The organism is Paracoccaceae bacterium Fryx2, assembly GCA_032334235.1.
In the GTDB taxonomy this organism is placed as follows: domain Bacteria; phylum Pseudomonadota; class Alphaproteobacteria; order Rhodobacterales; family Rhodobacteraceae; genus JAVSGI01.
On the sequence record JAVSGI010000003.1, the window covers coordinates 953,751 to 1,063,726 of the forward strand.

General features: G+C 68.2%; 111 protein-coding genes and 5 pseudogenes (2 of these 116 cut by a window edge). 72 read left to right on the top strand and 44 right to left on the bottom strand.

The genetic code is table 11. The features are described from left to right. The 7 genes from lepB to folK all read right to left on the bottom strand — a co-directional run. Window positions 1-275: the 5' end (the start) of a signal peptidase I gene (gene lepB, locus RNZ50_05635; protein ID MDT8854520.1), read on the bottom strand. The gene continues 514 nt to the left of window position 1, outside the view; the window shows 275 of its 789 coding nt (coding positions 1-275); its start codon is at window positions 273-275; its stop codon lies beyond the left edge, outside the window. Between the two features lie 56 nt (window positions 276-331). Next, on the bottom strand, window positions 332-748 hold the full coding sequence (gene acpS / locus RNZ50_05640; GenBank protein MDT8854521.1) for a holo-ACP synthase: 417 nt from the start codon (window positions 746-748) through the stop codon (window positions 332-334). A 70-nt stretch (window positions 749-818) separates the two neighbouring features. Continuing rightward, on the bottom strand, window positions 819-1,571 hold the full coding sequence (locus tag RNZ50_05645; GenBank protein MDT8854522.1) for a pyridoxine 5'-phosphate synthase: 753 nt from the start codon (window positions 1,569-1,571) through the stop codon (window positions 819-821). Further along, a complete protein-coding gene (locus RNZ50_05650; GenBank protein MDT8854523.1) occupies window positions 1,568-2,320 on the bottom strand; it encodes a DUF2062 domain-containing protein in 753 nt (250 codons plus the stop codon). Before RNZ50_05650 ends, RNZ50_05645 begins: the two co-directional genes overlap by 4 nt. A gap of 33 nt (window positions 2,321-2,353) precedes the next feature. Continuing rightward, entirely contained in the window at window positions 2,354-4,471 is a 2,118-nt protein-coding gene (locus RNZ50_05655; protein ID MDT8854524.1) for a bifunctional (p)ppGpp synthetase/guanosine-3',5'-bis(diphosphate) 3'-pyrophosphohydrolase, read from the bottom strand. A gap of 30 nt (window positions 4,472-4,501) precedes the next feature. Further along, window positions 4,502-4,855: a DNA-directed RNA polymerase subunit omega gene (gene rpoZ / locus RNZ50_05660; protein ID MDT8854525.1), complete on the bottom strand. Its 354-nt coding sequence runs from the start codon at window positions 4,853-4,855 to the stop codon at window positions 4,502-4,504. Between the two features lie 93 nt (window positions 4,856-4,948). Continuing rightward, the gene (gene folK, locus RNZ50_05665; protein MDT8854526.1) at window positions 4,949-5,521 is read right to left on the bottom strand and encodes a 2-amino-4-hydroxy-6-hydroxymethyldihydropteridine diphosphokinase; all 573 of its coding nucleotides are present in this window, start codon (window positions 5,519-5,521) and stop codon (window positions 4,949-4,951) included. A 137-nt stretch (window positions 5,522-5,658) separates the two neighbouring features. On the opposite strand from folK, the pseudogene RNZ50_05670 reads away from it, so the two are divergent. Then, window positions 5,659-5,811, top strand: a pseudogene (locus RNZ50_05670) (NYN domain-containing protein). 186 nt (window positions 5,812-5,997) lie between these two features. On the opposite strand, the gene RNZ50_05675 reads toward RNZ50_05670, so the two are convergent. Beyond that, window positions 5,998-7,041 carry an IS5 family transposase gene (locus RNZ50_05675; GenBank protein MDT8854527.1) on the bottom strand — a complete coding sequence of 348 codons (1,044 nt, stop codon included), beginning with the start codon at window positions 7,039-7,041 and terminating at the stop codon, window positions 5,998-6,000. Between the two features lie 75 nt (window positions 7,042-7,116). On the opposite strand from RNZ50_05675, the pseudogene RNZ50_05680 reads away from it, so the two are divergent. From RNZ50_05680 to RNZ50_05710, 7 genes and pseudogenes are all read left to right on the top strand, one after another. Next, window positions 7,117-7,545: pseudogene (locus RNZ50_05680) on the top strand (NYN domain-containing protein). Between the two features lie 79 nt (window positions 7,546-7,624). Continuing rightward, window positions 7,625-8,125 (top strand): hypothetical protein, encoded by a 501-nt coding sequence (locus RNZ50_05685; protein MDT8854528.1) that lies wholly within the window; start codon window positions 7,625-7,627, stop codon window positions 8,123-8,125. Between the two features lie 105 nt (window positions 8,126-8,230). Continuing rightward, entirely contained in the window at window positions 8,231-9,196 is a 966-nt protein-coding gene (ispH, locus tag RNZ50_05690) for a 4-hydroxy-3-methylbut-2-enyl diphosphate reductase (protein MDT8854529.1), read from the top strand. Window positions 9,197-9,200: 4 nt separating this feature from the next. Next, window positions 9,201-9,653 carry a DUF3429 domain-containing protein gene (locus tag RNZ50_05695; protein ID MDT8854530.1) on the top strand — a complete coding sequence of 151 codons (453 nt, stop codon included), beginning with the start codon at window positions 9,201-9,203 and terminating at the stop codon, window positions 9,651-9,653. Between the two features lie 46 nt (window positions 9,654-9,699). Further along, complete coding sequence (gene rnhA / locus RNZ50_05700; protein ID MDT8854531.1) at window positions 9,700-10,164, top strand: ribonuclease HI; 465 nt, start codon at window positions 9,700-9,702, stop codon at window positions 10,162-10,164. Continuing rightward, the gene (locus RNZ50_05705; protein MDT8854532.1) at window positions 10,161-10,799 is read left to right on the top strand and encodes a trimeric intracellular cation channel family protein; all 639 of its coding nucleotides are present in this window, start codon (window positions 10,161-10,163) and stop codon (window positions 10,797-10,799) included. The genes rnhA and RNZ50_05705 overlap by 4 nt, the downstream gene beginning before the upstream one ends. 55 nt (window positions 10,800-10,854) lie before the next feature. Then, complete coding sequence (locus RNZ50_05710; GenBank protein MDT8854533.1) at window positions 10,855-11,367, top strand: transcriptional regulator; 513 nt, start codon at window positions 10,855-10,857, stop codon at window positions 11,365-11,367. Between the two features lie 3 nt (window positions 11,368-11,370). Here the strand turns inward: RNZ50_05710 and RNZ50_05715 are convergent, their stop codons facing one another. Genes RNZ50_05715 through def (RNZ50_05735) form a run of 5 tightly spaced genes read right to left on the bottom strand, consistent with a single transcriptional unit; the run spans window position 11,371 to window position 14,121 of the window. Beyond that, window positions 11,371-11,607: a GlsB/YeaQ/YmgE family stress response membrane protein gene (locus RNZ50_05715; protein ID MDT8854534.1), complete on the bottom strand. Its 237-nt coding sequence runs from the start codon at window positions 11,605-11,607 to the stop codon at window positions 11,371-11,373. A gap of 60 nt (window positions 11,608-11,667) precedes the next feature. Continuing rightward, complete coding sequence (gene fmt, locus RNZ50_05720) at window positions 11,668-12,564, bottom strand: methionyl-tRNA formyltransferase (protein ID MDT8854535.1); 897 nt, start codon at window positions 12,562-12,564, stop codon at window positions 11,668-11,670. Beyond that, window positions 12,561-13,064 (bottom strand): peptide deformylase, encoded by a 504-nt coding sequence (gene def, locus RNZ50_05725; protein ID MDT8854536.1) that lies wholly within the window; start codon window positions 13,062-13,064, stop codon window positions 12,561-12,563. Before def (RNZ50_05725) ends, fmt begins: the two co-directional genes overlap by 4 nt. Continuing rightward, window positions 13,061-13,552: a peptide deformylase gene (gene def / locus RNZ50_05730; protein ID MDT8854537.1), complete on the bottom strand. Its 492-nt coding sequence runs from the start codon at window positions 13,550-13,552 to the stop codon at window positions 13,061-13,063. Before def (RNZ50_05730) ends, def (RNZ50_05725) begins: the two co-directional genes overlap by 4 nt. Further along, complete coding sequence (gene def / locus RNZ50_05735; GenBank protein MDT8854538.1) at window positions 13,552-14,121, bottom strand: peptide deformylase; 570 nt, start codon at window positions 14,119-14,121, stop codon at window positions 13,552-13,554. Before def (RNZ50_05735) ends, def (RNZ50_05730) begins: the two co-directional genes overlap by 1 nt. A gap of 284 nt (window positions 14,122-14,405) precedes the next feature. On the opposite strand from def (RNZ50_05735), the gene RNZ50_05740 reads away from it, so the two are divergent. Then, on the top strand, window positions 14,406-15,578 hold the full coding sequence (locus tag RNZ50_05740; GenBank protein ID MDT8854539.1) for a MalY/PatB family protein: 1,173 nt from the start codon (window positions 14,406-14,408) through the stop codon (window positions 15,576-15,578). A gap of 39 nt (window positions 15,579-15,617) precedes the next feature. Here RNZ50_05740 and RNZ50_05745 read toward each other — a convergent pair whose 3' ends face one another. Continuing rightward, window positions 15,618-15,968: a hypothetical protein gene (locus RNZ50_05745; GenBank protein MDT8854540.1), complete on the bottom strand. Its 351-nt coding sequence runs from the start codon at window positions 15,966-15,968 to the stop codon at window positions 15,618-15,620. Window positions 15,969-16,331: 363 nt separating this feature from the next. Here RNZ50_05745 and RNZ50_05750 point away from each other — a divergent pair, with 363 nt between their 5' ends. From RNZ50_05750 to RNZ50_05765, 4 genes are read left to right on the top strand one after another with little or no spacing between them, the layout of a single operon-like run. Next, complete coding sequence (locus RNZ50_05750) at window positions 16,332-17,378, top strand: aminotransferase class I/II-fold pyridoxal phosphate-dependent enzyme (protein MDT8854541.1); 1,047 nt, start codon at window positions 16,332-16,334, stop codon at window positions 17,376-17,378. After that, on the top strand, window positions 17,375-18,286 hold the full coding sequence (cbiB, locus tag RNZ50_05755) for an adenosylcobinamide-phosphate synthase CbiB (GenBank protein ID MDT8854542.1): 912 nt from the start codon (window positions 17,375-17,377) through the stop codon (window positions 18,284-18,286). The genes RNZ50_05750 and cbiB overlap by 4 nt, the downstream gene beginning before the upstream one ends. A gap of 55 nt (window positions 18,287-18,341) precedes the next feature. Then, the gene (locus RNZ50_05760) at window positions 18,342-19,508 is read left to right on the top strand and encodes a lytic murein transglycosylase (GenBank protein ID MDT8854543.1); all 1,167 of its coding nucleotides are present in this window, start codon (window positions 18,342-18,344) and stop codon (window positions 19,506-19,508) included. After that, window positions 19,509-20,399, top strand: a complete 891-nt coding sequence (locus tag RNZ50_05765) for a glycosyltransferase family 2 protein (protein ID MDT8854544.1) — start codon at window positions 19,509-19,511, stop codon at window positions 20,397-20,399. It begins immediately after the preceding gene. A 21-nt stretch (window positions 20,400-20,420) separates the two neighbouring features. Here RNZ50_05765 and RNZ50_05770 read toward each other — a convergent pair whose 3' ends face one another. Continuing rightward, window positions 20,421-23,876, bottom strand: a complete 3,456-nt coding sequence (locus RNZ50_05770; GenBank protein MDT8854545.1) for an AAA family ATPase — start codon at window positions 23,874-23,876, stop codon at window positions 20,421-20,423. A 199-nt stretch (window positions 23,877-24,075) separates the two neighbouring features. On the opposite strand from RNZ50_05770, the gene RNZ50_05775 reads away from it, so the two are divergent. The 6 genes from RNZ50_05775 (at window position 24,076) to RNZ50_05800 (ending at window position 27,439) form a co-directional block, all read left to right on the top strand. Next, window positions 24,076-24,447, top strand: a complete 372-nt coding sequence (locus RNZ50_05775) for a GFA family protein (protein ID MDT8854546.1) — start codon at window positions 24,076-24,078, stop codon at window positions 24,445-24,447. Continuing rightward, window positions 24,444-24,911, top strand: a complete 468-nt coding sequence (locus RNZ50_05780; protein MDT8854547.1) for a GNAT family N-acetyltransferase — start codon at window positions 24,444-24,446, stop codon at window positions 24,909-24,911. Before RNZ50_05775 ends, RNZ50_05780 begins: the two co-directional genes overlap by 4 nt. Window positions 24,912-24,971: 60 nt before the next feature. Further along, the gene (locus RNZ50_05785; GenBank protein MDT8854548.1) at window positions 24,972-25,325 is read left to right on the top strand and encodes a CidA/LrgA family protein; all 354 of its coding nucleotides are present in this window, start codon (window positions 24,972-24,974) and stop codon (window positions 25,323-25,325) included. Continuing rightward, window positions 25,322-26,038, top strand: a complete 717-nt coding sequence (locus RNZ50_05790) for an LrgB family protein (protein MDT8854549.1) — start codon at window positions 25,322-25,324, stop codon at window positions 26,036-26,038. Before RNZ50_05785 ends, RNZ50_05790 begins: the two co-directional genes overlap by 4 nt. Window positions 26,039-26,114: 76 nt before the next feature. After that, window positions 26,115-26,660, top strand: coding sequence for an NAD(P)H-dependent oxidoreductase (locus RNZ50_05795; protein ID MDT8854550.1), 546 nt, complete (start codon window positions 26,115-26,117; stop codon window positions 26,658-26,660). Window positions 26,661-26,662: 2 nt separating this feature from the next. Beyond that, window positions 26,663-27,439, top strand: coding sequence for a MaoC family dehydratase N-terminal domain-containing protein (locus RNZ50_05800; GenBank protein MDT8854551.1), 777 nt, complete (start codon window positions 26,663-26,665; stop codon window positions 27,437-27,439). 73 nt (window positions 27,440-27,512) lie between these two features. On the opposite strand, the gene RNZ50_05805 is transcribed toward RNZ50_05800, so the two are convergent. Further along, window positions 27,513-28,562, bottom strand: a complete 1,050-nt coding sequence (locus RNZ50_05805) for an FAD-dependent oxidoreductase (GenBank protein ID MDT8854552.1) — start codon at window positions 28,560-28,562, stop codon at window positions 27,513-27,515. 94 nt (window positions 28,563-28,656) lie between these two features. Between RNZ50_05805 and mnmD the strand changes: the two genes are divergently transcribed. From mnmD to RNZ50_05820, 3 genes are read left to right on the top strand one after another with little or no spacing between them, the layout of a single operon-like run. Beyond that, window positions 28,657-29,352, top strand: coding sequence for a tRNA (5-methylaminomethyl-2-thiouridine)(34)-methyltransferase MnmD (gene mnmD / locus RNZ50_05810; GenBank protein ID MDT8854553.1), 696 nt, complete (start codon window positions 28,657-28,659; stop codon window positions 29,350-29,352). Continuing rightward, entirely contained in the window at window positions 29,349-30,230 is an 882-nt protein-coding gene (locus RNZ50_05815) for a DMT family transporter (GenBank protein MDT8854554.1), read from the top strand. The genes mnmD and RNZ50_05815 overlap by 4 nt, the downstream gene beginning before the upstream one ends. Continuing rightward, window positions 30,227-31,099, top strand: a complete 873-nt coding sequence (locus RNZ50_05820) for a DMT family transporter (GenBank protein ID MDT8854555.1) — start codon at window positions 30,227-30,229, stop codon at window positions 31,097-31,099. Before RNZ50_05815 ends, RNZ50_05820 begins: the two co-directional genes overlap by 4 nt. A gap of 108 nt (window positions 31,100-31,207) precedes the next feature. On the opposite strand, the gene RNZ50_05825 is transcribed toward RNZ50_05820, so the two are convergent. Then, the gene (locus RNZ50_05825) at window positions 31,208-33,166 is read right to left on the bottom strand and encodes a lytic transglycosylase domain-containing protein (protein ID MDT8854556.1); all 1,959 of its coding nucleotides are present in this window, start codon (window positions 33,164-33,166) and stop codon (window positions 31,208-31,210) included. Between the two features lie 224 nt (window positions 33,167-33,390). Here RNZ50_05825 and dapA point away from each other — a divergent pair, with 224 nt between their 5' ends. The 6 genes from dapA to RNZ50_05855 all read left to right on the top strand — a co-directional run bounded on the left by dapA (window position 33,391) and on the right by RNZ50_05855 (window position 38,821). Further along, window positions 33,391-34,266: a 4-hydroxy-tetrahydrodipicolinate synthase gene (gene dapA / locus RNZ50_05830; GenBank protein MDT8854557.1), complete on the top strand. Its 876-nt coding sequence runs from the start codon at window positions 33,391-33,393 to the stop codon at window positions 34,264-34,266. Between the two features lie 40 nt (window positions 34,267-34,306). Next, window positions 34,307-35,215: a DMT family transporter gene (locus RNZ50_05835; GenBank protein ID MDT8854558.1), complete on the top strand. Its 909-nt coding sequence runs from the start codon at window positions 34,307-34,309 to the stop codon at window positions 35,213-35,215. Between the two features lie 147 nt (window positions 35,216-35,362). Beyond that, complete coding sequence (locus tag RNZ50_05840; GenBank protein MDT8854559.1) at window positions 35,363-36,031, top strand: Hint domain-containing protein; 669 nt, start codon at window positions 35,363-35,365, stop codon at window positions 36,029-36,031. Window positions 36,032-36,178: 147 nt separating this feature from the next. Beyond that, a complete protein-coding gene (gene smpB, locus RNZ50_05845) occupies window positions 36,179-36,655 on the top strand; it encodes an SsrA-binding protein SmpB (GenBank protein ID MDT8854560.1) in 477 nt (158 codons plus the stop codon). A gap of 132 nt (window positions 36,656-36,787) precedes the next feature. After that, a complete protein-coding gene (gene sseA / locus RNZ50_05850) occupies window positions 36,788-37,636 on the top strand; it encodes a 3-mercaptopyruvate sulfurtransferase (GenBank protein ID MDT8854561.1) in 849 nt (282 codons plus the stop codon). Window positions 37,637-37,639: 3 nt separating this feature from the next. Beyond that, window positions 37,640-38,821 (top strand): amino acid aminotransferase, encoded by a 1,182-nt coding sequence (locus tag RNZ50_05855; protein MDT8854562.1) that lies wholly within the window; start codon window positions 37,640-37,642, stop codon window positions 38,819-38,821. 294 nt (window positions 38,822-39,115) lie between these two features. Here RNZ50_05855 and RNZ50_05860 read toward each other — a convergent pair whose 3' ends face one another. Next, window positions 39,116-40,477: an ammonium transporter gene (locus RNZ50_05860; GenBank protein MDT8854563.1), complete on the bottom strand. Its 1,362-nt coding sequence runs from the start codon at window positions 40,475-40,477 to the stop codon at window positions 39,116-39,118. Between the two features lie 28 nt (window positions 40,478-40,505). Next, a complete protein-coding gene (locus tag RNZ50_05865; GenBank protein MDT8854564.1) occupies window positions 40,506-40,844 on the bottom strand; it encodes a P-II family nitrogen regulator in 339 nt (112 codons plus the stop codon). Between the two features lie 296 nt (window positions 40,845-41,140). Here RNZ50_05865 and RNZ50_05870 point away from each other — a divergent pair, with 296 nt between their 5' ends. After that, window positions 41,141-43,366, top strand: a complete 2,226-nt coding sequence (locus RNZ50_05870) for a PBP1A family penicillin-binding protein (protein ID MDT8854565.1) — start codon at window positions 41,141-41,143, stop codon at window positions 43,364-43,366. 58 nt (window positions 43,367-43,424) lie between these two features. Here the strand turns inward: RNZ50_05870 and RNZ50_05875 are convergent, their stop codons facing one another. Next, complete coding sequence (locus RNZ50_05875; protein ID MDT8854566.1) at window positions 43,425-44,039, bottom strand: ABC transporter substrate-binding protein; 615 nt, start codon at window positions 44,037-44,039, stop codon at window positions 43,425-43,427. Next, a complete protein-coding gene (locus RNZ50_05880) occupies window positions 44,029-44,748 on the bottom strand; it encodes a VacJ family lipoprotein (protein ID MDT8854567.1) in 720 nt (239 codons plus the stop codon). The genes RNZ50_05875 and RNZ50_05880 overlap by 11 nt, the downstream gene beginning before the upstream one ends. A gap of 234 nt (window positions 44,749-44,982) precedes the next feature. Between RNZ50_05880 and RNZ50_05885 the strand changes: the two genes are divergently transcribed. From RNZ50_05885 to RNZ50_05915, 7 genes are all read left to right on the top strand, one after another. Beyond that, complete coding sequence (locus RNZ50_05885; GenBank protein ID MDT8854568.1) at window positions 44,983-46,719, top strand: type I secretion system permease/ATPase; 1,737 nt, start codon at window positions 44,983-44,985, stop codon at window positions 46,717-46,719. Between the two features lie 161 nt (window positions 46,720-46,880). Next, window positions 46,881-48,134, top strand: a complete 1,254-nt coding sequence (locus RNZ50_05890; GenBank protein ID MDT8854569.1) for an HlyD family type I secretion periplasmic adaptor subunit — start codon at window positions 46,881-46,883, stop codon at window positions 48,132-48,134. A 66-nt stretch (window positions 48,135-48,200) separates the two neighbouring features. After that, window positions 48,201-48,662 carry a RidA family protein gene (locus RNZ50_05895; GenBank protein ID MDT8854570.1) on the top strand — a complete coding sequence of 154 codons (462 nt, stop codon included), beginning with the start codon at window positions 48,201-48,203 and terminating at the stop codon, window positions 48,660-48,662. After that, window positions 48,662-49,432: a glycerophosphodiester phosphodiesterase family protein gene (locus RNZ50_05900; protein MDT8854571.1), complete on the top strand. Its 771-nt coding sequence runs from the start codon at window positions 48,662-48,664 to the stop codon at window positions 49,430-49,432. Before RNZ50_05895 ends, RNZ50_05900 begins: the two co-directional genes overlap by 1 nt. 118 nt (window positions 49,433-49,550) lie before the next feature. Beyond that, window positions 49,551-50,732 (top strand): GNAT family N-acetyltransferase, encoded by a 1,182-nt coding sequence (locus RNZ50_05905; protein ID MDT8854572.1) that lies wholly within the window; start codon window positions 49,551-49,553, stop codon window positions 50,730-50,732. A gap of 50 nt (window positions 50,733-50,782) precedes the next feature. Continuing rightward, window positions 50,783-51,391, top strand: coding sequence for a glutathione S-transferase family protein (locus RNZ50_05910; protein MDT8854573.1), 609 nt, complete (start codon window positions 50,783-50,785; stop codon window positions 51,389-51,391). Continuing rightward, window positions 51,388-51,660: a 4a-hydroxytetrahydrobiopterin dehydratase gene (locus RNZ50_05915; protein ID MDT8854574.1), complete on the top strand. Its 273-nt coding sequence runs from the start codon at window positions 51,388-51,390 to the stop codon at window positions 51,658-51,660. Before RNZ50_05910 ends, RNZ50_05915 begins: the two co-directional genes overlap by 4 nt. Before the next feature lie 129 nt (window positions 51,661-51,789). Here RNZ50_05915 and RNZ50_05920 read toward each other — a convergent pair whose 3' ends face one another. After that, the gene (locus RNZ50_05920) at window positions 51,790-52,278 is read right to left on the bottom strand and encodes a peroxiredoxin (protein ID MDT8854575.1); all 489 of its coding nucleotides are present in this window, start codon (window positions 52,276-52,278) and stop codon (window positions 51,790-51,792) included. A 100-nt stretch (window positions 52,279-52,378) separates the two neighbouring features. On the opposite strand from RNZ50_05920, the gene RNZ50_05925 reads away from it, so the two are divergent. The 3 genes from RNZ50_05925 to RNZ50_05935 are packed head-to-tail and all read left to right on the top strand — an operon-like array spanning window position 52,379 to window position 54,413. Then, complete coding sequence (locus RNZ50_05925) at window positions 52,379-53,584, top strand: FAD-dependent oxidoreductase (GenBank protein ID MDT8854576.1); 1,206 nt, start codon at window positions 52,379-52,381, stop codon at window positions 53,582-53,584. After that, entirely contained in the window at window positions 53,584-54,159 is a 576-nt protein-coding gene (gene rsmD, locus RNZ50_05930) for a 16S rRNA (guanine(966)-N(2))-methyltransferase RsmD (protein MDT8854577.1), read from the top strand. The genes RNZ50_05925 and rsmD overlap by 1 nt, the downstream gene beginning before the upstream one ends. Beyond that, the gene (locus tag RNZ50_05935) at window positions 54,156-54,413 is read left to right on the top strand and encodes a hypothetical protein (GenBank protein MDT8854578.1); all 258 of its coding nucleotides are present in this window, start codon (window positions 54,156-54,158) and stop codon (window positions 54,411-54,413) included. The genes rsmD and RNZ50_05935 overlap by 4 nt, the downstream gene beginning before the upstream one ends. Before the next feature lie 270 nt (window positions 54,414-54,683). Here RNZ50_05935 and RNZ50_05940 read toward each other — a convergent pair whose 3' ends face one another. Next, on the bottom strand, window positions 54,684-55,124 hold the full coding sequence (locus RNZ50_05940) for a hypothetical protein (protein MDT8854579.1): 441 nt from the start codon (window positions 55,122-55,124) through the stop codon (window positions 54,684-54,686). Window positions 55,125-55,127: 3 nt separating this feature from the next. Between RNZ50_05940 and RNZ50_05945 the strand changes: the two genes are divergently transcribed. Further along, complete coding sequence (locus tag RNZ50_05945; GenBank protein MDT8854580.1) at window positions 55,128-56,354, top strand: IS256 family transposase; 1,227 nt, start codon at window positions 55,128-55,130, stop codon at window positions 56,352-56,354. 69 nt (window positions 56,355-56,423) lie between these two features. Beyond that, window positions 56,424-56,539 (top strand): annotated as a pseudogene (locus RNZ50_05950) (IS481 family transposase). A 125-nt stretch (window positions 56,540-56,664) separates the two neighbouring features. On the opposite strand, the gene RNZ50_05955 reads toward RNZ50_05950, so the two are convergent. Then, window positions 56,665-57,219, bottom strand: a complete 555-nt coding sequence (locus tag RNZ50_05955; GenBank protein MDT8854581.1) for a cupin domain-containing protein — start codon at window positions 57,217-57,219, stop codon at window positions 56,665-56,667. Between the two features lie 82 nt (window positions 57,220-57,301). Between RNZ50_05955 and RNZ50_05960 the strand changes: the two are divergent. After that, a pseudogene (locus RNZ50_05960) lies at window positions 57,302-57,622 on the top strand (transposase). 90 nt (window positions 57,623-57,712) lie between these two features. On the opposite strand, the gene istB (RNZ50_05965) reads toward RNZ50_05960, so the two are convergent. Together istB (RNZ50_05965) and istA (RNZ50_05970) are read right to left on the bottom strand one after the other, a co-directional pair. Continuing rightward, complete coding sequence (gene istB / locus RNZ50_05965) at window positions 57,713-58,528, bottom strand: IS21-like element helper ATPase IstB (protein MDT8854582.1); 816 nt, start codon at window positions 58,526-58,528, stop codon at window positions 57,713-57,715. Continuing rightward, window positions 58,525-60,033 carry an IS21 family transposase gene (gene istA / locus RNZ50_05970; protein MDT8854583.1) on the bottom strand — a complete coding sequence of 503 codons (1,509 nt, stop codon included), beginning with the start codon at window positions 60,031-60,033 and terminating at the stop codon, window positions 58,525-58,527. Before istA (RNZ50_05970) ends, istB (RNZ50_05965) begins: the two co-directional genes overlap by 4 nt. 176 nt (window positions 60,034-60,209) lie before the next feature. Here istA (RNZ50_05970) and RNZ50_05975 point away from each other — a divergent pair. Then, window positions 60,210-60,827 (top strand): annotated as a pseudogene (locus RNZ50_05975) (IS5 family transposase). A 371-nt stretch (window positions 60,828-61,198) separates the two neighbouring features. Here RNZ50_05975 and RNZ50_05980 read toward each other — a convergent pair. Beyond that, window positions 61,199-63,475: an adenosylcobalamin-dependent ribonucleoside-diphosphate reductase gene (locus RNZ50_05980; protein ID MDT8854584.1), complete on the bottom strand. Its 2,277-nt coding sequence runs from the start codon at window positions 63,473-63,475 to the stop codon at window positions 61,199-61,201. Window positions 63,476-63,610: 135 nt separating this feature from the next. Here RNZ50_05980 and RNZ50_05985 point away from each other — a divergent pair, with 135 nt between their 5' ends. Next, window positions 63,611-64,036 carry a DUF1489 domain-containing protein gene (locus RNZ50_05985; GenBank protein MDT8854585.1) on the top strand — a complete coding sequence of 142 codons (426 nt, stop codon included), beginning with the start codon at window positions 63,611-63,613 and terminating at the stop codon, window positions 64,034-64,036. An 85-nt stretch (window positions 64,037-64,121) separates the two neighbouring features. Here RNZ50_05985 and hisG read toward each other — a convergent pair whose 3' ends face one another. From hisG to hisS, 3 genes are all read right to left on the bottom strand, one after another. Next, window positions 64,122-64,832, bottom strand: coding sequence for an ATP phosphoribosyltransferase (hisG, locus tag RNZ50_05990; protein ID MDT8854586.1), 711 nt, complete (start codon window positions 64,830-64,832; stop codon window positions 64,122-64,124). Next, a complete protein-coding gene (locus RNZ50_05995; GenBank protein MDT8854587.1) occupies window positions 64,823-65,929 on the bottom strand; it encodes an ATP phosphoribosyltransferase regulatory subunit in 1,107 nt (368 codons plus the stop codon). Before RNZ50_05995 ends, hisG begins: the two co-directional genes overlap by 10 nt. A gap of 94 nt (window positions 65,930-66,023) precedes the next feature. Next, on the bottom strand, window positions 66,024-67,592 hold the full coding sequence (gene hisS, locus RNZ50_06000) for a histidine--tRNA ligase (GenBank protein MDT8854588.1): 1,569 nt from the start codon (window positions 67,590-67,592) through the stop codon (window positions 66,024-66,026). A gap of 141 nt (window positions 67,593-67,733) precedes the next feature. Here hisS and RNZ50_06005 point away from each other — a divergent pair, with 141 nt between their 5' ends. Continuing rightward, entirely contained in the window at window positions 67,734-67,931 is a 198-nt protein-coding gene (locus RNZ50_06005; GenBank protein MDT8854589.1) for a SlyX family protein, read from the top strand. Between the two features lie 58 nt (window positions 67,932-67,989). On the opposite strand, the gene dnaE is transcribed toward RNZ50_06005, so the two are convergent. Continuing rightward, window positions 67,990-71,499: a DNA polymerase III subunit alpha gene (dnaE, locus tag RNZ50_06010; GenBank protein MDT8854590.1), complete on the bottom strand. Its 3,510-nt coding sequence runs from the start codon at window positions 71,497-71,499 to the stop codon at window positions 67,990-67,992. A 233-nt stretch (window positions 71,500-71,732) separates the two neighbouring features. Here dnaE and xdhA point away from each other — a divergent pair, with 233 nt between their 5' ends. From xdhA to RNZ50_06080, 14 genes are all read left to right on the top strand, one after another. Continuing rightward, window positions 71,733-73,103: a xanthine dehydrogenase small subunit gene (xdhA, locus tag RNZ50_06015; protein ID MDT8854591.1), complete on the top strand. Its 1,371-nt coding sequence runs from the start codon at window positions 71,733-71,735 to the stop codon at window positions 73,101-73,103. After that, window positions 73,100-75,538 (top strand): xanthine dehydrogenase molybdopterin binding subunit, encoded by a 2,439-nt coding sequence (gene xdhB / locus RNZ50_06020; protein ID MDT8854592.1) that lies wholly within the window; start codon window positions 73,100-73,102, stop codon window positions 75,536-75,538. The genes xdhA and xdhB overlap by 4 nt, the downstream gene beginning before the upstream one ends. Beyond that, a complete protein-coding gene (gene xdhC / locus RNZ50_06025) occupies window positions 75,531-76,481 on the top strand; it encodes a xanthine dehydrogenase accessory protein XdhC (GenBank protein ID MDT8854593.1) in 951 nt (316 codons plus the stop codon). The genes xdhB and xdhC overlap by 8 nt, the downstream gene beginning before the upstream one ends. Further along, on the top strand, window positions 76,478-78,010 hold the full coding sequence (locus RNZ50_06030) for an ABC transporter ATP-binding protein (GenBank protein MDT8854594.1): 1,533 nt from the start codon (window positions 76,478-76,480) through the stop codon (window positions 78,008-78,010). Before xdhC ends, RNZ50_06030 begins: the two co-directional genes overlap by 4 nt. Beyond that, complete coding sequence (locus RNZ50_06035; protein MDT8854595.1) at window positions 77,997-79,082, top strand: ABC transporter permease; 1,086 nt, start codon at window positions 77,997-77,999, stop codon at window positions 79,080-79,082. Before RNZ50_06030 ends, RNZ50_06035 begins: the two co-directional genes overlap by 14 nt. Beyond that, a complete protein-coding gene (locus RNZ50_06040; protein MDT8854596.1) occupies window positions 79,082-80,014 on the top strand; it encodes an ABC transporter permease in 933 nt (310 codons plus the stop codon). The genes RNZ50_06035 and RNZ50_06040 overlap by 1 nt, the downstream gene beginning before the upstream one ends. 49 nt (window positions 80,015-80,063) lie before the next feature. After that, on the top strand, window positions 80,064-81,149 hold the full coding sequence (locus tag RNZ50_06045) for a BMP family ABC transporter substrate-binding protein (GenBank protein MDT8854597.1): 1,086 nt from the start codon (window positions 80,064-80,066) through the stop codon (window positions 81,147-81,149). Between the two features lie 303 nt (window positions 81,150-81,452). Beyond that, window positions 81,453-82,529, top strand: a complete 1,077-nt coding sequence (locus RNZ50_06050; protein MDT8854598.1) for an FAD-dependent oxidoreductase — start codon at window positions 81,453-81,455, stop codon at window positions 82,527-82,529. Continuing rightward, window positions 82,526-83,167, top strand: coding sequence for a DUF938 domain-containing protein (locus tag RNZ50_06055; protein ID MDT8854599.1), 642 nt, complete (start codon window positions 82,526-82,528; stop codon window positions 83,165-83,167). The genes RNZ50_06050 and RNZ50_06055 overlap by 4 nt, the downstream gene beginning before the upstream one ends. 64 nt (window positions 83,168-83,231) lie before the next feature. Then, a complete protein-coding gene (locus RNZ50_06060) occupies window positions 83,232-83,576 on the top strand; it encodes a carboxymuconolactone decarboxylase family protein (protein ID MDT8854600.1) in 345 nt (114 codons plus the stop codon). Between the two features lie 92 nt (window positions 83,577-83,668). Then, a complete protein-coding gene (locus RNZ50_06065) occupies window positions 83,669-84,175 on the top strand; it encodes an EF-hand domain-containing protein (GenBank protein ID MDT8854601.1) in 507 nt (168 codons plus the stop codon). Between the two features lie 55 nt (window positions 84,176-84,230). Continuing rightward, the gene (locus tag RNZ50_06070; protein MDT8854602.1) at window positions 84,231-85,022 is read left to right on the top strand and encodes a GH25 family lysozyme; all 792 of its coding nucleotides are present in this window, start codon (window positions 84,231-84,233) and stop codon (window positions 85,020-85,022) included. 123 nt (window positions 85,023-85,145) lie between these two features. Then, a complete protein-coding gene (locus RNZ50_06075) occupies window positions 85,146-85,388 on the top strand; it encodes a hypothetical protein (GenBank protein ID MDT8854603.1) in 243 nt (80 codons plus the stop codon). Continuing rightward, window positions 85,385-85,816: a hypothetical protein gene (locus RNZ50_06080; protein ID MDT8854604.1), complete on the top strand. Its 432-nt coding sequence runs from the start codon at window positions 85,385-85,387 to the stop codon at window positions 85,814-85,816. Before RNZ50_06075 ends, RNZ50_06080 begins: the two co-directional genes overlap by 4 nt. 16 nt (window positions 85,817-85,832) lie before the next feature. On the opposite strand, the gene RNZ50_06085 is transcribed toward RNZ50_06080, so the two are convergent. The 4 genes from RNZ50_06085 to RNZ50_06100 form a co-directional block, all read right to left on the bottom strand. Continuing rightward, window positions 85,833-88,340, bottom strand: coding sequence for an FAD-dependent oxidoreductase (locus tag RNZ50_06085; protein ID MDT8854605.1), 2,508 nt, complete (start codon window positions 88,338-88,340; stop codon window positions 85,833-85,835). A 203-nt stretch (window positions 88,341-88,543) separates the two neighbouring features. After that, complete coding sequence (locus RNZ50_06090) at window positions 88,544-89,335, bottom strand: metal ABC transporter permease (protein ID MDT8854606.1); 792 nt, start codon at window positions 89,333-89,335, stop codon at window positions 88,544-88,546. Then, window positions 89,328-90,104, bottom strand: coding sequence for a metal ABC transporter ATP-binding protein (locus tag RNZ50_06095; GenBank protein ID MDT8854607.1), 777 nt, complete (start codon window positions 90,102-90,104; stop codon window positions 89,328-89,330). Before RNZ50_06095 ends, RNZ50_06090 begins: the two co-directional genes overlap by 8 nt. Further along, window positions 90,101-90,598, bottom strand: a complete 498-nt coding sequence (locus RNZ50_06100) for a Fur family transcriptional regulator (protein ID MDT8854608.1) — start codon at window positions 90,596-90,598, stop codon at window positions 90,101-90,103. The genes RNZ50_06095 and RNZ50_06100 overlap by 4 nt, the downstream gene beginning before the upstream one ends. Window positions 90,599-90,670: 72 nt before the next feature. On the opposite strand from RNZ50_06100, the gene RNZ50_06105 reads away from it, so the two are divergent. The 4 genes from RNZ50_06105 (at window position 90,671) to RNZ50_06120 (ending at window position 94,382) form a co-directional block, all read left to right on the top strand. After that, window positions 90,671-91,675 carry a zinc ABC transporter substrate-binding protein gene (locus tag RNZ50_06105; GenBank protein MDT8854609.1) on the top strand — a complete coding sequence of 335 codons (1,005 nt, stop codon included), beginning with the start codon at window positions 90,671-90,673 and terminating at the stop codon, window positions 91,673-91,675. Between the two features lie 61 nt (window positions 91,676-91,736). Next, window positions 91,737-92,750, top strand: a complete 1,014-nt coding sequence (locus RNZ50_06110) for an aldose epimerase family protein (protein MDT8854610.1) — start codon at window positions 91,737-91,739, stop codon at window positions 92,748-92,750. Between the two features lie 100 nt (window positions 92,751-92,850). Further along, window positions 92,851-93,621 carry a hypothetical protein gene (locus RNZ50_06115; protein ID MDT8854611.1) on the top strand — a complete coding sequence of 257 codons (771 nt, stop codon included), beginning with the start codon at window positions 92,851-92,853 and terminating at the stop codon, window positions 93,619-93,621. A 5-nt stretch (window positions 93,622-93,626) separates the two neighbouring features. Further along, entirely contained in the window at window positions 93,627-94,382 is a 756-nt protein-coding gene (locus RNZ50_06120; protein ID MDT8854612.1) for a hypothetical protein, read from the top strand. On the opposite strand, the gene RNZ50_06125 is transcribed toward RNZ50_06120, so the two are convergent. The 4 genes from RNZ50_06125 to uraH all read right to left on the bottom strand — a co-directional run bounded on the left by RNZ50_06125 (window position 94,379) and on the right by uraH (window position 97,077). Next, window positions 94,379-95,626: a urate hydroxylase PuuD gene (locus RNZ50_06125; protein ID MDT8854613.1), complete on the bottom strand. Its 1,248-nt coding sequence runs from the start codon at window positions 95,624-95,626 to the stop codon at window positions 94,379-94,381. The two genes, RNZ50_06120 and RNZ50_06125, sit on opposite strands and share 4 nt — an antisense overlap. A gap of 161 nt (window positions 95,627-95,787) precedes the next feature. After that, window positions 95,788-96,255: a hypothetical protein gene (locus RNZ50_06130; GenBank protein ID MDT8854614.1), complete on the bottom strand. Its 468-nt coding sequence runs from the start codon at window positions 96,253-96,255 to the stop codon at window positions 95,788-95,790. 3 nt (window positions 96,256-96,258) lie between these two features. Then, window positions 96,259-96,603 (bottom strand): DUF6152 family protein, encoded by a 345-nt coding sequence (locus tag RNZ50_06135; GenBank protein ID MDT8854615.1) that lies wholly within the window; start codon window positions 96,601-96,603, stop codon window positions 96,259-96,261. A gap of 105 nt (window positions 96,604-96,708) precedes the next feature. Then, complete coding sequence (uraH, locus tag RNZ50_06140) at window positions 96,709-97,077, bottom strand: hydroxyisourate hydrolase (protein MDT8854616.1); 369 nt, start codon at window positions 97,075-97,077, stop codon at window positions 96,709-96,711. A 142-nt stretch (window positions 97,078-97,219) separates the two neighbouring features. Here uraH and puuE point away from each other — a divergent pair, with 142 nt between their 5' ends. Beyond that, window positions 97,220-98,647, top strand: coding sequence for an allantoinase PuuE (gene puuE / locus RNZ50_06145; GenBank protein ID MDT8854617.1), 1,428 nt, complete (start codon window positions 97,220-97,222; stop codon window positions 98,645-98,647). Beyond that, window positions 98,644-99,486 (top strand): bifunctional allantoicase/(S)-ureidoglycine aminohydrolase, encoded by an 843-nt coding sequence (locus RNZ50_06150; GenBank protein MDT8854618.1) that lies wholly within the window; start codon window positions 98,644-98,646, stop codon window positions 99,484-99,486. The genes puuE and RNZ50_06150 overlap by 4 nt, the downstream gene beginning before the upstream one ends. A 163-nt stretch (window positions 99,487-99,649) precedes the next feature. Here the strand turns inward: RNZ50_06150 and RNZ50_06155 are convergent, their stop codons facing one another. Together RNZ50_06155 and RNZ50_06160 are read right to left on the bottom strand one after the other, a co-directional pair. Further along, complete coding sequence (locus RNZ50_06155) at window positions 99,650-100,183, bottom strand: phage protease (protein MDT8854619.1); 534 nt, start codon at window positions 100,181-100,183, stop codon at window positions 99,650-99,652. 4 nt (window positions 100,184-100,187) lie between these two features. Next, window positions 100,188-101,084 carry a Mu-like prophage major head subunit gpT family protein gene (locus RNZ50_06160; protein ID MDT8854620.1) on the bottom strand — a complete coding sequence of 299 codons (897 nt, stop codon included), beginning with the start codon at window positions 101,082-101,084 and terminating at the stop codon, window positions 100,188-100,190. 130 nt (window positions 101,085-101,214) lie between these two features. Between RNZ50_06160 and RNZ50_06165 the strand changes: the two genes are divergently transcribed. Together RNZ50_06165 and RNZ50_06170 are read left to right on the top strand one after the other, a co-directional pair. Beyond that, the gene (locus tag RNZ50_06165) at window positions 101,215-102,258 is read left to right on the top strand and encodes an IS5 family transposase (GenBank protein MDT8854621.1); all 1,044 of its coding nucleotides are present in this window, start codon (window positions 101,215-101,217) and stop codon (window positions 102,256-102,258) included. 305 nt (window positions 102,259-102,563) lie between these two features. Next, window positions 102,564-103,790 carry an IS256 family transposase gene (locus RNZ50_06170; GenBank protein MDT8854622.1) on the top strand — a complete coding sequence of 409 codons (1,227 nt, stop codon included), beginning with the start codon at window positions 102,564-102,566 and terminating at the stop codon, window positions 103,788-103,790. Here RNZ50_06170 and RNZ50_06175 read toward each other — a convergent pair. Both RNZ50_06175 and RNZ50_06180 read right to left on the bottom strand, forming a co-directional pair. After that, window positions 103,709-104,620, bottom strand: coding sequence for a hypothetical protein (locus tag RNZ50_06175; protein ID MDT8854623.1), 912 nt, complete (start codon window positions 104,618-104,620; stop codon window positions 103,709-103,711). The genes RNZ50_06170 and RNZ50_06175 overlap by 82 nt on opposite strands. After that, complete coding sequence (locus RNZ50_06180; GenBank protein MDT8854624.1) at window positions 104,617-104,805, bottom strand: hypothetical protein; 189 nt, start codon at window positions 104,803-104,805, stop codon at window positions 104,617-104,619. Before RNZ50_06180 ends, RNZ50_06175 begins: the two co-directional genes overlap by 4 nt. A gap of 267 nt (window positions 104,806-105,072) precedes the next feature. Between RNZ50_06180 and RNZ50_06185 the strand changes: the two genes are divergently transcribed. The 5 genes from RNZ50_06185 to RNZ50_06205 all read left to right on the top strand — a co-directional run bounded on the left by RNZ50_06185 (window position 105,073) and on the right by RNZ50_06205 (window position 108,874). Beyond that, window positions 105,073-105,486, top strand: a complete 414-nt coding sequence (locus tag RNZ50_06185) for a hypothetical protein (GenBank protein MDT8854625.1) — start codon at window positions 105,073-105,075, stop codon at window positions 105,484-105,486. After that, window positions 105,368-106,582: an IS21 family transposase gene (gene istA, locus RNZ50_06190; GenBank protein MDT8854626.1), complete on the top strand. Its 1,215-nt coding sequence runs from the start codon at window positions 105,368-105,370 to the stop codon at window positions 106,580-106,582. Before RNZ50_06185 ends, istA (RNZ50_06190) begins: the two co-directional genes overlap by 119 nt. Beyond that, window positions 106,579-107,394, top strand: coding sequence for an IS21-like element helper ATPase IstB (istB, locus tag RNZ50_06195; GenBank protein ID MDT8854627.1), 816 nt, complete (start codon window positions 106,579-106,581; stop codon window positions 107,392-107,394). The genes istA (RNZ50_06190) and istB (RNZ50_06195) overlap by 4 nt, the downstream gene beginning before the upstream one ends. A gap of 76 nt (window positions 107,395-107,470) precedes the next feature. Further along, on the top strand, window positions 107,471-108,046 hold the full coding sequence (locus RNZ50_06200; protein ID MDT8854628.1) for a helix-turn-helix transcriptional regulator: 576 nt from the start codon (window positions 107,471-107,473) through the stop codon (window positions 108,044-108,046). Window positions 108,047-108,397: 351 nt separating this feature from the next. Further along, window positions 108,398-108,874, top strand: coding sequence for an ureidoglycolate lyase (locus RNZ50_06205; GenBank protein ID MDT8854629.1), 477 nt, complete (start codon window positions 108,398-108,400; stop codon window positions 108,872-108,874). A 347-nt stretch (window positions 108,875-109,221) separates the two neighbouring features. Here the strand turns inward: RNZ50_06205 and RNZ50_06210 are convergent, their stop codons facing one another. Then, on the bottom strand, window positions 109,222-109,976 hold the 3' portion of the coding sequence (locus RNZ50_06210; GenBank protein MDT8854630.1) for an ornithine cyclodeaminase family protein. The gene runs 208 nt beyond the window's last position; only the last 755 of its 963 coding nucleotides appear in the window; the start codon falls outside the window, past its right edge; it ends in the stop codon at window positions 109,222-109,224.

Sequence of the window (109,976 nt, forward strand, 5' to 3'; positions counted from 1 at the left end):
CGGAACACCACCACGTCGCCGCGCAACGGTTCGGAGGCGAGAATGCGCCCGGGGATCGGGCAGGCCGAGAACGGGCAGGAATGTTTCGAATAGCCATAGGCCATCTTGTTGACGAACAGGAAGTCGCCGATCAGCAGCGTGTCCTTCATCGATTCCGACGGGATCCAGAACGGCTGGAACAGCAGGGTGCGAAAGGCCCCCGCGATCAGCAGGGCATAGACCACCGTCTTGATCGTCTCAAGGATGCCGCCATCGGTTCTTGCCTTGCTTGCCATGTGTCCTGCCTGCTCTTGCTGGTTCGGGCGCTACATGCGCGCCCCTGCGGGTGGAGTCAAGTTGCGGGGGCCGGGGCGGGCAGCGCCTCGATCACCACGAAAGCCTGTGCCCAGGGATGATCGTCGGTCAGGGTGACGTGGATGCGCGCCAGATGGCCGGGCGGCGTCATCTCGGCCAGCCGGGCGGCGGCCCAGCCGGTCAGCTGCATCACCGGCTGGCCGGTGGAAAGGTTCGACACCGCCATGTCGCGCCACGCGATGCCCATGCGCAAGCCGGTGCCCAGCGCCTTGGAGCAGGCCTCTTTCGCCGCCCAGCGCTTGGCAAAGGTGGCGGCGACGACGCGGGGGCGGCCGGCGGCCTTGCGCCTTTCGCGCTCGGTGAAGACGCGGTCGAGGAAACGGTCACCGAACCGGGCCAGGGTGGCCTCGATCCGGTCGATGTTGCAAAGATCCGCGCCGATGCCAAGGATCATCGCGCGAGGTCCGGGTGCGGACCAAAATCCTTCCAAGGATTTTGCAAAAGTTTTGCAAAACTTTTGCCGCTCACGACCGCCGGGCCTCGTCCATCAGGCGCCGCATTTCCTCGATGGCGGGGCCGAGGCCGCGGAACAGCGCCTCGGCGATCAGGAAATGCCCGATGTTGAGTTCCATCACCTGCGGGAAAACCGCGAGGTCGGCCACGGTTTCATAGCTCAGCCCGTGGCCCGCGTGAACCTCCAGCCCGGCGGCATGGGCCAGGGCCGCGCCGCGGCGGAGCGCGGCAAGCTCGGTCGTGGCGGCGGCGTGGTGGCCTTCGGCGTGCAGGTCGCAATAGGTGCCGGTGTGCAGTTCGACCACCGCCGCGCCGATCCGGGCCGAGGCTTCGATCTGGCGCAGGTCGTGCCCGATGAACATCGACACCCGGCAGCCCGCCTCGCGCAGCGGCGCGATGAAATCGGCCAGCCGCGCCTCTTCCCCCGCCACGTCGAGCCCGCCTTCGGTGGTGCGTTCCTCGCGCTTTTCGGGCACGAGGCAGATGGCATGGGGGCGGTGGCGCAGGGCGATGGCCTGCATTTCCGCCGTGGCGGCCATTTCGAAGTTCAGCGGGATCGAGATGCCCGCCATAAGTGCCTCGATGTCGGCATCGCGGATGTGGCGGCGGTCTTCGCGCAGGTGGGCGGTGATGCCGTCGGCCCCGGCCGCTTCGGCCAGCAGGGCGGCGCGCAGCGGGTCGGGCCAGACCGAGCCGCGTGCGTTGCGCACGGTAGCCACATGGTCGATGTTCACGCCAAGCCGCAGTTTGCCCAGGGGTTTCATGGCCTTGTCCTTGTTTTTGTGTCGTTCGGGTCCGGTGCCCCGCCAGCGGCGGTGCCGGTCGTGTCGTCATCCTGCGCCGACCCGGCCCCGGCTGCGAGGGTCGCCGCGCGCTGGTTGGCCGCATGGATCATCGCCTTGAGCGCGCGGCGCTTGTCGATGCGGTCGTGTGTCTTGTGCGAGCGTATCTTCTGGTAGGCCCCGATCAGGGGCAGGGTCAGGTAGTAGAGGGTGAAGCTGGCAGCGAGCCCGGGCAGGATGCCGCCCACCAGGTAGGGCAGGAAGATCACCCGGAAGAAGCTGGTCAGGCTTTCCCAATGGGTCGGGTCGGCGGTGAAGATCGCAATGAGGTTGTCCCATATCTCCACCCCCGCCGAGGTGAAGGCCGCAACGATCGTCACGAAGCCCAGCGGCTCGCCCACGCCAAGCATCCAGCGGCCCAGTTCGAGCGAGGTGACGGCGATGATCGGAAAGGTGACCGGATTGCCGATCACGGTGGCCAGCAGGGCGGCCAGGATGTTGCCGCGCATCACCCAGGCCAGCAGGGCCGCCCCGAAGAAATGGAACCCGAACAGCGGGGTGAACGAGATGAAGCAGCCCGCGAACACCCCGCGCGCGATGCGGTGCGGCTCGTCCGGCAGGCGGCGCATCCGGTGCAGCAGATACTGGATGGCGCGCCGGAAGCCGCCCTTGGGGTAGAAGAAATCGCGCGCCTGCGCCAGGAACGGGCGCTTGTTGCGTTTGAATACCATGTGGTGCCCCCTTTCCCTGTGGCGGTGCCCCTGTCAGGGCTTGCGTGTCCGGTCGCGCAACCGGGCGATCTGGGCCACGTCGGTTTCCGCATCCAGCGCGGTCATCACCATGTGGAGATGTTCCAGATCCCGCAGATCGACGTCGATCACCAGACGGTAGAAGTCCGGCTTGCGGTCGGTGAAGCGCAGGTCCGAAATATTTGCCTTCTGTTCCCCGATCAAGGTGCAGATCCGGCCGAGCACGCCGGCATCGTTGGAAATCGTCACCTCCAGGCTGACGGTGTGGACGGCGGCATGGCGGCCCGCGTGCCAGTGCAGGTCGATCCAGCGGCCGGGCTGTTCCTCGAATTCCTCCAGCGCCGGGCAGTCGATGGCGTGGATCACCGGCGACTGGCCGCGGTAGGTGATGCCGACGATGCGTTCGCCCGGCACCGGCTGGCAGCAGGGCGCGCGCCGGAACCCCTGGTCGGGCGACAGCCCCACGACCGGGCGCTTTTCGTCCACAAGCTCGGCCTTGGACTGCGCGAGTTCCGGGTAAAGCGTTTCCACCACCTTGCGCGCGGTCAGTTCGGCGCTGCCAAGCTGCGCCAGCAGTTCGGTTTCATCCGACAGGCCCAGCATCTTGGCGGCGGTGCGCAGCGCCTTGTCGGTGGCCTTGCGCCCGACATGGTCGAAGGCGGCGCGGGCCAGTTCCTGCCCCAGCCGCACGAAGCGGCCCTTGTCTTCCTCGCGCAAGCTTCGGCGAATCGCGGCCTTGGCGCGGCCGGTGGTCACGATGTCGATCCAGCTTGCCTGCGGGCGCTGGCCCTCGGCCGTGATGATTTCCACCGACTGCCCGTTCTTCAGCCGGGTCCACAGCGGCACGCGGATGCCGTCGACCTTGGCCGAGACGCAGGAATTGCCGATACGGGTATGGATGGCATAGGCATAGTCCAGTGGGGTGGCCCCGCGCGGCAACTGGATGACATCGCCTTTCGGCGTGAAGCAGAACACCTGGTCGGTATACATCTCGAGTTTGACGTTTTCGAGAAACTCGTCGTGATCGCCCTCGTCCAGCCGTTCGGTCAGCCCCGCGATCCATTTTGCCGGATCGACGGCAAACGGGTTCTGCGCCCGCACGCCCTCGCGGTAGGACCAGTGCGCCGCAACGCCGGCCTCGGCCACCTCGTGCATCTGGCGGGTGCGGATCTGGACCTCGACCCGCTTGCCGTCGCGGCCCGACACCGTGGTGTGGATCGAGCGGTAGCCGTTGGTCTTGGGCTGGCTGATGTAGTCCTTGAACCGCCCCGGCACCGCCCGCCAGCGCTGGTGGATGACGCCCAGCACGCGGTAGCAGTCGGCCTCGGACGCGGTGATGATGCGGAAGCCGTAGATGTCGGACAGGCGCGAGAAGGCCAGATCCTTTTCCTGCATCTTGCGCCAGACGGAATAGGGCTTCTTGGCGCGGCCATACACGTCGGCGTCGATCTGGCCGCGATCGAGTTCAAGCCGGATGTCGGCGGTGATCTTGTGGACCACGTCGCCCGCTTCGCGTTGCAGGGTGATGAAACGGCGGATGATGGAATTGCGCGCCTCGGGGTTCAGCACGCGGAAGGCGAGGTCTTCCAGTTCCTCGCGCATCCACTGCATCCCCATGCGGCCGGCCAGGGGGGCGAAGATCTCCATCGTCTCGCGCGCCTTCTGCGCCTGCTTTTCCGGGCGCATCGACTTGATGGTGCGCATGTTGTGCAGGCGGTCGGCAAGCTTGACCAGAATCACCCGCAGATCCTTCGACATCGCCATGAACAGCTTGCGGAAGTTTTCCGCCTGCTTCGACTGGGCCGAGGACAGTTCGAGGTTGGTCAGCTTGGTGACACCGTCAACCAGTTCGGCAATCTCTTCGCCGAACAGGCGCGACACCTCGGTGTAGGTCGACTTGGTGTCTTCGATGGTGTCGTGCAGCAGGGCGGTGATGATGGTGGCATCATCCAGCCGCTGTTCGGTCAGGATCGCCGCGACCGCGACCGGATGGGTGAAGTAGGGCTCGCCCGAGTGGCGCTGCTGGCCGTCGTGCATCTGCGTGCCGTAGGCATAGGCGCGGCGGATCAGGTCGGCATTGGTGCGCGGATTGTAGTTGCGGACGAGAACGATCAGGTCTTCGACGTCGATCATCCTCGCCGCATCCTATCAAGGGCTTGCGCCTCAGTTCTGGCCCTGCGCTTCCATCAGCGCGCGGAGCAGTTTCTCTTCCGACATGTCGTCCTGCATCGGGCGGTCGATCTCGCCGCCCATCAGCAGGGCCATCTGGTCGTCTTCGGGTTCGTCGACTTCGATCTGGGTCTGGTGGCTTTCGATCATCCGTTCGCGCAGCGCGTCGGCGCCCTGCGTCTCGTCGGCGATCTCGCGCAGCGACACCACGGGGTTCTTGTCGTTGTCGCGGTCGACGGTGACGGGCGAGCCTGCCTGGATCTCGCGCGCCCGGTGGGCCGCCAGCATCACCAGTTCGAACCGGTTCGGAACCTTGTCAACGCAATCTTCAACCGTCACGCGGGCCATGGTGGACTCCATTCAGGATCGGGGGGCACGGAACCGCCTATGTATGCCTTGCCAATCCCCTTGACAAGGCATGATTCCGCGCCGCAGCGCCCCTCAGAGCGGGATCACCGCCGCGCGGTCGGCCTCTGGCAGGGCCGCCAGCATCTGCGCCACGGTCAAGCCCAGCAGCGGATGCTGCCAGTCGGGCGCCAAATCGGCCAGCGGCACCAGCACGAAGGCGCGGTCCTGAAGGCGGGGATGGGGCAGGATCAGCCGGTCGGGGGCCTCGACGGCCTGCGTTTCGGGCGGCAGGTCGCGCCACCGGGTCTGGGTGGCGGCATCGGGCAGCACGGTGTCGCCCAGCGCCAGCAGGTCGAGATCGAGCGTCCGCATCCCCCAGCGCTGCGCGCGCTGGCGGCCAAAGCGCGCCTCTATCCGGTGCAGCGCGGCAAGGATGCCGGGGGCGTCAAGCGTGGTTGTCACCGCGGCCGCCGCATTGACGTAATCCGGCCCGGCCCCGACGGGATGACACGGGGTGGCGAAGAACCGGCTGGCACGGCGCAGGCACATACTTTCGTCGGCAAAACAAGCGACTGCGGCGCGCAGGGTTTCCTGCGGACCATTGCTGCCAATAGGAAGATTCGCGCCTAGCGCAATCAGAGCGCACTGTTCCAAGTTAGCAGACAATGTTATCCTTTCGTATAGAATGGCTTGCAGCCGGTAGCTATCGGTTGATACCCAGCGTCGTTCCTCGCCGAGATTTCAGTTCCATGATTGCCACTCACGGAATTTCGGTCGCGGATCATTATTGAGGGGACAAATACATGTTTTACAAGGACGAACGGCTTGCGCTGTTCATCGACGGGTCGAATCTGTATGCCGCCGCCAAAGCGCTTGGGTTCGACATCGACTACAAGCTGCTGAGGCAGGAATTCATGCGGCGCGGCAAGCTGCTTCGTGCGTTCTACTACAGGGCACCTCGATTTTTGACTGTTTTCGCGGCAACGGCATAGCAGGTTCTGCCCGAAGCGCGGCAGCGACCTTCAGCTGACCGATTGTTGCCTTGGTTTTTATGATCTGCCGCCCATTTCGCCTCGCGGACCTTCGGTTCAGGGCCGTTTTTAGCGATGCGCGGGGCGATCTGCGTCCTTGGCCGACCGTTTTCAGGCTGGGTGCGGGTTGATGCGACCCAGTTGGCCGAGGCGGCGCATGTTGTAGGCGAGATTCTTCATGCCGACTTTGGCCTTCGCCCGCACCAAGCCGATGGTGCGCACCAGGGTGCCGCCCATGTCGTTGGCCTGCGCGCCGAAGATGTGCTCAACCCGGACCCGCACGGTGGATTTGGTGCGGTTGCTGCCCTTGGCCTGGTCGGTCAGCGGCTTGCCCCGATTGCCCTTGCGGTGGATGTGGCTTTTCAGTTTTAAGGCGCGGAGTTTGGCCTCCATCTCCTCGGACCGATAAGCAGCATCCGCCCACACGCCAGACCCGGTGTTGCCCTGCATCAGCAGATGATCCACTGCCTGGCTGTCATGCACAGCGGCGTCGGTGACGTGGTAGCGCCGGACCAGCTTATGCGTGCGGTCCACATTCACATGGTTCTTGTAGCCGTAGTGGCTCTTGCCGTGCTTTTTCGTCCAACGTGCGTCCACATCCTTTTGCACCCGTTTCGCTGGCTTATCAGCCCAATCCTCGGGGACCTCGCCCTTCTTGATCGTTGCGTTTTCATCGCGCGTGTTGTGATTGCGCGGCACCGGCACGATGGAGGCGTCCAGGATCTGACCGCCGCGCGCAATGTAGCCCCGCCGCGCCAAATGACCGTCAAACAACCCGAACAACTCCTCCACCTTGCCGGCCTGCGCCAGCGCATCGCGATACAGCCACACCGTCTTGGCGTCGGGCACCCGGTCACCAAGGCCCAACCCCAGGAAGCGCATAAAGGAAAGCCGGTCGCGGACCTGATATTCGATCTGATCATCCGACAGGTTGTAAAGCGCGCTCAGAACCAGCGTCTTGAACATCAGCACCGCATCTATCGGCTTGCGCCCCGCGCGGGACTTGCGATCCGCAACAGGCTTGCGCCAGACCCGCTCAAGAGCCGGACGAAACTCCTCCCACGGCACGACGGCATCAATTTCGACCAGCGGATCCCTTTTGGCATCGAGGCTCGCGTAACGGTCCGAAAGATCGAAAAAACCCATCTGCGCCATCGTTGCATCCCCAATGCCAGTTCACTGTCTCACCATACCGAAGTGCGGGGGATGGGGCAATTTATAGAGGTGCCCTACACTGCCCTGCTTGAGAACGACGACTATTCCCCGATCCGCCCGCTGGTGGATTGGCTGCACTACAACGGCTTCACCATGGTGACCAAACCGGCCAAGGAATATACCGACAGCCAGGGTCGCCGGAAGGTGAAGGGCAACATGGACATTGAACTGACGGTCAATGCCATGGAACTGGCACCGCGCGTCGATCACATCGTTTTGTTTTCCGGGGATGGCGATTTTCGACCGCTGGTGGAAAGCCTGCAACGTCAAGGGGTTAGGGTTTCGGTGGTGTCAACCATCCGCAGCCAGCCCCCGATGATTGCCGATGAACTGCGCCGTCAGGCCGACAATTTCATCGAACTGGACGAGTTGCGCGAGGTGATTGGCCGCCCGCCGCGCGAACCGCGGGTCGACCGTGAAACCGGCGCCGTCGCGGCAAGCTGAACAGGACGGGGCGCAGTTCCATGGCTGCGCCCCGGCTGTGATGGCGGAAATGCCCGGTTCACCCGATCCGGTCACGGCGTTGAGCTGGAGACTGACGCGTGGTGATTCGCTCGCCTGGGAAGCCCAGCCGCGGGAAATGACCGCCGGGCGGCAGGTCATCTTCCTGCTGTGGCTGGCGCTTGGCGGGCTTTGGGTGCTGCTCTTGCCGCGCTGGCTGGTGCCGGAGGGCAGCCTGCTTTTCTATGCCTGCATGGTGGCGGCGGCCGGGGTGCAATACGGGCTGGCGACGGTGTGGCTGACCTGGCGCGCGCATCGCCGGGCGCGTCGGCGGGTGCCCCTGCCGGTGCGGATGCGGCTGGAAGACCGGGCCGAGGGCCTGCGCGTCGGGCCGGAGGGGGCGGGCGACGGGACGCTGATCGCGCCCGCGATGATCCGGCAGGTGGTGGTGACGCCCGGCCATGTCTTCATCGACACCCCGCGCGATGTGGTGATCGTGCCGCTGCGCGCCTTTCGCGATGTCGGAGAGATGCGCGCCTTTGCCGAACGCTGGGACGAGGCCGCGAAACAGGCGGCGGCCTGAGGGCCCCCCCTGCATGGAAAAGCCGCAGCCTGCGCGCGCGGCGGGGCTGGACCTGAGGCGCGCTCCGGCTTACCTAGTCGGGTGTTGCAGGAATGGATGATGCGCATGACCAAGCCCCCGCTGACCCTTTACCTGGCCGCGCCGCGCGGCTTTTGCGCCGGTGTGGACCGCGCGATCAAGATCGTGGAAATGGCGCTGCAGAAATGGGGCGCGCCGGTCTATGTGCGCCACGAGATCGTGCACAACAAGTTCGTGGTTGACGGGCTGAAGGCCAAGGGCGCGGTGTTCGTCGAGGAACTGGACGACGTGCCCGGCGACCGGCCGGTGATCTTTTCGGCGCATGGCGTGCCGAAGGCGGTGCCCGCCGAGGCGGCGCGGCGCGAGATGATCTTTGTCGATGCCACCTGCCCGCTGGTCTCCAAGGTGCATCTGGAGGCGGAACGGCATTTCGAGGCCGGGTTGCAGATGGTGATGATCGGCCACAAGGGCCACCCCGAAACCATCGGCACCATGGGGCAGCTGCCCGAGGGCGAGGTGCTGCTGGTGGAAACCGAGGCCGACGTGGCGGAGCTGGAGGTGCGCGACCCGCAGGCGCTGGCGTTCATCACCCAGACCACCCTGTCGATCGACGACACCGCCGGGATCGTGGCCGCGCTGCAGGCGAAGTTTCCCGCCATCGTCGGGCCGCACAAGGAAGACATCTGCTACGCCACCACCAACCGGCAGGGTGCCGTCAAGGCGATTGCCGGGCGGATCGACGCGCTGCTGGTGATCGGCGCGCCGAACTCCTCGAACTCGCTGCGGCTGGTCGAGGTCGGGCGTGCGGCGGGGTGCAAGTATGCGCAACTGGTGCAGCGGGCGGGCGACATCGACTGGCGCGCGCTGGAAGGCATCGCCACGGTCGGCATCGCGGCCGGCGCCTCGGCGCCCGAGGTGCTGGTGACCGAAGTGCTCGACGCGTTCCGGGCGCGGTATGACACGACGGTGGAGGTGGTGGAGACGGTGTCCGAGAATGTCGAGTTCAAGGTGCCGCGCGTGCTGCGCGAACCGGCAGCGGCGCAGGACGCCTGACGCCATGACCCCGATTCCGCGCGCGGCGCTGATCCTTGGCCTTGCCGGGCTGATCCCTTTCCTGTGGGGCGCAGTGAGCCAGTTCTTTCCGGCCCTGGGTGACTGGGGCCAGCAGGTGCTGGGTCCGCGCTTTGTCGGGCCCTATGTCACGCTTTCGTACGGCACGGTGATTCTCGCCTTCATGTCGGGGGTGCTCTGGGGCTTTTCCATGCGGGCCACCGGGCGCGAGGCGGCGGTGGGCTATGTCTTTTCGGTGATCCCGGCGCTGTGGGCCTTTTTCTTCATCGGCGGCGGGCCGGTGTCGGCGGCAATCTGGCTGGCGGCGGGCTTCGTGCTGCTGATCGTGCTGGACTGGATGTTCTGGCGGCAGGGTCTGGCGCCGGACTGGTGGCTGCGGCTGCGCGCGATGCTGACGGCGGTGGTTCTGGCCTGCCTCTGCGTGCCGATCTTCGGGTAGGCGGCAGGTGCTTGTGCGCCGTGCGCGCTTGGTCTAGGGCTGCGCCATGCCTGATCTTTTCGCCTATACCGATGGTGCCTGTTCCGGCAATCCCGGCCCCGGGGGCTGGGGTGTGCTGATGCTGGCGCGCGACGGGGCCGCCGTGGTCAAGGAACGCACGCTTTGCGGCGGCGAGGCCATGACCACCAACAACCGCATGGAACTGCTGGCCGCGATTTCCGCGCTGGAGGTGCTGGAGCGGCCTTCCGCGCTGATCATCGTGACCGACAGCGCCTATGTGAAGAACGGCATCACCGAATGGCTGGCCGGGTGGAAGCGCAAGGGCTGGCGCACGGCGGGCGGATCGCCGGTGAAGAACATCGACCTGTGGCAGCGGCTGGATGAGGCGCGGTTGCGCCACACCGTCGAATGGCGCTGGATCAAGGGCCACGCGGGCCATGCCGAGAACGAGCGCGCCGACGAGCTGGCGCGCGAGGGCATGGCGCCGTTCAAGCCCGGGCGGGCGAAATGACCCTGCTGCTGGCGCTGGAATATGCGTCGGTGGTGGTGTTCGCGCTGACCGGGGCGCTGGTCGCCAGCCGGTCGCAACTGGATATCGTGGGCTTCATCTTCATCGCCTGCCTGACGGCGGTGGGCGGCGGCACGCTGCGCGACGTGCTTCTGAACCGCGACCCGGTGTTCTGGGTGGCGGACCCGGTGATCCTCGCGGTGGCGGCGCTGGCGGCGGTGGTGGTGTTCTTCACCGCGCACCGGCTGGAAAGCCGCTACAACGCGATCCTGTGGCTGGATGCCTGCGCGCTGGCCGTGGCGGTGCCTGCCGGGGTCGGCGTGGCGATGGGGCTGGGGCAAGGCTGGCCGATCGTGCTGGTGGCCGGGGTGATCACCGGCTGCATGGGGGGCCTCCTGCGCGACGTGGTGTGCAACGAGGTGCCGCTGGTGCTGAAGCAGGGCGAGCTTTACGTGACGGCGGCCTTTGCCGGGGCGGCCTCGGCGGTGCTGGTGCAGGCGTTTGCGGCCGACCGGACAGCGGCGCTGATCGCCTGCGCGGCGGTGACGCTGGTGCTGCGCGCGGGCAGTCTGGCCTTTGGCTGGCGCCTGCCGGTCTACCGGGCGCGGCCGCCCCGGGATCAGTCGCCCAAGCGTTAGCCGATGCGCCGGGCGATGGCTGGCCTTCGCGTCGGTGTTGCTCTACGATTCCGCCATGGCACGCCCCAGAACCATTCCCGACACCGATGTTTTCGCCATCGTTCGGCAGTTGCTGGCGGAAGGCGGCGACAAGGCGGTGGCCTTTTCGGCTGTCGCACAGGCCAGCGGACTGGCGGCGCCGTCGCTGGTGCAGCGTTACGGCTCGCGCGAGGGGATGGTGCGGGCGGCGCTGACGGCCGGCTGGGATGCGGCTGACGCGGCGGCGGAAGAAGCGGCCCTCGACACCCCGCCCTCGGCCAAGGGGGCGCTGGCGTTTCTCAAGGTTCTGGGGGCGCAGACCGCCGACCTTGCCCTGCTGGCCACCGAGTTCCGCGACCCGGCGTTGCGGGCGCGCGCGTCTGCGTGGCGCGCGCAGGTGGAGGCGGTGCTGGCGCAGCGCCTTGGCGGCGGGGCCAGGGGGCGCGAGGCGGCGGCGCTGCTGTTCGCGGCGTGGCAGGGGCAGGTGCTGTGGCAGGCGACCGGGGGCAAGGGCTTCCGGCTGAAGGATGTCGTCAAGCGGCTGGGCTAGACCCTAGCGGGCAATGTAGGTGCGCCACAGCCAGATCAGCAGCATGGCCCCGATGACCGCGCCGACGAACCCGGTCAGCCAGCCGCCGATCGTCAGGATGACCCGCAGCACCAGCCCGCCGATCAATGCGCCGAACACGCCGATGACGATGGTGGTCGGCACATCGGCCTGCACCTTCATGAAGCGGGTGGCCAGAAACCCCGCGGCGGCACCGATGATGATCAGAAAGACGATGGACATGGGGCGACTCCCGTATGGCTTCAAGACATATGGGGGGTGCGGGGCGGGTTGTGAAGCGGGTCAGCCCAGATGGTCTGGCAGGGCAAAGCCGCGCAGCACCTCGGCCGCGTCCATCGGGCGTTTGCCCTCGCGCTGGGCTTGCGTGATTTCCACCGCGCCGCTGCCGCAGGCGATGGTCAGCCCGCCCAGCACCTGACCGGGTGTGCCGTGGCCCGGGGCCAGACGCGCGCGCAGCAGTTTGACCCGTTCGCCCGCGATGTCGCACCACGCACCGGGAAAGGGTGACAGGCCGCGAATCTGGCGATCAACCTCGGGCGCGGGGCGGGACCAGTCGATGCGGGATTCGGCCTTGTCGATCTTGGCGGCATAGGTGACGCCGGATTCGGGCTGCGGTTTGGGGGTCAGGGCGGGCAGATCGTCCAGCGCCTGCACGATCAGCCGCGCGCCCATGTCGGCCAGCCGGTCGTGCAGATCCTGCGTGGTGTCTTCGGGGCCGATCGGGGTCGCCGCGCGCAGCAGCACCGGGCCGGTATCGAGCCCCGCCTCCATCCGCATGATGCAGACGCCGGTTTCGCTGTCGCCCGCAAGGATGGCGCGGTGGATCGGTGCCGCCCCGCGCCAGCGCGGCAGCAGCGAGGCATGGATGTTCAGGCAACCCAGCGCCGGGGCATCGAGGATCGGCTGCGGCAGGATCAGGCCATAGGCCACGACCACGGCGATGTCGGCCCCAAGGGCGGCGAAGTCGGCCTGTGCCTGCGCGTTGCGCAGGCCGGCGGGGTGGCGGACGGGCAGGCCCAAAGCTTCGGCCGCCGCCTGCACCGGGCCGGGGCGGGGCTGCTTGCCACGCCCGGCGGGGCGGGGCGGCTGGGTGTAGACGGCCAGAATGTCATGCCGGGCGGCCAATGCCTGCAAGACCGGCACCGAAAAGGCGGGGGTGCCCATGAAAACGATCTTCATTGCCGCGCCATCAGCTTTTCCGACTTTGCAATCAGCATCTTGCGTTTCAGCGGCTTGAGGTGGTCGAAATACATCCGCCCGTTCAGGTGGTCGATCTGGTGCTGCACCGAGGTTGCCCAGACGTTGATGAAATCGCGGTCTTCCATCTGCCCCTCGGCGTTCAGGTAGCGCACCGTCACCGCGCGCGGGCGGCTGATGGTGGCCGAGACGCCGGGCAGGTTGGGGCTGCCCTCGTCATGGTCACGGAACTGGCCCGAGGCGTGCAGGATCTCGGGGTTGGCGAGCAGGATCGCCTGCCCGCGTTCGGTCGAACAATCGACCACCGCAAGGCGCAGCATGACGCCGATCTGCGGCCCGCCGAGGCCGTAGCCGGGCATCGCCTCCATCGTGTCGACCATGTCGGCCCAATGGGCGCGGATCGCGTCGGTGATCGCCTCGACCGGGGCGGCCGGGGTCTTCAGCCGCCTGTCGGGCCACATGAGACATTGCCGGGCGGTCATGGCGCGGCCCCTGCTTCGGTGACCGCCACGGCGCGGGCTTCCGGCGTGAGGCGGTCGAGCGTCAGGATTCCGTCGAGATGGTCGATTTCGTGCTGGGCGCAGATTGCGGCAAAGCCGGTCAGGGTGTCGTCGCAGGCGGTGCCGTCAAGGTCTTGCCAGCGCAGGCGGATCGCGGTGGCGCGGGTGATCAGCGGCAGGGTGCCGGGGATCGACAGGCAGCCTTCGGCTCCGGTGGCAACGGTGTCGTCGCGCCACAGGATCTCGGGGTTCAGCAGCACGCGCGGCTGCGGGGTGCCCTCTTTCCAGCCGACATCCATCACTAAGATCCGCAGCATCGCCCCGACCTGCGGCCCGGCAAGGCCCCGGCCGGGGGCGGCATACATCGTTTCCAGCATGTCGGCGGCCAGCGCCGACAGATTGCCCGTGCAGGGCGCGCAGACCATGGAAAGGCGCGGGTCGGGCCAGCGCAGGATCGGCAGCAGCGCCATCAGGCGCGCGGGTCGAACTTGGGCGTGTCGGAGACGCGCTCAAGAACCCCGCCCGCCCGCGCGATGTCACGCTTCAGCTTTTCCATCTTGCGGGTGATCATCTGGCGGCGCAGCGGGCGCAGGTAGTCGATGAACAGCTTGCCGTCGAGATGGTCCATCTCGTGCTGCACGCAGGTGGCCCAGAGACCGGAGAACTGTTCTTCCTGTTCCTTGCCGTCAAGCCCCATCCAGCGCACGCGCACCTCGGCGGGGCGTTCGATGTCGGCGTATTGTTCGGGCAGCGAGAGGCAGCCTTCCTCGTAGGTGTTGAGGTCTTCGGAGGCCCAGGTGATCACCGGGTTGAACAGCACCATCGGGCGGTGCGCCTGCGCCGGGTCCTTGACGCAATCCATCACCAGCAGACGCTTGGTCACCCCGACCTGCGGGGCGGCCAGACCGACGCCGGGCGCGTCATACATGGTCTGGAGCATGTCTTCGGCCAGACGGCCGATGTCTGCCGTGACCTGGCCCACCGGGTCACAGATCTTTTTCAGGCGCGGGTCGGGATGGATCAGGATCTGGCGTATCATGCCCCTGATTTACGGGAACTGCCTTGCGCGCGCAAGAAGGTGCCCCTGCGGTGCTTTTGCGCGGGCCTGGCGGGGGGATGCGGGGGGATGCGATAAAATCTCCCGTTATCCGCAAAATTTCTACGAAATTTTCCCGTCATGTCACAGGCAGGGGTGAAAATTCACCAACGCCCGGAGAGAGATTGGTTCGGGTGCCGTTTGGCGCTAAGCCGGGAGGCACAGGAAAGGTGCGGGTTGCGCGCGCCGACCGGGGCGCAAGGCTGGCTGCGACACAGGGGACTGCGATGAATTTTGACGAGAAGATCGACCGGACCGGCACCCATTCGGTGAAATGGGACATGATGGAAAGGATCTATGGCGTGCCCGCCTCCGAGGGCATCGCGATGTGGGTGGCCGACATGGAGTTCCGCCCGCCGCACTGCGTGCAGGCAGCGGTCGAGGGCATGGCGGCGCACGGGCTCTACGGCTATTTCGGCGATGATGCCGACTATCTGGCCGCGATCCGCTGGTGGATGGCAAACCGGCATGGCTGGGATGTGGCGCCCGAGGCGATCTTTACCACGCATGGCCTGGTGAACGGCACGGCGATGTGCGTCGATGCCTTCACCGCGCCCGGCGATGCCGTCGTGCTGATGACGCCGGTCTATCACGCCTTTGCGCGGGTGGTTAAGGCGGCGGGGCGGGGGGTGACGGAATGCCCGCTGGCGCTGGCCGACGGGCGCTACGTGATGGATTTCGACGCCTGGGATGCCGCGATGACCGGGCGGGAGAAGATGCTGATCCTGTGTTCGCCGCACAATCCCGGCGGGCGGGTGTGGACGGTGGGGGAGCTGCGCGGCGTGGCCGATTTCTGCCTGCGCCATGATCTGGTGCTGGTCAGCGACGAGATCCATCATGATCTGGTGTTTCCGGGGCACAAGCACACGGTGATGCCGCTGGCCGCGCCCGAGATCCTCGACCGGCTGGTGATGATGACGGCGACGACCAAGACCTTCAACATCGCGGGCAGCCATTCGGGCAATGTGATCATCCCCGACCCGGGCCTGCGGGCGCGGTTCGCGCAGCGGATGAACGCGCTGGGCATCTCGGCCAATTCCTTCGGGCTGTTCATGGCCACGGCCGCCTATTCGCCGGAAGGGGCGGCGTGGGTCGATGCGCTGATGCCGTATCTCGACGGCAACCGGCGGCTGTTCGACGATGCGATCAACGCCATACCGGGCCTGCGCTCGATGCCGCTGGAGGCGACCTATCTGGCCTGGGTCGATTTTTCCGGCACCGGGATGACGGCGGCCGAGTTCATCGCGCGGGTGGAAAAGGGTGCGAAGGTTGCCGCCAATCACGGTGCGACCTTCGGGACGGGGGGCGAAACCTATCTGCGCTTCAATTTGGCCGCGCCCCGGGCGCAGGTGGCCGAGGCGGCGGCGCGGATCGGACAGGCCTTTGCCGATCTGCAATAGGATTGGCGGTTCCCCCGGCCCCGCAGGGCCGGGGCGGCATCAGTTGCGGGGCAGATAGCCCGCGGGCGCATTCTCGTCGCGCCAGAAATCCAGCGCCGCCCTGTCCGTCACCTGGGTGGCGCGCTTGAATTCGCAGATCAGTTCGCCGTTCTCGACCGTGCTGGCCACGATCAGGCATTGCGCTGCGTGGCGCGCGCCGTCGAACACGTCGACCAGCCCGCGCAGTTGCGGCACGAGGGCGGCCTCGATCGCGAAACCGTCGTGCCACATGCGCAGGATCGGAAACTCGGCATTGCCGACCCTGACCCGCAGCCGCGAGCGGCGCTTCTGATCGCGGATGCGGGCAGCATCAAGCCCGTCGCGCACGTCCTTCGGCAGGTGTTCCAGCATGATGGTCTCCTTTCCAATGTCTTCAAGTTTGGGCCATAAGCGGTTAAAATCAAGGCACTTTGTGATTTGTTTTTTCGGCGGGGGCATTCGGGTCAGGAATTGCTGGGGATGCCGGGCGGCAGGCACGGGCGTTCGGCCAGCGCGGGTGGCGGGGATGCCGGAAAATTCGCGTGAGGGTTGCGGGGGCGGGCCCTGCGGCCGGGTGCGGGCGGCGCGGAGGACCGGGGCGATTTGCCGCCGACCCGGCCGAAGGGCGATGAAACAAGGTGCCGCGACGCCGCAGGGGGCGGCGGGAAATGCGCCGCGCCGGTTGCCATGGGCGGCGGAATGGGCTTTGTGGTCGCGACACCGCACGAGGATGCCATGAGCCGATTTGCCCCCTGTTTCGCCCCGGCCGGGGCCGGGCCCGCCGCGCCGGGTGTCGGCGGGCAGGCCGCCTGGCTCGACCTTTCCGGCACGGCCAACCCCCGGCCCTACCCCCTGCCCGCCGAAGATACCCCGGCATCGCCCGGGGCGGCCCGGTCGCTTGAGGCCGCGGCCCGGAGTTTCTGGCGGGCGCCCGCCGCGGCGGCGATGCTGGCGGCACCGGACGCGACGGGGCTGATCGGGCTGCTGCCGCTGCTGGCCGGGCCGGGGCGGGTGGCCATCGCGGACCCCGGCGGCGCGGCGGGCCGGGCGTTCCGGGCCTGTGGCCGCGCGGTTGTGTGGGATGAGGCGGGCGGGGAGGCGGAGGCGGGCGGGGCGGAGGCGGGCGGGGCGGAGGCGGGCGGGGCGGAGGCGGGCGGGGCGGAGGCGGGCGGGGCGGAGGCGGGCGGGGCGGAGGCGGGCGGGGCGGCGGCGCGGGTGCTGGTGCATCCGGGCCACGACGACGGGCGGCTGTGGACGGGGCCGGTGCCGGATGCGCCGCTGCTGGTGATCGACGAACGCTGCGGCGATGCGATGGCCGAGGCCAGCCTGATCGGGCTCGCGGCCCGGCCCGGCTGTCTGGTGCTGAAAAGCCTGAGCCGGTTCTGGGGGCATACCGCGTTGCGGACGGCGTTTGCCTTCGGTGATCCGGCGCTGATCGCGCGGCTGGCGGCGCGGGCAGGCCGGGTGCCCGACCCGGAGCAGGCGGCGGGCGCACGGCTGCTGGGCGATGCCGACTGGGCGCAGGCGACGCGGGCGCGGCTGGCGCGCGACGCGGCGCGGCTGGATGCGCTGTTCCCGGCGCCGCTGGCGGGCGGCACCCCGCTGTTCCGGCTTTACGATACGGCGGATGCCGCGGGCTGGCAGGCGGATCTGGCCCGCCACCGCATCCGGGTGCGGACCTTCTTGCACAACCCGCGCTGGCTGCGTTTGGGCCTGCCGGGCGGCGAGGGGGATTGGGAACGGCTTGAAGAAGCCTTGTCGGACGGGGGAATCCGGGCATGAGTGCGGTTCTGCTGGTGCCTGCGCTGCTGCTGGATGCGGCCCTGGGCGAGCCGAAATGGCTGTGGTCGCGCTGGCCGCATCCGGCGGTGCTGATGGGCCGCGCTGTGGCCGCGCTGGACCGGCGGCTGAACCTTGGCGCGGCGCGCAGGGCCAAGGGTGTGCTGGCGATGGCGCTGCTGGGGATTGGCGCGCTGGCGCTGGGCTGGGCGATAAGGCTGATCCCGGATTTCGGGCTGCTGGAGGTGCTGGGAGCCGCAATCCTGCTGGCACAGCGGTCGCTGGTCGATCACGTGCGGGCGGTTGGCGATGCGCTGCGGGTGTCGCTGGGCGACGGGCGCCGCAGCGTGGCGCGGATCGTCGGGCGCGACACCGCCGCGATGACCGTGCCCGACGTGGCGCGGGGGGCGATTGAAAGTGCGGCGGAAAACCATTCCGACGGGGTGGTGGCACCGGCGCTGTGGTTTCTGGTCGGTGGGTTGCCGGGGCTTCTGCTTTACAAGATCACCAACACCGCCGACAGCATGATCGGCCACCGCACCCCGCAGTATGAGGAGTTCGGCTGGGCCGCCGCCCGCTTCGACGATCTGCTGAACCTGGTGCCCGCCCGGCTGACCGCGCTGCTGATCGCGGTGACGAACGGGCGTTTCGATGCCCGGCCCGCGATCCGGCGCGACGCCCCGCTGCACCGCTCGCCCAATGCCGGCTGGCCCGAGGCGGCGATGGCCGTAGTGCTGAACCTGAGCCTCTCCGGCCCGCGCAGCTACCACGGCGAGCGGCGCGACTACCCCTGGGTGTTCCCCGAAGGGCGACGCGACGCCGGGCCGGACGACATCGACGCGGCCTGCGGCGTGCTGTGGCGGACCTGGGCGGGGCTGCTGGCGGTGGTCGTGGTGCTGGCGCTGGTCTGATCTTGCCTGCACCGGCGGCGCTGCTACTGTGCCGCGACCCTGACCGGAGCCTGCCATGCGCCTTGCCGCCCTGCCCCTGCTTGCCTGCCTTGCCGCCCCCGCCACCGCCGCACCCTGCGGCGGCGATTTCGCGGCCTTCGTCGCGGCGATGCAGGCCGAGGGGCTGGCGCAGGGCCGCACCCCGGCCGAGGTGGAGAGCTTCTTCCGCGGCGCGAGGATCGACCCGCGGGTTCTGAAGGCAGACCGCTCGCAAGGCGTGTTCCGCAAGACGTTTCTCGATTTCTCCCGCAGCCTGATCAGCAAGGACCGGATCACCAGGGGGGCCGCCGCCAGCAAGGCGCATGATGCGGTGTTCGACCGGGCGGCGCGCGAATATGGCGTGTCGCGCGGCATCCTGCTGGCCTTCTGGGCGTTCGAGACCGATTTCGGCGCGGTGCAGGGCGACTTCAACACCCGCGACGCGCTGGTCACGCTGGGGCACGACTGCCGGCGGCCAGAGCTGTTCCAGCCGCAGATCCTGGCCGCGATGCAGCTTCACGCGCTGGGCGATCTTGACCCGGCGACGACGACCGGCGCCTGGGCGGGCGAGATCGGCATGGTGCAGATGCTGCCGAAGGACATTCTGGAACGCGGCGTCGATGGCGACGGCGACGGGCTGATCACGCTGAAGACTTCCGTCCCCGATGCGCTGCTGTCGGGGGCGCGGATGCTGCAAAGCCTTGGCTGGCGCGCGGGCGAGCCGTGGCTGCAGGAGGTCGTGCTGCCGCCGGGCCTCGACTGGGGCCGGACCGGGCTGAACACCACGCTGCCGGTGGCCGACTGGGCCGCGATGGGGGTGCGGGGGCGCGGCGCCGATCTGGCGGCGGGGATGGAAGGCTCGATCCTGCTGCCTCAGGGGCGCAAGGGGCCCGCGTTCCTCGCCTATCCGAATTTCCGGGTGCTGTTCGAATGGAACAAGAGCTTTGTCTATGTCACCACCGCCGCCTATTTCGCAACCCGGCTGGAAGGCGCGCCCCCCTATGACGCGGGCATCCCCGACCCGGCGCTGAGCGATGACGAGATGAAGGCCTTGCAGGAAAGGCTGGCGGCGCGTGGCCATGATGTCGGCAAGATCGACGGCATTCTGGGCGCCGCGACCCGCACCGCGGTGCAGGCCGAACAGGCCCGCCTCGGCCTGCCCGCCGATGCCTGGCCGACCGAAGACCTGCTGGCGGGGCTGTGAATGGCCGACTGGGGGCTTTGCACCACGGTCAAGGCGCCGGCCGAGCAGGTGCTGGCCTTCGTGGCGCATCATCTGGGGCTGGGGGCGGCGCGGCTGTGGCTGTATTTCGATGACCCCGAAGACCCGGCAGCCGGGGCGCTGGCGGGGCTGGACCGGGTGACGGTGATCCGCTGCGATGCCGACTGGTGGAAGGGCGACCGGCCCGAGGCGCACCAGAACCGGCAGGGCCGCAACATGAAGCGCACCTGGCGCGCGGCGCGCCTGCCCTGGGTCGGGCACATCGATGTCGACGAATTCCTGCTGCCCGACGCGCCGATCGCACGGGCGCTGGCCGCCGTGCCGGGGGACCAGCCGCAGGTGCGTCTGGCGCCGTGGGAGGCGCTGCACGATCCGGCGCTGCCCGACGACATCTTCACCGCCCGCCACTTCCGCGCCCAGATGGGCGGGGCTGCGCAGGCCGCCAACCGCATCCGGGTGTTCGGCCCCTATGCGCCGCTGCTTCCCAGCGGAATGCTCAGCCATTCGGCGGGCAAATGCTTCTTCCGCACCGGCGTGCCGGGGTTGCAGCCCCGGCTGCATGGCGCCTTCATCGCGGGGCAACGGCTGGATGGCGGCGACTTCCACCCCGGCATCGCGCTGCTGCATTTCCACGCCGAAGACCCCGCGCGCTGGAAGCACCGGCTGCAGTTCCGCCTGACGCGCGGCGCCTACAAGTTCAACCCCGCCCTGCAGGCGCATCTGGCAGCGGCCGACGCCGGGGGAATCGACGCATTCTTTGACCGGGTGCAGACCCCTTCGCCCGAGTGTCTGGCGCTGCTGGGCCGGCTGGGCCTGCTGCGCACCACACGGCTGGGCTTGCGGGAAAAAGTGGCTGCGCTGACCGGGGCCTGATTTTTCGTAGAAAAATCGCGGTCAGGCGACCAGCGCCGCAGCCTTTTTCAGATCGACGCTGACCAGCTGGCTGACGCCCTGCTCGGCCATCGTCACCCCGAACAGCCGGTCCATCCGCGCCATGGTCACGGCGTGGTGGGTGATGATCAGGAAGCGGGTCTCGGTGCGCCGTGTCATCTCGTCCAGCAGGTCGCAGAACCGGGTGACGTTGGCATCGTCGAGCGGGGCATCAACCTCGTCCAGCACGCAGATCGGCGAGGGGTTGGCCAGGAACACCGCGAAGATCAGCGCCAGCGCCGTCAGCGTCTGCTCGCCCCCCGACAAGAGGCTGAGGACGGCCAGCTTCTTGCCCGGCGGCTGGCACATGATTTCGAGCCCGGCTTCCAGCGGGTCGTCGCTTTCCACCAGCACCAGCTTCGCCTCGCCGCCGCCGAACAGGTGGGTGAACAGGGTGGCAAAGCTGGCGTTCACCGCCTCGAAGGCGGTCAGCAGCCGTTCGCGCCCCTCGCGGTTCAGCCCGGCGATGCCCGCGCGCAGGCGTTTCACCGCCTCCTCCAGATCGGCCTTCTCGTGTGCCAGGGTGCCGTGCTCCTCGGTCACGACCTTCACGTCCTCCTCGGCGCGCAGGTTCACGGCGCCCAGCGATTCCCGCTGGCGTTTCAGGCGGTTGACCTCGGTTTCCAGCGTTTCGGCGTCGGGCATCCGGTCGGGGTCTGCGGCAAGGCTTTCCAGCAGTTCGGCCGGCGCGCGTTCGGTATCCTCGCGGATGCGGGCCGTGGCGTGGGCCAGCGTCTCGCGGGCGGCATCGGCGCGGGCCTCGGCGCGGGCGCGGGCCTCGCGCGCTTCGCCCGCGCTGCGTTCGGCCTCGCGTTCGGTGGCGGTGGCGTCACGCAGCGCGGTTTCGGCCAGTGCCAGCGCGTCGGCGGCATGGGCGCGGCGGACCTCGGCCTCGGCCATCGCGTCGGTCAGTTCCTCGCGCTTGATGGCGATTTCTTCCGGCAGGGCAGAGGCTTCGGCCAGATCGTCCTCGGCGGCGGCCTTGCGCTCGGCGAGTTCGGCCATGCGCTTTTCGGCCGTTTCCAGCCGGTGCCTCCAGCCCGAAACCTCTTTTGCCGCCTCCTGCCGCCTGCGCACCCGCGCCTCGCCTTCGCGGCGCAGTTCGTCATGGGCGGACCGGCGCGACAGCATGGCGGCGCGGGCGGCCTCCACCTCCTGGCGCAGCGCGTCGGTGGCGGCGCGGGCTTCGTCGAGATCGGGCAGGCCGGTGCTGCCGGTCTCGGCCTCGGCCAGCCTTTCGCGGGCGGACCGGGCCTCGTCGGCGTGGCGGGTGACGGCGAGCCGCGCGGCCTCGAGCTTGCCGCCGGCGATGGAGCGGTCGGCCTCGGCGCGGGCGGCGGTGCGGCTGGCTTCGGTCACGCGGGCGTCGGCGGCGCGGCGGGCGTCGCGTGCCATCTGGTCGGCGCGGGCCAGATCGGCCAGCCTTGCCTGCAATGCCTCGTGTGCCAGTCGCGCGCCGGTGGCCCTTGCCGCAACATCCTCCAGATCGCGCTTCAGTTGCACCAACCGGTTCAGTTGGCGCAGGCGGGCGGCGGCGGCAGAGGGCGCATCCTCGGCGGCGGCGCGAAACCCGTCCCAGCGCCAGAGGTCGCCCTCGACGCTGACCAGCCGCTGACCGGGGGCGAGCGCGGCCTGCAATGCCGCCCCCTGCCCGCGGTCCACCAGCCCGATCTGGGCCAGCCTGCGGTGCAGCACGTCGGGCGCCTGCACATGACCCGCCAGCGGCACGCAGCCGGGCGGAAGCGGTTGCGGCGAAGGATAGTAAGGCAGCCCCGCCCAGCCCGAGCGCACCGCACCCTCAACCAGCGGTGCGCGCAGATCGTCGGCCAGCGCCGCGCCCAGCGCCGCCTCAAAGCCCGGTTCCACCTGCAAGCGGTCGATCAGCTGCGTGCCCGCCTGCGATTCCCGGTCCACCAGCCGGGCCAGCGCCGCGACCTCGGCCCGCAGCGCGTTGGCCTCGCCTTCGGCAGAGGAGCGCGCGGCGCGGGCGTCGGCCTCGCGGCCCTGCACTTCGGCGCGGGCTTCCTCGGTCTGCGCCAGCGCCTCCTCGGTGGCTTCGGCCAGTTCGACGGCCTCTGCCTGCGCCTCCTCTGCCGCGTCGAACGCTTCGGCGGCGCGTTCCTGTGCGTCGGTGGCGATCTCGACCGCCTCGCGGGCCCGCGCGGCCTCGGCCTCGGCGCGTTGCAGCGTGGTGCGGGTGTCGGCCAGCAGGCGCTGCGCCGACTGGTGGCGGGCGGCAAGGCGGGCGGCATCCTCGGTGCGCTCGGTCAGGGCGGATTCGCTGGCCGACAGGGCGGCCCCGGCGGCGCGGGCGGCCTCGGCGGCATCTGCAAGGCGCTCGTCATGGCCGTCGTGGGCGCGGTGAAGCTGGGTCATCTCCCAGTCGAGCCGGGCGATGGTGTCCTCGGCATCGCGGTTCAGGCCGGCCTCGCGCTCGATGTCGCGGGCAAGCTGGTCGATGCGGCCGCGCAGGGTGTCGATGGTCTGGCGGGCGCGTGCGTCCTGATCGGCCAGCGCATCGCGCTGCGCGGTCAGGCGTTGCAGCACGGCGGCGGCAATCGCCTCCTCCTCGCGCCGGGGCGGCAGGGCGTCCTCGCGCAGGGTGCGCGCCTTGGTGGCGGCGCGGGCGGCGGCTTCGGCCTGCCCGGCGGCCAGCAGGCGCAGGCGCAGCGTCTCGTCGGCCTCGGCGCGGGCGGTGTCGGCCTCGCGCCAGCGGCGATAGAGCAGGCAGCCCTCGGCGCGGCGCAGGTCTTCCCCGATCTCGCGGTAGCGCGCCGCCTGCCGCGCCTGCCGCACCAGTGTTGCCAGTTGCGCGGCCAGCGCCTCCAGCACGTCATCGACACGGGTCAGGTTGGTTTCGGTGGCCTGCAGGCGCAGTTCCGCCTCGTGCCGCCGCTGGTAGAGGCCCGAGATGCCCGCCGCCTCCTCCAGTATCCGGCGGCGGGATTTGGGCTTGGCGTTGATCAGTTCCGAAATCTGCCCCTGCCGCACCAGCGCGGGGCTGTGCGCCCCGGTCGAGGCATCGGCGAACAGCATCTGGATGTCGCGGGCGCGGACCTCGCGCGTGTTGACCCGGTAGGCCGAGCCCGCATCGCGGGTGATGCGGCGCACGATCTCGATCTGGTCCTGATCGTTGAAGCCTGCGGGGGCCAGCCGGTCGGCATTGTCCATCACCAGCGCCACTTCGGCGAAGTTGCGCGCCGGGCGGGTGGCGGCGCCGGCGAAGATCACGTCCTCCATCCCGCCGCCGCGCATCGCGGTGGGGCGGTTTTCGCCCATCACCCAGCGCAGCGCCTCCAGCAGGTTCGACTTGCCGCAGCCATTGGGGCCAACCACGCCCGTCAACCCCTCGTGGATCACCAGATCCGTGGGGTCGACAAAGCTCTTGAAGCCGTTCAGGCGCAGGCGGGTGAACCGCAAGGGGAAACCTCGGTGATTCCGGGTGAAGGGGCATCGTCCGGCGTGGCGCGCAGCGAGTCAACGGCCAAGCCCCGCATATCGGGGGGATCGGCGGTTTGTCCACATCATCTTGCTGCGAGGCGCGGGCTTGACCGGCGGTCACCGCCCCTGCACACTCCGGTGGTCCACGGCACCGGAGGGCTGCCATGATCCCACCCTATTGCGGCCGCTGCCTGTGTGGTGCGGTGCGCTTGCCTGCGACGCCGCCCCGCTGTGGCAGGCGCATTGCCATTGCGAAAGCTGCCGGAGGGCGACGGCCTCGGGCTTCACCTCGTTTCTGGGCGTGGCGGACGGGGCCTGGCGCTGGACGGGGGCCAAACCCGCCACCCATGGCTCCAGCCCCGGCGTCTGGCGCGATTTCTGCGGCACCTGCGGCACGCCGATGGCCTACCGCGCGACCCGCTTCCCGGGCGAGATGCACTTCTACGCGGCCACGCTCGACCATCCCGAAGCCTTCGCCCCCACCCAGCACGTCCACAGTGCCGAGGCGCTGCCGTGGATCGCGCTTGCCGATGGTCTGCCATGCCGATGACCCCCGCCACCCCCTACCGCGCGCAGGCGCCGCAGGACTGGGGCGCGGTGCTGCGGCTGATCCAGATCGCCTTCGCCGGGATGGAGGGGCGGATCGACCCGCCGTCCTCGATGCACCACCTGACGGTGGCCGACATCGCCCGGCAAGCCGAGGAAGCCGAGGTCTGGCTGATCGGTGCGAAACCGGTGGCCTGTGTGTTCCTGACGCCGAAGCCGGGAATGCTGCATATCGGCAAGCTGGCGGTTGATGCCGCGCATCGCGGGCAGGGGCTGGCGCGGGCGCTGATTGCCACGGCCGAGGCCCGCGCCCGTGCGCTGGGCCTGCCGCTGCTGGAACTGCAAAGCCGGGTGGAGCTGCTGGAAAACCACGCCACCTTCGCGGCGCTGGGCTTCCGGCAGACCGGGGCCACGGCGCATCCGGGGTATCTGCGCCCGACCTCGCTGACCTTCGCAAGGCCGGTGTGACGCGGCCTTGCCAACGCCGCCCCCCGGCCTCAGGATGCCGCCATTCCGACCGGAGGCCCGATGATCCCCGCCCTTCTGACGCTGCTGGCCGCGCAACTGGCGGGCGAAACCGTCGCCCGTGCGCTTCACCTGCCACTGCCCGGCCCCGTGCTGGGCATGGTGCTGCTGCTGGCGGGGTTTGCGCTGCTGCCCGGACTGGCGGCGATGCTGCGCCCGGTGGCGCAGGGCATCCTCGGCCATCTGTTCGTGCCGGCCGGGGTCGGCGTGGTCGGGCACCTTGACCGGCTGGGCCGCGAGGGTGGGCCGATCCTGATCGCGCTGGTGGTCTCGACCGTGCTGGCGATTGCGGTGGGGGCGCTGGTGTTCGACGCCGTGGCGCGCTGGACGAACAACCGGTTCGAGGACGCGGAATGACCGATTTCACCGAGATCTGGAGCTATCTTTCGCAAGGCCCGCTCTTGTGGCTGACCGCGACGCTGGCGGCCTATGCCATCGGCGACGCCGCCTTCCGCGCGGCGGGGCGCAGGCCGCTGGTCAACCCGGTGCTGATCGCGGTGGTGCTGCTGGCGGGGGTGCTGGCCGTTACCTCGACGCCTTATGCCACCTATTTCGAAGGCGCGCAGTTCGTGCATTTTCTGCTCGGCCCCGCCACGGTCGCGCTGGCGCTGCCGCTGTGGGACAGCCGCGCCCATGTCCGTCGCGCCCTGGTGCCGGTGCTGGCGGCGCTGCTGGCCGGGTCTGCCACGGCGGTCGCTTCGGCACTGGGAATCGCCTGGGCGCTGGGGGTGCGCGGCGAGGCGCTGATCTCGCTCGCGCCGAAATCGGCCACCGCGCCGGTGGCGCTGGGCATCTCGGAATCGCTGGGCGGGTCGCCCACGCTGACGGCGGTGCTGGTGATCATGACCGGTATCATCGGCGCGGTGGTGGCGACGCCGCTGCTGAACCTGCTGCGGCTGAAGGACTGGCGGGCGCGCGGCTTTGCCGTGGGGATGGCGGCGCATGGCATCGGCACCGCCCGCGCCTTTCAGGTCCACCCCACGGCCGGCGCCTTCGCGGGCCTCGGCATGGGGCTGAATGCGGTGCTGACCGCGTTTCTGGCCCCCGCAATGCTGAAACTGTTCCTGTGACCGGCCTTTCCCGTTCATCTTGGCCCAAATATCCCCGCCGGAGGCACCCCCCCTTTCCACCCAGACCGGAGCCCGCATGACAAACCCCACCCTGCTTTGCATCTGCGGCGCGCTGCGTGCCGCCTCGACCAACCGCCTGCTGCTGGCCGAGGCCGTCCGTGCCTTTGGCCCGGCAGATGTGGGCCACGCAGACCTGCGCCTGCCGCTTTATGACGGCGATCTCGAGGCCGCCGAGGGGATTCCGCCCGGGGTGCAGCGTCTGGCCGACCAGATCGCGGGCGCCGATGCCATCGTGATTTCCACGCCGGAATACAACAAGGCGCTGCCCGGCGTGCTGAAGAACGCGCTGGACTGGGTCAGCCGCACCAAGGGCGGGCCGTGGCGCGACAAGCCGGTGGCAATCCTGTCGGCCGCCGACGGGCGGGCGGGAGGCGAGCGTTCGCAGTTCTCGCTGCGGCTGTGCCTGACGCCGTTCCGCCCGCGCCTGCTGACCGGGCCGGAGGTGCTGGTGGCGCAGTCGCGCAGCGCCTTCGATGCCGAAGGCCGACTGACCGACGCGCGCAACACGGCGGCGCTGACCGAGCTGATGCATCTGCTGCGCGCCGAGGCGCTGCGGGGGTGACCATGACCCATGTTCAGACCGACGTGATGGACCCGGCCCGCGCCGCCGCCCTTTGCGCCACGCTGGGCATTGACCGCGCACCGGAAAGCCCGCTGATCCCGTTCGGCCATCAGGTCTATTTCTGGCAGGCCGAACCGCCGCAGGGGCTGGGGCGTGACGGGCACCCGAAGCTGGGCGGGCTGATCCCCGACGTCGGCCTGCCGCGCCGGATGTGGGCGGGCGGGCGGCTGGTATTCGCGCATCCGCTGCACGCCGGCACCCCGGCGGAGCGGCACACCACGCTGGACAGCGTGACCCGCAAGACCGGCCGCAGCGGCCCGCTGGCGCTGGTAACCCTGCGGCACGAGGTATGGCAGGCGGGGCGCATCTGCGTGACCGAATGGCAGGATCTGGTCTACCGCGCCGAGGCGACGCCCGGCGCGCCCCCGCCGACCCCGCCGCAGGCGCCCGACGCGGCGGAGGTGACCGAACCGGCGGCTTTTTTGGCGACTCTGCTGTTCCGCTATTCGGCGCTGACCTTCAACGGTCACCGCATCCACTACGACATCGAATATGCCCGTCATGTCGAAGGCTACGGCGGCCTTGTGGTGCATGGCCCCCTGCTGGCGCAACGGCTGATGCTGCTGGCCGAGGCGCGGCTGGGGCGGCTGACCACGTTTCGCTACCGCGCCACGGCCCCGCTGCTGGCGGGCGAGGCGGCGTGGCTTTGCGCCGACGGCGCGCGGCTCTGGGTGCGCGGGCCGCACGGGCGGCTGTGCATGGCGGCAGAGGCGGGTTGATCCCGGGGCCAACCCCGAGAGCCGGCCGCAAAATTTTTGGAAAAATTTTGGCTCCCGGAGCCGATGGTGGTCGTCAGACCTTCAGGCTGGCCCCGACCGTCAGGCCGTCGGGGATGCGGTCCTCCCCATCCAGCACCAGATCGGCCATCGTCTCGGCCACCATCGGCGCCATGCCGAAGCCGATCCTGAAGCCGCCATTGGCGACGAACCAGCCCGGCCGCCCCGGCCATGCCCCCAGCATCGGCGCGCGCGAGGCCGCCCGTGGCCGCAAGCCCGCCCAGCGGGTGATCACCGCCGCCCCGGCCAGCACCGGGAAGGCCGCGACCGCGCGGGCGTGCAGCGCGTCGAGCTGGGCGTCGGTGCCGGTCGGGTCGTCCCACTGGCGCTCGCTGGTCGAGCCGATCGCCAGGGTGCCATCGGCATGGGGCACGAGGAACAGCCCGTCCATGAAGATCTGCGGCACGTCGCCCGCGTTGTAGGCAAGGCTCATCGCCTGCCCCTTGACGCCGTTGCCGACCTGCCGCCCGACCTGCGCGGACAGCGCCGCCAGCCCCGCGACCCCTGTCGCCCAGACCACCGGCCCCGGCCCCGGTTCCACCGCCCCAAGGATCACCTCGGCACCCGCCGCCCGCAATGCCGCAACCAGCGCCTGCGCCGCCATCCCCGGATGCAGCCGACCGGTCAGAGTGTCGGCCACCAGCCAGCCCGAGGGGCTTGGCGGCTCCCACCCCGTGCCTTTCGCCTCGACCACCCGCCATTCGGCCCGGCCCTGCCACAGCCGGGCGGCGCCCTCGGTCCGCCCCTGCGCCGCCGCCACCGCCGCCGCATCGGCCAGGGGTTGCAACCGCCCCAGCCGGGCGTAGCCGGTGGGCAGACCCGATGCCGCCGCGACCGCGCCCCACCAGCCTTCGGCCATCAGCAGGCTTTCCAGCTGGAACGCCTTGAGATCGTTCCAGTTTTCCGGCACATGCGGCGACAGCGCGCCGACCAGACCGCCGCTCGATCCGGCCCCGATCCGGTCAGCCTCGATCAGCCGGACCTTCGCGCCGCGCCGGGCCGCCGCCCAGGCGACGGAAAGCCCGAAGATCCCGCCGCCCATCACCGTCAGGTCGGGGTGTGCCATCTGCCATCCTTTCAAGTGCCGTGCCGAGATCCGGCGTTGCCATTTGCTGCGCCCTTGGCCATGGTCCGCCGACACGAGGCGGGGTTTAGGGCATATGACGACAGCAGACCAGAGCGCCGCCCCTCCCTGCGGCATCCTTGCCTGGCAGGGCGGGGTGCTGCCGGTCTCGACCCGGTTCGGTGACCCGTATTTCTCGCTGGATGACGGGCTGGCCGAAACCCGGCACGTGTTTCTGGCGGGCAACGGCCTGCCCGCCCGGCTGCGCCCGGGGTTCCACATTGCCGAACTGGGGTTCGGGACAGGGCTGAACCTGCTGGCCACGCTGCTTGCCTGCCGCAAGGCCGGGTTTGCCGGCCCGCTGCGCTACACCTCGTTCGAGGCCTGGCCGCTGCCCGGCCCCGACATCGCCCGCGCCCTGGCCGCCTTTCCCGAGGCGGCGGCGGTGGCCGGCCCGTTCCTTGCGCAATGGGCCGCAGGGCGCACCACCCTCCACCTGGACGGGATCACGGCGCAGGTCATCCTCGGCGACGCGCGCGACACCCTTCCCGCCTGGGAGGGCCGGGCGGATGCCTGGTTTCTCGACGGGTTCTCGCCCGCGAAGAACCCGGACCTGTGGTCCGACGCGCTGATGGCAGAGGTCGGCCGCCACACCGCCCCCGGCGGCACCTTCGCCACCTACACGGCCGCGGGGCATGTGCGGCGGGCCCTGCAGGCGGCTGGCTTTCAGGTCCGCCGCCTGCCGGGCCATGGCCGGAAGCGGCACATGTCCGCCGGGGTGCGCTGCGCATGACCGGACAGGACACGCGGCTTGGAATCTGGCTGATGATCGCCGCCGTGGCGGTGTTTTCGGTGCAGGACGGGTTTTCGCGGCATCTGGCGACGGAGAACCCGGTGCTGATGGTGGTGATGATCCGCTACTGGGTGTTCGCGGGCTTCGTGCTGGTGCTGGCGCTCCGCCGACCCGAGGGGGTCCGCGCCGCGGTCCGCACGCGGCAGCCGGTGCTGCATCTGGCGCGCGCCGCCCTGCTGGTGGCAGAGGTCTGCGTGATCGTCTGGGGCTACACCCTGATCGGGCTGATCGAAAGCCATGCGGTGTTCGCCGTCTGCCCGCTGCTGATCGCGGCCCTGTCCGGCCCGGTGCTGGGCGAGCGGGTCGGCTGGCGGCGCTGGCTCGCAATCGGCTCCGGGCTGTCGGGGGTGCTGGTGATCCTGCAACCGGGGTCGGGCGTGTTCAGCCCGGCGGCGCTGCTGCCGCTGGCCTCGGCGCTGATGTTCGCGCTTTACAGCCTGCTGACCCGGCGCGCGACGCAGACGGAACCGGCCTTCGTCAGCTTCTTCTGGTCGGGGATGATCGGTGCGGGGCTGATGACGCTGGCGGGCCTGCCGGTCTGGCAGCCGTTGACCGCCCCCGACTGGGCACTCATGGCGGTCTACGCCGCGCTGGCGCTGCTGGCCAACTGGCTGCTGATCCGCTGCTATGCCACGGCCGAGGCCAGCGCGGTGCAGCCCTTCGCCTATCTGCAGATCGTGTTCGTCAGCGCCATCGGCATTGCCGTCTACGACGAGACGCTGCGCCCCAACGTGGTGGCGGGGGCCGCCATCGTGATCGCGGCCGGGCTGTTCACCCTGTGGCGCGCGCACGCCGCCACCGCCGGAGCACGCGCATGACCGAACAGAATACCCGGCTTGGCATCTGGCTGATGGTGGCGACGACGCTGGTCTTTTCGGTTCAGGACGGCATCTCGCGCCATCTGGCAGAAAACTACAACGTCTTCATGGTGGTGATGATCCGCTACTGGTTCTTCGCCGCCTTCGTCATGGCGATGGCGGTTCGGCAAAGCGGCAGCCTGCGCGCCGCCGCCCGCTCGCGCTTCCCGTGGCTGCAAACGCTGCGCGGCCTGCTGCTTGCGGCCGAGGTCTGCGTAATGGTGGTGGCCTTCGTCAAGCTGGGGCTGATCGAAAGCCATGCGGTGTTCACCTGCTACCCGCTGCTGGTGGCCGCCCTGTCGGGGCCGGTGCTGGGCGAAAAGGTCGGCTGGCGGCGGTGGGCGGCGATCGGCGCGGGCTTCGTCGGCGTGCTGATCATCCTGCAACCGGGAATCACGGTGCTCTCGCCCTGGGCGCTGGTTCCGCTGCTCGCCGCGTTCCTCTTCGCGCTTTACGGGCTGCTGACCCGCTATGTCGCACGCGGCGACGCGGCGGCGGTCAGCTTCTTCTGGACCGGAACGGTGGGTGCCGCGGCGATGACCTGCATCGGCGTGTGGTTCTGGGAACCGATGAGCCTTCCCGACTGGGGCTGGATGGCGGCGCTGTGCTGCACGGCCGCCACGGCGCACTGGCTGCTGATCCGCTCCTACGAGGTGGCCGAGGCCAGCGCGGTGCAGCCCTTCGCCTATCTGCAGCTGGTGTTCATCTCGGTGCTCGGCCTGCTGGTGTTTGGCGAGACGCTGGAAACCAACGTCGCGATCGGCGCGGGCGTCGTGGTGGCGGCCGGTCTGTTCACATTGTGGCGGCAAAGGGTGACGGCAAAGGGCTGACCCGGGCCCCTTTCCCAGTTTCACATTGGCCCAAATATCCTCGGGGGGGCGGCCAACGGCCGCGCGGGGGGCAGACAGCCCCCCGTTCCGCCGGCACCCACCCGCCCTCTAGCCGCGCAGTTCCGCCGTGACCCGCACCGGCCCGACCGTGCCCCGCAGCTTGGCGCGATAGATCACCACCGATTCCACAACCCGCATCACATAGGTGCGGGTTTCGGTGAAGGGGATGGTCTCGACCCAGTCGATCACGTCGACCTCGCTCAGCCGCGGGTCGCCGAAATCGCCGATCCAGCGCCGGGGCCGCCCCGGCCCCGCGTTGTAGCCCGAAGCAACCAGCGCGATCGACGGTCCGAATTCGTCGACCAGTTGCCGCAGATAGCCTGTCCCCATCGCGACGTTGTAGGCCGGGTCCGCCGTCAGCCGCCCGGCGGCAAAGGGCAGACCCAGCTTCGGCGCCATCAACTGGGCGGTGCCGGGCATCACCTGCATCAGCCCGCGCGCCCCGGCGGGGCTGATCACCGCGGGGTCGAACTCGCTTTCCCGGCGCGAGATCGCCAGCGCCAGCGCCCGCGACACCGCCCCCCCGTCGGGCACCAGCCCGGTCACCGGAAAATAGGCCCTTGGCAGGATCACGCCGCGCTCGGCCGCCTGCTTGGCGATCAGCAGCGCGACATGCGGCTCGTTCAGCGACAGGGCAAGATCGGAAAGCTGGTCCAGTTCGGTGCCGTTCAGCTTCTCGGCCAGATGGAGCATGAACCGCTTGGCCTGCCCCCGGTCGCCCGCCTGGAGCAGCAGCCGCGCCGCGGCCAGCACCGACGATTGCGCAAACCCGGCACTGCGCCAGTCAGCCGGACGCGCCTCGGACAAGAGGCCCGCATCCAGCGTCAGCCCGAGCCTTTCGGCAGCGAGCAGGCCGTAATAGGCAGTCTGGTAGCGGGCGGCCGCGCGATAGGCCGCCTCGGCGGCGGCGCTCCGCCCGGCGGCCTCCTCGGCCCGCCCTTCCCAGTAAAGCGCGCGCGAGAGGCTGATCGGTGTCGCCACCGCAGCCTTCAGGTTGCGGAAATGGGTCAGCGCGGTTTCGGCATCGCCCAGCTTGCGCAGCGCGATGAAGCCGGCCAGGAACTCCAGGTCGGCATAGTCCGACCCCGGCTGCAGCCAGTGCCGTGAGGCGACACGGTAGGCCGTGGCCGCCTCGCTCGCCCGCATCAGCCCGCGCGCCAGCACGGCCCGCCGGTCGGCCCAGGCATCGGGGTCGCCCAAAGCCGCCGCCGACCCGCTGCGCTCCAGGATCAGCGCCGCAGCATCGGCATCCCGCCCCTTGCGCATCCGCCACACGAAGCGTTCATAGGCCAGCCCCGGATCGCCGGCCTGCGCTGCGGGAACCGCCTCGATCAGCGCCGTGACCCCCGCCGCATCGGCATGAAGCGCCATCCGCGCCGCCGCCAGCGCCCGCCAGCCCGGCGACACGCGCGGCAACATGCGCTGCGTCTCGCTGACCCGGCCCTGCCACAGAAGCTTGTCGAGCCGGGCCTCGTGCCGGGCGGCAATGCCGGGTTCAAGGGCCAGCACGGCGGTTTCCTCGCCCGGCTCGAACCGCAACGCGACCCAGGCCCGCTCCGCCTCGGCCAGCGCCTCGGCCCCGCGACCGGAGGCCTGAAGCGCGCGCACCATGGCGATGGATCCGGCCGCCGTGCCCGGCCGCGCCGCACCGAAATACCCAACCACCCGCGCCGGAGTGGAGGACCGCGCCACCGCCGCCTCGCCCTTCTGGCGCAACAGCGCAAGACCGGGCCAGTCGGGGTGGCGGGCGAGGAACGCCTCGTAATCGCCCAGCAACCCCTCGCCTGCGCGCAGGCGCTGCCATTCGACGATGCTTTGCGCGACGGGCCCGGCCTGCTCGGCCGTGGCACGGGCAGCGGGCCAGTCCCGCATCGCGGCCAGCCCCAGCGCGGCGCGCAAGGAGTCGGCCGGATCGGCACGGGCGACCGGGGTCAGCAGCAATGCGGCAAGAAAAAGCGGCGCGAGACGCGCGGCAAGGCGACGGAGAGGGGGGGAAATCAGGGTCATGGCGGCGAGTTTGCCTCAGCGGGCGGCCAGCTTCAACACACAACCGCATCAGGGAGGGAGAGACCAAAACTCTTGCAAGAGTTTTGCAAATTCCTTTGCAAGGAATTTGGCCCCGCCCCGCCGCCTGCGGAACTTGGCAAGCGGCGCGCCCGGCGCTAGGAAGGCCGGGTTTGCAACGGGGCGACTCGGGCGTGCCCAGCCCCCATATCAAGGAGAAGCGTGTCATGATCAAAGGGTCCATTCCTGCCCTTGTGACGCCGTTCAAGAACGGCGAGCTGGATCTCGACACGCTGAAGAAGCTGGTCGAGTGGCACATCGCCGAAGGCTCGGCCGGGCTGGTCCCCGTCGGAACCACAGGCGAAAGTCCGACGCTGAGCCACGAGGAACATGAAACCGTGGTCGAGGTGGTGGTGAAAACCGCCGCAGGCCGGGTGCCGGTGATCGCGGGCGCCGGGTCGAACAACACGGTCGAAGGCATCCGCCTGATCCGCCACGCCGAACGGGTCGGGGCCGATGCCGCGCTGGTGGTGACGCCCTATTACAACAAGCCGACGCAGGCCGGGCTGATCGCCCATTACACCGCGCTGCACGACTGCTGCACGCTGCCGATCATCATCTACAACATCCCCGGCCGGTCGGTGGTGGACATGACGCCCGAGACCATGGGCAAGCTTTCTGCTTTGCCGCGCATCATCGGGGTCAAGGATGCCACCGGGCGGCTGGAGCGGGTCAGCCAGCAGCGCATCACCTGCGGCGCGGAGTTCATCCAGCTTTCGGGCGAGGATGCGACGGCGCTGGGCTTCAACGCCCATGGCGGGCGGGGCTGCATCTCGGTCACCGCCAACGTCGCGCCCCGGCTTTGCGCCGAGTTTCAGGCGGCGACGCTGGCGGGGGACTATGCACTGGCGCTGGAATACCAGGACCGCCTGATGCCGCTGCACGAGGCGATCTTCCTTGAACCCGGGCTGGCGGGGGCCAAATACGGGCTGTCGCGGCTGGGCCGCTGTTCCGAGGACGTGCGCCTGCCGCTGGTCGGGCTGACCGAGGGCACCAAGGCACGGATCGACGCCGCCATGCAGCATGCCGGGCTGATCAACTGACCGCACGGGTCGGCCTGCGGGCACCCGGAAAGGCCGAATGATGGAAAATCGCCGCGGTTCGCTGCTGATGACCGCGGCGATGGCAGGGTTCGCGGTCGAGGACATGCTGCTGAAATCGGCGGCCGCCAGCGTGCCGGTCGGGCTGATCCTGATGATCTTCGGCAGCGGCGGGATGCTGGCCTTCGCCGTGTTGACCTGGCGGCGCGGCCAGCGTGTGCTGCACCCCGCCATCCTGTCGCGCCCGATCCTGCTGCGGGCGGTGTTCGAGGTGGCGGGGCGGCTGTTCTACACCCTTGCCATCGCCTTCACGCCGCTGTCGAGCGCCTCGGCCATTCTTCAGGCAACGCCGCTGGTGGTGGTGGGCGGGGCCGCGCTGATCTTTGGCGAAAGGGTCGGCTGGCGGCGCTGGAGCGCGATCTGCTTCGGCTTCGTCGGGGTGCTGATCATCCTGCGGCCGGGGCTGGAGGGGTTCACCCCCGCCTCGCTGCTGGCCGTGGCCGGGATGATCGGCTTTGCCGGGCGCGACCTTGCCACGCGGGCAGCGCCGCCGGTGCTGTCGAACCTGCAACTGGGAATATACGGCTTTGCCATGATGGTGCCGACCGGAGCGGTGCTGCTGGCCTTTACCGGCGGGGCGGTCTGGCCCGCGCCGCTGGCCGCCGGGCAACTGGCGGCGGCGACGGCGGTGGGGGTTGCGGCCTATTATGCGCTGACGGCGGCGATGCGGATCGGCGAGGTGTCGGTGGTCACGCCGTTCCGCTACACGCGGCTGGTGTTCGCGCTGATCCTCGGCGTCGCGGTGTTCGCCGAGACGCCGGATTTCGCAACCCTGCTGGGCAGCGCGGTGATCGTGGCGACGGGGATCTATACGCTGATGCGCTCGGCCCGGCCGGACGGGGCCGCGAATCAACCGGCCAAGGCATCGCGCCAAACCATTGACAGAGAATGAATTTCTGATTTCCGGAAAGTTAAGCGGCGCTGCATCCTGCCACATTGGGCAAAAGCCCGTGGCCACAGTTTCCAGTCCGGAAACAATGCCCTGACAGAGCCATATCCATGTCCGAAAAATGGCAAAATCCGGGTGCTTGTTGGGCACATGGCCAGCACGGCCGCCACACCGCTTAACGGCTCAGACCAGCCCCCCGGAGGATCAGACCATGTTCATGCAAGACATCTCCCGCCTCGCGGCCACCCCCTTTGCCGCCCCCCGGTTCCCGCGCCGGCGCGGCTGGTCTCGGGGCTGACCGAGGGAATCGCCGTCGAAACCGCAGCCGGCTGGCAGCCGGTCGAGACGCTGCGCCGGGGCGACCGGGTTCACACGCTTGACGGCGGCCTGCGCGGAATCGTGGCGATCGACCGCAACTGGCTGCTGCCCGGCGAGGGCGCCTGGCTGGTGCATGTGCCCGGCGGCGCGCTGGACAATTGCGCCGACCTGCTGCTGCTGCCGCGCCAGCAGGTGATGTTCGACATCCTGCCCGAGGACGACATGCCCGACGCACTGGTGGCGATGGTGGCGGCCGCGGCGCTGGAAGGGCTGCGCGGCATCACCCGACGGGCGATCCTGCGCCCGCTGGAGGCGATCACGCTGATCTTTGCCGAGGAAGAGGCGATCTATGCCAACAGCGGCCTGCGGCTGCACTGCCCGGGCGTCGATACCCCGGCGGAAGACGCCGAGGCCGGCGATTTCACCCGGCTGGACCTGATCGCGGCCCGCGAGCTGATCCGCCGCCGCGACGCCTGTCTGGCCGGCGGCATCGCCTGCTGATCCGCCCCGACCTGCCCGGGGACCGGAGCGGCCCGCAACGGCATCCCACCCGGCAGCCCCCGCGCGACCCTGATCGCAGGCCGGGGGCGGACGCCAGTGCCGCCGCGTCTGGACTTTGCGCCCCCCCTCGCCTATCTCGGGGGGATCATGGCCGAAAAATCCGACCTCAATTCCAAGTTGATCGCAGAAAACCGCCGCGCGCGGTTCGACTACCACATCGAGGACGATCTGGAGGCCGGGATCATCCTGTTCGGGTCAGAGGTCAAATCGCTGCGGCAGGGCGGGTCCAACATCGCGGAAAGCTATGCCTCGGTGGAGGGTGGCGAGCTGTGGCTGATCAACGGCTATGTCGCGCCCTATCTTCAGGCCAAGACCTGGGGGCACGAGGAGCGTCGGCGGCGCAAGCTCCTGGTGTCGAAGAAGGAAATGTCGCGGCTGTGGAACGCCACCGCGCGCGAGGGCATGACCATCGTGCCGCTGAAGTTGTATTTCAACGAACGCGGCATCGTGAAGATCAAGCTGGGCATCGCCAAGGGCAAGAAACAGGCCGACAAGCGCGCCACCGAAGCCAAGCGCGACTGGGACCGCCAGAAAGCCCGGCTGATGAAGCAGAACAACGCCTGAGCCGGTCGCCACGCCAAACGGCGCCATGACGCAATGCCGCGACCGGCGAGGGTCATCGACCTTGCCTGAAACTCCCGCGCCGATTATGCCGTGTCTGCAGCCGCGAGGAGCCCCCGCATGACCCAGCCCCGACTGATCGACGACCCCAAGACCCTTGTCTCCACCGAGTGGCTGGCGGCGCATCTGAAAGACCCCGATCTGCGGGTGCTGGATGCCAGCTGGTATCTGCCCGATGCCGGGCGCAACGGGCGCGCCGAATACGAGGCGTCGCACATTCCCGGCGCGCGGTTCTTCGACATCGACGAGATCACCGACCAGCGCTCGCCGCTGCCGCACATGGCACCGCCGGTGGAAAAGTTCATCAGCCGGATGCGGGCGATGGGGGTGGGCGACGGGCATCAGGTGGTGGTCTATGACGGCGCGGGGCTGTTTTCCGCCGCGCGGGTGTGGTGGACCTTCCGCCTGATGGGCAAGACCGACATCGCGGTGCTGGACGGCGGCTTTCCGAAATGGGTGGCCGAAGGTCACCCGGTGGAAGACATGGCCCCGGTGGTGCGCGACCGCCACATCACGGTGCAGCGCCAGGCCGGGCTGGTGAAGGACGTGACGCAGGTCGCGCACGCCTCCAAGCTGGGCGAGGCCGAGATCATCGACGCCCGCAGCGCGCGGCGTTTCAAGGGCGAGGTGGCCGAGGCCCGGCCGGGCCTGCGCTCGGGCCATATTCCGGGCTCGAAGAACCTGCCCTACAGCCTGCTGCTGAATGCCGACGGCACGATGAAGGACACCGACGCCCTGCGCGCCGCCTTCGTCGCGGCGGGCGTCGATCTGGCCAAGCCCGCCATCACCACCTGCGGCTCGGGCGTCACCGCCGCCGTGCTCAGCCTGGCGCTGGAACGCATCGGGCACCGCAACCATGCGCTTTATGACGGATCCTGGTCCGAATGGGGCATGTATGACGATCTGCGAGTCGAAAAAGGGTAACTCATGCTGACCGCACTGAAACCGCAACCGCAGGACAAGATCCTGCAGCTGATCCAGATGTTCAAGGACGACCCCCGCCCGGTCAAGATCGACCTCGGCGTCGGCGTCTACAAGGATGCGACCGGCCTGACCCCGGTGATGCGCGCCGTGAAGGCCGCCGAGAAGCGGCTTTGGGAAACCGAAACCAGCAAGACCTACACCGGCCTTGCGGGCGAACCCGCGTTCCATGCCGCGATGTCGGCGATGATCCTGGGCGGCACGGTCGCCGCCGACCGCATCGCCGCCGTGGCCACGCCGGGCGGCACCGGGGCGATCCGGCAGGCGCTGGAACTGATCCGGCTGGCCGCGCCCGATGCCACGGTGTGGCTGTCGAACCCGACCTGGCCGAACCATCCGTCGATCATCCGCTACCTCGGCATGAAGATGGCGGAATACCGCTATTTCGACGCCACGTCGGGCGCGGTGGATTTCGACGGGATGCTGGCCGATCTGGCAATGGTGAAACCCGGCGACGTGGTGCTGCTGCATGGCTGCTGCCACAACCCGACCGGGGCGAACCTCAGCCTTGCGCAGTGGGCGGCGGTGGCCGACCTGCTGCTGGCGAAAGACGCGATTCCGTTCATCGACCTCGCCTATCAGGGCTTCGGCGACGGGCTGGAGGAAGACGCGGCCCCCACCCGCCTGATCGCGGCGCGCTGCCCCGAGGTGCTGATTGCCGCGTCCTGCTCCAAGAACTTCGGCATCTACCGCGAACGCACCGGAATCCTGCTGGCGCTGGGCGATGCGGCGGGGCGGGGCGTGGTGCAGGGCAACCTCGCCTTCCTCAACCGGCAGAACTTCTCCTTTCCGCCCGACCACGGCGCGCGTCTGGTGACGATGATCCACCAGGACGCCGCCCTGACCGCCGACTGGAAGGCGGAACTGGAGGAGGTGCGGCTGAACATGCTGACCCTGCGGCAGGCCCTGGCCGATGCTCTGCGCACCGCCACCAACTCCGACCGCTTCGATTTCGTGGCCCGTCACCGCGGCATGTTCTCGCGCCTCGGCCTGACGGCGGATCAGGTGGAGACCCTGCGGGTGGATCATGGCATCTACATGGTCGGCGACAGCCGCATCAACATCGCCGGCCTCAACGCCACCACCGTGCCGATCCTCGCCCGCGCCGTGGCACAAGTGACCGGCTGATTTCACCTTGTTCAAATATCCCCGCCGGAGGCTCCGACCCGTCCGCCGGCCCCTCCGGCGGGCATTGCAGGCAGGATGCAACCTCCACCGCCCCTGACGGTCAATCCGCGTCAGCGCCATCGGCGGTGGCTCGATGCCACCGCCGATGGCAGCCCCGCCGCCAGAATCGGAAAAGCAAAGGCCCGGGCGCGTCACCGCGTGCCCGGGCCTTCGGTTTCGCAGACCGGAGGGGAGGAACCCCGGCCCGCGACCACAGGCACCGGCCGGGGAGGAGGAGCCCCCCGGCCAGGCCGATCACATGCTGTAGGCGCGCTCGCCGTGTTCGGCCAGATCGAGCCCTTCGCGCTCCACCTCTTCCTTGACGCGCAGGCCGATCACCAGATCCACCAGCTTGTAGAGGATCAGCGAACCGATGCCGCACCACAGGATCGTCACCATGACCCCGAGGAACTGCGTGTAGACCTGACCGCCGATGCTCATGTCGCCATAGCCGATCCCGCCCAGCGCCGCAGAGTTGACCACACCGGTCCCCAGGGCGCCGACAATGCCGCCGACGCCGTGGATGCCGAACACGTCGAGGCTGTCGTCATAGCCCAGCTTGTGCTTCACAACCGCCACGAAGAAGTAGCACACCGCCGAGGCAACGATGCCGAGGCAGATCGCGCCCACCGGCCCGGCAAAGCCCGCCGCGGGCGTGACCGCCACCAGACCGGCCACCAGACCCGAGGCCGCGCCCAGCATCGATGCCTTGCCGCGCGTCAGGATCTCGATCACCACCCAGGCCAGGATCGCGCCGGCCGTTGCGGTGAAGGTGTTGATCATCGCCAGCGCCGCGCCGCCGTTGGCTTCGAGGTTGGACCCGGCGTTGAAGCCGAACCAGCCGACCCACAGCATCGCGGCCCCGACCATGGTCAGCGTCATCGAATGCGGCGCCATGTTGTCCTTGCCATAGCCGACCCGCTTGCCGATCAGCAGCGCGCCGACCAGACCCGCGATACCCGCGTTGATGTGCACGACCGTGCCGCCCGCAAAGTCCAGCGCGCCCCAGCCGTAGATCAGCCCGTCCGAATCCCACACCATGTGGGCGATCGGGAAATAGACCACCGTCACCCACAGCAGGATGAACAGCAGCAGCGCCGAAAACTTGATCCGCTCGGCAAAGGCGCCGACGATCAGGGCCGCGGTGATGCAGGCGAAGGTCATCTGGAAGCTGATGAAGACGTATTCCGGGATCACCACGCCGGCCGTGAAGGTCGCCGCCATCGACTCGATGGTCACGCCCGACAGGAAGGCCTTGCCCAGCCCGCCCCAGAAGGCCGACTCGGCATCACCGAAGGCCATCGAATAGCCCCAGAACACCCAGACCACGATCACCAGCGCGGTGATCACGGTGGCCTGCATCAGCACCGACAGCATGTTCTTGGTCCGCACCAGGCCGCCGTAGAACAGCGCGACGCCGGGCAGGATCATGAACAGGACCAGCAGGGTGGAGACCATCATCCAGGCAACGTCGCCCTTGTCCATCGTGTCGACGACCACGGCGGCCGTCTCCGCGACGGTTTCCGTCACGGTCTCGGCGGCCTCCTGCGCCCAGGCGGGCAGGGCCGCGGCCACGCCAAGCGCGGCAAGCCCCGAAAGTTTCAGAAAATTGTTCATGGTTTCGGATTCCCCTTCCCGACCGCGATCACAACGCGTCGTCATTGATTTCGCCGGTGCGCACCCGCACGGCATGTTCGACATCCAGCACGAAGATCTTGCCGTCGCCGATCTTGTCGGTTTTCGCCGTGGTGCGGATGGTTTCCACCACCGGTTCGGCCAGGCTGTCGCTGACCACGATTTCGAGCCGGACCTTCGGCACGAAATTCACCGCATATTCGGCGCCGCGGTAGATTTCGGTGTGACCGGACTGCGAGCCGAAGCCCTTGATCTCGGTCACCATCATGCCGCGCACGCCGATGGCGGTCAGCGCCTCGCGGACCTCCTCCAGCTTGAACGGCTTGATTGCTGCAATGATGAGTTTCACGTTGATCCCCTTCCGGTTGGCAAGGCGGCCCATGGGGGGCCTCTGGTGCCAGAAAGCGGCTTTCGCGGATGCAGCACAAGAAAAGGGCAGGCCCGGAATGACCCAGCGGAAGCAGATTTGCACAATTTTTGCACCTTTATTGGCACTTGCTTATTTTTTAGCCGCTCTGCGGACTCGAATCACAAAAGCGTATGCTCCACATTCCGGTGAAGGCAGGGTAAACTGCCCCAAAGCAGCGGGCGCGACCCGAGGCGCGGGCACGCAGGCACGACGAGAAAAGAACGGGCAAGGCAGGCATGAGCGGAACGGGAAAGGGGCGCGCGCCCCTGGTGGCGGATCGGCGCTATGCCACGCAGCGCGGCAGTTCGGGGCAGCGCGCGACTTCGGGCGGCGGGTCGGGCAAGGGCGGGGGCGGCAAGCCTGCGCCCCGCAAGTCCGCACCGCGCAAGCGCCCGCCGCGGCGCAATTTTCTGGTGGCGATGATCCTGGGTTTCGCGACCTTCGTGTGGCGCATCGTCTGGGGCATCGGCTGGCGTGTCGGCGGGGTGCTGGCGCTGGTGCTGGCCGGGGCGGTGTTTTATTTCCACGCACAGTTGCCGCCGGTGACGGACCTTCTGGATGGCCGGGCGCGCGGATCGGTGACGCTGCTCGACCGTGACGGCAAGGTCTTTGCCTGGCGCGGTGAAACCTTCGGCGGGCAGATCACGTCCGACAGCGTTTCCGACGACCTGCGCAACGCGGTGGTGGCCACCGAAGACAAGCGGTTCTACGGGCATTTCGGCATCAGCCCGCGCGGCATCGCCAGCGCGGTGCGGATCAACCTGTCCGAGGGCCGGGGCCCGCTGGAGGGCAACGGCGGATCGACCATCACCCAGCAGGTCGCGAAACTGCTGTGCCTTGGCGTGGCCTACGACCCCAAGGCCTGGAAATCCGAGGCCGAATACGAGAACGACTGCCGCAGGGGCGGGATCTGGCGCAAGATCAAGGAAGTTCCCTTCGCCATGGCGATGGAGACCAAATACACCAAGGCCGAGATCCTGACGATCTACTTCAACCGCGCCTATCTTGGCGCCGGCGCGCGCGGCTTCGAGGCGGCGGCCCAGCGGTATTTCGGCAAGTCGGCCAATCAGGTCGGCCCGGCCGAGGCGGCGATGCTGGCGGGCCTGCTCAAGGCGCCGTCCTACTATGCGCCGACCAACAACCTGGAACGGGCGCGGGCGCGGGCCGGGGTGATCGTGGGCCTGATGGAGGATCAGGGCTATCTGACGGCGGCAGAGGCCGACGCGGCGCGTGCCAGCCCCGCCCATCTGTCGGAAGCGGCCCAGACCAAGTCGGGCGGCTTCTTTGCCGACTGGGTGATGGAAAGTGGCCCCGCCTTCCTGACGCGCGACACCACCGAGGATGTCATCATCCACAGCACTCTGGACCAGAGATTGCAGAAGGCCGCCGAGGATGCGCTGGCTTTCGTGTTCGAAACCAAGGTGAAAGAGGGGTCAAAGGCGCAGGCGGCCATCGTGGTGATGTCGGCCGACGGCGCGGTGCGCGCGATGGTGGGCGGGCGCAAGACCGAGGTGGCGGGCTCGTTCAACCGCGCCACGCAGGCGCTGCGCCAGACCGGATCGGCGTTCAAGCCCTTCGTCTATGCTGCGGCGCTGGACCTTGGCTACAGCCCGGCGGACTATGTCGAGGACACGCCGCTGACCATCAACATCAGGGGCTCCGGCCCATGGACACCCTCGAACTACGACAGGAAGTTCCGCGGCACGGTCACGCTGACCCAGGCCCTGAAGGAATCGCTGAACATTCCGGCGGTGCGGGTGGCAGAGGCGGTGGGGCTTGATCTGGTGCGCCGGGTCGCGGCCGATTTCGGCATCAAGAGCGATCTGGCAGCGGGGCCGGCACTGGCGCTCGGCGCGTCGGAATCGACGCTGCTCGAAATGACCGGCGCCTATGCCGGCATCCTGAACGGAGGGTCGTCGGTCAAGCCCTACGGGCTGATCGACCTGCGCCTGCAGGGCGAGGACACGCCGCTGATCGGGCAGGAGGGCGGCATCGGCGAGCGGGTGATCTCGGAACGTGCGGCGCGGGAGTTGACCTACATGATGGCCCAGGTGCTGGACTCGGGCACCGGCGCGCGGGCACGTCTGAACGGGCGGCAGGCGGCGGGCAAGACCGGCACGACGCAGGCGGCGCGCGATGCGTGGTTCCTGGGGTTCACCGCCGACTATGTCGCGGGCGTCTGGATGGGGTATGACGACAACACGCCGCTGACCGGCGTCACCGGCGGCGGCCTGCCCGCCGAGGTCTGGCACGAGGTGATGCTGCGGGTCCACGAGGGCCTGCCCGCCACGCCCCTGACCATGATCATCCCCGAACCCCGGCGCCCGCCCCCCAACTCCGCCCCAAACTCTGCGCCGCAGGCCGAGGCTCTGACGGCGCCCCTGCCTTCGGCACCGCAGCGCGAGATGGACCCGGCCGAACGGATTCTGCGCGACGTGCTGGGCGTGCTGAACGGCAACTGAAAGCGGCGGGCCGGAAAGGCCCGCCCGCCGACCCGCACCGATCAGGCGGTCTTGAGATTCAGGCGGTCTTGAGATCCTGGATCAGGGCATCGAGATTGCCCCGCCGCCTGTCGAGCATGGCGCCGATCTCGGTGCGCTCCGACGCCAGCATGTTGACGCCTTCGATGATGATGTTGAAGAACAGGTCCTTGCCCGACTTGTCCGACACATGCCAGCGCACGTCGAACGGCGCCTGGCCCTTCAGATGCGCGACCGAGACCACCTCGTAGAAGCTTTTCACCGGGTAGGCATCGACCACCTCGATCCGTCCGCCGATGAATTCGCCGAAGCGGCGGCCATACTTGCGGCTGATGTAGCCCTGATAGGCTCGGGTGAAGGCCGTCATCTGCGCCGCGCTCGCCGACCGCGAGGCCACCCCCAGCGCCGACCGGGCGATCACCGGGACGTCGGCATAGCGCGCGAAGATCCGCTCGAAATCGCCATACATCCCGGTGGCGGGCTTGCCGGAACTGATGGCCGCGTTCACTTCGCCCAGCGCCTTGTCTATCAGCGACCGGGCACCTGCCACGTCCAGCGCAAGCGCAGCCTGCGGCAGGGCGGCCAGCAGCCCGGCCCCGGCGATCCCGCAAAGGACGCCGCGCCGCGACAGCAGGAAGGGGGTATCATTGAGCATTGGGATCCTCGTAGGGGTCAAGGTAGGCATCTTCGGCCGAGGGCGCCTGACCCAGTTCGAAACGACGGTTCTGCAGGTAGAGCAGCCGGGTCTGCGCATAACCATCCGCACTGTCATATAGAACGCTGTCGAGCGTATCGGAATACTGGCTGCGATCACCAAGTCTTGAAGCGATCTTGGCCACCGGGCCGACATAGCTTTCGGGCCTGGGCAGCAGCAGTTGCAGCGGGTTGATCGCGAAATCGACCATCGCGCCGACCGTGTCGCGTTCGGTCGAAGGCCCGATGAACGGCAGCACGACATAGGTGCCCTCGCCCGCGCCCCAGACATGCAGCGTCTCGCCGAAGTCGGTCTTGCGGCCCGGCAGGCCGATCGCGCGCGCCGGGTCGAACAGGCCGCCGATGCCGACCGTCGTGTTGATCGCAAAGCGCAGCGTGTTTTCCAGCGCGTTCTGCGGGCGGCCCTGCAGCAGGCCGTTCAGCACGTTGCCGGGCTGGCCGAGGTTGTCGGAGAAGTTCGAGATGCCCTGCTTGACCGGCGCGGGAATCGACGTGCCGTAGGTGCCCGAAGCCGGACGCAGCAGCGCCCGGTCGACGCTGGTGTTGAAGTCGTGGACCTCGCGGTTGGCGACCTCGTTGGGGTCGTTCATCGTCGCGGGCGGCGGCGGCGCGGTGCAGGCGGAAACCAGCGCAAGTGCCAGCACAGCCATGCCGAGCCGCGACTTCGGGTGCGAAACGGCCAAAGGCCCAAAAAGCAATGGAAAAGTAACGATCATGTTTCTACTGTCCCGCAGGATGGCCCGGCGAAGCTGTTTCTTTGCCGTTGACGACCAAGGGATAGCAGCCTTTACGTGCATGACAACGCCGAAGCGTATCATCCACGCGGCGCAAACGATATAGTTTCGACATGCCGCCGATGGCGTCACGTCGGCGAAGGGGGTTTCATGGTGGCAAACGCAACGGCACCGGGTCAGGCGGAACTGCGCGCGGCGCGCGGCGAGTCGCGAAAGCTCATGTCGGTGGTGTTTTTGTTCAGCGTGTTCGTGAACATCCTGATGCTCACCGGGCCGATCTACATGTTGCAGATCTATGACCGGGTGCTGGGGTCGCGGTCGGAGGCGACGCTGGTCGCGCTGTCGGTGCTCGCGGCGTTCCTGTTTCTGGCGATGGGCCTGCTGGACCATGCCCGAAGCCGGATCATGGCGCGAGTCGGGGCGCGGTTCCAGGAACGGCTGGATCGCCGGGTGTTCCGCGCGGCGCTCCGGCGGCTGTCGCTGGTGCCGGGTGACCCGGTCGCGATTTCCGGGCAGCGCGATCTGGAATCGGTGCAGCGCCTGTGGTCCTCGCCGGTGCTGATCGCGATCTGCGACGTACCGTGGACGCCTCTGTTCATCGCGGCGATCTTCATCTTTCACCCGCTGATGGGGTGGCTGGCGGTCGGCGGCGGGGTGGTCCTTGTGCTGGTCACGATCATGAACCAGCGGATGACGAAGGCGCCGGTGAACCAGGCCAACACATCCACCCAGCAGGCCGACCGCATGGCCGAGAACCTGAAGGCCGAGGCCGAGATCGTGCAGGGTCTGGGCATGTTCGGCAATGCCTTCGAACGCTGGCGCGTCGCGCGCGAAAGGTCGCTGCGCGAAAGCATTGCCGCGGCCGACATCGGGGGGGCGTTCTCGGTCACCTCCAAGACCTTCCGGCTTTTCCTGCAATCGGCCATGCTGGGGGTCGGTGCCTGGCTGGTGCTGCAACAGGAACTGACGCCGGGCGCGATGATCGCGGGCTCGATCCTGATGGGGCGGGCGTTGCAGCCGATCGAGGTCGCGGTCAGCCAATGGGCCCTCGTGCAGCGCGCGCAGGAAGGCTGGGCCCGGCTGGCCGAGCTTTTCACCCGCCAGCCGGTCGATGCGCCGCGCACCGCCCTGCCCCGCCCCAAGGCCATGCTCGATGTGCAGAACCTGACCGTGGTGCCGCCCGGCGAACAGCAGGCCGTGCTGCGCATGGTCAGCTTTCAGCTTGAACCGGGCAAGGCGCTGGGGGTGATCGGGCCGTCCGGGTCGGGCAAGTCGTCGCTGGCGCGGGCGCTGATCGGCGTCTGGCGGCCGGCCGGCGGCAAGATCCGGCTGGATGGGGCGACGCTCGACCAGTATGACACCGACGTGCTGGGCAGCTACATGGGGTATCTGCCGCAGAGCGTCACCCTGTTCGACGGCACCATTGCCGAGAACATCGCCCGGCTGAACACCCGGCCCGATGCCGCGATGGTGGTCGAGGCGGCAAAGAAGGCCGCGGCGCATGACATGATCCTGCGCCTGCCGGAAGGCTATGACACGCGTGTGACAAGCATCGGCGGCCGTCTTTCCGGCGGCCAGATCCAGCGGGTCGGGCTGGCCCGCGCGCTTTACGGCAACCCGGTGATCCTGGTGCTGGACGAGCCCAACTCGAACCTCGACAACGACGGCTCCGTGGCGCTGAACCATGCGATCCGTGCGATGAAGGCCGAAGGACGGTCCGTGCTGATCATGGCGCACCGCCCCGCCGCCATCCAGGAATGCGACCTGCTGATGGTGCTGGAAGACGGCACCCGACGCGCCTTCGGGCCGCGCGACCAGGTGCTGCGCGACATGGTCAAGAACCATACCGAAATCGTGAAGAACGCAGGCCCCGGAGGCGTGTCATGACCAGTCCGCAGGCAACCCCGCCGGAAGCCCCGATCAAGCCGCAGGCCGTGCCCCCGTCGGCCCCTCTGGTGCTGACGGGCGCCGCGCCCGGGTCGGCAAAACCGCCCGCATCGCCCCCGGACGACGCCAGATGGTCGGCCCGCGGCCCGGTGCTGCTGGGCATGTTGACCCTCGTCGCACTGGTCGGCGGCTTCGGCATCTGGAGCGTGGCGACCAGCATCGCCGGGGCCATCGTCGCCTCGGGGCAGCTGGAGGTCGAACAAAGCCGCCAGATCGTCCAGCATCCCGACGGCGGCGTGGTCGAAAGCATCTCGGTCTCGGATGGCGACGTGGTGGCGGCGGGCGACCTGCTGCTGCGCCTTGACGGCGGGCTGCTGCGGTCCGAACTGTCGATCGTCGAAGGCCAGCTGTTCGAGATCCTCGCCCGCCGTTCGCGCCTGACCGCCGAACGCGACGACGCGGCCGAGATCACCGTGACGGGCGAGTTGGCCGAGATCTCCGCCACCCGCCCCGAGATCGCCGAGCAGATCGACGGCCAGATCCGCCTGTTCGCCGCGCGGCAGGAAACCCTTGCCAACCAGACCAACCAGCTTGGCAAGCGCCGCAACCAGATCGACAGCCAGATCACCGGCATCGACGCGCAGAACGCCGCGCTCGCGACCCAGCTTGATCTGATCCGCCAGGAACTGGCCGACCAGCAGGCCCTGCTCGACCGCGGCCTCACGCAGTCCAGCCGCGTGCTGAACCTGCAGCGCGAAGAGGCCCGGCTGCGCGGCCAGGTCGGCGAACTGAACGCCAGCCGCGCCCAGGCCGAGGGCCGCATCACCGAGATCGAGATCGAGATCCTGCGGCTGTCCTCCACCCGCCGCGAAGAGGCGATCACCCAGTTGCGCGACATCGGCTACCGCGAACTGGAACTGGCCGAACGCCGCCGCGCCCTGACCGAGCGCATCCTGCGGCTCGACATTCGCGCCCCGGTGTCGGGAATCGTGCTGGGGATGCAGGTCACCACGCCGCGCTCGGTGCTGCGCCCCGCCGATCCGGTGCTGTATCTGATCCCGCAGGACAGGCCGCTGGTGATCGTGGCCCAGGTGCCGCCGAACGATATCGACCAGGTGCATGTCGGCCAGGCGGCCAAGCTGGTATTCTCGGCCTTTTCGACCCGCACCACGCCCGAACTCGACGGCCAGGTTGCGAAGGTCTCGGCCGACGCGCTGACCGACACGGCCAGCAACCTGTCGTTCTATCGCGCGGAAATCGTGCTCGACCCGGGCGAGATGGAAAAGCTCGAAGGGCTCGCGCTGATCCCCGGGATGCCGGTCGAGGTGTTCATGCAGACCGATGCGCGCACGCCCCTCGCCTTCCTGCTGAAACCCTTTACCGACTACTTCACCCGCGCCTTCCGCGAAAGCTGATCCGGCGGGGCCTTGCCGCCCCGCCCCGTCCCGGCTAGCCTCCGCCCGAACCTGACGGAGCACGCCATGACCCGCATCGAAACCCGCCTTGCCGAACTGGGCGTCACCCTGCCCGACGCCCCGGCACCCGCCGCCAACTATGTGCCCTTCGTGGTGGTCGGCACGATGGTCCATGTCTCGGGCCAGATCAGCCAGACGCCCGAAGGGCTGATCAAGGGCCGCCTCGGCGCCGACCTTGCCATCGAACAGGGGGCCGAGGCCGCCCGGCACTGCGCCATCAGCCTGCTGGCGCAGGTCCGCAAGGCCTGCGACGGCGACCTGTCGCGGCTCAAGCGCGTGGTGAAGCTGACCGGCTTCGTCAACTCCACCGCCGATTTCATCGACCAGCCCAAGGTGATCAACGGCGCCTCCGACTTCCTCGTGGCGGTGCTTGGCGAGGCCGGGCGCCACGCCCGCTCGGCCATCTCGGCCGCCTCGCTGCCACTGGGCGTCGCGGTCGAAATCGAAGGCATCTTCGAGTTGAACTGATGCACCCCCGCCTGCCCGAGGCGTTCCGCACCACCCCGATCGCCCACCGCGCCCTGCACGACCGCGCCGCCCGCCGCCCGGAAAACTCGCGTGCCGCGGTGCGCGCGGCGGTGGCGGCGGGCTACGGCATCGAGATCGACTTGCAGCTTTCGGCAGATGGGCAGGCGATGGTGTTCCACGACGACCTGCTCGACCGCCTGACCACCGCCACCGGCCCGCTGCGCGCCCACAGCGCCGCCGCCCTCGCCGCCCTCGGCCTGAGCGATGCCGAAGACGGCATCCCCACCCTGCCCGAAATCCTCGCCCTGGTCGCAGGCCGCGTGCCCCTGCTGGTCGAGATCAAGGACCAGAGCGGCGCGCTCGGCCCCGATGTCGGCCGCCTCGAGGCCGCCACCGCCGCCGCCCTGCAGGGCTACGCAGGACCGGTGGCGGTGATGTCCTTCAACCCCCATTCGGTTGCCGAAATGGCCCGCCTCGCCCCGCACCTGCCGCGCGGCCTGACCACCTCGGCCTTCGATCCTGACGCCTGGGCCCCCCTGCCCCCCCGCATCTGCGACACGCTGCGACAGATCCGCGACTACGACCGTACCGGCGCCAGCTTCATCAGCCACGAATGGCACGACCTCGCCCGCCCGCGCGTCGCCGACCTCAGGGCCCAGGGCGCGGCCCTCCTGTGCTGGACGATCACCTCCGCCACCGACGAGGCAACAGCCCGCCAGATCGCCGAAAACATCACTTTCGAACGCTACGCCGCCGCCCTCCCGGCTTGACGCAAGGCCGAACTGCCACATCTTTGCACGACTTCCATCCCATTCACCTTGGCTCAAATATCCTCGGGGGGTCCGGGGGCAGACAGCCCCCCGGCCTCTCCGCAATACCGGCGGCCCGATGACCCTACCTGACCCCGAAGCGACCCTTCACACCGGCCTTGCCGACATTCCCGCCACCACCTGGGACGCGCTGGCTTGCCCCGAGACCGCTGACGGCGGCCGCCCGATCGACCCTTTCACCACCCACCGCTTCCTCGCGGCTCTGGATGCGTCGCACTCCACCGGAACCGGCACCGGCTGGCAGCCGCACCCGCTGGTCATCCGGCAGGGGGGCACCGTCATTGCCGCAGCACCGCTCTACGCCAAGTCGCATTCCCAGGGGGAATACATCTTCGATCACAACTGGGCGCAGGCCTATGACCGGGCGGGTGGGCGCTACTACCCCAAGCTGCAGATCGCCGTGCCCTTCACCCCCGCCACCGGCCGGCGCTTCCTGACCGCGCCGGGGCATGAGGCCACCGGCCGCCGCGCCTTGATCGCCGCCGCCACCAGCATTGCCGAACAAAACGGCCTGTCATCGCTGCACGTCACTTTCTGCACGCCCGACGAGGCGCTGGCCGGGGCCGACCTGGGCCTGCTGCACCGCATCACCCAGCAGTTCCACTGGGAAAACCGCGGCTACTCCACGTTCGACGATTTCCTGGCCGACCTCGCCTCGCGCAAGCGCAAGACCATCCGCAAGGAACGCGAAACCGCCCGCGCCGCGGGCCTGACCATCCGCGCCCTGACCGGCGACGCCATCGAGCCCGCGCATTGGCAGGCGTTCTGGCATTTCTACCAGGACACCGGCGGGCGCAAATGGGGCACGCCCTACCTGACCCGCCGCGCCTTCGATGCCTTTCACGCCACCATGCGCGACGACATCCTGCTGGTGCTGGCCGAACGCGACGGCGTGCCCGTGGCGGGCGCACTGAACTTCATCGGCCGCGATACCCTCTTTGGCCGCTACTGGGGGTGCAGCGAAGACCACCCCTGCCTGCATTTCGAGCTTTGCTACTATCAGGCGATCGACTGGGCCATCGCCAACGGCCTGTCGCGTGTCGAGGCCGGGGCGCAGGGCGAACACAAGCTGGCGCGCGGCTACCTGCCGACCCCGGTGCATTCGCTGCACTGGATCGCCGACCCCGGCCTGCGCGACGCCATCGCCCGCTACCTTGCCGCCGAACGCCGCGCGGTCGACGAGGAGATCGAGGTGCTGACCGCCTACGGCCCGTTCCGCCGCCCCGCATCCGAAGACTGACAAGCCCCGCGCCCCGTGCCATGCTGTCCCGGCCAAACCGGGAGGCTGCGATGACCGAACTGACGCTCTACACCAACCCGCAATCGCGCGGCGCCATCGCGCGCTGGATGCTGGAGGAGGTGGGCCAGCCCTATACCGCCGTGCCGCTGGCCTATGGCCCCGAGATGCACAGCCCCGCCTATCTGGCGCTGAACCCGATGGCCAAGGTGCCGACCCTGACGCACGGCGGCCACGTCGTGACCGAATGCGCCGCGATCTGCGCCTACCTTGCCGATGCCTTCCCCGAGGCGGGCCTCGCCCCCGCCAACCGCGCCGCCTGCTACCGCTGGCTGTTCTTTGGCGCGGGCCCGCTGGAGGCCGCGGTGACCAACCGCGCGCTCGGCATCGAGATACCTGCCGAAAAGCGCGGCTTTGTCGGCTACGGCCATTTCGATCTGGTGATTGCCACGCTGGAAGGGGCGCTGGCCCGCAGCCCCTACATCGCCGGTGACAGTTTTTCCGCCGCCGATGTCTATGTCGGCGCGCAGATCGGCTTTGCGATGCAATACAACGGCATCCCCGCCAAACCCGCCTTCACCGCCTATTGGGACCGTATCAAGGACCGCCCGGCCCGCGCCCGCGCCGCAGCCGCCGACGCCGCCCTGATGGCCCAGGCATGAGCGCCCCCGACGTTGCCCCGCTGCTTGCCACCGGCTGGGCATTGACCCGCGACGGCCAGGCCCTGCACAAGACCTTCACCTTCGCCAGTTTCATCGAGGCCTTCGGCTTCATGACCCGCGCCGCCCTCTGGGCCGAGAAATGGAACCACCACCCCGAATGGTCGAATGTCTACAAGACCGTCACCATCACCCTGACCACGCATGACACCGGCGCCCTGACCGATCTGGACGTGAAGCTCGCCGCGAAGATGGACAGTCTGTTGCGCTGACCCGGCTTCTTCTTGCCCAAATACCCCCGCCGGAGGCGGACCCCAGGGTAGGAAAAGGGGGTATTTGGGCCAAGAAGAAACCGGAGAGGGCGGCGCGGGGTGACTGGCCGCCCTTTCCCGATTGGGGGGTCAGATCGCCGCCAGCATCGCCTCGCCGCCCGAAACCTCGCATACGCCCGGGCTTTCCTCCAGATGCAGCACGGTCACCTTGCCGTCGATCACCTGCATGGCATAACGCTTCGACCGCGCCATCAGGCCGACGGGGGGCGCGTCGAAGGCCATGCCCAGCGCGCCGGTCAGTTCGGATTGCGCATCCGACAGCAGGGTTATCCCGGCCTCGGTGGCACCCGTCGCCTCGCCCCAGGCCTTCATCACGAAGGGATCGTTGACCGCGATGCAGATGATCTCGTCGACACCCTTGGCCAGGAAAGCATCGCTGGTGCGGATGAAGCTGGGCACATGCGCCGAATGGCAGGTCGGCGTGAAGGCGCCGGGCACGGCAAAGATCACCACGTTGCGGCCCGCGATGCGGTCGGTCAGGTTCACCTGTTCCGGCCCGTTTTCCCCCAGCTTCACCAGGGTGGCCCCGGGCAGGCGGTCGCCTACAGAAATCGTCATGTCGTCATCCCTCGCGCGTTGCGTTTCCACTCGTCCGAGATATAGGTTCCCGACCGGCACGGGGCCAGAGGCGATGCGGTTCGCCATCGGGAGAATAGCGGTGACGCATATCGTGGTGATCGGGGCCGGGCAGGCCGGGGTGGCGCTGGTGGCGCGCCTGCGCAGCGCGGGTCATGGCGGCCCGCTGACGCTGATCGGCGCCGAAACAGCCCCGCCCTATCAGCGCCCGCCGCTGTCGAAGGCCTACCTGCTGGGGGAAATGACCGAAGAGCGGCTGCACCTGCGCGCGCCCGCCTTCTACGCCGAGAACGCCGTCACCCTGCGGCTGGGGCAGCGCGTCGATGCCATCGACCCCGGCGGCCGGACGTTGCGGCTCGGGTCGGAAGTCATCGCCTATGACCAGCTTGCCCTGACCACCGGCGCCGTTGCGCGCCGACTGCCCTCTGCGATGGGCGGCAGGCTGTCGGGCGTGCATGTGGTGCGGACCCTGGCAGATGTCGAGGCGATGCGGCCCGAGTTCCGGCCCGGCCGCCGCGTCGTGATCATCGGTGGCGGCTACATCGGGCTGGAGGCCGCGGCCGTGGCCTCGAAGCTGGGTCTCGACGTGACGGTGGTCGAAATGGCCCCCCGCATCCTGCAACGGGTGGCCGCGCCTGAAACCTCTGCCTGGTTCCGCGCACTGCACGTCGCGCATGGCGTGCGCCTGATCGAGGGCACCGGGCTGGACTGCCTGCTGGGCGAGACCGCCGTCACCGCCGCCCGCCTGACCGACGGCCGCATCCTGCCCGCCGATTTCGTGATCGCCGGCGTCGGCGTCCTGCCCGATACGGCACTGGCCGAGGCGGCGGGCCTGGCGCTCGACAACGGCATTGCCACGGACGCGCAGGGCCGCACCTCGGCCCCGGCAATCTGGGCGGCAGGCGATTGCGCATCGTTCCCGTGGCAGGGCGGGCGGCTTCGGCTGGAATCGGTGCAAAACGCCATTGATCAGGCCGAACTGGTGGCCGACAACATGCTGGGGGCGGGCCGTGCCTATGTGCCGCTGCCGTGGTTCTGGTCGGACCAGTATGAAACCAAGCTGCAGATTGCCGGGCTGAACACCGGCCATGACCGCATCGTGACGCGCGGGCCCGAGGGCGGCAGCGTCTCGTTCTGGTATTTCCGCGGCGACCGCCTGCTGGCGGTGGATGCGATGAACGACCCGCGCGCCTACATGGTCGGCAAACGCCTGCTGGAAACCGGGCGCAGCCCCGATCCGGCGGCGGTCGCCGACCCGGCCACCAACCTTAAGGCGCTGCTGTCATGATGCGGATAATCGGCGGCACACATCGCGGCCGCAGGCTCTGCCCGGTCGGCGCCGGCGACGCGGCGGGCCACCTGCGCCCGACCTCGGACCGGGTGCGCGAGGCGGTGTTCAACCTGCTGATCAACGGCAATTACGGCGACCCGGTCGAAGGCGCCCGCGTGCTCGACCTTTTCGCCGGCACCGGTGCGCTGGGGCTGGAGGCCTTGTCGCGCGGTGCGGCGTCGGTCACCTTCGTCGATGACGGCGCCCCCGCAAACGCGCTCCTGCGACGCAACATCGAGATCCTGGGCGCCGCCCAAACCACCCGGATCCTGCGCCGCGACGCCACCCGCATGGCTGACAACCCGGGCCCCGCCTGCACGCTGGCGTTCCTCGACCCGCCTTACGGCATGGCCCGCGGCGAGGCGGCGCTGAAGTCCTGCATCGCCGGCGGCTGGATCGCCCCGCACGCCCTGGTGGTCTGGGAAGAGAACACACCCCCGCTGCCGCCCCCCGGCTTCCACCTCCTCGATCAGCGCAGATACGGCGAGACGCTGGTCACCATCCTGCGCGCCCCCGAAGGGCCGCCGGCATGACTCGCCAAGCGGTCATCTTCGATCGGGATGGCGTGCTGGTCGACTGCGAGCCCGCCTTCTTCGCCCTGCTGGCCGACGATCCGGCCGCAGATCGCCTGCCACTTTCCACGGCCAAGGTGGAGCATCACTTCCCTGACGGCACGATCCGGTGCCTGGCCGAACAGGCCCGCGCCATGGGGGCCCGCCTGTGCGACGGATGGGTCGGCGATCTTCACGAACGCCTCTATGCCCGACAGGCACAGGGCACCCGCTGATCCCGGACCTCAGGGCGCTGTATAGCAGGAAACGCCACACGCTGCTGCCGCCGGACGGTTGCCTCCATGCGCTTCAGTCGTCGATCCCGCACCTGCCCCGGTCAGCGCTGCATCGCTGTCCGGAGCGGCACAGCACCTCGCGCCTGCCTGATGTCGCGGGCGACAAGCCCGGTCGCCAGAGGCTCAGGCGCTACCCCGTCGGGCTCTTTCCACCGAAGGCAAGCTCCGTCTCTATGTGGGCATTGACCGGACCGCCAAGTTTGCCGTGGCTCAACTGGTTGCAACGGCTGACAGAAAACTGCCCGGGAGTTCCTGCAGCACATGCTCGAAGCCGTGCCATAGCAGGTCCACACCATATTGACCGACAATGGCATCCAGTTCGCCGGGCAACCCCGGAACGGCAACTCCAGCTATTCCCGGCCGATGCGCTTCGTCATGATCCGCGAGGCCAACGCCCTCGATCACCGCCTGACCAACCCCAACAACCCGCGGACCAACGGTCAGGTCGAGCGATTGAACCGGACGAGCAAGGACGCGCCAGTGAAACGGCTCCACTGCGAAAAACACGGTCAGCCGCGGACACAATTCACGGACTTTCTGGCGGCATAGAACTTGGTGGTGTCGCGGGAGTGGTGGAAATTTGAAGGCGGCGTAATCTCCGGGTGAACTGAAACCCACCCAGCCGGCGGCGCCAACCGCCAGGGAGATCACGCCATGAACGACATTACCGACAGCTCGGCCTTTTCGCTACTGCCCGACACGACCGGGTATGACCCGATCGAGGAGCGCCTGCGGGCGAGCGTCCGCGCGACCATCGAGACCATGTTTGAAGAGGAACTGGCCGAGTTTCTCGGCCGCATGCGCTACGGTCGCGGCGACGAGAAGGCGAAGGGCTATCGCCACGGGCACCGCGAGCGGCAGCTGACCGGCACCTTCGGCACCGAAACGGTGTGCGTGCCCCGCGCCCGGGTCGAGGACGAGGACGGCAAGGCTAAGGAATGGCGCTCGAAGGCGCTGCCGCGCTACCAGCGGCTGACGAAGAAGGCCGAGGCGCTGATCGCGGCGGTCTATCTTGCCGGGACCAACACCCGGCGCGTCAAGCGGGCGCTGTTCGGGCTGTTCGAGGGCGCCGTCAGCAAGGATGTGGTCAGCCGGGCCTGGCGCAAGGTGAAGGTGGACTGGGATGCCTGGTCGGCCCGCAGCCTGGCCGACGAGGACATCGTCCGGCTGATCCTCGACGGCACCGTGATCCGGACCCGGCTGGACCGCAAGGCCACCAACATCTCGGTGCTGGCGGCGATCGGCATCCGCCGCGACGGGCAGAAGGTATTGTTATCCATCAAGAACATGGGCGGAGAGAGCACATCTGCCTGGCGCCAGTTCCTCGACGACCTTGATGCCCGCGGTCTGAAGCGGCCCGAATTCGTCATCGTCGATGGCGCTCCCGGGCTTGAAGCCGCTCTGGTCGCGCTCTGGGGCGAGGCTCTGCCGATCCGGCGCTGCACGGTCCACAAGCACCGAAACCTGCTGGCGCACGCGCCCAGGCACCTGCACGACGAGCTGACCGAGGACTACCGCGACATGATCTGCGCCGACACCGCCGCCGGGATCGAGACCCGCCGCAAGGCATTCCTGCGCAAGTGGCAGCTCAAGTGCAAGGCCGTTGCCGACAGCCTTGAAGAAGCAGGGGACCGGCTCTTCAGCTTCACCCGCCTCGATCCCTCGCAATGGAAGTCGGCCCGGACCACCAACGCCATCGAACGGCTGAACGAGGAGTTCCGTCGCCGCGTCAAGACCCAGACCGTGCTGCCCTGCGCCGAGACCGTGCCGATGCTGCTCTGGGCGCTGCTGGCATCCGGTCAGATCCAGATGCGCAAGGTCGACGGCTGGGAGACGCTTTCCCAGCCCCTCGACCCGATGCCTCTTGACGCAGCCGCCTGAGAAACCGAACCTTCACATGCCCGGACCACACCGCCAGGGAATTTCCACAGCATTCGCGACACGACCTAGAACTTCCCGCGAAGGCTGAAGACACTGAACGGCCTCACGTCTAAGAATACATCTGCAAGACCCGGACATCAGAGCCGGATCGATTCCCGATCCACCAGATGCCGGGACTGAACACATCGGGCGCCACTGCAGCGTGCGCTTTGAACTGTCGCGGCTGGACCCCGACTTCCGAACAGATGCACTCCGCAAAAATCGGTTTGCAGGTCAAGGCCGGTTGCGGCTGGAACGGGTTGCCGGAACGTCACGGTGCGGTTTCGGTGGGCACTCCGTGGAACACCTCATGCGAGGCTTGCGCCTCCGATTTTGTCGCCTGCACCAGCGCGTCCATGTGGTTGGGCGGACCGTACAGCGTGTAAAGGCGCATAGGTTCCTCACCGGTATTGGTCAGGTTGTGGACAGCGCCCGCGGGCACGATGATGCCGTCGCCGGCCTTGATTGGGCGTTTCAGACCGTCGATCATGACATCGCCCGTTCCCTGCTCGATACGAAAGAACTGGTCATGGGTCGCGTGAGTTTCCGTGCCGATGCTCTGACCGGGCGTCAGACTCATCAGCACCAGTTGAAGGTGTAGGCCGGTATAGAGGACATGACGGAAGTCATCGTTTTCTTCCGTCAGATGTTCAATATCGGCAAGATAGCCCTTCATCGCGGGATCATTTCTGGAAGTGGGCGGCGCTGCAGGATGTCTCCCGCGCCGTTGGCGCAGTTTGCCCAATCCGCCAATCCGCTCACTGATGCAGGTTAGAAAGGCATCCTCGCGCGGCGGGTTTTCGCTCCGTTCCAGGTTTTCTGCCACGCGCGGCACTTCGGGAAGGGGCTCTGTTGCACAAATCCCGTGAGGGATTCATCTTGTGAATCCAGCGTGGTAGCTGGACGGCATGAGCAGACCCATACCCCCCGCCTACAAGACCAGGAACTGGCCCGCCTATAACGAAGCGCTGAAGCGCCGCGGCTCGCTGACGATCTGGTTTGATACCGCCATGATCTGGGAGGCTGCGCCGACAGGTAAGCGCGGCCGACAGCCTGACTATAGCGATGCCGCGATCCAGACCTGCCTGACCATCAAGGTGTTGTTTGGCATGGCGCTCAGACAGACGACTGGCTTCGTCGAAAGCCTGCTGGGGCTCATCGATTTGGATTGGGCTGTGCCCAATTTCAGCACGCTGAGCCGTCGCCAGAAGACCCTGAAGGTCAACATCCTGTAGCGCGTCAACCAGCATGTCCGTGACCGTCAACCACGTTGGCCGGTTTTAGGCCGCTGGGTTGGCGTATCTGGAATTGTTTTTCGCTCAGCCTTCTCCTTTGTCCTTGTTGTCGGCGATGGTTGTCGTTGGCGGTCTGCTCAGCGCCTCTTTGTTGGAGGCGGCCGCGCGCTGGCGGAAGCTTTCGGCATTCATCTCCAGGATCGCTGCGTGATGAACCAGCCGGTCGATGGCCGCGACGGTCATCGCCTTGTCCGGGAAGATCTGGTCCCAGCCGCTGAAGGGCTGGTTGGCGGCGATGGCGATGCTGCGGCATTCGTAGCGCCGGGCGATCAGCTCGAAGAGCACGCCTGTCTCGGCCTGATCCTTGTGGGCGTAGGTGATGTCGTCGAGGATGATCAGGTCGAACTTGTCGAGCTTGGCGAGCGCGGCTTCGAGCACCAGATCGCGGCGGGCGGCCTGAAGTCGCTGCACCAGATCGCTGGTCCGGGTATAGAACACGCGGTGTCCCCGCTCGATCAGGGCATGGCCTATCGCGCAGAGAATGTGCGTTTTGCCCGTGCCGGAATTGCCGATGGCGATCAGATTGCCGCCACCCTCCAGCCAGTCGCCGGCCGCCAAGGCCTCGATCCGGGCGCGCGGCAGGGTTGGCAGCGCCTTGAAGTCGAAGGTCGCCAGCGTCTTGCCAGCCGGTAGCTGTGCCTCGTTCATGTGGCGCTGAATGCGGCGCATGTCGCGCTCGGCCAGTTCGTATTCCGCGAGGACAGCCAGAAAGCGGGCAGCGGGCCAGCCTTCGGTGTCGGCACGGGTGGCGATGTCGGCCCAAAGCTTGTGGAAGCTGGGCAGGCGCAGCGCGGTCAGCATGCCTGGCAGCGTGTGGATGTCGATCTCGCGGGAGGTCATGCGCAGGCTCCCAGAAGGGCATCGAAGCTGTCGAGCGAGGGATGGGCGACGGCAACATCTCTCGGCAGCGCCGTTTGCCGCGGGTTCAGGCAGGATGCCAGAGGTCCGGGATCGGGCACCCGGCCCGCGTCCAATTCTGCTGCCAGCAGATGTGCCAGTTCCGCCTCGCAGGCCCGGTCGTGGGCGATGAACAGCAGGTCGACCATGCGGCGGCAGGCGTCGCGGCGGGGCAGATCGCGCTGCAGCACCTTCCAGGCCTCAGCGTATTCGGTTCGCGGGAACAGGCTGTCGCGGTAGATCGAGCTCCACAGGGCCTGCGGTTTGCGCCGCAGGGCATGGATGGCGTGGTGGTAATTGATGACATGGACGCGATGGCCATCGCCGCGACCACGGGCGCGGGGGTGGCTGACGACCAGGGTGCTGCCGAGAAAGGCCTCGAGGCGATCGTCGTAGAGGTGGACCCGCAGACGTTGCCCGATCAGCTGCGACGGTGCACTGTAGAAGATGCTCTTGACCAGAAAGCCGCCGGTGCGGGTGACCGGAACCACGGTCTCGGTGAAGTCGGTGGTGCGCCGGGGCGGCAGGGGCTTCAGATGCGCCCGTTCCGCCTGAACCGCAGCCGCCCGTTGCCGGTTGCGCCGCGCCACCAGAACGTCGATGAAGCGCCGGTAGTCCTCGATGCAGGCGAAGTCGCGGCTGCCGCGCAGGATCAGCGCCTGTTCGATGGCTTTCTTCAGGTGCCGGTTCTGGGATTCCACCGAGCCGTTCTCATGGGCCTCGCCCCGGTTGTTGCGGCTGGCGTCCATGCCGTAGTGGCCGACGAAGGCATTGTAGCGCCTGGTGATGTCCTCGCACTGATCGGCGGTCAGGTTGCGAAAGGCGGCCGAAAGGCTGTCGGTGCGATGCTCCTGCGGTGCCCCGCCGAGTGACCAGAGCGCCTGCTGCAGGTTCTCGGCCAGCGCCGTGAAGCTCTCCCCGCCCAGGACCACACCGACATGTTCCCAGCGGCTGTAGACCATGACGAAGTGATAGAGCAGGTGCGGGAACGCCTGGCCCGCGATTGTCACCGCCAGCTCCTCGGCATGGGTGAAGTCGGACTGGGCCATGTATCCCGGCTCCGGCGTCTGGCGGAAGATGATGTCGCGCTCGGGTCCGTTCAGCGCCCGCCACTGCCGCACCCGCCGTTCCAGGGTGCGCCGGATGCGGTCGTCGGGGAAGGCCAGCGGGTGCAGGCCCTGCAGGTGGCGCAGCAGGGTAACGGCCTGCAAGGCGCTGTCCCTCTCCAGCAAGGGAAGGATGTCGCCCTCCCAATAACCTTCGAGGGGATCGGCCACCGTGCGCCCGTGAACGATCTTTCGGTTCGAGGGCAGCGTCGGGTCGGCATCAAAGCGTCGGGCTGTGCGCTCGCTGAACCCGGCGCGGGCGGCCGACGTGCGCTGACTGTGCTTCTGGAGGTCGGACATGTATAATCTCAATTGCTGGTCGTTGATGGGTTTGTAGGCCAACCCGGATCCTCCGTTTGACGGCAGAGGAACCCGGCTTACCAACCCGCAGCGACCAGCACCTTCCCCGAAATCAATCAGGCCGGTGCGGCTGCCCTCCAGACGGGCATGCCCGTCTTCCGTTCAGCCCCACCGGCCAAGGTGGTTGTCGGCACCGGCCAAGATGGTTGTCGCGCAACAACATCCCCCACCGCGGCTCGCAAGGCCCGCTGCATCTTCTGATCGATAGCACCGGGATCAAGGTTGAAGGCGAAGGTGAATGGAATGCGCGCAAGCACGGCGGCACCAAACGTCGGGTCTGGCGCAAGATTCACATCGGGATAGACGAGAAAACACTGGAAATCCGCGCAGCCGAGTTCACCACCAGCGATGTCGGTGACGCGCCGATGCTGCCCGAACTGCTCGACCAGATCCCGCCCGATCAGGAGATCGCCAGCGTCACCGCTGATGGCGCCTTCGACACACGCAAGTGTCACGACGCCATCGCCGCCCGCGGTGCGGCCGCCATCATTCCGCCCCGCAAGAACGCCAAGCCATGGAAGCCCGACACCCCCGGGGCAATCGCCCGCAACGAAGCCCTACGCGCGTCGAAACGCTTCGGCCGAACCATCTGGCGACGATGGAGCGGTTATCACCGCCGAAGCCGCGTCGAGACGAAGATGCACTGCGTCAAATTGCTGGGTCAGCGCCTCATGGCGCGGGACTTTGACCGTCAGGTCGCCGAGTTTCAGGTCCGTGTAGCCGTGCTGAACGGCTTCACGGCGCTCGGTATACCCGTCACTGAAGCCGTGGGATGAGTCTGTCCAGGGAAAGGGGAGATCTGTCTGTCACCCGATTTGTGCAACAGAGCTGCGCTGCATGGTTGAAGATGATCAGGATGCGCGACCGTCTCCGGCCCCGGCGAGCGGGGTCAGATGGGGATCGCTCGTATGAGCCGTGAGGGCATGGTCCTGTTCATGCCGTCTGGATGCATCCGATTTTCGCAGCCGTCAAGCCCGGAAGGTCGGGCATTTCGGCCCCGAGGGGTCGGACCCCGTTTCAGGAGGATTTCCGTGCAAAAAGACCCGTTTGGAGGCCGATGGACAAACTATGCCCCTTCCGATGGACAAAAAACGCACCGGAAAGGACAAACTTTCCGGTGCATTTCACTCCAAAAACAAGAGCCCCCTCACCCGCATTTCGATTGCCCGCAGGATGCACAGGTCATGCAGCCTTCGATCATGCGAAGGTCGTAGCTGCCGCAGCTTTCGCAGGCCTTGCCGGGGCGTTGCAGGGTGGCGAGGGTGGCTTTGGGGTCGGCTTTCAGGCCCAGCCCCTCGCCCGCGATGAAGCCGATGCTGACGAGGTGGTTCTCGATCACCCCGCCGATGGCGGCGAGGATCGAGGGGATGTAGCGACCCTCCATCCAGGCGCCGCCGCGCGGGTCGAACGCCGCCTTCAGTTCCTCGACCACGAAAGATATGTCGCCGCCGCGCCGGAACACCGCCGAGATCATCCGGGTCAGCGCCACGGTCCAGGCGAAATGCTCCATGTTCTTGGAGTTGATGAACACCTCGAACGGGCGGCGGTGGCCCGCGACGATGATGTCGTTCAGGGTGATGTAGAGCGCGTGTTCCGACCCCGGCCACTTGATCTTGTAGGTCTGGCCTTCGAGCGCGGCCGGGCGGTCCAGCGGTTCGGAAAGGTAGACCACCTCGCCACCGTCGCCGCGCGCGGCCTCGGGCGCCTCGCCCGCCGCACTGTCGGCGCTTTCCGAAACCGTCAGCACCGAGCCGGTCACGGCGTTGGGGCGGTAGGTGGTGCAGCCCTTGCAGCCCTGATCCCAGGCGGCCATGTAGACTTCCTTGAAATCGTCGAAGCTGATGTCCTCGGGGCAGTTTATCGTCTTGGAAATGCTGGAATCGACCCATTTCTGCGCCGCCGCCTGCATCCGCACATGGTCGAGCGGCGGCAGGGTCTGGGCGTTGACGAAATGCGCGGGTAGCGGGGCGTCGCCCATCTTCTCGCGCCACAGGCGCACGGCATAGTCGACCACCTCTTCCTCGGAGCGCGAGCCGTCCTTCTGCAGCACCTTGCGGGTGTAGGCATAGGCGAACACCGGCTCGATGCCGCTCGACACGTTGCCCGCGTAGAGGCTGATGGTGCCGGTGGGGGCGATCGAGGTCAGCAGGGCGTTGCGGATGCCGTGGGTGGCGATGGCGTCGCGCACGTCGGCATCCATGTGGCGCAGCGAGCCCGAGGCGAGGTAGGGCCCGGCGTCGAACAGCGGGAAGGCGCCCTTCTCGCGCGCGAGGTCGACCGAGGCGAGGTAGGCCGCGCGCGCGATGGCGTGCATCCAGTCCTCGGTCTGCGCCGCAGCGGTTTGCGACCCGTAGCGCAGGCCCAGCATCAGCAGGGCATCGGCCAGCCCGGTGACTCCCAGGCCGATGCGGCGCTTGGCGCGGGCCTCGGCCGCCTGCTCGGGCAGCGGAAAGCGCGAAACGTCCACCACGTTGTCCATCATCCGCACGGCCACCCGCACCAGCGCATCCAGTGCCACCGGGTCAAGCACCGCCTCGGGCGTGAAGGCATCACGCACCAGCGCCGCCATGTTGATCGAGCCCAGCAGGCAGGCGCCATAGGGCGGCAGGGGCTGCTCGCCGCAGGGATTGGTGGCGGCGATGGTCTCGGCATAGGCGAGGTTGTTCATCGCGTTGATCCGGTCGATGAAAATCACCCCCGGCTCGGCCACGTCATAGGTCGACCGCATGATGCGGTTCCACAGGTCGCGCGCCGCCAGCGTGTGGTAGACCCGGCCGTCAAACACCAGCTCCCAAGGGCCGTCGGCCTTGACCGCCGCCATGAACGGGTCGGTGACCAGCACCGAAAGGTTGAACATCCGCAGACGGGCCGGGTCTTTCTTGGCCTCGATGAACTGCTCGATGTCGGGGTGGTCGCAGCGCATGGTCGCCATCATCGCGCCGCGACGGCTGCCCGCCGACATGATGGTGCGGCACATCGCGTCCCAGACATCCATGAACGACAGGGGGCCCGAGGCATCGGCGGCCACCCCCTTCACTTCCGCCCCGCGCGGCCGAATGGTCGAGAAGTCGTAGCCTATGCCGCCGCCCTGCTGCATGGTCAGCGCGGCCTCCTTCAGCATCTGGAAGATGCCCGCCATGTTGTCGGGAATCGTGCCCATCACGAAGCAGTTGAACAGGGTCACCGCCCGGCCGGTGCCGGCACCCGCGGTAATGCGCCCGGCGGGCAGGAACTTGAAATCCTCCAGCGCACGATAGAAGCGGTCTTCCCACAAGACCGGATCGGCCTCGCTCACCGCCAGCGCACGGGCGATGCGCCGCCAACTGTCCTCGACCGACCCGTCGACCGGCGCGCCCGTCTCGTCCTTCAGCCGATACTTCATGTCCCAGATCTGCTCGGCGATGGGGGTTGCAAAACGCGTCATGGGGGCGAACCTTCGGGCTGGGGGCTGGGACGGGCAGGCAAGGATAGACCCCGCTGCCCGGGGCGGCAACACAAAAGCTTGCCTTGCCTTGCCGCGCGGGCCCCTTATGTTGAGCGGTCTGTGCAGGAGAACACCGTGGCCGATCATGTCAATCTGCTGAAGCTCTGCGTCGGTGCCGACCGGGTCGAAGACCTGATCGCCTGGCAGACCAGCCGCGACTGGCCGGGGGGCACGCCGGTGCATGTGACCCGGATGTGGCCGAAACGCGAGGCCGAACTTCTGAACGGCGGCTCGCTCTACTGGGTTTTCAAGGGGGTGATCCTGGCCCGCCAGAGGATCGTCGCGCTGGAGGAAGTGACCGGCGACGACGGCATCCGCCGCTGCGCCATCGCGCTGGACGCAGCGGTGATCCGCACCGAAGGCGCCGCCCGGCGGCCGTTCCAGGGCTGGCGCTACCTCGACCCCGCCGAATCGCCGCGCGACCTGCCGCAGGGCCGCGCCCGGGAAGAGCCGCTGCCCCCGGCGCTGGCGCAGGCGCTGGCCGAAATCGGGTTGCGATGAGCGGGTCACACGATTTTTCTACGAAAAATCCGGCACACTCCCGGCGGCGCAAGGGGGATTTTTCGTAGAAAAATCGCGTCCCGGCCTACAGCCCCGCTGGCACCGCCACCCCGATCCGCCCCGCCAGACCAGCCAGAACGGCGCGGTTCCCCGCCTCCCAGTCGGCGCTGCGTGAGGCGAACAGCACCGCCTGGCTCTGGTGCACCAGCCCGTCCGACAGCACCTTCAGGTGGTTGGCGCGCAGCGTCTCGCCCGACGAGGTGATGTCGGCAATCGCCTCGGCCGTCAGGTTCTTCACCGTGCCCTCGGTGGCCCCCTGGCTGTCAACCAACTGATAGTCGGCCACGCCGTTCGCTGTCAGGAATTCGCGCACCAGCCGGTGATACTTGGTGGCGATCCGCAGCCGGTGGCCATGCGCCGCACGAAACGCCGCCGCCGCCGCGTCGAGGTCGTCGAGCGTGTCGACATCGATCCAGCAGGCGGGCACCGCGATGATCAGGTCGGCATGGCCAAACCCCAACGGCGCCAGTTCGGCCACCTGCGCGGGCCAGTCGGCCAGCTTGTCGCGCACGAGGTCGGACCCGGTGACCCCGAGGTGAACCCGCCCCGCCGCCAGTTCGCGCGGAATCTCGCCCGCCGACAGCAGCACCAGATCGACACCGCCGATGCCTTCCACCGCGCCGGAATACTCCCGTTCCGCCCCGGCCTGCCGCATGGTGATGCCGCGCGCGCCGAACCATTCAAACGTCTTTTCCATCAGCCGCCCCTTGGACGGCACCCCGATCTTCAGCCCCATGCCGCACCGCCCTTCAGCCCGGCGACCAGTGCGGGCCGGATCACCCCGCCCACCGCCGGGATCGACCGGCCCTGCCCCAGAACCGCCGTCAGCGCATCGTAGCGCCCGCCCGAGGCGACCGGCGGCAGCGTGGCGTCGGCGGCGTGGAAGCTGAACACGAAGCCATCGTAGTATTCCAGCGTGCTGCGGCCGTGGCTCGCCTCGAACGGCAGCGCATCCACGTCGATGCCGCGCGCGCGCAGCGCGTCCAGCCGCCGGGCGAAACCATCGACGGCGGCGGCGATGGCAGGCATCCGTGCCCCGATCCGGCGCAGTTCGTCCAGCGCCGCCGTGGCCGGGCCGCCCAGCACCAGCAGTTCGTCAAGGCTCGCGGCCTCGGCTTCGCTGATCGGGTCGGCCTGCGCATCCTCGATCAGCGCGGCGGCGCGGGCGGCGATGTCTTCCGCCGCGCGGAGCCCGATCATTGCCCCCGCCGCCCGCATCAGTGCCTCTGGCGTGTTGGCGGCCAGCCGTTCCAGCAACTGCACCCGCGCCTGCGGCAGCGGCACCCGCCCGGCAAAACGGTCCAGCAGCGCCCGGAACCGGCGCGGCCGCCAGATGTGGCGCAAGAGCGCGGCCTTGCGGCGCGGCGGCGTCGCCAGCCCCCGCACCGCCGCCATCAGGATGCCGATGTCGCCCGTCGCGGCGCGCAGGCCCAGGGGTGCGAGCAGCGTGGCAAACAGCGCGAAGACCTCGGCATCCGCCGCCTCGGGCGCGGTCCGGTCGAACACCTCGAACCCGACCTGAAGATATTCGCTGGCGCGCGGGCCCAGATGATCCTGCTTGCGGAACACCTCGCCCCGGTAGGTGTAGCGGGCCGGCTCGGCCCCGTGTGCCATGTGGGCCTGCACCACCGGCACGGTGAAATCGGGGCGCAGCATCATCTCGCCGCGCAGCGGGTCTTGCGTGACATAGGCGCGCGCGCGGATATCCTCGCCGTAGAGGTCGAGCAGGGTTTCGGCGGGCAGCAGGATATCGGCCTCGACCGGCACCGCGCCCGCCGCCTGAAACGCGGCAAACAGCGCCTCAGCCTCGGCCCGGATGGCGGATTTCGGTATGGTTGCGATCATTTGCCGTCCCCCGTGCGGCACGCACGGGGAACCCCCAGCCGGCGTGCCGGTCGCGCCCCGTGCTGCAGTGCGGGAAGCCGGTTCATCGCGCGAGCATCGCCTGCACGGCGGCCACCAGCCCGTCACGCGGCACCTCGATCTGCGCCGGGCGGTCCTTCCATTCCTCCAGCGTGGCGCTTTGCGCGATCTGCGCGCCCAGCACCAGATCCTTCAGGATCACCACGCCGCGCGCCGCCTCGTCGCCGCCCTGGATCACCGCGATGGGGCTTTTGCGTTTATCGGCGTATTTCAACTGGTTGCCGAATTGCTTGGGGTTGCCGAGGTAGACCTCGGCCCGGATGCCCGCCGCGCGCAACTCGCCCACCATCGCCATGTAGTCGGCCATCCGGTCACGGTCCATCACCGTCACCACCACCGGCCCCGCCGCATCGGTCCCCGCCCGCCCCTTGGCGCGCAGCGCCGCCAGCAGCCGGTCCACCCCGATGGAAACGCCGGTCGCAGGCACCTTCTGCCCGGTGAACCGCTCCACCAGCCCATCATACCGCCCGCCGCCGGCCACCGAGCCGAACTGGCGCTTGCGGCCTTTCTCGTCGAGGATCTCGAAGGTCAGTTCCGCCTCATAGACCGGGCCGGTGTAGTAGCCGAGGCCGCGGACGATGCCGGGGTCGATGACGATGCGGTCAGGACCGTAGCCTTGGGCGGCGAGGAGGGAAGCGATGGTTTCGAGTTCATGGACCCCTTCCATTCCAGTGGGTGAATTCTTCACAACGGCGGACAGAAAATTCAATGCAAATGCATTGGCCCGTGCGCCTCCCGCAAAAGCGATGGGTTGGCCGGTTTGCATCAGACGGTTTGCGGTCATACGAGAGCTATCGCTGAACATCATGTTGCCAGCATTAAGGAAGCCCACTACGACTGCAATTTGATCGTTGGCCAAACCAGCGCCATTGGTGAAGTCTCCACTTTCATCTTGTCGCCCCGCACCCAAGAGTGCCTGCACTCCAACCAGTCCAAGGCGGTCGATCTTGTCTATAGCACGCAACACGATACCGCGTTCATGAGCGAATTTATCTGGATCTGATGGATCCAATACCCCTGCGACTTCCATCACCCCGTTCAGCACCTTGCGGCTGTTGATCTTGATCACATAGTCGCCGCGCTCGATCCCGACGGCCTCCAGAGCATCCGCAAGCATCATGCATATCTCGGCATCCGCCGCCACGCTCGCCGACCCCACCGTATCAGCATCACACTGATAGAACTGGCGGAACCGCCCCGGACCCGGCTTCTCGTTGCGCCACACCGGGCCCATCGCGAAGCGGCGATAGGGGCTGGGCAGGTCGTTGCGGTATTGGGCTGCGACGCGGGCGAGGGGGGCGGTCAAGTCGTAGCGCAGCGCCAGCCAGTCCTTGTCCTCGTCCTGCCAGGCGAAGACGCCCTCGTTCGGGCGGTCGACGTCGGGGAGGAACTTGCCCAGCGCCTCGACCGTTTCCACCGCGCTGGTTTCCAGCGGGTCGAAGCCGTAGCGGTGATAGACCTCGGCGATGCGGTCCAGCATCGCCTTGCGCTCGGTCACCTCGGCGCCGAAATAGTCGCGGAAGCCCTTGGGCGTTTCCGCCTTCGGGCGGCGGGGGGATTTGTCCCTGGACATGCGCGCAACCCTTCGCTGATCGTCGGGCCGCGTGTAGCGGATGGGGCGCGGGGCCACAAGCCGGCGACGGGGACGCAGGTTTCGGATGCACGATGGCGTCGCATGGTTTATGGAACGCGGCAACACGGACAGGGGGCCGCCATGACCGGGATAGACACCGAAGAACGGATCGCACACCTGACCCGCGCGGTCGAAGACCTGTCCGACATGGTGACCCGCCAGGGCCGCGAGATCGAGCGGCTCGGCCGCCGCGTCGGGCTGCTGCTGGAACGCGAGGCCGAGCGCGAGGCCGACAGCGGCAGCGCGCCGCTGGCCGACCAGAAGCCGCCGCACTGGTAGCAGCGCGCTGTGCCCCGGCGACTGAGGGGTATTTGGGCCAAGAAGAAACCCGAAGGGTTCAGATTTCCTCGACCATCACCACGCCGGTCATCGCCTTGATCGCGCCCTTGATCTGCGGCGTCACCGGATAGTCGCGCGGCAGCGTCAGGTCGATCTCCTGCCCCGTCGCGGGGTCGGGCACGCAGAGGATGATCTGTCCGCGCGCCGCCGCCCGGCCCTTGCCGCCCTCGGCCAGCACGCGGGCGAACAGCGCCGCGACCGAGGCCGCCGCCTCGCCCCGGTTCAGGTGGATGCGCAGGCTGGTGGCCCCCGCCTCTGCCGCCACCGCATCAATCGGCTGGGCGGCGCGGGCCAGCAGCTTCAGCGTGTCGCCCTCCAGATTGGCCTCGACGGTCAGCACCACGTTCTGCCCCGGTTCCAGCACGTCGCGCGCCTGTTCCAGGGTGTCGGAGAACACCGTGACCTCGTAAAGCCCGGTCGGGTCGGAAAGCTGGACGAAGGCGAAGCGGTTGCCCTTGGCCGATTTCTTTTCCTGCCGCGAGGCGACCGAACCCGCCAGCTTGGCCACCAGCGGGCCACGCTCGGCGGCGCGGGTCAGTTCGGCCAGCGTCATCACGTTGCGGCGTTTCAGCGGGCCCATGTAGTCGTCGAGCGGATGGCCGGACAGGTAGAAGCCGATGGCCTGATGCTCCTCGGTCAGCCGTTCCACCGGCAGCCAGTCGTCGCGGCTGCCAAGGCGCGGTTCGGGCAGGTCGGCGCCCGCCTCACCGAACAGCGACACCTGCGCCGAGCCGCGCGCCTCGAAGATCGCCGCCGAATAGGCGCAGAGCCCGTCGAGCGCGTCAAACACCCGGGCCCGGTTGGCGTCGAGCGCATCGAACGCCCCGGCACGGGCCAGCATTTCCAGCGGCCGCTTGCCGACACGCTTCATGTCCACCCGCCGGGCAAAGTCGAACAGGGTGACGAAGGGCTTCTTGCCCCTGCCCTGCACGATCAGCCCCATGGCATCGACGCCGACGTTCTTCAGCGCGCCGAGGCCGTAGACCACCTTGCCATCCTTCACCGTGAAGGTCGCGGCAGAGGCGTTGACGCAGGGCGCCACGGTCCTGATGCCCAGCTTGTCGACCTCGCGCTTGTAGACCGCCAGCTTGTCGGTCAGGTGGATGTCGCAGTTCATCACGGCGGCCATGAATTCCACCGGGTGGTTGGCCTTCAGCCACGCGGTCTGATAGCTGACCACCGCATAGGCCGCCGCGTGCGACTTGTTGAAGCCGTAGTTGGCGAACTTCTCCAGCAGGTCGAACACCTCGCCCGCCTTCTTGGCGTCGATGCCGTGGGTGGCCCTGGCGCCGTTGATGAACTTCGGTCGCTCCTTCGCCATTTCCTCGGCGATCTTCTTGCCCATGGCGCGGCGCAAAAGGTCGGCGCCGCCCAGCGAATACCCCGCCATGACCTGCGCGATTTCCATCACCTGTTCCTGATAGACGATGATTCCCTGCGTTTCCTTCAGGATGTGGTCGATGGTCGGGTGGATCGATTCCAGGTCGCGCAGCCCGTTCTTGACCTCGCAATAGGTCGGAATGTTCTCCATCGGGCCGGGACGGTAAAGCGCCACCAGCGCCACGATATCCTCGATGCAGGTCGGCTTCATGCGGCGCAGCGCGTCCATCATGCCCGAGCTTTCCACCTGGAACACCGCCACCGTCTTTGCCGCCGCGTAAAGCTCATAGCTGGCCTTGTCATCGAGCGGGATGTGCCCGATGTCGTCCTCCACCCCCGGCGGGGGCTGGTAAAGCTGTCGCCCGTCGGGTGCGACATGCAGCGGCCGCCCGCCCGCGCGGATCAGGTCGAGCGCGTTCTGGATCACCGTCAACGTCTTCAGCCCGAGGAAGTCGAACTTCACCAGCCCGGCCGCCTCGACCCATTTCATGTTGAACTGGGTGGCGGGCATGTCCGACTTCGGGTCTTGATAAAGCGGCACCAGCTCGTCCAGCGGCCGGTCGCCGATTACCACGCCCGCGGCATGGGTGGAGGCGTTGCGCAAGAGCCCCTCGATCTGCTGGCCGTATTCCAGCAGGCGCGCCACCACCTCCTCTTTCGCTGCCTCGCGCAGGCGCGGTTCGTCTGCCAGCGCCTTGGTGATGCTGACGGGCTTCACCCCCTCGACCGGAATCATCTTCGACAGCCGGTCCACCTGCCCGTAGGGCATCTGCAGCACCCGCCCCACGTCGCGCACCGCCGCCTTGGACAGAAGCGCGCCGAAAGTGATGATCTGCCCCACCTTGTCGCGGCCATAGCGCGCCTGAACGTATTCGATCACCTCCTGCCGGCGGTCCATGCAGAAGTCGATGTCGAAGTCGGGCATCGACACCCGCTCGGGGTTCAGGAAGCGTTCGAACAGCAGCTTGTAGCGCAACGGGTCCAGATCGGTGATGGTCAGCGCATAGGCGACAAGGCTGCCCGCGCCCGACCCCCGCCCCGGCCCGACCGGGATGCCCTGCTCCTTGGCCCATTTGATGAAATCGGCCACGATCAGGAAGTAGCCGGGAAAGCCCATCTGCTCGATGATGCCCAATTCAAACGCCAGCCGCGCCTCGTATTCCGCCACCGGCACGGCATGGGGAATCACCGCCAGCCGCGCGGCGAGCCCTTCGGCGGCCTGCCGGCGCAGTTCCTGCACCTCGTCATCAGCGAATTTGGGCAGGATCGGCGCGCGCTTGGCGACCTTGAAGGCGCAGCGCCGGGCAATCTCGACCGTGTTTGCCAGCGCCTCGGGCAGATCGGCGAACAGCGCCGACATCTCGGCCTCCGTCTTGAAACAGTGCTGCGGCGTCAGGCGGCGGCGCGGCCCCTGCTGATCGACATAGGCGCCCTCGGCGATGCAGATCAGCGCGTCGTGGGCCTGATACATCTCGGGCTTGGGGAAATACACGTCGTTGGTGGCGACCAGCGGCAGGCCCATCGCATAGGCCATCTCGACCAGGCCGCGCTCGGTCAGCCGCTCGCCTTCCGCCAGCCGCCCGCCCTCGCCGGGGTGGCGCTGCAGTTCGACATAGAGCCGCCCCGGGTAGATCGCGGCCAGCCGGTCCAGCAGCGCCTGCGCCTTGGCCGCCTGCCCGGCCTGAAGCAGCCGCCCCACCGGCCCCTCCGGACCGCCGGTCAGGCAGATCAGCCCCGCACCATGGGCTTCGAGTTCCTCCACCGTCACCTGCGGCAACTGCCCACCCTTGCCGAGGTAGAGGCACGAGTTCAGCTTCATCAGGTTCATGTAACCGGCTTCGTTCTGCGCCAGCAGCACCACCGCCGCCGCCGCCCGCGCCTTTTCGCCCGGTGCCGCCGGGTCATGCGCGACCGAGATCTGGCAGCCCACGATCGGCTGCACCCCCGCGCCTGCGGCCAGCACCGAAAACTCCAGCGCCGCAAACATGTTGTTGGTGTCGGTCACCGCCACGGCGGGCATCGACTGCGCCTGGCAAAGCCCGATCAGCTTCTTCACCGGCACCGCGCCTTCCAGCAGCGAATACTCGGTGTGAACGCGCAGATGGATGAAGCGGGGCGCAGATGCCATGATGACAAGCCTGATTTTGCGGCAGGTCGGGGCTGGGGCTGCCCCTTTTTCCTGCAGGTCGCGGCGGTTCTTTCGGCGGGGGCGGTAAGGTTCCGCTTGCCTTGTGACAGCCTCGCAGGCTTCATGACAGACAGAAAGACGGGGGTAAACCCCGTGGGGCGCGTGGCCCGCTTTACGCCGCATCGGGCGGGCACGCATCGCCTGTGAAGGGGAGAAGGCGGCGGGTTGTCACCATGGAGATCGCGTTTCTGCTGAACGGAACGCCGGTCCGTATCGCGGGCGAAAGCCCGACGCGGACACTTCTCGACTGGCTGCGCGAGACGCGCGGCCTTGCGGGCACGAAAGAGGGCTGCAACGAGGGCGACTGCGGCGCCTGCACCGTCATGGTCAGCGATGCCGCAGGCCCCCGCGCGCTGAACGCCTGCATCCTGTTCCTGCCGCAGCTTCACGGCAAATCGGTCCGCACCGTCGAGGGCATAAGCGGCCCCGACGGCGGCCTGCACCCCGTCCAGCAGGCGATGATCGACCACCACGGCAGCCAGTGCGGCTTCTGCACCCCCGGTTTCGTGGTCTCGATGGCCGTCGCCCACGCGCAGGGCCGCCGCGACCATGACGACGTGCTGGCCGGAAACCTCTGCCGCTGCACCGGCTACGCCCCGATCATCCGCGCGGCAAAGGCGGCAGAATCCGCCCCGGTGCCCGGCTGGATGACCGCCCCTTCCCCCTTCTCATTGGCCCAAATACCCATGGATGCCGGCCACCCCGAAACGACCGACGCCCTTGCAGACTGGTATCTCGCCCATCCCGACGCGACCCTGATCGCCGGGGCCACCGATGTCGGCCTCTGGGTCACCAAGGAGTTGCGCGAGCTTGGAGACGTGGCCTTCCTCGTCGGCATTGCAGACATGCGCCAGATCACCCGGCAGGGCGACACCCTGCGCATTGGCGCGGGCGTCAGCATCACCGACCTGATGGCGGCACTGCGCCCGCTGCACCCCTCGTTTGCCGACCTGCTGCGCCGCTTCGCCTCGGTGCAGCTGCGCAATGCCGCGACCATCGGCGGCAACATCGCCAACGGCTCGCCGATCGGTGACAGCCCGCCCGCGCTGATCGCGCTGGGGGCCACGCTGCACCTGCGCCGGGGCGGCGTGCGCCGCGCGATGCCGCTGGAGGATTTCTTCCTCGACTACCGCAAGCAGGACCGCGCGCCGGGCGAGTTTGTCGAGGCGGTGACGATCCCGGCCCACGCGCCCGCCTTGCGCTGTTACAAGGTCTCGAAACGCTTCGATCAGGACATCTCGGCGGTCTGCGGCTGCTTCAACATCACTCGGGAGGGCGGTCGCGTCACCGCCGCCCGCATCGCCTTCGGGGGCATGGCGGGCATCCCGAAACGCGCGGCGGCGGTCGAGGCGGCATTGCTGGGCCAGCCGTGGAGCCTTGCCAGGGTCGAGGCCGCCCTGCCCGCCTTCGCCGCCGATTTCACTCCGCTGACCGACATGCGCGCCTCGGCCGCCTACCGGTTGCAGGTGGCGCAGAATCTGCTGCTGCGGTATTTCCATGACCTCGCCGGAACCCCGGTCTCGGTGCTGGAGGTCACGGCATGAGCGCGGGCCGCCCCCTGCCGCACGACGCGGCCCCGCTGCACGTCACCGGGCAGGCGCGCTACATCGACGATCTGGCGGTGCCGCCCGGCACGCTGCATCTGGCCTTCGGGCTGTCGGCGGTGGCGCATGGTGCGATCACCGCGCTGGACCTTTCGGCGGTGCGCGCCGCCCCCGGCGTGGAGGCGGTGTTCGGCCCGGACGATTTCGACCCGATGCCCGATTGCAGCCCCTCGGCCCATGACGAGCCGCTGCTGGCGCAGGGGGTGGTGCATTACGTCGGCCAGCCGGTGTTTCTGGTGGTGGCCGACAGCCACCTTGCCGCGCGCAGGGCGGCCCTGCTGGGCAGGGTAGCTTACGACGAACGCTCCGCCCTGCTGACGGTCGATGACGCGCTGGCGGCGGGCAGCCGCTTCGAATCCGGCCCGGTGATCTGGCAGAAGGGCGACGCGGAGGCCGCGATTGCCGGGGCGGCACGTGTTGTCGAGGGCAGCATCGAGGTTGGCGGGCAGGAGCATTTCTATCTGGAAGGCCAGATCGCCTTGGCCCTGCCGCAGGAGGGCGGCGACATGGTGGTGCAGTCTTCCACCCAGCACCCGACCGAGGTGCAGCACAAGGTCGCCCACGCCCTGCACGTGCCGATGCACGCGGTGCGGGTCGAAGTGCGGCGCATGGGCGGCGGCTTCGGCGGCAAGGAAAGCCAGGGCAACGCGCTGGCCATAGCCTGCGCTTGGGCCGCCCGCGCCACCGGGCGGCCCTGCAAGATGCGCTACGACCGCGACGACGACATGGTGATCACCGGCAAGCGCCACGACCTGCGCATCGACTACCGCGCCGGGTTCGACGCCGGGGGCAGGCTGGCGGGGGTGGCGTTCCGCCACCTGATCCGCTGCGGCTGGTCGCTCGACCTGTCGCTGCCGGTGGCCGACCGCGCCATGCTGCACGCCGACAACGCCTATTTCCTGCCCGCGGTGCGGATCGAAAGTCACCGCCTGCGCACCAACACCGCCAGTGCCACCGCCTTTCGCGGCTTCGGCGGGCCGCAGGGCATGGTGGGAATCGAGCGGGTGATGGACCATATCGCCTTTGCGCTGGGGCTGGACCCGCTGGCGGTGCGGCGCGCGAATTTCTATGCCGGGATGGCGGACAGGGCGGGGGGCTGTCTGCCCCCCGCGCCCCCCGAGGGTATTTGGGCCAATGAGAAGGGGGGAGGGCGTGCCGATCCCGAGGCGGATCTGACCTCGCGCGGGGCGGAGGATGTGTCGGTGCATGGCGCGCTGCCTGCCTGCCCGCCGGGAGTGCAGACCACGCCCTATCACATGCCGGTGGAGGATTTCATCGGGCAGGAGCTGGTGGCGGCGCTGGAGCGGAACTCGGACTACGGCGCGCGGCGGGCGGCGATTGCGGCGTGGAATGCGGCGAGCCCGGTCTTGAAGCGGGGGATCGCGCTGACGCCGGTGAAGTTCGGGATTTCCTTCACGCTGACCCATCTCAACCAGGCCGGGGCGCTGGTGCATGTCTATCAGGACGGGTCGATCCTGTTGAACCATGGCGGGACCGAGATGGGTCAGGGCCTGTTCCAGAAGGTGGCGCAGGTGGCGGCGGGGGTGTTCGGGGTCGATTCCGGGGCGGTGCGGATCACCGCGACCGATACGGGCAAGGTGCCCAACACCTCGGCCACCGCCGCCTCCTCGGGGTCGGACCTGAATGGCATGGCGGCGCAGGTGGCCTGCGAGACGATCCGCGACCGGATGGCGGCGCATCTGGCGGCGCGGCATCAGGCAGAGGCGGCGGAGGTGGTGTTTGCCGGGGGCCGGGTGCGGGTGGCAGGAGCGGATTACAGCTTTGCCGAGGCGGCAGCGATGACCTATGCGGCGCGGGTGTCGCTTTCGGCCACGGGCTACTATGCCACGCCCAAGATCACCTGGGACCGGCTGCGCGGAGCCGGTCGGCCGTTCCTGTATTTCGCCTATGGCGCGGCGGTGACCGAGGTGGCGATCGACACCCTGACCGGCGAGAACCGCATCCTGCGCTGCGACATCCTGCACGATGTCGGCACCAGCCTGAACCCCGCGCTCGACATCGGCCAGATCGAGGGCGGCTATGTCCAGGGCGCGGGCTGGCTGACCACCGAGGAGCTGGTGTGGGATGCCAAGGGGCGGCTGCGCACCCACGCACCTTCGACCTACAAGATCCCCGCCTGTTCCGACCGCCCGCCGGTGTTCAATGTCGCCTTGTGGGGCCGCGAGAACCGTGAGGATACGGTGGGCCGGTCGAAGGCGGTGGGCGAGCCGCCGCTGATGCTGGGAATTTCGGCGCTGATGGCGCTGTCGGATGCGGTGGCGGCCTGCGGCAATGGCAGCGTTTATCCGGCCTTGGATGCACCGGCCACGCCGGAGCGGGTGCTGGCGGCGGTGATGCGGCAACGGCATGGCTGAGCGCGGCTTCGATCTGGCAGGCCTGCGGGCCGCGGTGGCAGCGGCCGACCGGGTGGCGCGGGTGGTGGTGGCCGCTTGCGACGGGTCGTCGCCGCGCGAGGTCGGGGCGGTGATGCTGGTCTGGGCCGACGGCAGTTCGGGCACCATCGGCGGCGGCGCGCTGGAGTGGCAGGCGATGGCGCGGGCGCGGGCCTTGCTGGGGACCGGCGGCGCACGGCTGGACCGGGCCTTGCTGGGGCCTGCGCTGGGGCAGTGCTGCGGCGGGGCGGTCACGCTGCTGACCGAAGTGCATGATGCGTTTTCGGTGGCAGCATTGTCGGGCGAGGTGATTGCCCGGGCGGTGGATGGCAGCGCGATGCCGTTGGCTGTGCAGCGCCTGCTGGCGCGGGCGCGGGGACAGGGCGTGCTGCCCGTCGCGCAACTGGTGCAGGGCTGGATGGTCGAGCCGGTGGCGCAGGCCGACCGCCGCCTGTGGATCTGGGGGGCCGGGCATGTCGGCCGGGCGCTGGTGGCGGTGCTGGCGCCCCTGCCGGGGCTGGCGCTGACCTGGATCGACGTTGGCCGCGACCGCTTTCCCGACCCGCTGCCCGAGGGCGTCGATGCGCTGTGGGCGGCAGACCCTGCGGCGCTGGCGGCCCATGCGCCGCCTGGGGCCGAACATCTGGTGCTGACCTATTCGCACGCGCTGGATCTGGAGCTTTGCCACCGCCTGCTGTTGCATGGCTTTGCCGGCCTCGGCCTGATCGGGTCGGTGACCAAGGCCGCGCGGTTCCGTTCACGGCTGCGCGCGCTGGGGCACGGCGATGCGGCGATTGCCCGCATCCGCTGCCCCATCGGCGATCCGGCATACGGCAAGCATCCGCAGGCGATTGCGGTGGGCGTTGCCGCCGATGTATTGAAAAATAAGGCCAATACCGCAACCCGGAAGGAAAATGCGCGATGACGGGAAACCGGGAAAACCTGCTGCGGGTCGAGGGGCTGACCAAGGCCTATCCCGGCGTGGTGGCCAACAGCGAGGTGTCGTTCAGCATCGCCGCGGGCGAGGTGCATGCCCTGCTGGGCGAGAATGGCGCAGGCAAATCGACGCTGGTCAAGATGATCTACGGTCTGGTGCAGCCCGATGCCGGGCGGATGCTGCTGCGCGGGGCCGACTATGCCCCGGCCGAGCCGCGCGCCGCGCGTGCCGCCGGTGTGGGAATGGTGTTCCAGCATTTCAGCCTGTTCGAGGCGCTGAATGTCGCGGAAAACGTCGCGCTGGGCATGGAGAACCCGCCCGCGATGGGCGCGCTGGCCGCCCGGATCAGGGCGGTGTCTGAAGACTATGGCCTGCCGCTCGACCCCGGGCGGATGGTGGGCGACCTGTCGGCGGGCGAGCGCCAGCGGGTCGAGATCATCCGCTGCCTGCTGCAGGACCCGAAGCTGCTGATCATGGACGAGCCGACCTCGGTCCTGACCCCGCAGGAGGTTGACATCCTGTTCCACACCCTGCGCCAGCTTGCCGCCGAGGGCACCGCGATCCTCTACATCAGCCACAAGCTTGAGGAGATCCGGGCGCTGTGCGACGAGGCGACGATCTTGCGGCGCGGCAAGGTGGTCGACATCTGCACCCCGCGCGACAAGACGGCGCGCGAGATGGCGGAAATGATGGTGGGCGCCGTGCTGCGCCCGCCCGAACGGCACGCGACGCCCAAGGGCGCCGTGGCGCTGGAGGTGACGGGGCTTTCGGTGAAATCGCCGATCCCGTTCGGCACCTCGCTGAAAGAGATCAGCTTTTCGGTGCGGCGGGGCGAGGTGCTGGGCATCGCCGGGGTGGCGGGCAACGGGCAGGACGAGTTGCTGCTGGCGCTTTCGGGCGAGTTGCGCAGCACGAAGGACGCGGTGAAGATCGACGGCGCGGGCTATGGCGACCAGGGGCCGAACGAGCGGCGCCGGGCCGGGCTGGTCGCGGCGCCCGAGGAACGGCTGGGCCATGCCGCCGCCCCCGACATGAGCCTCGTGGAGAATGCCCTGCTGTCGGGCGCGGTGCGCAAGGGGCTGACGCGGCACGGCTTCATCGACTGGGCGGCGACGCGCGGCTTTGCCGAGGAGATCGTCAAGGGCTTCGACGTGCGAACCCCCGGCACCTGGGTCGCGGCGCGTGCGCTGTCGGGCGGCAACCTGCAGAAATTCGTCGTCGGGCGCGAGCTCAGCCAGTCGCCCGGGGTGATCGTGATCAACCAGCCGACCTGGGGGGTGGACGCCAGCGCCGCCGCCGCGATCCGGCAGGCGATCCTTGACCGCGCGGCGGATGGAGCGGCGGTGGTGGTGATCAGCCAGGATCTTGACGAATTGCTGGAGATTGCCGACCGCTTCGCCGCGCTGAACGAGGGCCGGCTGTCGCCCCCCCGTCCGGTGCAGGGCCTCAGTATCGAGGAAATCGGCCTGATGATGGGCGGCGCGCATGGCATGGAGGTGGCACATGCTCACGCTTGAACGCCGCCCCAACCCGTCGCGCTTCTGGACGGCGGCGACCCCGGTACTGGCGGTGGCGCTGACCATGATCGCGGGCGGCATCCTGTTCGCGCTGCTGGGCAAGAACCCGGTCGAGGCGATCCGCACCATCTTCTGGGACCCGCTGTTCAATCCGCAATTCGCCGCCTATTCGCGGCCACAACTGCTGGTCAAGGCCGGGCCGCTGATCCTGATCGCCATCGGGCTGTCGCTGGGGTTTCGCGCGGGCATCTGGAACATCGGGGCCGAGGGGCAATACATGATGGGGGCGATCTTCGGCGCCGCCGTGGGGCTGGCGTTCTATCCGATGGAGGCGTGGTTCATCCTTCCGCTGATGGTGCTGGCGGGGGCCTTCGGCGGCTGGATCTGGGCGATGATTCCGGCGATACTGCGCACGAAGTTCCGCACCAACGAGATCCTGGTCTCGCTGCTGCTGGTCTATGTCGCGCAGTCGCTGCTGGCGTCGATGGCGCTGGGTGCGTTGCGCAACCCCGAAGGCGGCGGCTTTCCCGGCTCGCGCAACCTGTCGCAATATCCCAGTGCCGCCAACCCCGAGCTGATCGCGGGCACCGGAATGCACTGGGGCGTGGTGGCGGCCATCCTCGCGGTGATCGCGGCCTATGTGCTGTTGCAACGCCACATGCTGGGTTTTTCGATCCGGCTGGCCGGGCAGGCCCCGCGCGCCGCGCGCTTTGCCGGGGTCAGGCCGAACCTGCTGGTGCTGATCTGTCTTGGCATCTCGGGCGGGCTGGCGGGGCTGGCGGGGCTGTTCGAAGTTGCGGGCCCGGCCGGGCAGATCAGCATCGACTTCGGCTCGGGCTACGGCTTCACCGCCATCATCGTGGCCTTTCTGGGTCGGCTGAACCCGGTCGGCATCCTGCTGGCGGGCCTGCTGATGGCGCTGACCTATATCGGGGGCGAGTTGGCGCAGTTCATGCTGGGCCTGCCATCGGCGGCGATTCAGGCGTTTCAGGGAATGCTGCTGTTCTTCCTGCTGGCGGTGGACCTTCTGTCGAACTACCGCATCCGCCTTGGCAAGAGAGAGGTCGCCTGATGGACCTAAGCGCAATCAACCCCGCCGTGCTGGTCGCCTCGCTGATGGTGGCGGCGGTGCCGATCATGCTGGCGGCGATCGGAGAGCTGGTGGTCGAAAAGGCCGGCGTGCTGAACCTCGGGGTCGAGGGCATGATGATCATGGGCGCGATCTGCGGCTTTGTCGCGGCGGTGGAAACCGGCAGCCCGGTGCTGGGTTTCTTTGGCGGCGCGCTGGGCGGCGCGGGGCTGAGCCTGATCTTCGCGCTGCTGACGCAGATCCTGATGGCCAATCAGGTGGCGACCGGCCTTGCGCTGACGCTGTTCGGGCTGGGACTGTCGTCGCTGATCGGGCAGGGATATGTCGGCATCAAGCCGCCCGCCACCGGCACCGTGCCCTTCGGGCCGCTGGCCGAGATTCCGATTCTGGGCACGATCCTGTTCCGCCATGACCCGATGGTCTACCTGTCGGTCGCGGTGATCGCAGCGGTGTGGTGGGTGCTGCGCTATTCGCGCATGGGCCTCGTGATCCGCGCAGTGGGCGAAAACCACGATGCGGCGCACGCACTTGGCTACAAGGTGGTGCGGATCCGGGTGCTGGCGATCCTGTTCGGCGGTGCCATGGCGGGGATGGGGGGGGCCTACATCAGCCTGATCCGCGTGCCGCAATGGACCGACGGCATCACCGCGGGCGCGGGCTGGATCGCGCTGGCGATCGTGGTGTTCGCCTCGTGGAAACCGTGGCGCGTCCTGCTCGGTGCCTATTTGTTTGGCGGAATCACCGTGTTGCAGCTTAACCTGCAGGCGGCGGGGGCGCGGATTCCGGTCGAATACTTGTCGATGTCCCCTTATCTGATAACCATCCTCGTGCTGGTCATCATGTCGCGCGACCGGGGCAAGGGGGCGCTGGCCGCCCCTGCCGCCCTTGGCCGGAACTTCCACGCCTCGCGCTGAGGCCCAAACTTACCGGGGCAGCAAGCCCCGCCCAACGGGAGCCTACCGAATGAAACGCAGAACACTTCTCACCTCCGCCGCCCTTGGCCTCGGCCTGTCGCTGGCGGGCGGGGCGGCGCTGGCGCAAGACAAGACCAAGGCATGTTTCGTCTATGTCGGGCCGATCGGCGACGGCGGCTGGACCTTCCAGCATCATCAGGGCCTGCTGGCGGTCGAAGCCGCTTTTGGTGACAAGGTCGAAACCGCCTATCAGGAAAACGTGCCCGAAGGGGCCGATGCCGAACGCGTGCTGACGCAGATGGCGCTGTCGGGTTGCGACATCATCTTCACCACCTCCTTCGGCTTCATGGACGCGACCAACGCGGTCGCCGCCAAGTTCCCCGATGTGAAATTCGAACATGCGACCGGTTTCAAGCGCGAGACCCCGAACGTCTCGACCTACAACGCGCGCTTCTACGAAGGCCGCGCCGTGATGGGCACCATCGCGGGCCGCATGACGAAATCGAACAAGATCGGCTATATCGGGTCGTTCCCGATCCCCGAGGTGATCCAGGGCATCAACGCAACCTACATCCACGCGAAGAAGGTCAACCCGGCGGTCGAGATCAAGGTGGTCTGGGCCTACACCTGGTTCGACCCGGCGAAAGAGGCCGATGCCGCCAAGGCGCTGATCGAACAGGGCGTCGATGTCATCCTGCAGCACACCGACTCCACCGCCCCGCTGGCCGAGGCCGCCAAGACCCCCGGCGTGATCGGCTTCGGCCAGGCGTCGGACATGGCCGAATACAAGCCGAGCCCGCGCGTGTCGTCGATCATCGACAACTGGGCCCCCTATTACGTCGAGCGCGTCGGCGCGGTGATCGACGGCACCTGGGAACAGAAGGACACCTGGGCCGGGATCGGCGGCGGCGAGGTGGAGATCGGAGAGATCACCGATGCGGTGACCGCCGAGGTGAAGGCCGAGGCCGAGGCGCTGGCCGCCTCGATCGGCGACGGCAGCTACCATCCCTTCACCGGCCCGCTGAAAAAGCAGGACGGCAGCGACTGGCTGGCCGAAGGCGCGGTGGCCGATGACGGAACGCTGGCGGGGATGAACTTCTTTGTCGAAGGCATTTCGGGCGACATCCCGAAGTAGGCCCGAAGTAGACTTGTCTGGCCGGCACCGGGGGGCTGTCTGCCCCCCGGACACGCGGGTTCATCTTGCCAAGACCGGCTCCGGAAAGTACTTCATCTGTAAAGCAAGGCACGGCTCAACCGGGCCGCTGAAGGAAGAACTGGCGATGCGGGCGTCGGGCATCGCGAGGCTGAAGGCCGTGAAGAAGGGCAGAGCCCGCGCACGAAGGCCCGCAACGGGCAAGGGAACCGGGACGCAACGGGAAGGGGTGACGCTGTGCGCCGCCCCTTTTCCTTTCCGGGCAGCGGTGGCAGGGTGCGCCGCATGAAACATGATTTTCTGATCATCGGCGGCGGCATCGCCGGAGTGTCTGCGGCGGCGCGCCTGTCCGCGCTCGGGTCCGTCCTGCTGCTGGAGGCCGAGGGTGCGCTGGCACACCACGCCTCGGGCCGATCGGCCGCCCTTTACGAGCCGCGCTACGGGCTGGCGCCGGTGGTGGAACTGTCGCTCGCCTCGGGCGACTATTTCCACCAGACCGAAGGCATCCTGTCGCCGCGCGGCATGATGATCGTCGGGCGGGCAGAGGATCGCGCCACCATCGCGGCCGAGGCCGAGGCGATGCATCTGGCCCCGATTCCGCTCGACCAGGCGCTGGCGATGGTGCCGGTGCTGAACGCCGAAGTCCTGGCCTTCGCCGCCCATGCCGATCACGCCTGGGACATCGACACCGACCGGCTGTTGCAGGGCTTTGCCCGGGTGGCGCGCGGCAACGGGGCGCGCCTCGTGACCGGGGCGCGGGTGACGGGCATCGCGCGCGACGGGGCGGGCTGGCGGGTTTCCACCGCCACGGGCGACCATGCGGCTGGGCTGCTGGTCAACGCCGCCGGGGCCTGGGTCGACCAGGTGGCGGCGATGGCCGGGGTGACGCCGCTGGGCTTCACGCCGCTGCGCCGCTCGATGGCGCGGATACCTGCGCCGGGCGGGCAGGACGTGTCGCGCTGGCCGATGATCTTCGGCGCGGGCGAGGCGTGGTATGCCAAGCCCGACGCCGGGGCGCTGATCGTCTCGCCGGCCGAGGAACACCCGATGACGGCACATGACGCCTTTGCCGACGACATGGTGCTGGCCGAGGGTCTGGCACGCTATGAGGAAATGGTGACCGAGCCGGTGACCCGCCTGCTGGCGAACTGGGCGGGCCTGCGCACCTTTTCGCCCGACCGGGTGCTGGTGATCGGGCATGACCCGGCCGAGCCTGCGTTCTTCTGGCTGGCGGGTCAGGGCGGCTACGGCTTCCAGTCCTCGCCTGCCGCCAGCGCGCTGGCCGCCGACCTGATCGGCGGGCGCGCGCCGCAGCTTGATGCCGGACTTGTGGCGGCGCTGTCGCCCGCGCGGTTCGCATGACGCTGCGGCTGCCCGATTCCGGCGCGCCGGTGTCGCCCGACGGGCGCCGCCACGCGCCTTCGGCCGAACGCAATGCGGCGGCCATTCTTGCCGTGCTGCGGGCCGAGGCTCCGGCGCGGGGCCGGCTGCTGGAACTGGCGTCGGGCACCGGGCAGCACGCCGCGATGTTCGCCGCCGCCCTGCCGGGTCTCGACTGGCAGCCGACCGATGCCGATCCGGGTGCGCTGGCCTCGATCGCCGCATGGGGTGCGGCGGCGGACAGCGTGAACCTGGCCGCCCCGGTGCTGCTCGATGCCGCGCAGCCCGGCTGGGGGGCCGGTTGGGCCGGGCAGGATGTGGTGCTGCTGGTCAACCTGTTGCACCTGATCCCCGAGGCCGACGCAGGCGTGGTGCTGGCCGAGGCGGCGCGGGCGCTGGCCCCGGACGGCAAGCTGCTGATCTATGGCCCCTTCCTGCGCGATGGGAAAACCACCAGCGAGGGCGACGCGGCCTTCCACGCCAGCCTGCAGGCGCAGGATGCGCGCATCGGCTACAAGGATCTGGCCTGGGTCGAAGGCCGTCTGGCGGCGGCCGGGCTGGGATTGCGGATTGTCGAAATGCCCGCCAACAATCTGATGATTGTCACATTCAAGCATTGATATACATCAAGGCACACCTGGCCCGGGCATGGCACCCCTGCCCCGACCGCAAAAGGAGTGCCCCATGGACTGGAAGACCAAGAACAGCGACATCCGCGACCAGCTTCGCGTGCTGAACCGCGCCATCCCCGAAACCGCCAAGGGCTTCGGCGCCCTGTCGAAGGGCGTCAAGGAAGGCGGGGTGCTGGATCACAAGACCAAGGAGTTCGTGGCATTGGGCATCGCGGTGTCGCAACGCTGCGAGGCGTGCATCGGGCTGCATGTCGAGGCGCTGGTCAAGGCCGGGGCCAGCCGCGAGGAATGCGGCGACGTGCTGGCCATGGCCATCCAGATGGGCGGCGGCCCGGCGCTGATGTATGCCGCCAAGGCAATGGCCGCCTGGGACGAATTGTCTGCCACCGAGGCGTGACGATTTTTCTACGATAAATCGGCGGCCCGCAACGGAAGGTGCGGGCCGGCGCGTTTCACAGATGCACGCAAGCGAATGTGAAGGAGTGCATCATGAACCGTATCTCGTTGATCGCCGCCGGAATCGCCTTGGCCGGGGGCGGTGCCCTTGCCCAGACCGGCACCCCGGGCCAGAACTTCATGGCGGTCTGGGATCTGGACGCCGACGGCCGCGTGACGGTTGCAGAGGCCACCGAACAGCGCGGCAATGTCTTTGCCAGCTTTGACGCCGACGAGGATGGCCGCCTGACCGGTGCCGAATACGACCTGCTGGACGAGGCCCGCGCCAACGCGCGCGAACGGAACGGCATGGGCCATGACATGCGCGGCAAGGGCTTCGGGCGTGGTCAGGGCCTGGGCCTGGGCATGGGCGGCAACGGGTCGGCCAATGCCGGGATGGAGCGGGTGTTCAACGACGCCGACGGCGATGGCATGGTCAGCCGCGACGAGTTTCTGGCCCGCGCCTCCGACTGGCTGGCGATGATGGACCGCGACGGCGACGGCGCGGTGACGGCGCAGGACTTCCCGGGCAACCAGCAGCGGCGCCCGAATCGGGGGTGACATCGGGCGGGCGCTGGGCAACGATGGCGCGCACCTGACCAGGATCCCGACACCCATGCGCCTTCCCCTGATGTTTGCCGCCTGCGCCCTTGCCCTTCTGGCCGCCTGCGGCAGCCCCGGCCCGAAGGCCGCACCCGGTGCCCCACCCGTCGCCGTTCAGCCGCCGCGCTTCGCCGATGCCGACCCGCATCCGTGGAGCGGTGGAACACCACATGACCATGCGGTGCACGGCATCGACGTGTCGCGCTTTCAGGGGCTGGTGGACTGGCCGACGGCGCGGGCGGCGGGGGTCAGCTTTGCCTTCCTGAAGGCGACCGAAGGCGGCGATCTGGTTGACCCGATGTTTCTTGCCAACTGGCGCGCCGCCGGGCGGGCTGGCGTGCCGCGCGGCGCCTACCATTTCCACTACCATTGCCGCCCGGCCGCCGAACAGGCGCGCTGGTTCATCGCCAACGTGCCGCGCACGCCCGGCGCGCTGCCGCCGGTGCTCGACATGGAATGGACGCCGTTTTCCCCGACCTGCACCCTGCGCCCGGCCGCCAGCCATATCCGGTCCGAGGCCGCGATCTTCCTTGACGCGCTGGAACGTCACTACGGCCAGCGCCCGCTGCTTTACACCAGCATCGACTTCTACCGCGACAACCAGATGTGGCTGGTGCCGCGCACCGAATACTGGCTGCGCTCGGTCGCGGCCCACCCGGCGGAACTTTACGGCGGGCGGCCCTGGACCTTCTGGCAATACACCAGCACCGGGCTGGTGCCGGGCAGCCCCGGCAAGACCGACATCAACGTGTTCCACGGGTCGGCCGCCGCCTGGGCCGACTGGCTGGCGCGCCGCACGCGGTAGCCGCGCAATCGTCGGGTATTCCCTACCTGCGACAAACTCGCCCCATGGGAGATTCTGTGCTATGGTGATTCTGCGCAGAGTATTGCCGCGCATCCATTTCCGCGAAAAATCTTGGAGGAGAACATGACCCGTTTCGTGGTTGATCTGGGCGATATCGCCCTGCCGAAAGAAGCCGAGGCCGAGATTGCGGCCGACATGCAGAAGATGGTCCTTGGCCATATGGCCCGGCTCAGGATCGAAAAGCCCTTCATCACCAAATTCCCGCGCGAGTGGTGGGGGCTGATCGCCCGCCTCGACTTCGACTCGATCCTCGAAGGCGAGTTGCAGATCGGGCGCTCGTTCCTGCAGACCAGGGGCGGGATGTGACCGCGCCGGGCGGCGCCCCCGCCGCCCGGGACGCAGAGCCGCGCGCCTGCCCCAGTGCGCCAGCCGCACCCGGGGCCACCCTGCTCGGCTTTCTTGGCCCGGACGGACGGATCAGCAACCTGCGCACGACCCTGACAGTCGATACGGATTTTCTGGAAGAGGCCAGTCGGCACGGCCCGCCAGAGTCGCGGATGCGCTTTGCCGCGCGCTGCCAGACTTCGGGCTGCACGCAATGGACCGGAACGCGCTGCGGCGTGATCGACCGCGCCCTGGCGCACCTTGCGGCGCTGGGCGAGGAACCGGGCACCGACCTGCCGCCCTGCACCATCCGGGCGACCTGCCGCTGGTTCGGGCAGGTGGGCGCCACGGCCTGCGGCGCCTGTTCCCTGATCGTGACCGACACGCGCGACGCGGTGGCGGCGGAGTGATCCGCCGCCCCGGCCCCTAGCCGTCGATGCGGATGCGGGCGTTCGCCGGGTCGTGGGGGCTGTCTTCGACCACCACCGCATCCCAGTCCTGCAACAGCATCCGCACCTTCAGCCTTGTGCCCACCGTCGCCAGCGCCGGGGGCACATAGCCCATGCCGATCTGCTTGCCGAACGCGACCGACCAGCCGCCCGAGGTCAGCCGCCCGACCTTGGCGCCATCGTGGAACAGCGCCTCTTTCCCCCAGGGGTCGGCATCCGTCGGCCCGTCGATCAGCACGGTGACACATTTCGCCCGAATGCCGGTGTCGAGCATCGCCTGCTTGCCCTGAAAGTCTTTCGTGAGGTCCACGAAACGGTCCAGCCCCGCCTCCAGCGGAGTCGCATCGCGGCCAAGCTCGGTCCCGAAGGCGCGATAGGATTTTTCCTGCCGCAGCCAGTTCTGCGCCCGCGCGCCGACCAGTTTCATGCCGTGCTTCGCCCCCGCAGCCAGCAGCAGATCCCACAGGTAGCGCTGCATCTCGATCGGGTGGTGCAGCTCCCACCCCAGCTCGCCGGTATAGGCGACGCGGATCGCGCTGACCGGGCACATGCCCAGTTCGATCCGCCGCGCCGAGAGCCACGGGAACCGCTTGTTCGACAGCACGCTGTCGGGGTCGGCATCCTTTACGATCTCGCGCAGGATCGCACGCGCGTTCGGCCCGGCCAACGCGAAGACACCCCATTGCGTCGTCACGTCACGGATGTCGATGTGCCCGAACTCGGGCGCCTTGTCCTCGGCGCATTTCCTCATGTAATCGGCATCATAGGCCGTCCACGCCCCGGCGCTGACCAGATAGTAGTCGTCCGGGCCGTTGCGCACGATGGTGTATTCGGTCCGCGTGGTGCCGGTGGGCGTCAGCGCATAGGTCAGGTTGATCCGCCCCACGGCAGGCAGCTTGTTGGTGGTGAACCAGTCCAGAAACGCCGTCGCCCCCGGCCCGCGCACGATGTGCTTGGTGAAGGCGGTGGCGTCGATCAGCCCTGCCGTAGAACGCAGCGCCTCGGCCTCGGCCTTGGCATATTCCCACCAGGCACCCCGGCGGAACGACCGCGAGTCATGGTCGAAATGCTCGGGCGCGCCAACGGGGCCGTAGTAGTTCGGCCGCTCCCAGCCGTTCACCTGGCCGAACTGCGCCCCCAGCGCCACCTGCCGGTCATAGACCGGGGCGGTGCGCAGCGGGCGGCAGGCCGGGCGTTCCTCGTCGGGATGGTGCAGGATGAAGACGTGGTCGTAGCATTCCTCGTTCTTGCGTGCGGCATATTCGGTGGTCATCCAGCCGCCGAAGCGGCGCGGGTCAAGGCCTGCCATGTCGATCTCGGCCTCGCCCTGCACCATCATCTGCGCGAGGTAATAGCCGGTGCCGCCCGCCGCCGTGATGCCGAAGCTGAAGCCTTCGGCCAGCCACATGTTGCGCAGGCCGGGGGCGGCGCCGACCAGCGGGTTGCCGTCAGGCGTGTAGCAGATCGGGCCGTTGAAATCATCCTTCAGCCCCACGGTCTCCGACGAGGGCAGGCGGTGGATCATCGACATGTATTCCACCTCGATCCGCTCCAGATCCAGCGGGAACAGGTCGGCGCGGAAGCTTTGCGGCACGTCGTAGAGGAACCGGGCCGGAGCGTTGCGCTCATAGGGCCCCAGAATCCAGCCGCCACGCTCTTCGCGCACATACCACTTGGCATCGGCATCGCGCAGCACCGGGTGCTGCGGGTTGGTCTTGCGCCACTCGACCAGCGCGGGGTCGGGCTCGGTCACGATATACTGATGCTCGACCGGAATCGCCGGGATGCGGATGCCCAGCAGCCGCGCGGTGCGCTGCGCGTGGTTGCCGGTGGCGGTCACCACATGCTCGGCGGTGATCTCGAACGTGTCGTCCGAGGCCACCAGATTGCCGCCGGTCTCGACCATCCGGGCACAGGTCACGACCCACTCCGACCCCGTCCAGCGGTAGCCGTTCACCTGAATGCGGCGCTCGATGGTGCAGCCCAGTTGCCGCGCGCCCTTGGCCATCGCCTGCGTCACGTCGGCGGGGTTGATGTAGCCGTCCTGCGGGTGGAACAGTGCTCCCTTCAGGTCGCCGGTCCGCACCAGCGGCCAGCGGTCCTTCATCTGCGCCGGGGTCAGGAATTCATGATGCACCCCGGCGCTTTCCGCGACCGAGGAATACAGCATGTATTCGTCCATCCGTTCCTGCGTCTGCGCCATGCGCAGGTTGCCCACGACGTAGAAGCCGGGGTTCAGCCCGGTCTCGGCCTCCAGCCCCTTGTAGAAATCGACCGAATACTTGTGGATGTGGGTGGTGGCATAGCCCATGTTGAACAGCGGCAAGAGCCCCGCGGCGTGCCAGGTGGAGCCGCTGGTCAGTTCGTCGCGCTCGACCAGCATGGTGTCCCAGCCCGCCTTCGCCAGATGATAGGCGATGCCGGTGCCGACTGCGCCACCACCGACGACGAGGGCTTTGACATGGGTTTTGGACGGGGCACTCATCGGCGCAGACTCCCAGTGGAACGGTTCGCCCCATACATGCCCTAACGCCGGAAGGCCGGGCAAGTCCGCCCGACCATTGCCAGCCGAAAACGACATGGTGACCGGTTCGCGACGCGGCGGCCCTGCCGACGCCGAATTTTCTACGAAAATTCGCGCCCTTCGCCCCGCTGTCCGAATTTTCGTAGAAAATTCGCGCGCTGCGGTCACCCGCGCCGCATCTGCCCCGCCAGCGCCGACACCACGAAAACCGCCGCCGCCACACTGATGATCGACGGCCCCGCCGGGGTGTCGAAAGCCAGCGACATCTGCAACCCGCCGAAGGTCGCCAGCGCCCCGATTGCGACCGCGATTCCGGCCATCGCCTCGGGCGTGCGCGCAAAGCCCCGCGCCGCCGCCGCCGGGATGATCAGCAGCGCGGCAATCAGCAGCGCCCCCACCACCTTCAGCGCAACCGCCACCACCACCGCCAGCGCCAGCGTCAGGATCAGCCGCTCGCGGTCCGGGTTCACGCCCGAGGCATGGGCCAGATCCTCGCTCAGCGTCGCGGTCAGCAGCCCCGACCAGCGCCATGCCAGCAGCCCTGCCACCAGCAGCGCCCCGCCCCAGATGAAGGCCAGGTCGCCGCGCGACACCGCCAGTATGTCGCCGAACAGCCAGGCCGAAAGGTCCGAGCGCACCTCGGGCACGAAGCTCGCCGCCACCAGCCCCAGCGCCAGCGCCGAATGCGCCAGCACCCCCAGCGTCGTGTCCATCGCCCAGCCGCGCGCCGCCAGCGCCGAAACCGTCACCGCCATCGCCAGCGCCACCAGCAGCGTGCCAAGCCCCACCGGCAATTCGGTCGCCAGCGCCAGTGCCACGCCCAGAATGGCGGCATGGGCCGTGGCATCGCCGAAATAGGCCATCCGCCGCCACACCACGAAAGACCCCAGCGGCCCCGCCGCCAGCGACAGCCCGACCCCCGCCAGCACCGCCCGCAACAGAAAATCGTCAAGCATCGCCATGTTCCCGCAACCTGACCGCCTCGTGCGGATGGGCATGGTCATGCCCGTGGCCGTGGTCATGGTCATGATCGTGCTGATGCTGATACAGCGCCAGTGCCCCCTGCGTGCCCAGCCCGAACAGCGCCCGGTATTCCGGCGCGTTCGAGACAACGCGCGGCGTCCCTTCGCAGCAGACGTGCCCGTTCAGGCAGATCACCCGGTCAGATGCCGCCATCACCACATGCAGATCGTGGCTGACCATCAGTACCCCCGCCCCGGTTTCCTGCCGCACCTCGGCGATCAGCCGGTAGAACGCGGCCTCGCCGGGCTGGTCCAGCCCCTGCGTCGGCTCGTCGAGTATCAGCAGGTCGGGCGCCACCAGCAGAGCCCGCGCCAGCAGCACCCGCTGGAACTGCCCGCCCGACAGCGCGAGCAGCGGCCGCCCGGCCACGTCCGGCACCCCCACCCGCGCCAGCGCTGCCGCGGTGTCGGCCGCATTGCGCCGCTCGGGCAGCGACAGGAAGCGCCCTGCCGTCAGCGGCAGGCTGCGGTCGATCTGCAACCGCTGCGGCACATAGCCGATGCGCAGCCCCGCCTTGCGGCTGACCCGCCCGCAAGCCAGCGGCACGATGCCCAGAAGCGCCCGCAGCAGCGTCGATTTGCCCGACCCGTTCGGCCCGATCAGCGTGACGATCTCGCCCGGAGCGACCGACAGGCTGACGCCCTGCAGCACCTCTGCCCCGGCCAGCCGGACGCTGATCCGGTCGGCGGCAATCAGGCTCACGCCGCAACCCCGTCGCGGCAGGCGGGGCACAGGCCCAGCGCCTCGATGTTGCTGCGCTCGATCACGAAGCCCAGATCGGCCGCCGCCCGGTCCAGCGCCGCTCGCACCGGGGCGGCCGGGGCTTCGGCCACCACGCTGCACGACCGGCAGATCAGGAAGGCCGGCGCATGGGCCTCGCCCGGGTGCATGCAGGCGGTGAAGGCGTTCAGCCGCCGGATGCGATGCGCCAGCCCCTGTTCCACCAGAAACTCCAGCGCGCGATAGGCGACCGGCGGCTGGTTGCCGTAGCCTTCGGCCGCCAGCCGTTCCAGCACGTCATAGGCGCCCAGCGCCCGGTGCGCCTCGAGCAATATCTCCAGTGTGCGGCGGCGCACCGGCGTCAGCCGCAGCCCGCGCTCGCGGGCCAATGCGTCGGCGCGCGCCAGCCCGTCGCCGGCGCAGTGGGCGTGGTCATGCGGCTGGAAGGCGGGGGTCGATCGGTCGGCGGTCTGCACGGGGGCGCCCCTTGACTTGTAATAGTATAACATTCATACCCGGTGCCGAACAGCAGGCAAAGGGCAATCGCAATGCGTTATACCATATCTCTTACCGTGGCCAGCGCGCTGTGGGCCGGCACTGCCGCAGCCGAGGTGCCGCGCGTGGTGACCGACCTGCCGCCGGTCCATGCGCTGGTGTCGATGGTGATGGGCGACCTCGGGCAGCCCGGCCTGCTGCTTGACCGCGGCGCCAACGCCCACAGCTTCCAGATGCGCCCCAGCCAGGCGCAGGCCCTGTCGGAAGCCGACCTGATCGTGTGGATCGGCCCCGAGATGACCCCTTGGCTCGACCGCACGCTGCGGGGCATGGAAACCACGGCGGCGCAGGTGCATCTGCTCGACGCGCGCGGCACCTACCTTCAGGATTTTCGCGCAGGCGGGAGCGCAGGCGGGCACGACCACGCCAAGCATGATCACGACCACGCCGCAGAGGCCTCAGCCGCGACCGAAGGCCATGACCATGCCGAAGGCGAAGGCCATGACCATGCTGAAGGCGAGGCCCACGCCCACGCCGGCACCGACCCGCACGCCTGGCTCGACCCGGCCAATGGCGCGCTGTGGCTGGACACCATCGCCGTTGCCCTGTCTGGCCTCGATCCCGCAAATGCCACGGTCTATACCGCCAATGCCGCCGCCGCCCAGGCGCAGATCGCGGCGACGGATGCCGAGGTCGCGGCCATCCTCGCCCCGGTCAAGGACAAGCCCTTCGTCGTGTTCCATGACGCCTACGGCTACTTCGCCGGCCATTACGGGCTGAATGTGGCAGGCTCGGTGGCGCTGGGCGATGCCTCTTCGCCCGGCGCAGCGCGTCTGGCCGACCTGCGTGCCGGAATGCAGGCCGGCAGCGCGCTCTGCATCTTCCCCGAGGCGCGGCATGACCCGGCGCTGGTGGCGCAGATGGCCGAGGGCACCCGCGTCAGGGTCGGCGGCACGCTCGACCCCGAAGGCGCGATGCTCGAACCCGGCCCCGGGCTTTACCCCTTGATGCTGCGCGGCCTTGCCTCCACCCTTGCCGACTGCCTTGCCGCCGACTGACCACCCTTGACCCGCAAGGCCCCATGGGCAACCCTGCCCCCGGAACATCACCGGGGGCAAGATGCAGGCAGCACCAACCCGCGTCGCCCCGTTCGGCAGCGCCCATGGGCAGACGGTCCAGCGCATCCTCCTGCAGGCGGGCGATTTGACAGTTGCCCTTCTGACCTGGGGGGCGGTGCTGCAATCGGTGCGGCTCGCGGGGGTGGCGCATGACCTGACGCTGGGGTCCGACCGGATCGACGACTACCTTGGCGCGATGCGCCACCACGGGTCGGTCATCGGCCCGGTTGCCAACCGCATCAGCGGCGCGCAAGCGCGGATCGCGGGCCGCCTGCACCGTTTCGAGGCCAATCAGGCGGGCACGATCACGCTGCACGGCGGTGACGCGGGCACCCACCTCAAGCTCTGGTCGCTGGTCGCGGCCACGGCTGACAGCGCGACACTCGGCCTGACCCTGCCCGATGGCGACGGCGGCTTTCCCGGCAACCGCACCCTTGCGGCCCGCTTCGAGGTCGCGCCCCCCGCCACGCTGCGCCTGACCGTGACCGCTACGACCGACGCAGCCACCCTGATCAACGTCGCCAACCACAGCTACTGGAACCTTGACGGCAGCGCCGACTGGTCCGGCCACGCCTTGCGCATTGCGGCCGACCGTTACCTGCCCACCACCCCCGATTTCACCCCCACGGGCGAGATCTTCCCGACCGAGGGCACCCCGCACGACTTCCGCACCGCGCGCGAAATCACCCCCGGCGCGCCGCCGCTCGATCATTGCTTCTGCCTGTCGGACGCCCGCCGCCCCCTGACGCCGGTGCTGTGGCTGACCGGCCGCGGCGGCACCTCGCTGACCCTTGCCACCACCGAACCCGGCGTGCAGGTCTATGACGGCCGTGCCGCGCTCCGCCCCGGTCACGGCCCCTACGAGGGGCTGGCGATCGAGGCGCAGTTCTGGCCCGACGCCCCGAACCACCCCGCCTTCCCGGCCATCACCCTGACCCCCGGCACGCCTTGGGAACAGGTGACCGAGTGGCATTTTGCCCACAATCCACGCGTGCAGACCGCGCCACCCGCTTGACAGAACGCCGCACCGGCCCCAGCATCCCCCAAGGCAGGCTTGCGGGAGCGGTTTCCCGCGAAAGATCAGGAAAACATCGCAACGCGGCAGCAGGCACCCCATGCCCCTGCCCGGAGGCTTTACGATGGTGCCACGCATTTCCGCCCGGCTGACGGGCTGTATCGCACTCGGTCTGGCGCTGGCCGGCCCCCCGGCTGTCGCGCAGGAAAGGAACCTGACGCTGCTCGGCATCCCCTCGGCCACGGTCGCGCCGCATGGCATGGTTTACGGCGCGCTCTCGGGCAGCGACCGCTATCTCGGCAGGTTCGATGAAACCGACGGCTCGCTGGAGCTTGGCTTCGGCCTTGGCGATGCGCAGGCCGGGATCGGGGCACAGATCAAGGTGGTCTCCACCTCGCTGACCGATGATTTCGGAGATTCCGGCTATTTCGGCGTGAAGTTCGCGCGCCAGATCGCCGCCGGGTCGATGCCGGTCTTCCTTGGCCTGCAGATCGACCATATCGCCGGGTGGGGAGAAGCGTCTGACCGCGACCCCGAGGCGTCGCTGGCCCTGACCGCGTTCCGCTTGATGCAGTTCTCGCCCGGCGGCGACAGCTTTCCGATGATGTTCACCCTTGGCGTCGGCGACAACCTGCGAAACAACCAGACCGACCCCGGCGTGTTCTTCGGCGCGGGCATCGGGCTGACCGAAAGCCTTGGCGCAAGCGCGGCCTGGTCGGGCGAGGGCGTCGACATCGGCGCATCCTTCCGCCCGCAGGCCCTGCCGGCGATGCGCGTCTCGGCCACCGTGAACGATGTGTTCGATCAGGAAGACAGCCGCAGGGTGACCCTTTCGGCAAGCTGGGCCTTGAAAGACGTGTTCGGGAGATGACGGCGATGACCCCCAGACATCTGGCCAGACCTCTGGCGTGCCTGCTGCTCGGGCTTAGCCTTGCGCCGGGCGCCGCCCCGGCCGGCGAAACGGCGGTGGACAACAACGCCTTCGTCTACATTCCCGACGTGTTCGGCGACATCTTCGGCGGCGGCGTTTCCGGCACCCGGCTGAGCGCGCCTCCCGCCGCAGGCGATGCCACTTCCGCAAGCGATGCCACTTCACCGGGCGAGGCCCCCGCCGGGGCAACGGTCGTCCGGGCACCCGCCGGGGCGTCCGTGGGGCTGCCGGGCGATCTTGGCGCCACCACGATCAGCGCCGACGCCACCCAGCGGCTGGTCAGCCGGGTGGCCGACGCCTCGCGCTTCTGCCGCCTGCTACCGGAATCGGCCTATGCCGTCGATTGCCTCAGTGAACAGCTTGAATCCATCGTGCGCGACATGCCCACGACCGGCGAATATGCTGATGCCCGCACCGCCCTTGCCACCGCCGCCCGCGACCTGCGCGCGCTGGCCGAACGCAACGCCGACCCGGCGCTGCCCACCGCCCGGCTGCGGGTTGGCGGTCAGGTGTCGTCACGCCCCCTGACCCCGATCCGCCCCGAGGCTCGCGCCAGCGCCAACCAGCAGGCCATCGCCATTCTGGAGGAGGCCGAAACCGTGCTCCTGCGCTCGGCTGAAAACTCGGCCCGGCGCCGGGGGCATTACGACCGCGTGGCACTGGCTGTGGGGTCGAACAAGCTGCTGCTGCGCTCGCTCTAGCCTTCCTCCGGCCCGACAGCGCCACGAAACCACGCCACGATCTTTGCCCTTTCCTGGGGTTCGATGTAGCTTAGGTTACCGGGCGGCATCGCATGGGTCAGACCCGCCTGCAGATAGATCCGCCGCGCCTCGTGGGCGATCTGGGCCGGGCTTTCCAGCACCACGCCCTTCGGCGGCCAGTGCAGCCCTTCCCACGACGGCTCTGCCGCATGGCACATCGAACAGCGGCCCAGCACGATGTCGGTCACCTCGTCGAAGCCGGAGGCTTCGGCATAGCGCAGCGCCGATCCGGTCAGCGCGGCCTCGGGGGCGGGCAGCCGCATCGGCGCGGTCGACAGCCAGGCGATGATCAGGAACAGGATCGCGGTCGCGGCCCAGGTCCAGCTTGGCCGCCCCTTCCGGGCGTGCATCGTGTTGAAATAATGCCGGATCGTGACCCCCATCAGGAACACGAGGCTGGCAATCAGCCAGTTCCATTCCGTCGCGAACACCAGCGGGTAATGGTTCGACAGCATCAGGAACAGCACCGGCAGCGTCAGGTAGTTGTTGTGCACGCTGCGCTGCCGGGCGATCCGGCCATATTTCGGGTCGGGCTTGCGCCCGGCCTTCAGGTCGGCGACCACGATCCGCTGATTGGGCATGATGGTCATGAACACGTTGCCGCTCATCAGCGTCGCGGTGAAGGCCCCCAGATGCAGCAGCGCCGCCCGGCCCGAGAAAACCTGCGTGTAGCCCCAGGCCATCGCCACCAGCAGCCCGAACAGCAGCACCATCAGCCGCGTGTTGTCCATCCCGAAACGTGTCTTGCACAGCGCGTCATAGGCCAGCCAGCCGAACAGCAGCGAGCCGACCGATATCGCGATGGCCTGCCACACCGGAATGTCCAGCACCTCCGGGTCGACCAGATAGAACTCTGCCCCCAGGTAATACACCAGCACCAGCAGGGCGAACCCCGATAGCCAGGTGGCATAGCTTTCCCATTTGAACCAGGTCAGATGCTCGGGCAATCGGGCCGGGGCGACCATGTATTTCTGCACATGGTAGAACCCGCCGCCGTGCACCTGCCATTCCTCGCCCGAAACGCCTTCGGCCATCCCCGGCGCCTTCTGCAAGCCCAGATCCAGCGCGATGAAATAGAACGAAGACCCGATCCACGCCACCGCCGTGATCACATGCGTCCAGCGCGCCGCGATCTGCACCCATTCCCACAGCACGACCCAGTCGTAAACCGCATCCGTCATCATCCCAGTCCCCCGGCCCCGCGCAACTCACCAACCGACCGGGATCATTCGATAGTCGTCGGCAGAAATCCACCCGGTGCGCCCGGGCCAGACGCGATCATCCGCGCAAATGCAGCGCCTGTCCACCAATTGGGCAGCGCGGGCGGCGCATCGGCCCCTGCGGTTCAGAAATAGGCGATCAGCCGCCCCAGCGCCGCCACGCCCAGCCACAACAGCAGCGACACGCCTGCCGCCAGCCGCATCTGCAGTGTCGGCACCGCCCCCAGCGACGCGCCCCGCAACATCCGTTCGAGCCAGACCACATTGCCCAGCGCCAGCAGGATCGCCAGAACCTTGACCTGGAACACCGGATTCACCGCGATGTGGCCCGCCTCCGGCAGGAACAGCATCACCCCCGTGCCGATCTGCACCAGCAGGAACAGCACCGCCAGCGGCCGCACCCGCGCCACGAAAGACCGGATCGCGGAAACGCTGCGCTCACGCATCGCCACGATGTCCATCGCCGCCACCGAGGCGAAGAACAGCATCAGCCCCGTGACGTGCACCACGTTGGCCAGCGGGTAGAGCCAAACCGACCGCCGCATTTCCCCGGCCACGCCCGAGGCTTCCAGCCCGGCAAGCAGACCTTCCATGCGTCAGCGCAACTCGTAGCGCCGACCGTCGACCTCGACCCACTCGGCGCGGATCTCGGCCGTGCCGTCGCTTTTGGGATAGCCATGGGCCGTCACTTCGACGCCGACCTTCAGCACCGCCTCGGTCGCCCCGCGCGCGTTCATCCGCGTCAGCGGCGCCAGCGTGATCAGCCACGGCGCGCCGTCATGCGGAACGGTCATCTCGCCATGCGGATTGCCCAGCGTGATGTCCTCGATCTCGCCTGCGATGGTGATCGGGGCATCGGCATTGTAGGATCCCCAGCCGTGGTGCGCGGTAGCCGGCACGGCGGCCAGGGCAATAATCAGGAACGGCAAAGCACGTTTCATCTGCGCCTCCTCTTTCCAGTCGGTGCCGTGATGGTATGCGCCTGCGAAAATCCGTCAAGCGGGCCGCCCCGCATCCCCGCGCCGGTGCGGCAGGTTTTCGCCGCGTCAGCTCCCCCGATAGGTCGAATAGGCAAAGGGCGAAATCAGCAGCGGCACATGGTAATGCGCGCCCGAATCCGTCACGCCGAACCGTATCGGAATCTCGTCCAGAAACAGCACGCCGTCGCCCGCCTGTCCCGATGCGCGCAGGTAGTCCCCCGCACAAAACACCAGCTCATAAACACCCACAACCATCTCCTGGCCCGCCAGCATCGGCGCATCGGTGCGCCCGTCGGCGTTGGTCACGGTTTCCCCGATCTTGCGGTGGCTGTTGCCCGTCACCCTGAACAGAATGATCGTCACCCCCGCCGCAGGCTTGCCCCGCGCAGTATCCAGCACATGCGTCGTCACCCGGCCACCAACTGCCCCTGTCATCCCCCGCCCCTTCCGGTCATATCTGCCGCAGTCTGCCGCGAATTGCCGCAGGAATCGACCGCCGATTTGCGACTCGCGTTTTCCGGTTGCATTTTCAGGTACGTCCGCGATCTTTCACCCTGTCCAGCGAAGGAGCCTCCCCGTGAACCGCTACCCCCGCGACCTTCTGGGCTACGGCGCCAATCCCCCCGATGCCGCCTGGCCCGGGGGCGCGAAAATCGCCGTCTCGCTGGTGCTGAACTACGAGGAGGGCGGCGAGAACAGCATCCTGCACGGCGACGCCGCGTCCGAGGCGTTCCTGTCCGACATCGCGGGCGCCGCCCCCTGGCCGGGCCAGCGGCACTGGAACATGGAATCCCTTTACGACTACGGCGCCCGCGCGGGCTTCTGGCGCCTGCACCGGCTGTTCACCGGCCTGGGCATCCCGGTCACGGTCTACGGCGTCGCCACCGCGCTGGCCCGCAGCCCCGAACAGGTCGCCGCCATGCAGACCGCAGGGTGGGAAATCGCCTCGCACGGCCTGAAATGGGTCGAGCACCGCGACATGCCCGAGGCCGACGAACGCGCCGCCATCGCCGAGGCGATCCGCCTGCACTCCGAGGTTACCGGTACCCGCCCGCACGGCTGGTACACCGGGCGCTGCTCGATCAACACCGTGCGGCTGACCGCCGAACAGGGCTTCGACTGGATCTCCGACACCTACGACGACGACCTGCCCCACTGGCGCAGCGCAAACGGCCACGACCAGCTGGTGATCCCCTACACGCTCGAGGCCAACGACATGCGCTTCGCCACCGCGCCGGGCTACATCACCGGCGAGCAGTTCTTCCAGTACCTGAAGGACAGCTTCGACACCCTCTACGCCGAGGGCTGCGAGGGGCGGGCAAAGATGTTCTCCATCGGCCTGCACTGCCGCCTGATCGGCCGCCCGGGCAAGATCGCGGGCCTGCGCCGCTTCCTCGACTACGCGCAGGCGCACGACGGTGTCTGGTTCCCCCGGCGGATCGACATCGCCCGCCACTGGGCCGCCACCCACCCGCCGGCACATCGCGAGCGCCCCTCGCAGATGAACCGCACCGCCTTCGTGCGCCGCTTCGGCGGCATCTTCGAGCATTCCCCCTGGGTCGCGGACCGCGCCTTCAACCTGGAACTCGGCCCCGCACATGACAGCGCGACCGGCCTGCACGGTGCGCTGACCCGCGTCTTCCGCAGCGCCACGCCCGAGGAACGGCTGCGCGTGCTGACCGCCCACCCCGACCTTGCGGGCAAGCTGGCGCAGGCCCGCCGCCTGACCCCCGAAAGTGCCGGCGAACAGGCGCAGGCCGGCCTCGACGCCCTGACCGACGCCGAACGCGTGACGTTCGAGGATCTCAATGCCGCCTACGTTACCCGCCACGGCTTCCCCTTCATCATCGCGGTGCGCGATCACACCAAGGCCACGATCCTGCACGCCTTCCAGACCCGCCTGACCAACGACCGCGACACCGAATTCGCCACCGCCTGCGCCCAGGTCGAACGCATCGCCGCCCTGCGCCTGACCGACCTGTTCCGCGAGGAGTCCCCGAAATGAACCGCTACCACACCCCCCCCGGCGGCCTGCCGCCCCAGACCAGCCTGATGACCGGCCGCGCCGTCTTCACCGACGCCTACGCCTTCCTCCCGCGCGGCGTGTTCTCCGACATCGTCACCAGCCTGCTGCCGGGCTGGACCCACACCCGCCTCTGGCTGATCGCCCGGCCGATGTCGGGCTTCTCCGAAACCTTCAGCCAGTACGTGATGCGTGTCGGCCCCGGCGGCGGCTCCGACACGCCCGACCCCGAACCCGGCGCCGAAAGCGTGATCTTCGTCACGGCGGGCGAGGTCTGGCTGTCGCTCGACGGAATCGAACACGACCTCGGCCCCGGCGGCTACGCCTACATTCCGGCGGGCTGCGCCTGGCGGCTGCACAACGGCGGCCCGCACGTGGCCAGTTTCCACTGGATTCGCAAGCTTTACGAGCCCGCCCCCGGCATCGCCCCACCCGCCGCCTTCGTCACCTCCGACCAGGATATGACCCCGGTCGCCATGCCCGACACCGAAGGCCGCTGGGCCACCACCCGCTTCGCCGACCCCGCCGACCTCGCACACGACATGCACGTCAACATCGTCACCTTCCAGCCCGGCGGCGTGATCCCGTTCGAGGAGACCCACGTCATGGAACACGGGCTCTACGTGCTCGAAGGCAAGGCGGTCTACAAGCTCAACCAGGACTGGGTCGAGGTCGAGGCCGGCGACTTCATGTGGCTGCGCGCCTACTGCCCGCAGGCCTGTTACGCCGCAGGCCCCGGACCGTTCCGCTACCTGCTCTACAAGGACGTGAACCGCCACGCCCGCCTGCGCGGCCCCGGCGCCTTCGGCCCGCCCCGATGAAAGCGCCCCCCTCGCCCTACTCTCTGCGAATTCTTCTGTTCACAAATATCCCACGGGGGCTCGGGGGTGTGAAACCCCCGGTCCGCCCACGGCCACACAGGACCGCCATGCCCGGCACCCGCACCGCCCCCTTCCCCATTCACCTTTGCTGTTGTGTAAGCAATTATTTCACAGTGTCAGCATTTATTCGGGTATAGCTGGTTTCAAGTAGGAAGAGTTGGGAAGTCCGGAGGCTAGCCCGAATGGGTCGGGGTTGTCCGGGGTCAGGGTGGAGGTTCGGGTTATGCACGAGGCCCGCGCCTTTCAGCCGGACAATCGCCTTGGTCTTCGGGTGGAAGAGGAAGCTCGGGGACAGGTAGCGGTATTCCCGGTTGCCGATCAGCTCGCGCGCGGTGGCCGTCCATTCCACCCGGCCCCAGAGCCCGCCCGCCGCGATCTTCAGTTCCTTGATCCAGCCCGCCGCCGGAACCGGGCCGTTCAGCTTGGCTTCCGGCCGGTCGTTCTGGTGTTCGTAGTCGATCGGCAGATCGACGCCGGCCGACTGGAAAGCCAGCACCAGGGCGGCCGGGTCCGCCAGATCGAATTCGCGCCCGTCGCGCCCGGTCATCCGCCCTTCCGGGAAGAGCTGCACCCATTCGGGCGCGGAACCGCCCGGCGCAAGGGCGCGGTCGCAGATGCCAAGGGCAAGCCCGGGCATGGCGTCAGGCCACATACGGCGTGACGATCAGTTCCGCCGTGCCCTTCCAGGGGTTCGACCCGCCGCCGTCCTTGGTTTCGGTGTTCAGCAGGTGCAGCGCCGCGCTTTCCAGGGAAGGCGGTACGACCAGGACAGTCGGGGTCACGCCCAGGATGCGCCCGCCGTCGCTCTTGAAGTCCATCATCGCCGCCCGCGCGGCGGCGTAGTTCTCTTCGGTCAGGTCGGCCTTGGAGCCGTAGGCAAGCTGCCAGAGGCCGAAGCCCGCATTGACCCGCGCCCGGACGCCGTAGACGTATTCGTCGTTCATGAACACATGTTGGTCGTTGGTGCCGGTGATCGACTGGAACTCGTACTTCTCGCGTTCCTGCCAGATGATCGGGCGCATGGCGCGCGACGTGTCCAGCAGGAACCAGGGCGCGCCCGATCCGGCCTGCATGTTGCTGACCGAAACCGGCGCGGCCCCGGCGTCCAGTTCAACCGGGTGATCGGTGTCGAAGAAGTTCTGGCCGTCGAAACAGTTGGTGGTGAAGCCCGCCTTCAGCAGGCCGAAGACCAGCTCTTCGGGGTGACGGCGGCTGTCCTGCCCCATTTCCGCGAACATCGGCTTGAAGAGCCCGAGCTTGTCGTCGGCAATGTCGGTGCGACCGACCGAAACCGTCGCCTCGAACTTGCGGTTCGCGATGGTGAAGCCGTGCGCCTTCAGCCCGTTGACGTAGCGCCCCCCGACCCATTCGCGCAGGCGGGGGAACATGCCCAACCAGCCATAGGTCTCATCGCGGCTGGCACTCGGCACCGTCATGGCGATCTTGTCGGCATGGGCCGGGGCGGCGGCAAAGGCATCGGAATAGACGGTCTTGAAGCCCCGAAAGGCAAGGTCCAGCGTTTGGCTGTCGATGATCACGGCGGTAGGCCCTTCCTGTCATGGCGGCTCAGCGTCCGTTGTACCCTGAATTCATGGGCACCTCGAAAAATTGCCGTGACGACGCTGCCTTTGTAGGATGAAGGGGGCGTTTGGCTACTGGAGGATAACGATGGCGCAGATGGGGTTCTTTGATCTTTCAGACCGTTACGCGAGCCTTGATGCCAAGCGGGACCCGTTGGTCGAGATCGACGCCATCGTGCCTTGGGAGGAGTTTCGTCCGACGCTGGAGCGGGTCTGGCGGAAGCCTGAGGCGGAGCGGAAGTCGCGGGCAGGGCGCAAGCCGATGGACGCGGTGGTGATGTTCAAGACGCTGGTGCTGGGCGCGCTCTACAACCTGTCCGATGACAAGATGGAGTATCAGGTGCGCGACCGGCTGTCCTTCATGCGGTTTCTTGGTCTGGGGCTCGAGGACCGGGTGCCCGACGCCAAGACCGTCTGGCTGTATCGCGAGGGTCTGGCGCAGGCGGGTGTGGTCGATGCGCTGTTCAAGCAATTCGACGGGTATCTGGCGCGGCAGGGTTATATCGCGCGCGGCGGGCAGATCCTGGACGCCTCCATCGTGCCGGTGCCGCGCAACCATAACAAGCGGGATGAGAACAAGGCGATCAAGAACGGCGAGGTGCCGGAGGGCTGGGCCGACAAGCCCGCCATGCGGTCGCAGAAAGATACCAATGCGCGCTGGACCAAGAAGCACGGGAAATCCCACTACGGCTACAAGAACCACGTGAATGTGGACCGTCAGCATAAGCTGGTGCGCCGCTACCATGTCAGCGATGCAGCGCTGCATGACAGCCAGGCAGTGGATCACCTCCTGATGCAAGGCAACACCGGCTCGGACGTCTGGGCCGATCCGGCCTATCGGTCCGAGGAGATGGAGGCCAAGCTGCGCGCCCAGGGCCTGAGGAGCCGCATCCACCGCAAGGGAAAGCGCGGCAAACCGCTGAGCGAGCAGGGCAAGGCCAGCAACCGGACCAAGTCCGCCGTACGCGCCCGGGTCGAACATGTCTTCGGCGCACAGACCAACGACATGGGTGGGACGCTGGTGCGCACCATCGGCATCGTGCGTGCGAAGGCCAAGATCGGGATGAAGAACCTCGCTTACAACATGCGCCGCCTCGCCCAGCTCCGCCGCCTGAACCCATGTCCGGCGTAATCCGGGGCGCGGACTTCAGGCCGAAGAGGCCGCGGCCCGCCATAGCCGGGCGGAATGGCCCCCAACTACGCCGCCGAAAACTACAGCAAGCCGCTTCCCGCAGCCTTCAGGCCGCCAAACCAGCCCTGAACAGCGGAGAACAAGGAAAAATCGAGGTGCCCTCATGATAGTCGCTGAATGCCTTGTGGTCCCGATCATGCTGATAGGTGGTGTCGCGGGAGTGGTGGAAATTTGAAGGCGGCGTAATCTCCGGGTGAACTGAAACCCACCCAGTCGGCGGCGCCAACCGCCAGGGAGATCACGCCATGAACGACATTACCGACAGCTCGGCCTTTTCGCTACTGCCCGACACGACCGGGTATGACCCGATCGAGGAGCGCCTGCGGGCAAGCGTCCGCGCGACCATCGAGACCATGTTTGAAGAGGAACTGGCCGAGTTTCTCGGCCGCATGCGCTACGGTCGCGGCGACGAGAAGGCGAAGGGCTATCGCCACGGGCACCGCGAGCGGCAGCTGACCGGCACCTTCGGCACCGAAACGGTGCGCGTGCCCCGCGCCCGGGTCGAGGACGAGGACGGCAAGGCTAAGGAATGGCGCTCGAAGGCGCTGCCGCGCTACCAGCGGCTGACGAAGAAGGCCGAGGCGCTGATCGCGGCGGTCTATCTTGCCGGGACCAACACCCGGCGCGTCAAGCGGGCGCTGTTCGGGCTGTTCGAGGGCGCCGTCAGCAAGGATGTGGTCAGCCGGGCCTGGCGCAAGGTGAAGGTGGATTGGGATGCCTGGTCGGCCCGCAGCCTGGCCGACGAGGACATCGTCCGGCTGATCCTCGACGGCACCGTGATCCGGACCCGGCTGGACCGCAAGGCCACCAACATCTCGGTGCTGGCGGCGATCGGCATCCGCCGCGACGGGCAGAAGGTATTGTTATCCATCAAGAACATGGGCGGAGAGAGCACATCTGCCTGGCGCCAGTTCCTCGACGACCTTGATGCCCGCGGTCTGAAGCGGCCCGAATTCGTCATCGTCGATGGCGCTCCCGGGCTTGAAGCCGCTCTGGTCGCGCTCTGGGGCGAGGCTCTGCCGATCCGGCGCTGCACGGTCCACAAGCACCGAAACCTGCTGGCGCACGCGCCCAGGCACCTGCACGACGAGCTGACCGAGGACTACCGCGACATGATCTGCGCCGACACCGCCGCCGGGATCGAGACCCGCCGCAAGGCATTCCTGCGCAAGTGGCAGCTCAAGTGCAAGGCCGTTGCCGACAGCCTTGAAGAAGCAGGGGACCGGCTCTTCAGCTTCACCCGCCTCGATCCCTCGCAATGGAAGTCGGCCCGGACCACCAACGCCATCGAACGGCTGAACGAGGAGTTCCGCCGCCGGATCAAGACCCAGACCGTGCTGCCCTGCGCCGAGACCGTGCCGATGCTGCTCTGGGCGCTGCTGGCATCCGGTCAGATCCAGATGCGCAAGGTCGACGGCTGGGAGACGCTTTCCCAGCCCCTCGACCCGATACCTCTTGACGCAGCCGCCTGAGAAACCGAACCTTCACATGCCCGGACCACACCGCCAGGGAATTTCCACAGCATTCGCGACACGACCTGCTGATACACCGCGCGCATTTCTGCAAAACGTTGAACCCAATGGCTGTTCAGCCGGAAACACTCTGTCAGCGAAGCTTTCGGGATGACGGACCCGGCAGCAAGTGTCAGTTGCCGAAGTTCCGACGCACACAAGCGGATGACTTCCCGGTCGGACGTGCCCTTCATCATCGGGCCGCGCGCCGTCCGGTCAATCCGTTCTTCGATCCGTGCCTGCACGTCATCGGCCAGGCCGCAGCCTTCGTCCCAGGCGCGGGTGATCAGGACACGGGTCTTGCCCTTGTCCGCCCGTGTCACCGGAGTCAGCGCCGCCGTACCGCCGGTTTCCGCGGCGCGCACCCAGTCGCGGAGTGTGTTCTCGGCAAACCGTGACCAGCCATCGCCAATTTGGTGCTGTTCCGCCGCCGCCACCCGAAAGGCTGCCGCCCGTTCGGCCGAACCCTTCGGATGGGTCAGAATCGGCGCGATGATCCGCTGCCTGTCCGCCGCAATCCGGAAGTGATGATCGGCCGGGCGGGTGTTCAGGCGCGGTTTAACGAGAGTTGAAGGGGCGGTTTCGGAGAGGGACAGAAGCGCGATAAGCTCGGGGCTTGCGCACTCCGGAAGCAAGTGAAGGACAGTACCGCCCGCTCCGCCAGGCTGCCCGGCAATTTCGATCAATGGCAGCCGATGACCGCGCCACGACCCTTTGCTGAATGCCCGCCTGGCAACGCGCTCGCCGATGCCTGCTCGGACCGCAAACTCGCTGGCCGCGATAGAAATCACTTCGGCTGCTCCTTCAGACCGAGCGCAGCCGCGATTTTCTCCGCTACCCCATAGTGACCCTTGTTGTGGCCGTAGATCACGGCTTCGACGTTTCGGACCTTGAACCCGTTTTCTTCAGCCCATTGGGGGATAGTCTTCCCCTCGTTCCATAGGCGGGCTTTGATGGGAGAACGCTTCTTTGACATCGGTGCGGCCTGTGTCACGCTACACAAACTGCACAATTACACAGAATACACAAATGGCAACGCGCAGAACAACAAAGAACGGAATTGTTCTGTTCAGCGACAACCATCTTGGCCGGTGCCGGCAACCACCTTGGCCGGTGGGGCTGAACGGAAGACGGGCATGCCCGTCTGGAGGGCAGCCCCACCGGCTTGATTGATTTCGGGGAAGGTGCTGGTCGCTGCGGGTTGGTAAGCCGGGTTCCTCTGCCGTCAAACGGAGGATCCGGGTTGGCCTACAAACCCATCAACGACCAGCAATTGAGATTATACATGTCCGACCTCCGATATCACAGTCAGCGCACGTCGGCCGCCCGCGCCGGGTTCAGTGAGCGCACGGCCCGACGGTTCGATGCCAATCCGACGCTGCCCTCGAACCGCAAGATCGTTCACGGGCGCACGGTGGCCGATCCCCTCGAAGGCTTTTGGGAGGGCGACATCCTTCCTTTGCTGGAGAGGGACAGCACTTTGCAGGCCGTCACCCTGCTGCGCCACCTTCAGGGCCTGCACCCGCTGGCCTTCCCCGATGACCGGCATCCGGCGCACCCTGGAACGGCGGGTGCGGCAGTGGCGGGCGCTGAACGGACCCGAGCGCGACATCATCTTCCGCCAGACGCCGGAGCCGGGCCGCATGGCCCAGTCTGACTTCACTCATGCCGAGGAGCTGGAGGTGACGATCGCGGGCCAGCTATTCCCGCATCTGCTTTACCACTTCGTCATGGTCTACAGCCGGTGGGAGCATGTCGGGGTGGTCCTGGGCGGGGAGAGCTTCACGGCCCTGGCCGAGAACCTGCAGCAGGCGCTCTGGTCGCTCGGCGGGGCACCACAGGAGCATCGCACCGACAGCCTCTCGGCCGCTTTCCGCAACCTGACGGCTGACCAGCGCCAGGATATCACCACGCGCTACAATGCCTTCGTCGGCCATTACGGCATGGAGGCCAGTCGCAACAACCGCGGCGAGGCTCATGAGAACGGCGCGGTGGAATCCCAGAACCGGCACCTCAAGAAAGCCATCGAACAGGCGCTGATCCTGCGCGGCAGCCGCGACTTCGCCAGCATTGAGGACTACCGCCGCTTCATCGACATTCTGGTGGCACGGCGCAACCGGCAGCGGGCGGCGGCCACGCAGGTGGAACGGGCGCATCTGAAGCCCCTGCCGCCCCGGCGCACCACCGACTTTACAGAGACCGTGGTTCCGGTCACCCGCACCAGCGGCTTTCTGGTCAAGAGCATCTTCTACAGCGCCCCGTCGCAGCTGATCGGGCAGCGCTTGCGGGTCCACCTTTACGACGATCGCCTTGAGGCCTTTCTCGGCAGCACCCTGGTCGTCAGCCATACAAGGGCGCGAGGTCGCGGCGATGGCCATCGCGTGCATGTCATCAACTACCATCACGTCATCCATGCGCTGCGGCGCAAACCGCAAGCCCTGTGGAGTTCGATCTACCGCGACAGCCTGTTCCCGCGAACCGAATACGCTGCAGCCTGGCAGGTGCTGCAGCGTGATCTGCCCCGCCGCGACGCCTGCCGCCGCATGGTCGACCTGCTGTTCATCGCCCACGACCGGGCCTGCGAGGCGGAACTGGCACATCTGCTGGCAGCAGAATTGGACGCGGGCCGGGTGCCCGATCCCGGACCTCTGGCATCCTGCCTGAACCCGCGGCAAACGGCGCTGCCGAGAGATGTTGCCGTCGCCCATCCCTCGCTCGACAGCTTCGATGCCCTTCTGGGAGCCTGCGCATGACCTCCCGCGAGATCGACATCCACACGCTGCCCGGCATGCTGACCGCGCTGCGCCTGCCCAGCTTCCACAAGCTTTGGGCCGACATCGCCACCCGTGCCGACACCGAAGGCTGGCCCGCTGCCCGCTTTCTGGCTGTCCTCGCGGAATACGAACTGGCCGAGCGCGACATGCGCCGCATTCAGCGCCACATGAACGAGGCACAGCTACCGGCTGGCAAGACGCTGGCGACCTTCGACTTCAAGGCGCTGCCAACCCTGCCGCGCGCCCGGATCGAGGCCTTGGCGGCCGGCGACTGGCTGGAGGGTGGCGGCAATCTGATCGCCATCGGCAATTCCGGCACGGGCAAAACGCACATTCTCTGCGCGATAGGCCATGCCCTGATCGAGCGGGGACACCGCGTGTTCTATACCCGCACCAGCGATCTGGTGCAGCGACTTCAGGCCGCCCGCCGCGATCTGGTGCTCGAAGCCGCGCTCGCCAAGCTCGACAAGTTCGACCTGATCATCCTCGACGACATCACCTACGCCCACAAGGATCAGGCCGAGACAGGCGTGCTCTTCGAGCTGATCGCCCGGCGCTACGAATGCCGCAGCATCGCCATCGCCGCCAACCAGCCCTTCAGCGGCTGGGACCAGATCTTCCCGGACAAGGCGATGACCGTCGCCGCCATCGACCGGCTGGTTCATCACGCAGCGATCCTGGAGATGAATGCCGAAAGCTTCCGCCAGCGCGCGGCCGCCTCCAACAAAGAGGCGCTGAGCAGACCGCCAACGACAACCATCGCCGACAACAAGGACAAAGGAGAAGGCTGAGCGAAAAACAATTCCAGATACGCCAACCCAGCGGCCTAAAACCGGCCAACGTGGTTGACGGTCACGGACATGCTGGTTGACGCGCTACATTGTTCGAAGAATTCGCTTTCTTCGTGGTGAGAACACGCAGGAAGAGTTCAGTCGCAAGGTGGGAATTTCCCGCTCGGCACTGGCCAACTATGAGTCGGGCAGGTCTCTTCCGAACGAGTACGTGCTTGCGCAGATTGCTGCCCGTTGCGAGATATCCGAGTCGTTCTTTGACGATGCAGACTTGACGCCAGGATTGAATGGCGCCGCGCTGCTAGGGAAGATTGTCGAAGGTACGCCGGACTGGACGGATGACGAGTTGGCGATGGTTCGGCTTTTACGCCTAGTTCCAGCTCCGGTTGCTGCGAAGATCGCGGCCGACTTGGTGGAAGCCGCAACAACGACCGAACTTTCAGGCATGATCGCATCGTTCGGAAGCCTGACCAGGGACGTTGCTACAGTAATGGCGGTGCAGGCACGAGGCGGCCTTTTTCGAAAGGGATCGGTGGACCTGACCGGCGATGCGCTCGCACAGATGGCCCGTAAGCGGGACGAGGCCGCCGATGCCATCAACCGGCACTACTTAAATGCGCCATCCTCGCAGGACGATCAGGGTCCGCTATAGGGTCCGCAATCGGCCGCACACCTAACAAAATCAATAGCTTACGGCTTGCGCACCGGGCAAGTAATTGCACCGGAATGCTGCCTACTTAACCACCTGAAAATCCACATGAAAACGGCACCCTTGCGGTTCCCCAATCATTGCAGCAGATTACGGAATAATTTCGCGCGTTCCATTGCCCAAATATCCCACGGGGGCCCGGGGGTGTGAAACCCCCGGTCCGCCCCCGGCCACACAGGACCGCCATGCCCGGCACCCGCACCGAACCCCCTTCCCCATTCACCTTTGCCCAAATATCCCACGGGGGCCCGGGGGTGTGAAACCCCCGGTCCGCCCTCGGCCACAAGGACCGCCATGCCCAGCATCCGCACCGAGCCCCTCACCGCCGAAGCCTTCGCCCCGTTCGGCGACGTGCTCGATGCGACCGGCGATCCCGACCGGATGATCAACCACGGCCTCTGCGCCCGTTACCACGACCGTGCCCGGCTCGACTTCGGCCCCGATGGCCGCCCCGGCCTGTCGGTATTCCGCGCCGAACCCCGCTCCCTGCCCTACCTGCTCGATCTGGTCGAGCGTCACCCCGACGGCTCGCAGGCCTTCCTGCCGATGACCGCGCATCCGTTCCTCGTCCTCGTTACCGAAGCCCCCTCCACCACGCCCCGCGCGTTCCTGACCAACGGCGCGCAGGGCATCAACCTGCACCGCGGCACCTGGCACGGCGTGCTGACGCCGCTGCACGCCCCCGGCATGTTCGCCGTGCTCGACCGCATCGGCACCACCCCGAACATCGAGGAACACCTCTACCCAGACCCGTGGCTCGTCACCCTCTGACCGCTTCCCCCCGCAAGGTGCCCTGCCCGCAGCCGGTCGCCGCCGCGATCCTGCAACGATGCGCTGCCGCCTGCGGTTTCCGGACGACTGCGGTTCTGGCGGGCTCCTCCTCACCGTCGGCCATGCCCCCGTCGACGACGAAATCCTTCGGCAGGTCGGCTTGCTGAACATCGCAACGTCGGCCGGGGGCTGTGGCCCTGTGTGCCCTGCTCGCGCAGCCCGTTGCCACGCGGCCCCCATCGTTCTTTTCGCTGCAATCCCCGCCAGAAACGTCCGCACCCTCTGCCTGCGTGCCGAGCCGGGTCCGGTTCACGCCAGCCGGCGCCGCTGCCTTGCCGAAAACCCTCCTATAGCGCGACTTCGGTTGCCAGCCCCCGCTCGACCGCGCGGCGCACCGCCTCGGCGGCTACGGCCAGATCCTGCAACCCGACCCCGGTTCCGTCAAAAAGCGTGATCTCGTCCGCCGACCGCCGCCCCGGATGCGCGCCGTTCACCACCGCCCCCAGCGGCGTGATGGCCCCGGCATCCAGCAGGCCCGCCGCCACGGCATGCTGCGCCTCTCCGATGGAAACCGCCTGCGCCACCTCGTCGGTGAAAACCGAAGCCCGCGCCAGCAGGGCAGGCTCCACCTCCTGCTTGCCCTTGGTGTCGGTGCCCATGCAGGCCAGATGCGTTCCGGGGCGGACATGAGCATCGCGCAGACTGGCTGCGGGGCTGGAGGTGATGGTGATGATCACATCGGCCCTCGCCCCCAGCTCCTCCAGCGAAACCGCCTCGAACGGCAGGCCCACATCGGCCGCCGCCTCGGCCAGTCGTGGCAGCATCTCGGGGTGCAGGTTCCAGCCCAGCACCCGATCGAAGTCGCGCACCTTCGCCGCCGCGCGCAACTGGAAAGCGGCCTGATGCCCGGCGCCGACCATGCCCAGCACCCGCGCATCCCGGCGTGCCAGATGCGTGATCGACACCGCCGAGGCGGCCGCCGTGCGCAGCGCGGTCAAGAGGTTGCCCCCGACCATCGCCGTCGCCTGCCCGGTCTCGGGCTCGAACAGGAACACCGTGGACTGGTGGTTGGTCAGCCCCCGCGCCATGTTTCCGGGAAAAT

Excerpts from the sequence above, each read along its gene's own strand:
- def (MDT8854538.1), bottom strand. The coding sequence starts at position 14,121 with ATGATACGCCAGATCCTGATCCATCCCGACCCGCGCCTGAAAAAGATC.
- istA (MDT8854626.1), top strand. The coding sequence starts at position 105,368 with ATGACCGGCATCCGGCGCACCCTGGAACGGCGGGTGCGGCAGTGGCGG.
- rnhA (MDT8854531.1), top strand. The coding sequence starts at position 9,700 with ATGCCTGATCTTTTCGCCTATACCGATGGTGCCTGTTCCGGCAATCCC.
- RNZ50_05695 (MDT8854530.1), top strand. The coding sequence starts at position 9,201 with ATGACCCCGATTCCGCGCGCGGCGCTGATCCTTGGCCTTGCCGGGCTG.
- RNZ50_06035 (MDT8854595.1), top strand. The coding sequence starts at position 77,997 with ATGCTCACGCTTGAACGCCGCCCCAACCCGTCGCGCTTCTGGACGGCG.
- uraH (MDT8854616.1), bottom strand. The coding sequence starts at position 97,077 with ATGACAGGGGCAGTTGGTGGCCGGGTGACGACGCATGTGCTGGATACT.
- cbiB (MDT8854542.1), top strand. The coding sequence starts at position 17,375 with ATGAGTGCGGTTCTGCTGGTGCCTGCGCTGCTGCTGGATGCGGCCCTG.
- RNZ50_06135 (MDT8854615.1), bottom strand. The coding sequence starts at position 96,603 with ATGAAACGTGCTTTGCCGTTCCTGATTATTGCCCTGGCCGCCGTGCCG.
- RNZ50_05815 (MDT8854554.1), top strand. The coding sequence starts at position 29,349 with ATGACCGGACAGGACACGCGGCTTGGAATCTGGCTGATGATCGCCGCC.
- dnaE (MDT8854590.1), bottom strand. The coding sequence starts at position 71,499 with ATGGCATCTGCGCCCCGCTTCATCCATCTGCGCGTTCACACCGAGTAT.
- RNZ50_05945 (MDT8854580.1), top strand. The coding sequence starts at position 55,128 with ATGAACGACATTACCGACAGCTCGGCCTTTTCGCTACTGCCCGACACG.
- RNZ50_05835 (MDT8854558.1), top strand. The coding sequence starts at position 34,307 with ATGGAAAATCGCCGCGGTTCGCTGCTGATGACCGCGGCGATGGCAGGG.
- RNZ50_06105 (MDT8854609.1), top strand. The coding sequence starts at position 90,671 with ATGCGTTATACCATATCTCTTACCGTGGCCAGCGCGCTGTGGGCCGGC.
- RNZ50_05820 (MDT8854555.1), top strand. The coding sequence starts at position 30,227 with ATGACCGAACAGAATACCCGGCTTGGCATCTGGCTGATGGTGGCGACG.
- RNZ50_06045 (MDT8854597.1), top strand. The coding sequence starts at position 80,064 with ATGAAACGCAGAACACTTCTCACCTCCGCCGCCCTTGGCCTCGGCCTG.
- RNZ50_05895 (MDT8854570.1), top strand. The coding sequence starts at position 48,201 with ATGACCCGCATCGAAACCCGCCTTGCCGAACTGGGCGTCACCCTGCCC.
- RNZ50_06075 (MDT8854603.1), top strand. The coding sequence starts at position 85,146 with ATGACCCGTTTCGTGGTTGATCTGGGCGATATCGCCCTGCCGAAAGAA.
- RNZ50_05655 (MDT8854524.1), bottom strand. The coding sequence starts at position 4,471 with ATGATCGACGTCGAAGACCTGATCGTTCTCGTCCGCAACTACAATCCG.
- hisG (MDT8854586.1), bottom strand. The coding sequence starts at position 64,832 with ATGGGGCTGAAGATCGGGGTGCCGTCCAAGGGGCGGCTGATGGAAAAG.
- RNZ50_05780 (MDT8854547.1), top strand. The coding sequence starts at position 24,444 with ATGACCCCCGCCACCCCCTACCGCGCGCAGGCGCCGCAGGACTGGGGC.
- RNZ50_05920 (MDT8854575.1), bottom strand. The coding sequence starts at position 52,278 with ATGACGATTTCTGTAGGCGACCGCCTGCCCGGGGCCACCCTGGTGAAG.
- RNZ50_06050 (MDT8854598.1), top strand. The coding sequence starts at position 81,453 with ATGAAACATGATTTTCTGATCATCGGCGGCGGCATCGCCGGAGTGTCT.
- RNZ50_05825 (MDT8854556.1), bottom strand. The coding sequence starts at position 33,166 with ATGACCCTGATTTCCCCCCCTCTCCGTCGCCTTGCCGCGCGTCTCGCG.
- ispH (MDT8854529.1), top strand. The coding sequence starts at position 8,231 with ATGACCAAGCCCCCGCTGACCCTTTACCTGGCCGCGCCGCGCGGCTTT.
- RNZ50_05935 (MDT8854578.1), top strand. The coding sequence starts at position 54,156 with ATGACTCGCCAAGCGGTCATCTTCGATCGGGATGGCGTGCTGGTCGAC.
- RNZ50_05805 (MDT8854552.1), bottom strand. The coding sequence starts at position 28,562 with ATGGCACACCCCGACCTGACGGTGATGGGCGGCGGGATCTTCGGGCTT.
- RNZ50_06055 (MDT8854599.1), top strand. The coding sequence starts at position 82,526 with ATGACGCTGCGGCTGCCCGATTCCGGCGCGCCGGTGTCGCCCGACGGG.
- RNZ50_06060 (MDT8854600.1), top strand. The coding sequence starts at position 83,232 with ATGGACTGGAAGACCAAGAACAGCGACATCCGCGACCAGCTTCGCGTG.
- RNZ50_05870 (MDT8854565.1), top strand. The coding sequence starts at position 41,141 with ATGAGCGGAACGGGAAAGGGGCGCGCGCCCCTGGTGGCGGATCGGCGC.
- RNZ50_05905 (MDT8854572.1), top strand. The coding sequence starts at position 49,551 with ATGACCCTACCTGACCCCGAAGCGACCCTTCACACCGGCCTTGCCGAC.
- istB (MDT8854627.1), top strand. The coding sequence starts at position 106,579 with ATGACCTCCCGCGAGATCGACATCCACACGCTGCCCGGCATGCTGACC.
- RNZ50_05750 (MDT8854541.1), top strand. The coding sequence starts at position 16,332 with ATGAGCCGATTTGCCCCCTGTTTCGCCCCGGCCGGGGCCGGGCCCGCC.
- acpS (MDT8854521.1), bottom strand. The coding sequence starts at position 748 with ATGATCCTTGGCATCGGCGCGGATCTTTGCAACATCGACCGGATCGAG.
- RNZ50_06005 (MDT8854589.1), top strand. The coding sequence starts at position 67,734 with ATGACCGGGATAGACACCGAAGAACGGATCGCACACCTGACCCGCGCG.
- xdhB (MDT8854592.1), top strand. The coding sequence starts at position 73,100 with ATGAGCGCGGGCCGCCCCCTGCCGCACGACGCGGCCCCGCTGCACGTC.
- RNZ50_05875 (MDT8854566.1), bottom strand. The coding sequence starts at position 44,039 with ATGCTCAATGATACCCCCTTCCTGCTGTCGCGGCGCGGCGTCCTTTGC.
- RNZ50_06085 (MDT8854605.1), bottom strand. The coding sequence starts at position 88,340 with ATGAGTGCCCCGTCCAAAACCCATGTCAAAGCCCTCGTCGTCGGTGGT.
- RNZ50_06170 (MDT8854622.1), top strand. The coding sequence starts at position 102,564 with ATGAACGACATTACCGACAGCTCGGCCTTTTCGCTACTGCCCGACACG.
- RNZ50_05740 (MDT8854539.1), top strand. The coding sequence starts at position 14,406 with ATGAATTTTGACGAGAAGATCGACCGGACCGGCACCCATTCGGTGAAA.
- RNZ50_05760 (MDT8854543.1), top strand. The coding sequence starts at position 18,342 with ATGCGCCTTGCCGCCCTGCCCCTGCTTGCCTGCCTTGCCGCCCCCGCC.
- RNZ50_05880 (MDT8854567.1), bottom strand. The coding sequence starts at position 44,748 with ATGGCTGTGCTGGCACTTGCGCTGGTTTCCGCCTGCACCGCGCCGCCG.
- RNZ50_05710 (MDT8854533.1), top strand. The coding sequence starts at position 10,855 with ATGGCACGCCCCAGAACCATTCCCGACACCGATGTTTTCGCCATCGTT.
- RNZ50_05855 (MDT8854562.1), top strand. The coding sequence starts at position 37,640 with ATGCTGACCGCACTGAAACCGCAACCGCAGGACAAGATCCTGCAGCTG.
- RNZ50_05860 (MDT8854563.1), bottom strand. The coding sequence starts at position 40,477 with ATGAACAATTTTCTGAAACTTTCGGGGCTTGCCGCGCTTGGCGTGGCC.
- RNZ50_06115 (MDT8854611.1), top strand. The coding sequence starts at position 92,851 with ATGCCCCTGCCCGGAGGCTTTACGATGGTGCCACGCATTTCCGCCCGG.
- RNZ50_05840 (MDT8854559.1), top strand. The coding sequence starts at position 35,363 with ATGGCCAGCACGGCCGCCACACCGCTTAACGGCTCAGACCAGCCCCCC.
- RNZ50_05715 (MDT8854534.1), bottom strand. The coding sequence starts at position 11,607 with ATGTCCATCGTCTTTCTGATCATCATCGGTGCCGCCGCGGGGTTTCTG.
- istB (MDT8854582.1), bottom strand. The coding sequence starts at position 58,528 with ATGACCTCCCGCGAGATCGACATCCACACGCTGCCAGGCATGCTGACC.
- def (MDT8854537.1), bottom strand. The coding sequence starts at position 13,552 with ATGGCGCTGCTGCCGATCCTGCGCTGGCCCGACCCGCGCCTTTCCATG.
- RNZ50_06125 (MDT8854613.1), bottom strand. The coding sequence starts at position 95,626 with ATGATGACGGATGCGGTTTACGACTGGGTCGTGCTGTGGGAATGGGTG.
- RNZ50_05745 (MDT8854540.1), bottom strand. The coding sequence starts at position 15,968 with ATGCTGGAACACCTGCCGAAGGACGTGCGCGACGGGCTTGATGCTGCC.
- RNZ50_05800 (MDT8854551.1), top strand. The coding sequence starts at position 26,663 with ATGACCCATGTTCAGACCGACGTGATGGACCCGGCCCGCGCCGCCGCC.
- RNZ50_05650 (MDT8854523.1), bottom strand. The coding sequence starts at position 2,320 with ATGGTATTCAAACGCAACAAGCGCCCGTTCCTGGCGCAGGCGCGCGAT.
- RNZ50_05900 (MDT8854571.1), top strand. The coding sequence starts at position 48,662 with ATGCACCCCCGCCTGCCCGAGGCGTTCCGCACCACCCCGATCGCCCAC.
- smpB (MDT8854560.1), top strand. The coding sequence starts at position 36,179 with ATGGCCGAAAAATCCGACCTCAATTCCAAGTTGATCGCAGAAAACCGC.
- RNZ50_06150 (MDT8854618.1), top strand. The coding sequence starts at position 98,644 with ATGAACCGCTACCACACCCCCCCCGGCGGCCTGCCGCCCCAGACCAGC.
- RNZ50_06120 (MDT8854612.1), top strand. The coding sequence starts at position 93,627 with ATGACCCCCAGACATCTGGCCAGACCTCTGGCGTGCCTGCTGCTCGGG.
- hisS (MDT8854588.1), bottom strand. The coding sequence starts at position 67,592 with ATGTCCAGGGACAAATCCCCCCGCCGCCCGAAGGCGGAAACGCCCAAG.
- RNZ50_05645 (MDT8854522.1), bottom strand. The coding sequence starts at position 1,571 with ATGAAACCCCTGGGCAAACTGCGGCTTGGCGTGAACATCGACCATGTG.
- RNZ50_06040 (MDT8854596.1), top strand. The coding sequence starts at position 79,082 with ATGGACCTAAGCGCAATCAACCCCGCCGTGCTGGTCGCCTCGCTGATG.
- xdhC (MDT8854593.1), top strand. The coding sequence starts at position 75,531 with ATGGCTGAGCGCGGCTTCGATCTGGCAGGCCTGCGGGCCGCGGTGGCA.
- RNZ50_06110 (MDT8854610.1), top strand. The coding sequence starts at position 91,737 with ATGCAGGCAGCACCAACCCGCGTCGCCCCGTTCGGCAGCGCCCATGGG.
- RNZ50_06130 (MDT8854614.1), bottom strand. The coding sequence starts at position 96,255 with ATGGAAGGTCTGCTTGCCGGGCTGGAAGCCTCGGGCGTGGCCGGGGAA.
- RNZ50_06030 (MDT8854594.1), top strand. The coding sequence starts at position 76,478 with ATGACGGGAAACCGGGAAAACCTGCTGCGGGTCGAGGGGCTGACCAAG.
- rpoZ (MDT8854525.1), bottom strand. The coding sequence starts at position 4,855 with ATGGCCCGCGTGACGGTTGAAGATTGCGTTGACAAGGTTCCGAACCGG.
- rsmD (MDT8854577.1), top strand. The coding sequence starts at position 53,584 with ATGCGGATAATCGGCGGCACACATCGCGGCCGCAGGCTCTGCCCGGTC.
- dapA (MDT8854557.1), top strand. The coding sequence starts at position 33,391 with ATGATCAAAGGGTCCATTCCTGCCCTTGTGACGCCGTTCAAGAACGGC.
- RNZ50_06165 (MDT8854621.1), top strand. The coding sequence starts at position 101,215 with ATGGCGCAGATGGGGTTCTTTGATCTTTCAGACCGTTACGCGAGCCTT.
- RNZ50_06090 (MDT8854606.1), bottom strand. The coding sequence starts at position 89,335 with ATGCTTGACGATTTTCTGTTGCGGGCGGTGCTGGCGGGGGTCGGGCTG.
- RNZ50_06155 (MDT8854619.1), bottom strand. The coding sequence starts at position 100,183 with ATGCCCGGGCTTGCCCTTGGCATCTGCGACCGCGCCCTTGCGCCGGGC.
- xdhA (MDT8854591.1), top strand. The coding sequence starts at position 71,733 with ATGGAGATCGCGTTTCTGCTGAACGGAACGCCGGTCCGTATCGCGGGC.
- RNZ50_05765 (MDT8854544.1), top strand. The coding sequence starts at position 19,509 with ATGGCCGACTGGGGGCTTTGCACCACGGTCAAGGCGCCGGCCGAGCAG.
- RNZ50_05795 (MDT8854550.1), top strand. The coding sequence starts at position 26,115 with ATGACAAACCCCACCCTGCTTTGCATCTGCGGCGCGCTGCGTGCCGCC.
- fmt (MDT8854535.1), bottom strand. The coding sequence starts at position 12,564 with ATGAAGATCGTTTTCATGGGCACCCCCGCCTTTTCGGTGCCGGTCTTG.
- def (MDT8854536.1), bottom strand. The coding sequence starts at position 13,064 with ATGACCGCCCGGCAATGTCTCATGTGGCCCGACAGGCGGCTGAAGACC.
- RNZ50_05885 (MDT8854568.1), top strand. The coding sequence starts at position 44,983 with ATGGTGGCAAACGCAACGGCACCGGGTCAGGCGGAACTGCGCGCGGCG.
- RNZ50_06070 (MDT8854602.1), top strand. The coding sequence starts at position 84,231 with ATGCGCCTTCCCCTGATGTTTGCCGCCTGCGCCCTTGCCCTTCTGGCC.
- RNZ50_05980 (MDT8854584.1), bottom strand. The coding sequence starts at position 63,475 with ATGACGCGTTTTGCAACCCCCATCGCCGAGCAGATCTGGGACATGAAG.
- RNZ50_05705 (MDT8854532.1), top strand. The coding sequence starts at position 10,161 with ATGACCCTGCTGCTGGCGCTGGAATATGCGTCGGTGGTGGTGTTCGCG.
- RNZ50_06180 (MDT8854624.1), bottom strand. The coding sequence starts at position 104,805 with ATGTCAAAGAAGCGTTCTCCCATCAAAGCCCGCCTATGGAACGAGGGG.
- mnmD (MDT8854553.1), top strand. The coding sequence starts at position 28,657 with ATGACGACAGCAGACCAGAGCGCCGCCCCTCCCTGCGGCATCCTTGCC.
- RNZ50_05785 (MDT8854548.1), top strand. The coding sequence starts at position 24,972 with ATGATCCCCGCCCTTCTGACGCTGCTGGCCGCGCAACTGGCGGGCGAA.
- RNZ50_06205 (MDT8854629.1), top strand. The coding sequence starts at position 108,398 with ATGCCCAGCATCCGCACCGAGCCCCTCACCGCCGAAGCCTTCGCCCCG.
- RNZ50_05890 (MDT8854569.1), top strand. The coding sequence starts at position 46,881 with ATGTTGACCCTCGTCGCACTGGTCGGCGGCTTCGGCATCTGGAGCGTG.
- RNZ50_06065 (MDT8854601.1), top strand. The coding sequence starts at position 83,669 with ATGAACCGTATCTCGTTGATCGCCGCCGGAATCGCCTTGGCCGGGGGC.
- RNZ50_05675 (MDT8854527.1), bottom strand. The coding sequence starts at position 7,041 with ATGGCGCAGATGGGTTTTTTCGATCTTTCGGACCGTTACGCGAGCCTC.
- RNZ50_05790 (MDT8854549.1), top strand. The coding sequence starts at position 25,322 with ATGACCGATTTCACCGAGATCTGGAGCTATCTTTCGCAAGGCCCGCTC.
- RNZ50_05910 (MDT8854573.1), top strand. The coding sequence starts at position 50,783 with ATGACCGAACTGACGCTCTACACCAACCCGCAATCGCGCGGCGCCATC.
- RNZ50_05915 (MDT8854574.1), top strand. The coding sequence starts at position 51,388 with ATGAGCGCCCCCGACGTTGCCCCGCTGCTTGCCACCGGCTGGGCATTG.